The sequence below is a fragment of the Neorhizobium vignae genome, assembly GCF_000732195.1.
In the GTDB taxonomy this organism is placed as follows: domain Bacteria; phylum Pseudomonadota; class Alphaproteobacteria; order Rhizobiales; family Rhizobiaceae; genus Neorhizobium; species Neorhizobium vignae.
Map to the genome: position 1 here is coordinate 57209 of NZ_JNNU01000003.1, position 115343 is coordinate 172551.

The 115343-nt window shown below is 61.8% G+C and carries 107 protein-coding genes and 2 pseudogenes (2 of these 109 running past the window's edge); 50 read left to right on the forward strand and 59 right to left on the reverse strand.

Going from position 1 to position 115343, the window contains the following annotated elements; all coding sequences use genetic code 11:
* The 3 genes in view from GQ59_RS04915 to GQ59_RS04925 are tightly spaced (at most 19 nt apart) and all read left to right on the forward strand, a layout consistent with a single transcriptional unit that may run on beyond the window.
* A protein-coding gene (locus GQ59_RS04915) for a carbohydrate ABC transporter permease (protein WP_037078361.1) crosses the window boundary here: on the forward strand, positions 1-250 show its 3' end. It extends 602 nt beyond the left edge of the window; 250 of the gene's 852 nt are visible here — the last part of the coding sequence; its start codon lies beyond the left edge, outside the window; the stop codon is at positions 248-250.
* A 13-nt stretch (positions 251-263) separates the two neighbouring features.
* Positions 264-1322 carry an ABC transporter ATP-binding protein gene (locus GQ59_RS04920; RefSeq protein WP_037078363.1) on the forward strand — a complete coding sequence of 353 codons (1059 nt, stop codon included), beginning with the start codon at positions 264-266 and terminating at the stop codon, positions 1320-1322.
* A 19-nt stretch (positions 1323-1341) separates the two neighbouring features.
* Positions 1342-2598, forward strand: a complete 1257-nt coding sequence (locus tag GQ59_RS04925; protein WP_037078365.1) for an MGH1-like glycoside hydrolase domain-containing protein — start codon at positions 1342-1344, stop codon at positions 2596-2598.
* A gap of 819 nt (positions 2599-3417) precedes the next feature.
* Here GQ59_RS04925 and GQ59_RS04930 read toward each other — a convergent pair.
* Entirely contained in the window at positions 3418-4155 is a 738-nt protein-coding gene (locus GQ59_RS04930; RefSeq protein ID WP_084683090.1) for a FadR/GntR family transcriptional regulator, read from the reverse strand.
* Between the two features lie 285 nt (positions 4156-4440).
* On the opposite strand from GQ59_RS04930, the gene GQ59_RS04935 reads away from it, so the two are divergent.
* Positions 4441-6096, forward strand: a complete 1656-nt coding sequence (locus tag GQ59_RS04935; RefSeq protein WP_037078370.1) for an acyltransferase — start codon at positions 4441-4443, stop codon at positions 6094-6096.
* A gap of 22 nt (positions 6097-6118) precedes the next feature.
* On the opposite strand, the gene GQ59_RS30940 is transcribed toward GQ59_RS04935, so the two are convergent.
* From GQ59_RS30940 to GQ59_RS04985, 13 genes are all read right to left on the reverse strand, one after another.
* Positions 6119-6304 (reverse strand): hypothetical protein, encoded by a 186-nt coding sequence (locus GQ59_RS30940; RefSeq protein WP_084683030.1) that lies wholly within the window; start codon positions 6302-6304, stop codon positions 6119-6121.
* A 130-nt stretch (positions 6305-6434) separates the two neighbouring features.
* Positions 6435-6737 carry a GCG_CRPN prefix-to-repeats domain-containing protein gene (locus GQ59_RS33560; protein WP_084683033.1) on the reverse strand — a complete coding sequence of 101 codons (303 nt, stop codon included), beginning with the start codon at positions 6735-6737 and terminating at the stop codon, positions 6435-6437.
* A 205-nt stretch (positions 6738-6942) separates the two neighbouring features.
* Positions 6943-7344, reverse strand: coding sequence for a hypothetical protein (locus tag GQ59_RS04940; RefSeq protein ID WP_051903797.1), 402 nt, complete (start codon positions 7342-7344; stop codon positions 6943-6945).
* A 132-nt stretch (positions 7345-7476) separates the two neighbouring features.
* Positions 7477-8238: an ABC transporter ATP-binding protein gene (locus tag GQ59_RS04945; RefSeq protein ID WP_037078372.1), complete on the reverse strand. Its 762-nt coding sequence runs from the start codon at positions 8236-8238 to the stop codon at positions 7477-7479.
* A complete protein-coding gene (locus GQ59_RS04950; protein ID WP_037078375.1) occupies positions 8235-9275 on the reverse strand; it encodes a FecCD family ABC transporter permease in 1041 nt (346 codons plus the stop codon). The genes GQ59_RS04945 and GQ59_RS04950 overlap by 4 nt, the downstream gene beginning before the upstream one ends.
* Positions 9272-10294, reverse strand: coding sequence for an ABC transporter substrate-binding protein (locus GQ59_RS04955; protein WP_037078378.1), 1023 nt, complete (start codon positions 10292-10294; stop codon positions 9272-9274). Before GQ59_RS04955 ends, GQ59_RS04950 begins: the two co-directional genes overlap by 4 nt.
* A gap of 147 nt (positions 10295-10441) precedes the next feature.
* Entirely contained in the window at positions 10442-10633 is a 192-nt protein-coding gene (locus tag GQ59_RS04960) for a hypothetical protein (RefSeq protein ID WP_037078379.1), read from the reverse strand.
* A gap of 6 nt (positions 10634-10639) precedes the next feature.
* Positions 10640-10807, reverse strand: a complete 168-nt coding sequence (locus GQ59_RS32305) for a hypothetical protein (RefSeq protein WP_156376343.1) — start codon at positions 10805-10807, stop codon at positions 10640-10642.
* A 296-nt stretch (positions 10808-11103) separates the two neighbouring features.
* A complete protein-coding gene (locus tag GQ59_RS04965) occupies positions 11104-11307 on the reverse strand; it encodes a hypothetical protein (protein WP_037078382.1) in 204 nt (67 codons plus the stop codon).
* Positions 11308-11478: 171 nt separating this feature from the next.
* Positions 11479-11922, reverse strand: coding sequence for a hypothetical protein (locus GQ59_RS04970; protein WP_152564233.1), 444 nt, complete (start codon positions 11920-11922; stop codon positions 11479-11481).
* 11 nt (positions 11923-11933) lie between these two features.
* The gene (locus GQ59_RS04975) at positions 11934-12326 is read right to left on the reverse strand and encodes a hypothetical protein (protein WP_051903798.1); all 393 of its coding nucleotides are present in this window, start codon (positions 12324-12326) and stop codon (positions 11934-11936) included.
* Positions 12327-12386: 60 nt separating this feature from the next.
* The gene (locus GQ59_RS04980; RefSeq protein ID WP_037078387.1) at positions 12387-12959 is read right to left on the reverse strand and encodes a hypothetical protein; all 573 of its coding nucleotides are present in this window, start codon (positions 12957-12959) and stop codon (positions 12387-12389) included.
* A 536-nt stretch (positions 12960-13495) separates the two neighbouring features.
* Entirely contained in the window at positions 13496-14773 is a 1278-nt protein-coding gene (locus GQ59_RS04985; RefSeq protein WP_037078390.1) for an ABC transporter substrate-binding protein, read from the reverse strand.
* Between the two features lie 195 nt (positions 14774-14968).
* On the opposite strand from GQ59_RS04985, the gene GQ59_RS04990 reads away from it, so the two are divergent.
* From GQ59_RS04990 to GQ59_RS05015, 6 genes are read left to right on the forward strand one after another with little or no spacing between them, the layout of a single operon-like run.
* Entirely contained in the window at positions 14969-17488 is a 2520-nt protein-coding gene (locus GQ59_RS04990) for a hypothetical protein (protein WP_037078392.1), read from the forward strand.
* Between the two features lie 15 nt (positions 17489-17503).
* Positions 17504-18598: a beta-galactosidase BglB gene (gene bglB / locus GQ59_RS04995; protein ID WP_037078395.1), complete on the forward strand. Its 1095-nt coding sequence runs from the start codon at positions 17504-17506 to the stop codon at positions 18596-18598.
* Positions 18595-19959, forward strand: a complete 1365-nt coding sequence (gene pglB, locus GQ59_RS05000; protein ID WP_037078398.1) for a polygalacturonase PglB — start codon at positions 18595-18597, stop codon at positions 19957-19959. The genes bglB and pglB overlap by 4 nt, the downstream gene beginning before the upstream one ends.
* Positions 19947-21065 (forward strand): ABC transporter ATP-binding protein, encoded by a 1119-nt coding sequence (locus tag GQ59_RS05005; RefSeq protein WP_037078400.1) that lies wholly within the window; start codon positions 19947-19949, stop codon positions 21063-21065. Before pglB ends, GQ59_RS05005 begins: the two co-directional genes overlap by 13 nt.
* A complete protein-coding gene (locus tag GQ59_RS05010; protein ID WP_037078402.1) occupies positions 21052-22047 on the forward strand; it encodes a carbohydrate ABC transporter permease in 996 nt (331 codons plus the stop codon). Before GQ59_RS05005 ends, GQ59_RS05010 begins: the two co-directional genes overlap by 14 nt.
* A 2-nt stretch (positions 22048-22049) precedes the next feature.
* On the forward strand, positions 22050-23108 hold the full coding sequence (locus tag GQ59_RS05015) for a carbohydrate ABC transporter permease (RefSeq protein WP_037078405.1): 1059 nt from the start codon (positions 22050-22052) through the stop codon (positions 23106-23108).
* Between the two features lie 3 nt (positions 23109-23111).
* Here GQ59_RS05015 and GQ59_RS05020 read toward each other — a convergent pair whose 3' ends face one another.
* Positions 23112-24152 (reverse strand): LacI family DNA-binding transcriptional regulator, encoded by a 1041-nt coding sequence (locus GQ59_RS05020; protein ID WP_037078408.1) that lies wholly within the window; start codon positions 24150-24152, stop codon positions 23112-23114.
* A 285-nt stretch (positions 24153-24437) separates the two neighbouring features.
* Positions 24438-25433 (reverse strand): inositol 2-dehydrogenase, encoded by a 996-nt coding sequence (gene iolG, locus GQ59_RS05025; RefSeq protein ID WP_037078410.1) that lies wholly within the window; start codon positions 25431-25433, stop codon positions 24438-24440.
* Positions 25434-25599: 166 nt separating this feature from the next.
* Between iolG and GQ59_RS05030 the strand changes: the two genes are divergently transcribed.
* The 5 genes from GQ59_RS05030 to iolB all read left to right on the forward strand — a co-directional run bounded on the left by GQ59_RS05030 (position 25600) and on the right by iolB (position 32005).
* Positions 25600-26412 (forward strand): MurR/RpiR family transcriptional regulator, encoded by an 813-nt coding sequence (locus GQ59_RS05030; RefSeq protein ID WP_037078411.1) that lies wholly within the window; start codon positions 25600-25602, stop codon positions 26410-26412.
* 125 nt (positions 26413-26537) lie between these two features.
* Complete coding sequence (locus tag GQ59_RS05035; protein WP_037078413.1) at positions 26538-28466, forward strand: bifunctional 5-dehydro-2-deoxygluconokinase/5-dehydro-2-deoxyphosphogluconate aldolase; 1929 nt, start codon at positions 26538-26540, stop codon at positions 28464-28466.
* Complete coding sequence (gene iolD, locus GQ59_RS05040; RefSeq protein WP_037078415.1) at positions 28463-30286, forward strand: 3D-(3,5/4)-trihydroxycyclohexane-1,2-dione acylhydrolase (decyclizing); 1824 nt, start codon at positions 28463-28465, stop codon at positions 30284-30286. The genes GQ59_RS05035 and iolD overlap by 4 nt, the downstream gene beginning before the upstream one ends.
* A gap of 1 nt (position 30287) precedes the next feature.
* Complete coding sequence (iolE, locus tag GQ59_RS05045) at positions 30288-31199, forward strand: myo-inosose-2 dehydratase (RefSeq protein ID WP_037078417.1); 912 nt, start codon at positions 30288-30290, stop codon at positions 31197-31199.
* Positions 31196-32005, forward strand: a complete 810-nt coding sequence (gene iolB, locus GQ59_RS05050; protein WP_037078418.1) for a 5-deoxy-glucuronate isomerase — start codon at positions 31196-31198, stop codon at positions 32003-32005. Before iolE ends, iolB begins: the two co-directional genes overlap by 4 nt.
* Here the strand turns inward: iolB and GQ59_RS05055 are convergent.
* Complete coding sequence (locus tag GQ59_RS05055; protein WP_084683036.1) at positions 32002-33525, reverse strand: sulfatase family protein; 1524 nt, start codon at positions 33523-33525, stop codon at positions 32002-32004. The two genes, iolB and GQ59_RS05055, sit on opposite strands and share 4 nt — an antisense overlap.
* Before the next feature lie 349 nt (positions 33526-33874).
* Entirely contained in the window at positions 33875-34387 is a 513-nt protein-coding gene (locus GQ59_RS05060; RefSeq protein ID WP_051903799.1) for a YidB family protein, read from the reverse strand.
* 279 nt (positions 34388-34666) lie between these two features.
* Between GQ59_RS05060 and GQ59_RS05065 the strand changes: the two genes are divergently transcribed.
* The 4 genes from GQ59_RS05065 (at position 34667) to GQ59_RS05080 (ending at position 39133) form a co-directional block, all read left to right on the forward strand.
* Entirely contained in the window at positions 34667-35017 is a 351-nt protein-coding gene (locus GQ59_RS05065; RefSeq protein ID WP_037078420.1) for an ethanolamine utilization protein, read from the forward strand.
* A gap of 213 nt (positions 35018-35230) precedes the next feature.
* On the forward strand, positions 35231-36610 hold the full coding sequence (locus GQ59_RS05070; RefSeq protein ID WP_037078422.1) for an enoyl ACP reductase FabMG family protein: 1380 nt from the start codon (positions 35231-35233) through the stop codon (positions 36608-36610).
* Between the two features lie 274 nt (positions 36611-36884).
* Entirely contained in the window at positions 36885-37865 is a 981-nt protein-coding gene (locus GQ59_RS05075) for an AraC family transcriptional regulator (protein ID WP_037078424.1), read from the forward strand.
* Positions 37866-37924: 59 nt separating this feature from the next.
* Entirely contained in the window at positions 37925-39133 is a 1209-nt protein-coding gene (locus tag GQ59_RS05080; protein ID WP_037078425.1) for an MFS transporter, read from the forward strand.
* Positions 39134-39468: 335 nt separating this feature from the next.
* Here GQ59_RS05080 and GQ59_RS05085 read toward each other — a convergent pair whose 3' ends face one another.
* A complete protein-coding gene (locus tag GQ59_RS05085) occupies positions 39469-40416 on the reverse strand; it encodes a helix-turn-helix domain-containing protein (RefSeq protein WP_037078427.1) in 948 nt (315 codons plus the stop codon).
* 165 nt (positions 40417-40581) lie between these two features.
* On the opposite strand from GQ59_RS05085, the gene GQ59_RS05090 reads away from it, so the two are divergent.
* From GQ59_RS05090 to GQ59_RS05100, 3 genes are all read left to right on the forward strand, one after another.
* Positions 40582-42132: a carboxylesterase/lipase family protein gene (locus GQ59_RS05090; protein ID WP_244447906.1), complete on the forward strand. Its 1551-nt coding sequence runs from the start codon at positions 40582-40584 to the stop codon at positions 42130-42132.
* A 68-nt stretch (positions 42133-42200) separates the two neighbouring features.
* Complete coding sequence (locus tag GQ59_RS05095; RefSeq protein WP_037078430.1) at positions 42201-42593, forward strand: DUF2541 family protein; 393 nt, start codon at positions 42201-42203, stop codon at positions 42591-42593.
* A 365-nt stretch (positions 42594-42958) separates the two neighbouring features.
* Entirely contained in the window at positions 42959-43591 is a 633-nt protein-coding gene (locus GQ59_RS05100) for a tyrosine-type recombinase/integrase (RefSeq protein ID WP_037078431.1), read from the forward strand.
* Positions 43592-43776: 185 nt separating this feature from the next.
* Here GQ59_RS05100 and GQ59_RS05105 read toward each other — a convergent pair whose 3' ends face one another.
* The 13 genes from GQ59_RS05105 to GQ59_RS05165 form a co-directional block, all read right to left on the reverse strand.
* Positions 43777-44592, reverse strand: a complete 816-nt coding sequence (locus GQ59_RS05105; RefSeq protein WP_167336292.1) for an inositol monophosphatase family protein — start codon at positions 44590-44592, stop codon at positions 43777-43779.
* Position 44593: 1 nt separating this feature from the next.
* Complete coding sequence (locus GQ59_RS05110) at positions 44594-45394, reverse strand: glycerophosphodiester phosphodiesterase (protein WP_037078437.1); 801 nt, start codon at positions 45392-45394, stop codon at positions 44594-44596.
* Positions 45395-45412: 18 nt separating this feature from the next.
* Positions 45413-46279 (reverse strand): ABC transporter permease, encoded by an 867-nt coding sequence (locus GQ59_RS05115; protein WP_037078439.1) that lies wholly within the window; start codon positions 46277-46279, stop codon positions 45413-45415.
* A gap of 1 nt (position 46280) precedes the next feature.
* Positions 46281-47198, reverse strand: a complete 918-nt coding sequence (locus tag GQ59_RS05120; RefSeq protein ID WP_037078442.1) for an ABC transporter permease — start codon at positions 47196-47198, stop codon at positions 46281-46283.
* Positions 47198-48214: an oligopeptide/dipeptide ABC transporter ATP-binding protein gene (locus tag GQ59_RS05125; RefSeq protein WP_051903800.1), complete on the reverse strand. Its 1017-nt coding sequence runs from the start codon at positions 48212-48214 to the stop codon at positions 47198-47200. Before GQ59_RS05125 ends, GQ59_RS05120 begins: the two co-directional genes overlap by 1 nt.
* The gene (locus GQ59_RS05130; RefSeq protein ID WP_037078444.1) at positions 48211-49158 is read right to left on the reverse strand and encodes an ABC transporter ATP-binding protein; all 948 of its coding nucleotides are present in this window, start codon (positions 49156-49158) and stop codon (positions 48211-48213) included. The genes GQ59_RS05125 and GQ59_RS05130 overlap by 4 nt, the downstream gene beginning before the upstream one ends.
* A 61-nt stretch (positions 49159-49219) precedes the next feature.
* Positions 49220-50785 (reverse strand): ABC transporter substrate-binding protein, encoded by a 1566-nt coding sequence (locus GQ59_RS05135; protein ID WP_037078447.1) that lies wholly within the window; start codon positions 50783-50785, stop codon positions 49220-49222.
* Positions 50786-50833: 48 nt separating this feature from the next.
* Positions 50834-51607, reverse strand: coding sequence for a DeoR/GlpR family DNA-binding transcription regulator (locus GQ59_RS05140; RefSeq protein WP_037078448.1), 774 nt, complete (start codon positions 51605-51607; stop codon positions 50834-50836).
* A 704-nt stretch (positions 51608-52311) separates the two neighbouring features.
* Positions 52312-52782, reverse strand: coding sequence for a nuclear transport factor 2 family protein (locus GQ59_RS05145; RefSeq protein WP_037079115.1), 471 nt, complete (start codon positions 52780-52782; stop codon positions 52312-52314).
* Between the two features lie 105 nt (positions 52783-52887).
* Positions 52888-53214 carry a nuclear transport factor 2 family protein gene (locus tag GQ59_RS05150; RefSeq protein ID WP_051903801.1) on the reverse strand — a complete coding sequence of 109 codons (327 nt, stop codon included), beginning with the start codon at positions 53212-53214 and terminating at the stop codon, positions 52888-52890.
* A 10-nt stretch (positions 53215-53224) separates the two neighbouring features.
* Complete coding sequence (locus tag GQ59_RS05155; protein ID WP_037078451.1) at positions 53225-54205, reverse strand: saccharopine dehydrogenase family protein; 981 nt, start codon at positions 54203-54205, stop codon at positions 53225-53227.
* Between the two features lies 1 nt (position 54206).
* Positions 54207-54602: a VOC family protein gene (locus tag GQ59_RS05160; RefSeq protein ID WP_037078452.1), complete on the reverse strand. Its 396-nt coding sequence runs from the start codon at positions 54600-54602 to the stop codon at positions 54207-54209.
* Positions 54603-54617: 15 nt separating this feature from the next.
* The gene (locus GQ59_RS05165) at positions 54618-55361 is read right to left on the reverse strand and encodes an SDR family NAD(P)-dependent oxidoreductase (RefSeq protein WP_037078455.1); all 744 of its coding nucleotides are present in this window, start codon (positions 55359-55361) and stop codon (positions 54618-54620) included.
* Positions 55362-55497: 136 nt separating this feature from the next.
* On the opposite strand from GQ59_RS05165, the gene GQ59_RS05170 reads away from it, so the two are divergent.
* On the forward strand, positions 55498-56379 hold the full coding sequence (locus GQ59_RS05170; RefSeq protein WP_037078458.1) for an AraC family transcriptional regulator: 882 nt from the start codon (positions 55498-55500) through the stop codon (positions 56377-56379).
* A 217-nt stretch (positions 56380-56596) separates the two neighbouring features.
* On the opposite strand, the gene GQ59_RS05175 is transcribed toward GQ59_RS05170, so the two are convergent.
* From GQ59_RS05175 to GQ59_RS05185, 3 genes and pseudogenes are all read right to left on the reverse strand, one after another.
* Entirely contained in the window at positions 56597-57235 is a 639-nt protein-coding gene (locus GQ59_RS05175; RefSeq protein ID WP_037078459.1) for a hypothetical protein, read from the reverse strand.
* A 305-nt stretch (positions 57236-57540) separates the two neighbouring features.
* Positions 57541-58166: pseudogene (locus tag GQ59_RS05180) on the reverse strand (hypothetical protein).
* Positions 58167-58446: 280 nt separating this feature from the next.
* A complete protein-coding gene (locus tag GQ59_RS05185; protein WP_037078462.1) occupies positions 58447-59367 on the reverse strand; it encodes a LysR family transcriptional regulator in 921 nt (306 codons plus the stop codon).
* Positions 59368-59538: 171 nt separating this feature from the next.
* Between GQ59_RS05185 and GQ59_RS05190 the strand changes: the two genes are divergently transcribed.
* The 6 genes from GQ59_RS05190 to GQ59_RS05215 are packed head-to-tail and all read left to right on the forward strand — an operon-like array spanning position 59539 to position 68008.
* Positions 59539-61047 (forward strand): ABC transporter substrate-binding protein, encoded by a 1509-nt coding sequence (locus tag GQ59_RS05190; RefSeq protein WP_037078464.1) that lies wholly within the window; start codon positions 59539-59541, stop codon positions 61045-61047.
* Positions 61048-61059: 12 nt separating this feature from the next.
* Entirely contained in the window at positions 61060-62001 is a 942-nt protein-coding gene (locus GQ59_RS05195; protein WP_037078467.1) for an ABC transporter permease, read from the forward strand.
* Complete coding sequence (locus GQ59_RS05200) at positions 61998-63761, forward strand: dipeptide/oligopeptide/nickel ABC transporter permease/ATP-binding protein (protein WP_037078469.1); 1764 nt, start codon at positions 61998-62000, stop codon at positions 63759-63761. Before GQ59_RS05195 ends, GQ59_RS05200 begins: the two co-directional genes overlap by 4 nt.
* Entirely contained in the window at positions 63758-64570 is an 813-nt protein-coding gene (locus GQ59_RS05205; RefSeq protein ID WP_037078470.1) for an ATP-binding cassette domain-containing protein, read from the forward strand. Before GQ59_RS05200 ends, GQ59_RS05205 begins: the two co-directional genes overlap by 4 nt.
* 3 nt (positions 64571-64573) lie before the next feature.
* A complete protein-coding gene (locus tag GQ59_RS05210) occupies positions 64574-66334 on the forward strand; it encodes a sulfatase family protein (RefSeq protein ID WP_037078472.1) in 1761 nt (586 codons plus the stop codon).
* 12 nt (positions 66335-66346) lie between these two features.
* Complete coding sequence (locus GQ59_RS05215) at positions 66347-68008, forward strand: glycoside hydrolase family 3 protein (protein WP_037078474.1); 1662 nt, start codon at positions 66347-66349, stop codon at positions 68006-68008.
* 74 nt (positions 68009-68082) lie between these two features.
* On the opposite strand, the gene GQ59_RS05220 is transcribed toward GQ59_RS05215, so the two are convergent.
* On the reverse strand, positions 68083-69036 hold the full coding sequence (locus GQ59_RS05220; protein ID WP_037078476.1) for a formylglycine-generating enzyme family protein: 954 nt from the start codon (positions 69034-69036) through the stop codon (positions 68083-68085).
* Between the two features lie 88 nt (positions 69037-69124).
* A complete protein-coding gene (locus GQ59_RS31760) occupies positions 69125-69337 on the reverse strand; it encodes a hypothetical protein (RefSeq protein WP_152564234.1) in 213 nt (70 codons plus the stop codon).
* Between the two features lie 220 nt (positions 69338-69557).
* Here GQ59_RS31760 and GQ59_RS05225 point away from each other — a divergent pair, with 220 nt between their 5' ends.
* From GQ59_RS05225 to GQ59_RS05235, 3 genes are read left to right on the forward strand one after another with little or no spacing between them, the layout of a single operon-like run.
* On the forward strand, positions 69558-71039 hold the full coding sequence (locus tag GQ59_RS05225; RefSeq protein WP_037078478.1) for a lipopolysaccharide biosynthesis protein: 1482 nt from the start codon (positions 69558-69560) through the stop codon (positions 71037-71039).
* A 41-nt stretch (positions 71040-71080) separates the two neighbouring features.
* Positions 71081-72079 (forward strand): polysaccharide pyruvyl transferase family protein, encoded by a 999-nt coding sequence (locus GQ59_RS05230; RefSeq protein ID WP_037078480.1) that lies wholly within the window; start codon positions 71081-71083, stop codon positions 72077-72079.
* Between the two features lie 31 nt (positions 72080-72110).
* Positions 72111-72932, forward strand: coding sequence for a hypothetical protein (locus GQ59_RS05235; protein WP_037078482.1), 822 nt, complete (start codon positions 72111-72113; stop codon positions 72930-72932).
* A gap of 26 nt (positions 72933-72958) precedes the next feature.
* Here the strand turns inward: GQ59_RS05235 and GQ59_RS05240 are convergent.
* Both GQ59_RS05240 and GQ59_RS05245 read right to left on the reverse strand, forming a co-directional pair.
* A pseudogene (locus GQ59_RS05240) lies at positions 72959-75549 on the reverse strand (autotransporter family protein).
* A gap of 468 nt (positions 75550-76017) precedes the next feature.
* Positions 76018-77058, reverse strand: a complete 1041-nt coding sequence (locus tag GQ59_RS05245; RefSeq protein WP_037078485.1) for an SMP-30/gluconolactonase/LRE family protein — start codon at positions 77056-77058, stop codon at positions 76018-76020.
* 347 nt (positions 77059-77405) lie between these two features.
* Between GQ59_RS05245 and GQ59_RS05250 the strand changes: the two genes are divergently transcribed.
* Positions 77406-79328 carry a methyl-accepting chemotaxis protein gene (locus GQ59_RS05250; protein WP_037078487.1) on the forward strand — a complete coding sequence of 641 codons (1923 nt, stop codon included), beginning with the start codon at positions 77406-77408 and terminating at the stop codon, positions 79326-79328.
* A gap of 32 nt (positions 79329-79360) precedes the next feature.
* Here the strand turns inward: GQ59_RS05250 and GQ59_RS05255 are convergent, their stop codons facing one another.
* Positions 79361-80293, reverse strand: coding sequence for a GlxA family transcriptional regulator (locus GQ59_RS05255; RefSeq protein WP_037078490.1), 933 nt, complete (start codon positions 80291-80293; stop codon positions 79361-79363).
* Between the two features lie 95 nt (positions 80294-80388).
* Between GQ59_RS05255 and GQ59_RS05260 the strand changes: the two genes are divergently transcribed.
* Complete coding sequence (locus GQ59_RS05260; protein WP_037078493.1) at positions 80389-81540, forward strand: DJ-1/PfpI family protein; 1152 nt, start codon at positions 80389-80391, stop codon at positions 81538-81540.
* Between the two features lie 105 nt (positions 81541-81645).
* Here GQ59_RS05260 and GQ59_RS05265 read toward each other — a convergent pair whose 3' ends face one another.
* The 7 genes from GQ59_RS05265 to GQ59_RS05295 form a co-directional block, all read right to left on the reverse strand.
* A complete protein-coding gene (locus GQ59_RS05265; RefSeq protein ID WP_037078495.1) occupies positions 81646-83088 on the reverse strand; it encodes an amidohydrolase family protein in 1443 nt (480 codons plus the stop codon).
* Positions 83089-83168: 80 nt separating this feature from the next.
* Positions 83169-83552, reverse strand: coding sequence for a hypothetical protein (locus GQ59_RS05270; RefSeq protein WP_037078496.1), 384 nt, complete (start codon positions 83550-83552; stop codon positions 83169-83171).
* Positions 83549-84409: a DODA-type extradiol aromatic ring-opening family dioxygenase gene (locus GQ59_RS05275; RefSeq protein ID WP_037078498.1), complete on the reverse strand. Its 861-nt coding sequence runs from the start codon at positions 84407-84409 to the stop codon at positions 83549-83551. Before GQ59_RS05275 ends, GQ59_RS05270 begins: the two co-directional genes overlap by 4 nt.
* A 39-nt stretch (positions 84410-84448) precedes the next feature.
* Entirely contained in the window at positions 84449-85633 is a 1185-nt protein-coding gene (locus GQ59_RS05280) for a CaiB/BaiF CoA transferase family protein (RefSeq protein WP_051903802.1), read from the reverse strand.
* Positions 85634-85642: 9 nt separating this feature from the next.
* Positions 85643-86455 (reverse strand): citryl-CoA lyase, encoded by an 813-nt coding sequence (locus GQ59_RS05285; protein WP_037078500.1) that lies wholly within the window; start codon positions 86453-86455, stop codon positions 85643-85645.
* Between the two features lie 21 nt (positions 86456-86476).
* Positions 86477-87052 (reverse strand): NADPH-dependent FMN reductase, encoded by a 576-nt coding sequence (locus tag GQ59_RS05290; protein WP_037078502.1) that lies wholly within the window; start codon positions 87050-87052, stop codon positions 86477-86479.
* Between the two features lie 136 nt (positions 87053-87188).
* Complete coding sequence (locus GQ59_RS05295; protein WP_037078504.1) at positions 87189-88004, reverse strand: IclR family transcriptional regulator domain-containing protein; 816 nt, start codon at positions 88002-88004, stop codon at positions 87189-87191.
* Positions 88005-88125: 121 nt separating this feature from the next.
* Between GQ59_RS05295 and GQ59_RS05300 the strand changes: the two genes are divergently transcribed.
* From GQ59_RS05300 to GQ59_RS05320, 5 genes are read left to right on the forward strand one after another with little or no spacing between them, the layout of a single operon-like run.
* The gene (locus GQ59_RS05300) at positions 88126-89394 is read left to right on the forward strand and encodes an amino acid ABC transporter substrate-binding protein (protein ID WP_037078505.1); all 1269 of its coding nucleotides are present in this window, start codon (positions 88126-88128) and stop codon (positions 89392-89394) included.
* Between the two features lie 52 nt (positions 89395-89446).
* A complete protein-coding gene (locus GQ59_RS05305) occupies positions 89447-90325 on the forward strand; it encodes a branched-chain amino acid ABC transporter permease (protein ID WP_037078507.1) in 879 nt (292 codons plus the stop codon).
* A complete protein-coding gene (locus tag GQ59_RS05310; RefSeq protein ID WP_037078508.1) occupies positions 90322-91272 on the forward strand; it encodes a branched-chain amino acid ABC transporter permease in 951 nt (316 codons plus the stop codon). The genes GQ59_RS05305 and GQ59_RS05310 overlap by 4 nt, the downstream gene beginning before the upstream one ends.
* The gene (locus GQ59_RS05315) at positions 91269-91982 is read left to right on the forward strand and encodes an ABC transporter ATP-binding protein (protein ID WP_037078510.1); all 714 of its coding nucleotides are present in this window, start codon (positions 91269-91271) and stop codon (positions 91980-91982) included. Before GQ59_RS05310 ends, GQ59_RS05315 begins: the two co-directional genes overlap by 4 nt.
* Complete coding sequence (locus GQ59_RS05320; protein WP_051903803.1) at positions 91975-92706, forward strand: ABC transporter ATP-binding protein; 732 nt, start codon at positions 91975-91977, stop codon at positions 92704-92706. Before GQ59_RS05315 ends, GQ59_RS05320 begins: the two co-directional genes overlap by 8 nt.
* 57 nt (positions 92707-92763) lie before the next feature.
* On the opposite strand, the gene GQ59_RS05325 is transcribed toward GQ59_RS05320, so the two are convergent.
* Complete coding sequence (locus GQ59_RS05325) at positions 92764-93387, reverse strand: TetR/AcrR family transcriptional regulator (RefSeq protein WP_037078511.1); 624 nt, start codon at positions 93385-93387, stop codon at positions 92764-92766.
* A 262-nt stretch (positions 93388-93649) separates the two neighbouring features.
* Here GQ59_RS05325 and GQ59_RS05330 point away from each other — a divergent pair, with 262 nt between their 5' ends.
* The 9 genes from GQ59_RS05330 to GQ59_RS05370 all read left to right on the forward strand — a co-directional run bounded on the left by GQ59_RS05330 (position 93650) and on the right by GQ59_RS05370 (position 102518).
* The gene (locus GQ59_RS05330; protein ID WP_037078513.1) at positions 93650-94510 is read left to right on the forward strand and encodes an FAD binding domain-containing protein; all 861 of its coding nucleotides are present in this window, start codon (positions 93650-93652) and stop codon (positions 94508-94510) included.
* Positions 94507-95004 carry a (2Fe-2S)-binding protein gene (locus GQ59_RS05335; RefSeq protein ID WP_037078515.1) on the forward strand — a complete coding sequence of 166 codons (498 nt, stop codon included), beginning with the start codon at positions 94507-94509 and terminating at the stop codon, positions 95002-95004. Before GQ59_RS05330 ends, GQ59_RS05335 begins: the two co-directional genes overlap by 4 nt.
* A complete protein-coding gene (locus GQ59_RS05340; RefSeq protein WP_037078518.1) occupies positions 95001-97370 on the forward strand; it encodes a xanthine dehydrogenase family protein molybdopterin-binding subunit in 2370 nt (789 codons plus the stop codon). The genes GQ59_RS05335 and GQ59_RS05340 overlap by 4 nt, the downstream gene beginning before the upstream one ends.
* Before the next feature lie 35 nt (positions 97371-97405).
* On the forward strand, positions 97406-98653 hold the full coding sequence (locus tag GQ59_RS05345; protein WP_037078521.1) for an ABC transporter substrate-binding protein: 1248 nt from the start codon (positions 97406-97408) through the stop codon (positions 98651-98653).
* A 20-nt stretch (positions 98654-98673) separates the two neighbouring features.
* Complete coding sequence (locus GQ59_RS05350; RefSeq protein ID WP_037078524.1) at positions 98674-99549, forward strand: branched-chain amino acid ABC transporter permease; 876 nt, start codon at positions 98674-98676, stop codon at positions 99547-99549.
* Between the two features lie 10 nt (positions 99550-99559).
* Positions 99560-100558 (forward strand): branched-chain amino acid ABC transporter permease, encoded by a 999-nt coding sequence (locus GQ59_RS05355; protein WP_037078527.1) that lies wholly within the window; start codon positions 99560-99562, stop codon positions 100556-100558.
* Complete coding sequence (locus GQ59_RS05360; protein WP_037078529.1) at positions 100555-101310, forward strand: ABC transporter ATP-binding protein; 756 nt, start codon at positions 100555-100557, stop codon at positions 101308-101310. Before GQ59_RS05355 ends, GQ59_RS05360 begins: the two co-directional genes overlap by 4 nt.
* Positions 101303-102007 (forward strand): ABC transporter ATP-binding protein, encoded by a 705-nt coding sequence (locus tag GQ59_RS05365; protein WP_037079126.1) that lies wholly within the window; start codon positions 101303-101305, stop codon positions 102005-102007. Before GQ59_RS05360 ends, GQ59_RS05365 begins: the two co-directional genes overlap by 8 nt.
* A gap of 73 nt (positions 102008-102080) precedes the next feature.
* Positions 102081-102518, forward strand: a complete 438-nt coding sequence (locus GQ59_RS05370; protein WP_037078532.1) for an SRPBCC family protein — start codon at positions 102081-102083, stop codon at positions 102516-102518.
* Positions 102519-102541: 23 nt separating this feature from the next.
* Here the strand turns inward: GQ59_RS05370 and GQ59_RS05375 are convergent, their stop codons facing one another.
* From GQ59_RS05375 to GQ59_RS05415, 9 genes are all read right to left on the reverse strand, one after another.
* Positions 102542-103222 carry a glutathione S-transferase family protein gene (locus GQ59_RS05375; protein ID WP_051903804.1) on the reverse strand — a complete coding sequence of 227 codons (681 nt, stop codon included), beginning with the start codon at positions 103220-103222 and terminating at the stop codon, positions 102542-102544.
* 93 nt (positions 103223-103315) lie between these two features.
* Positions 103316-105421, reverse strand: coding sequence for a molybdopterin cofactor-binding domain-containing protein (locus tag GQ59_RS05380; RefSeq protein ID WP_037078535.1), 2106 nt, complete (start codon positions 105419-105421; stop codon positions 103316-103318).
* Entirely contained in the window at positions 105418-105915 is a 498-nt protein-coding gene (locus GQ59_RS05385) for a (2Fe-2S)-binding protein (RefSeq protein WP_244447907.1), read from the reverse strand. Before GQ59_RS05385 ends, GQ59_RS05380 begins: the two co-directional genes overlap by 4 nt.
* A gap of 89 nt (positions 105916-106004) precedes the next feature.
* Complete coding sequence (locus GQ59_RS05390; protein WP_051903805.1) at positions 106005-106979, reverse strand: Bug family tripartite tricarboxylate transporter substrate binding protein; 975 nt, start codon at positions 106977-106979, stop codon at positions 106005-106007.
* Positions 106980-107113: 134 nt separating this feature from the next.
* A complete protein-coding gene (locus tag GQ59_RS05395; protein WP_037078536.1) occupies positions 107114-107737 on the reverse strand; it encodes a nuclear transport factor 2 family protein in 624 nt (207 codons plus the stop codon).
* Positions 107738-107783: 46 nt separating this feature from the next.
* Positions 107784-109289, reverse strand: coding sequence for a tripartite tricarboxylate transporter permease (locus GQ59_RS05400; protein WP_037078538.1), 1506 nt, complete (start codon positions 109287-109289; stop codon positions 107784-107786).
* Between the two features lie 18 nt (positions 109290-109307).
* Positions 109308-109769, reverse strand: a complete 462-nt coding sequence (locus GQ59_RS05405; protein ID WP_084683047.1) for a tripartite tricarboxylate transporter TctB family protein — start codon at positions 109767-109769, stop codon at positions 109308-109310.
* A 237-nt stretch (positions 109770-110006) separates the two neighbouring features.
* The gene (locus GQ59_RS05410) at positions 110007-110768 is read right to left on the reverse strand and encodes an SDR family NAD(P)-dependent oxidoreductase (protein WP_152564237.1); all 762 of its coding nucleotides are present in this window, start codon (positions 110766-110768) and stop codon (positions 110007-110009) included.
* A gap of 33 nt (positions 110769-110801) precedes the next feature.
* Positions 110802-111575 (reverse strand): HpcH/HpaI aldolase family protein, encoded by a 774-nt coding sequence (locus tag GQ59_RS05415; RefSeq protein WP_037078540.1) that lies wholly within the window; start codon positions 111573-111575, stop codon positions 110802-110804.
* Positions 111576-111796: 221 nt separating this feature from the next.
* On the opposite strand from GQ59_RS05415, the gene GQ59_RS05420 reads away from it, so the two are divergent.
* Together GQ59_RS05420 and GQ59_RS05425 are read left to right on the forward strand one after the other, a co-directional pair.
* Positions 111797-112690 carry a beta-keto acid cleavage family enzyme gene (locus GQ59_RS05420; RefSeq protein ID WP_037078541.1) on the forward strand — a complete coding sequence of 298 codons (894 nt, stop codon included), beginning with the start codon at positions 111797-111799 and terminating at the stop codon, positions 112688-112690.
* Between the two features lie 142 nt (positions 112691-112832).
* On the forward strand, positions 112833-113744 hold the full coding sequence (locus GQ59_RS05425) for a cupin domain-containing protein (protein ID WP_037078543.1): 912 nt from the start codon (positions 112833-112835) through the stop codon (positions 113742-113744).
* 48 nt (positions 113745-113792) lie between these two features.
* Here GQ59_RS05425 and GQ59_RS05430 read toward each other — a convergent pair whose 3' ends face one another.
* Both GQ59_RS05430 and GQ59_RS05435 read right to left on the reverse strand, forming a co-directional pair.
* On the reverse strand, positions 113793-114797 hold the full coding sequence (locus GQ59_RS05430; RefSeq protein ID WP_037078544.1) for an NAD(P)H-quinone oxidoreductase: 1005 nt from the start codon (positions 114795-114797) through the stop codon (positions 113793-113795).
* Positions 114798-114822: 25 nt separating this feature from the next.
* Positions 114823-115343, reverse strand: the 3' portion of a protein-coding gene (locus GQ59_RS05435; protein WP_051903807.1) for a DUF6282 family protein. 427 nt of this gene lie beyond the right edge of the window; only the last 521 of its 948 coding nucleotides appear in the window; its start codon lies off the right edge, out of view — the gene reads right to left on this strand; it ends in the stop codon at positions 114823-114825.

Consider the following 115343-nt stretch of genomic DNA (forward strand, 5'->3'; position numbering starts at 1 on the left):
GCCGCTGGCTTTGCCCGGCATCGTCGCCACGGCCGTGTTCGCCTTCGTCATCTCCTGGAACGAGGTGTTCGCCGCCTCGGTACTGACGGTGCGCAACCGCACGCTCACGGCCTATCTGCTGACGGTGCTGTCGGAAAGCCCGATGCATTACCGCTTTGCCGGCGGGCTTATGCTCATTCTTCCTTCCGTTGTCTTCATCTTCGCGGTCAGGCGTTACCTCTTCGCGATCTGGGGCATTTCCTCCAAATAACGGGACCATCGACATGGCCAATATTGTCATTGACCGCATCCGCAAGAGTTTTGGCGCGTTCCAGGCGCTGAAGGAGGTCTCGCTGACGATCAACGACGGCGAGTTCGTATCGCTGCTCGGTCCCTCGGGCTGCGGCAAGACGACGCTCCTGCGCATCATCGCCGGTCTCGAAACCTCGACCTCGGGCGATGTCCGCATCGGCGACAGGTCGATCATCGGCCTGGCGCCCAAGGATCGCGGGCTTGCGATGGTCTTCCAGAACTATGCGGTCTTCCCCCATATGACGGTCTACGAAAACGTCGCCTTCGGACTGCGCATGCAGAAGGCGGACGAGGCGCGGGTGAAGGCGCAGGTGGAGAAGGCGGCCGGTCTGTTGCATATCGAGCCGTATCTCGACCGTTACCCGAACAAGCTTTCGGGCGGCCAGCGCCAGCGCGTGGCGGTTGCCCGCGCGCTGGCCGTCAAGCCGAAGGTGCTGCTGATGGACGAGCCGCTCTCCAACCTCGACGCATTGCTGCGGCTCGAAATGCGCACCGAACTGAAGACCGTGCTGCAATCGGCGGGCACGACGACCATCTATGTCACCCACGACCAGACAGAGGCGATGGGCCTGTCGGATCGTATCGCCGTCATGCACAATGGCGTCGTCGAGCAGGTCGGTCATCCGGTCGAGATCTACAATCATCCGGCCACGCGCTTCGTCGGCGGTTTCATCGGCAACCCGCCGATGAACTTCATCAAGGTGCCCGTCTCGAACGGCCAGGTGGCGGCAGGCGAAGAACAGCTTGCGGCGCCGAAGGATGTCGGCAATGAAATCGTGCTCGGCCTGCGCGGCGAGGCGGTCGAACTGGCGCCGCTGCCCCAGGGGCTGGAGATGAAGGTGCGGGTCGCCGAGCCGATGGGCTCGCACCTGCTGCTGACCGGCTCCATCCACGACCAGCCGGTGCGGGTCATCCTTCCGGCATCCGAGACCGTGAAGAGCGGCGATACGATCGGCCTGAAGCTCGACAGCAAGCGCATCACCTGGCTTTCGCCCGAAAGCGGCAGGTCCATTCCGGCCGTTTCGGCCTGAGCATACCGGAGTACCCGACATGAACGTGCATATCACCGAGGCGAAGCGCATCCTCGTCGCCAATGACCGCGGCGGCTATACGGTGCCGACCGACCGGCTCTACCCCTTCCAGTGGAACTGGGATTCCGCCTTCGTCGCCATGGGTTTCGCGCTTTATGATACCGACCGTGCCTATCGCGAACTGGAGCGGCTGATCGAGGGCCAGTGGGCGGACGGCATGGTGCCGCATATCGTCTTCCACCAGCCGAGCGAGACCTATTTCCCCGGTCCGAGCGTCTGGCGCACCCGCCACACGATCCCCACCTCCGGTATCACCCAACCGCCGGTCTTTGCGATCGCGCTGCGCAAGGTTTTCGAGGCGGCCGGCAGCGGCGCCGAGGCACGCACCCTGCCGCTCTACGAGGCCGCGCTGAAATGGCATCGCTGGTGGTATTCCGCGCGTGATCCGGAAGGCACTGGCCTGGTCGCCCTGCTGCACCCCTGGGAGAGCGGCAGCGACAACTCGCCGGCCTGGGACATCGCGCTCGCCCGCGTGCCGACCACCACCGACACGCCGGTCGTGCGCAAGGATACCGGTCACGTGAACGCCTCGATGCGCCCGCGCGACGAGGACTATAACCGCTTCATCCATCTGGTCGACACCTATGCCGCCTGTGGTTGGGATCCAGCGAAACAATGGGAAAAGGCGCCATTCAAGGTGGCCGAGATCCAGACCACGGCTATCCTGCTGAAGGCCGGCGAGGACCTCGAACATCTCGCCCGCGAATTCGGCCGGATGAAGGATGCCGCCGAGATCGCCGCCTTCAACGAGCTCACTCGCAAGGCGATACTCGCGCAATGGCGTCCGGCCCTGTCCCGCTTCGTGTCCCGCGACCTGATCTCTGGCGAGGATATCGAAGCCGCGACACAGGCGGGCTTCATCCCCCTCCTGGCGCTCGACTTGGAAAAGAATATCGCCGATGCGCTGGTCGATGAGATGAAGGCCTGGTCGAGGGGCCTCAAAGTCGCCTTCCCGACCACCAAGCCGGGCATCGCAAGCTGGGAACCGAAACGCTACTGGCGGGGCCCTGCCTGGGCGATCATCAACTGGCTGCTGATCGACGGCTTCAAGCGCAACGGTCAGCTGGAAGCGGCCGAAGAGCTGCGCATATCGACGGTCGCGGCGATCGAGGCGGAAGGTTTTGCCGAATATTTCGACCCGGTGACGGGCGAAGGCTGCGGCGGCCTCGGCTTTTCTTGGACGGCCGCCGCTTATATGTGGCTTACGTGGGCATAAGGTTCACAATTCTGGACCTGCTGCGCCATCAGGGGGAGCTGGTCCGAGTTCCCGACACCCAATCTTGATAACCGGCGGCGGCGGTTGCGCTTCAAGAAGGGTGGGCTCTTGGGTTTCCAAGGCTGTACAAATCAGATTCATGACTGTCTTTTGGAGACAGTCATGGGTGTTTTGGATCGTGTAGTCCTTCAGGACGAGCAGTGGGAGCGGATATTATCTTGCACTGCGGCGGACACAGGGCACGATCCGAGCCGATAAGCAGGATTGGAATCCGTGGGTCGAGTTCTTCCAGCGAAGCCTGCAGCGGCAGAAACAGCGGCTGGAGCGCAAGATCGAGCGCGAGCGCATCCTTCGTGGTGATCTGCCGGAGCTGTCCATCGCAATTCTCGAATTGGCTCGCGAGCGTGGAAGAGTGACCGTGATGGACGCGGCCAAGGTCACAGGCGCAAGCAGAAATACCGTCAAGGATTCATCTGCGCGCATTAAACTCGCAGGGGCATCTAGCCCTTCATGGAGCAGGCCGCGGTACCTGGTACGGCCTGAGCTGACCAAGGAGAATGACCGGCAGACCGCCAGTGTGTGAATCAGCGTCGAAGGTTGACCCCTATGATCGGTCCCGTAAAGCCTTGATCTACTGAGATGAAATGCAGATCGGGTGTGGTCACGATCGTCGCCGATGATGTCCCCGCCATTTTTTTGCGAGTTTGCAAGTAAAGCCAGGCGCTTGCCGCCTTTTCAAACGGGGTCAACCTTCGGTGCTGTTCACAGCGGATTGGGGCTTAAGAGCCGGGCCGGCCATGCGGCTGACCCGCTGCGGCATCAGCTGGAAAACGCTTTGAAATCCCTCAACACATCCCGGTAGCGGATCTGGCTTCCTCTCAGGTGGTCGCGCATGGCATTGCGCGCCGCCTCCTCGTTGCGATCCGAGATCGCCACCACGATCGCTTCATGTTCCGTATGGATCATGCGGCGGTAGGCGGTCTGTTCTCCGGACCGTTCCCCCGGCGTCGCCCTCGATTGCGGAATGGCCGCGGTGCCGTGAAATTCCAGATGCTGCCGGAACAGCGGGTTGTTCGTGGCGTCGGCGATGGCGAAATGCAGCGCAAGATCCGCCTCGCGGATGGATTCGTTCCGCTCGATGCATTGCAGAATATGCCGATGACAATCGAAGATAGCTTCTTCCTGCGCCGGAGACCGGCGCATTGCCGCCAGACCGGCAGCCTCGATCTCCAGCGGAGCCCGCACCTCGAGCACCTCCAGGTCGGACGATACGCGCGCCCGGTCGATTTTGCGACCGGAGGGAGGTGAGCTCTCCTGGCTGAGCACATAAATTCCCGCGCCCTGCCGCACTTCGACAAGCCCGTCCGATCTGAGCGCCGCGACCGCTTCGCGAACCACCGTACGGCTCACGCCATGCGTCTCCGTCAGTTCGACTTCGCTTGGGAGTTTGTCGCCGGGCGAGTACTGACCGCTGGCAATTGCAGTCCGGAGGCTTTCCCCGACCCGTGAGACCAGCGATCCCGGTCCTTTGTTCCGATCCTTGGTCTGGGTTGTCACGCTCAATCCCCGTTGCAACGACGCGACGCGTCTGCGCCGTATTCATCACACGTGTATGACAAATTGGGGGCCATATCAATGCGGGAGTGAATTCCATTTATCCTGAGAGGCATCGATCCGCGCCGGAGAAGGCCGAAAACAAAAGCTGGACGCTTAAATTCGTCTGCTGTATTTCCTCAATTTGCTGAATGTCAAAAATTGGTATGATGACATTGACCCACCGAATTCCGATTCCCGGCGGCATTTTTCCGAGTCTGGAAGCCGGCCTGCAAAACGAGTGACGAAATGCGGACAGATCCAGAAGTTTCCGAATCCGAGATGGATCGGGAAGCCAGGCTGCAATTCCTCACCTGGGAGCGCAGGCCTGCAGATATCCAGGGCGATCTCCAAAAGAGGCTGAAGGAAAAACTGGCACAGTCCGCAGGAGCGCGGATCGCAGAGACCGCCTACATCGCGAGCGACGCCCGCATTTTCACATCATCTCTGATCCTCGGCGATCGTTCCTGGATTGCGGGGCACGCCCTCGTGCGTGGAGACGTTGAAATCGGCTCCAATTGTTCGGTCAACCCCTACGCATGCATCTCCGGAAAGGTCCGGTGCGGTAACGGCGTGCGTATTGCCTCGCTCGTGTCGATCGTCGGCTTCAATCACGGCTTTGACGATCCGGACATGCCGATCAACGATCAGCCTCACGAGACGCTCGGCATTACGATCGGCGACGATGTGTGGATAGGCGCCAATGCGGTCATTCTGGACGGTGTGACGATCGGGAGGGGGGCCGTTATCGCCGCCGGGGCGGTTGTCACCAAGGACATTCCGGATCTGGCGATCGCGGCGGGCGTGCCGGCCAAAGTCGTGCGCCGTCGCGGGGAAACGGCAGCGGCCGGAAAATCGCGCCGGGCCGAGGTCGAGCATGCGCTGGTGCGGATCAGCAAGATGGCGGAAGCCGAGTGGCGGGATGTGCGGGAACGGCATCTGACGCCCCGCGGTTATCTGTCGCCGGATGCTGACGGCGTTGCGCGCATGAGCGTCAGGCATGAATGCGATGCGATCGAGATCGCGGCCGGTTTTGGAGAACGGCCTTCGGGGAGCGAGGCGCAGACGATCATCGATCGCCTGCAGGCGCTTCAGGACCCGGTAACCGGCTTTTTTCCCGATCCGTTTCGGCTACCCGATCCTGCGAAGAACATCCGCGATGATTCTCCTTCTCTCTATAACGTGCTGGCGGTCGGTTATACGCTGGAGATACTTGGCGCCCATCCGTCTCACCCAATCGCCGGCGTCGAAATGGACGCCGTCGCGCTTTGCGACTGGCTGGAGGCCTTGCCCTGGAGCCATCGTGCATGGTGGTGCGGCGACCGGGTGGACGCTATCGCCACCGCGCTTTATTTCAACGCCCGGTATTTCAGAAGCGGCAGGGGAAAGGAAATCCTCTTTGGCTGGCTTTCGACCCATATCGATCGTTCCACCGGTTTGTGGGGGAAGCCGACCGCCGAACAAGGTCTGCTGCAGCCGGTAAACGGCTTTTATCGCCTCACCCGCGGAGCCCATGCCCAGTTCGGCATCCCTGTTCCTCTTCCTGAAGCCGCGATCAATTCCGTCATGGCGCACTATCGAAGCAATCGCGGTTTTTCCGGCCCAACCTATACGGCCTGCAATCTGCTCGATACGATCCATCCGCTTTGGTTGTGCCTCAAGCAGACGGATTTCATGCGCGGCCAGGCGGAAGCAGTGGCTGAGGACATCATTCTGCGTTCGCCGGACCGGTGGCAGGAAAAAACAGGCTTCGCCTTTGCCGACGGTCAGGCAGGAAGCCTGCAGGGCACGGAAATGTGGCTTTCGACCCTCCATCTTGCCGCGGACCTGTTGGGCCTGGCTGAAAACTTCGCCTTCGTTCCCAAAGGGGTGCATCGGACGCAACCGGCGGGCATGGGGCTGTAGCGCTTGCAGGCGTTTTTGTCGCCTAGCGGAATCGCGGTGGTCGTGGCGGCGAGTTTGAATGGATCTCGTGCACTGGTGCGTGCTTCCCCAGCAGCCTCAACATCTTTTTTTCGTCCTCCAGCCGCATTCCGTTTTTGCGGCAGTGTTCGGCGACGTCGTGGTCGCGTGGCCCGGGAATTCTGACCTGCCGATGGGTATCCTTTTTCATGACGCTTCCTCCTAACTATAAACGCCGCCATCTGACAAATGTTCGTTAGAAGTAACTAAAATTCAACCCCTGCCGTCACAGGCCCGCATCGAAAAAAGCCCCTCTGCAGAGCAGAAGGGCTTTTTTCGTATCAACGCCAATCCCGGTAATGGCGCCAGTCGCGATGGCCTCGCCATTCCCAGCGAGGCGGTCCTCGGTGGTCCCATCGATCCCGCCGATCCCATCGATGGCTGTAGCGGGGCGGCGGCGGCCGCCAGCGGTTGGGGCGGCAATCGCCCCACCGGTTCAGGTGGTAACCGCGGCCGCAAGCCCAATCGACCTTTTCGGCGATGGGTTTTGCCGGGACGGCAATGTTTCCGATCGGCATGGCATGTGCCGCGCCTCCGAAAAGACCAGCTGCGATCAAACTGGCCGCTAAGACTATCCTGCGCATCGGTTTCCTCCAGAAATGCACACGCTGACAGATTGCGGCGCGATCCTTGAACCGTTGCTGAAGCCCGCATTCATCTGAGCTTCAGCTTATGTGCATTTGCTTGAGGGCTCCCTTTGCACGCGTCTGCTCAAGTCCCGACAGGCTCTCTTTCACGAGAGTACGCCGGGGTGCCTTGAAGAAGGATCGACTCTGGTCTCAGCCGGCTTCACCGATAACGCGGGCGGTCCCGCCCGTCGTCGCGCGAGTCGGAATCGTCCGAAGACACTCTTCTCTCAAGCCGGTCCAGCACCTGCAGCAGAAGATCCGCGCAATCCTTTGTCGGTTCGCCGTCGGCGCAGCGCAGGTCGATCGTGGTTCGCCCGTTCTCGATGCGGAAGCGCGCGCCGCGCTCCCGTGGCGGTCGATGGCCCGCCATCGGAGGCGTGCGCCACTCGTCTCCGTCCCGGTCAGCGGCCGGTTCACGAGGATCGGGCGACGGCCCGTTCGAGGCGCGATCCCGCTCAGCCTGCGGCGGGGTGCCGGGAGACGCGTTGGGCGTATCCTGCGCGAGTGTCAGGTTGGCCGACAGCGAAAGAACGGCCGCTGCCGTGATGAGAAGACGTTTCATGTCGAGCCCTCCGGTTCCGGATGACCAACAACAATGACAAGGGTTTGTTTGTTCCGCTGGACGTTCGTGCAACGGCCTTCGGCTTTCATGGCGCGGACGGTGCGGTCGAAACTCTGTCGTGGGTGGGAGGTCTCAGACGAGGTAGTGGATATGGGGTCGTGAATGGTGCGGCGAGGCTTCTACCCGTGCTTCGACGGAAAATACGTCCCTCAGCAGAGTCTCGGTCAGCACCTCTTCCGGTGCCCCGCAGGCAACGATCCTGCCGCTCTGCAGGACGATCAGCTGATCGCAGAACATTGCTGCATGATTGAGATCGTGAAGCGCGATGATACTCGTCATCGGCAGGCCGGAAACCAGCCGCATCAGGCCGATCTGATGCTGGATATCCAGATGGTTGGTCGGCTCGTCGAGGATGAGTTCCTTCGGCGATTGCGCCAGCGCCCTTGCGATATGGGTCCGCTGCTTTTCGCCGCCGGAAAGGGATTGCCAGCGGTCGTTGCGCTTATGGGCCATGCCGGCACGCGCAAGAGCGGTCTCGACGGCTTCGTCGTCGGTGAGCGACCAGCCGGAAAATATCGACCGGTGCGGAAACCGCCCGAGCTTCACCACGTCCACGACCCTCAGATTGGCATTGGTCGTGGCGTGCTGTTCCACGAAGGCGACACGCTTTGCGATCGAACGCCGCCCGATCGTCCTGAGATCCTTGCCTTCAAGCGTGATGGAGCCTGAATGCGGCAGTTTCAAACCCGCCAGCAGACGCAGCAGCGACGTCTTTCCGGAACCGTTCGGTCCCAGCAGGCCGAGCGTCTTGCCCGGCTGCGCCTCGAACGAGACGCCGTCGAGCACGGTCTTCCTGCCAATTTTCCAGGTGAGGTTCTCGGTCTTGATACTCATGACGCGCGTTGGAACCGGTAGAGGATGATCGAAAAGAAGGGCACGCCGACCAGCGCGGTGACGACGCCGATCGGCAGGACCTGCTGCGGGATGAGGGTGCGTGACGCAATATCCGCCACCACCATGAAAACGGCACCGATAACGGCGCAGGCCGGCAGCAGACGGACATGCAGTGGTCCGACCGCAAACCGCGCCACATGCGGTACGACAAGGCCGACAAAGCCGATCGAGCCGACCATGCTGACGATCGTCGCCGTCATCATCGCCGTCAGGGCGAAAAGCACGATGCGGGCGCGCGCCACATTGACACCGAGCGACGCCGCCGCTTCGTCGCCGAAGGCAAAGGCATCGAGCACGCGGGCATAAAGCAGGCAGGCCACCAGCGCGATGCCGACGATGATCGAGACCAGTGTCAGTTCCGGCCAGCGCACCCCGCCAAAACTGCCAAGCAGCCAGAACATCACGTCGCGCGCCTGCTGGGCATTGCCCGACGTGGTGACGATGTAGGAGGTCGAGGCATTGAAGAGCTGCGAAGCGGCGACACCGGCAAGAATGGTGCGGTCCGCACCGCCGCGCGTGCCGTTGGATAGCAGCGCCACGAAGAAAAAGGCCGCGAAGGCGCCGGCAAAAGCGCCTGCCGACAATGAGACCGCGCCTGCGCCAACACCGAGGATGACGATCGCGACGGCTCCGGTGGACGCCCCGGCGGAGATACCAAGAACGTAGGGCTCGGCAAGCGGGTTGCGCAGCAGCGACTGCATGATCGCTCCCGACAGGGCGAGGCCCGCACCGCAAAAGGCCGCGACCAGCGCCCGGCTGAGACGGTAGTCCCAGATGACCGTCTCATGGATGCGGTTGAGGCCGACCGCCGTCCAGCCCAACCGGTTGGTGACCGCAGAAAAGGTCGTCGCGAGCGGGATCGGCAGATCGCCGATCCCGACGCTGATGCCGACGACGAGACCGATGGCTGCAAGCGAAGCCCCCAGCACGGCAACGAAGGCGAAAAGCTGCTGAAGGGAGCGGCGCTTTTCCGTCACTTCAGAAGACCGATGGCCTTTAACTGTTCGGCCACTTGTTCGGCGCCATAGATCGTGCGCACGGTCGGGTTCATGGCCTGACCGTCCATCACCACCATTGCCTTGTTTTTCACGGCGGTGATCTGGCTGACGGCCGGATCGGTGGTCAAGAACTTGATCTTTGCTTCCGGTTTGTCGAGCTCCCAGCGATTGCGATCCAGATTGGCGACGACGATCACGTCCGGATTGGCAGCGATGATGCTTTCCCAGCCGAGCGTCGGCCATTCGGCTTCGGCGGTGACGGCATTGCGGCCGCCCAGGACATCGGCGATGAAGCCGGACGCTGCGTTCTTGCCGCCAAGATAGGCATCGGCCGACGGGCTGGGGCTGGAGAACCAGAAGACGTAGGAGAGGCTTTTGCCGTCCTTCGATACGCTGGAGCGGAGTTTGGCTTCGCGCGCCTTGAAGTCGGCGATCAATGCCTGGCCGCGATCAGCGACATCGAAGATCTGCGATAGTTCGTCGATTTCCTTGTAGAGCAGGTCCATGTTCCAAAGCTGGGCGCGGCTGCCGTACTGGTCCTTGACCTCCTTGGTGCTGAGGCAGGTGCTGGGCGAGAGATAGCTCGGAACGCCGACCTTGTCGAAATCCTCGCGCTTGGCGACCTTGCTGCTCGGGCCGACCAGGCTTGGCAAAGCGGCCGCCACGAAATCCGGGTTCTCCGCCAGGATCGATTCGAAGGTCGGGAATTCGACGCTCAGAAGCTTGACCTTGGCATTGGCTTCGGCAAGCTGCGGCAAAACCTTGCTGGGCCAGAAGGCGGTGCCGGCCATCTTGTCCTGGAGGCCGAGCAGCAGCAGGATCTCCGCGCTGTTCTGGCCAAGCCCGATTGCCCGCTCGGGCGCCTTCTGGAAGCTGACCTGCGCGCCGCAGTTTTCGATGGTGAGGGGATATTTCGTCGATGCGAATGCCGAGGAAACAGTGAAGCTGGATGCAGTCGCGATCAACAGCGCGGTCAAGGTGGATTTTAGCGTGAGCATGGCAGGTCCTGGTTCAAGTCTGCCACGGCGAATAGCCGTTCCTGCTCATTTTAACAAGAGAACGCCAGTCACCTTTGATGTCGCAAATTGAGCGGCCTGCGCCTTATCTCCCCCAGCTAGGCCGGAAGGCGCAGCGGGGTGATGGCGTCAGGTGTGGGCATAGATGCCATACAGCGCGATGAACATGTAAAGGCAGAAGGCTGCGACCGCGACACCGGCGATAAACATGACCAAGCCGCGACCGGCGATGACTTTGCGCTTTTTTTGGGGTTCGGAATCTGCCGATGGTGACAATCCGGTCGGCGTTTCGCTGTTCCTTGGCGTTTCGCTTGGCTTCATCGTCTATCACTTCGTCTGGTCGATGGCGTGCGGGGATGGCGGTGTTTGGGAACCCGCGGGCTCGCCCGGGTGCAGGAAAAAGAAATAGCCTGCACCGATGACAAGTGCGGCCGCCAGAATGGCGGTGACAAATTTCATCATGTTGTTGCCGGCCTTTCTGGACGTGTCGTTCATGAAGGCTCCAACAGGCGGATCGGGGAATAGTTCCTCGACCAATGCCGGGAGCTCATGACGGCGCCCCAGATCGAGCTGGTCTTCAGGCGGCTGCCGCAAGCAGGACGCTTGCGACGATCAGGCAGCCAAGTGCTACGTTCAGTCCGATGTAAAACGCCATTTCATGTTGGTGGCCGGGTTTGTGGTGCATCTCGTTCTCCTCCTGAAAGCCAAACCTGCCGTCGCGTTGGAAAGTTCCGGCCGGCATTGTCATGGCGCTGAAAAGGATTGCACGAAGGAGACCGGGAAGACGCCGCCTAGTCTCCCGCTGCCCCAAGCCCAAGCGGCCCATTGATCCTGTTCAAGGCTTCCCCGAGGGATTTGACCGCTTCCATCGTTACGGCCTGGGCCGACATCAGCATTGCGAGGTCAGCATCCTTGCCCTGGTGGGACAGGGCGAGGGAGCGCTTGTGCAGCTGCTGGCTCATGGTGCTCAGTTGCGTAAAAGTATTTTCGTCCATCGTCATCCTCCGAAGTCTGCGCGGTTTTAAAGCCCCCAGCCGGCATTCAGTTCCAATCAGCGAGCTGAACGGCAGAATTCGTAGGCGGCGAACCTAGACATGCGGGGATCGTCCGCGTGCCGAAGGCTCCGGCTCCCGCTCGTTGGTAGGAGCCGGTTCGTCGTTTCCAGGTCACTGCTGCGGCAGAACCACATTGCTGTCGGTAGTGCTTTTGACCGGCTTCTGCCCTGGGACATGAGACATGCTGCGCGTCTTGCTTTGCAGCTCATCACCCTTGACCCTCGTTTTTGTCTGCGATTTGCTGAAGGTGCCCTGGTCCATGGCCTGCGCCTTTGACTGCGCCTTCAGCTGCTCGGGGTTCTCGTTGATCTTGGTCTGGCTCCGGGCCTTGCCCTCGGCCGTCGCCGCACTCCCCCCAGAGCCGATCGAGGCTGTCGTGCCATCGTCGGTCCGACAGGCTCCGGCGGTGCCGAGTGTGCTTGCCGATGTGCCGCCTGCGGCGGCACTGCCACCGGAGCCGACCGTGCCGGCCGCGTTGCAGTCCTGTGCAAACACAGGTGTCGTGGCGACCGAGGCCACAAGCACGAGGCCTGCCAGAGTTATCTTCTTAGACATGCCTATCTCCTTCATTTCCGAGGCTTGGTGACGTCGCAGGTGCCGTCCGACCGGCGGGTGATGACCGTTCCATCGGGCCTGGTGACGCTTGCCGTCGAAAATGCCTGATTGCCGGCCGTGCCGGTGGTGACGGACGAGCCGGCGCTGGACGAAGCCGAGCCGCCGCCCGAGTGCATGGTGGTTGTCTTGCCGTCGATTGTCGTCGAGGACGAAACGCTGCCGCCACCTGCTGTTACCGATGTGGACGTGCCGTTGGCGATCGAACCCGTGCTTTCGATGACGGTGCAGGTGGTGCCGTCGTCAAGCTTGATGGTTTCGGTGGCAAAGGCGGAGATCGCGGTAATGGTTGCCAGGATCAGCGGCAGTGCGAACGTGCCTTTGTATGCGAATGATGCCGAGGTCATTTCGGCTCTCCTATGGATAGGACGAAGGCGGAACAATCCGCCCTCGTCCGATGGATGGGACTAGCAGGAAGCGCCGTCTTTCTTGGCCTGGCCCGGAGGACATGCCTTCTTGCCCTGTCCGTGTTCCTGACCGGCTGCGCCAGCAGAGCTGCCGCCGGTTCCGACCGAACTGGTCGACATTCCGTCCTTGGCGGACGTGCCGCCGGTGCCGAGCGTCGATGCGGAGCCCGAGCCGCTGCCCGAGCCCGCCGCCGAACCGCCGGTGCCGACAGAGCTGCTGGACTGGCCATCGCCCGCAGACGTGCCACCGGTGCCGAGCGTCGATGCCGAGCCGGAGCCGCTGCCAGAGCCCGCCGCCGAACCGCCGGTGCCAACCGAGCTGCTCGACTGGCCGCCGCCGGCGGAAGAACCGCCGGTGCCCAGGGTCGAAGCCGAACCGGAGCCGCAATTGGTGGTGCCTGGCGCGCAATTGGTTCCGGCGGAACTGCCGCCCGTCCCGACCGTGCTGCTGGAGGTGCCGCCGCCAGCGCTGGTTCCTCCGGTGCCGACCGTGCTGCTGGTCTGGGCGAAGGCAGACAGGGTAGTGCCCGCGAGAAGCGCCGCGGCAAATGCCGCGCGTGTAACGATGTTCATATCTTATCTCCTTGGGTTTCCTCATGCTTCCGACCGCGACAGCGTTTCCGAAGCTGCGGGACAAACAGGCTGTCGGCGGCGCATGTTCCCGCCCCGGGGCTTCAGTCCGATCAGGGCTTAGACCTTAGTCCTTGGAGGCGTCGACCAAGGTCTGGTGCGAGGGGGAAAGGTCCCGACCGCGGAACTTCGGCGGCACTCGCGGTGTTCTTGGCGTCTCGGAAAGGGAGGTTCAGATGGAAGAGAGTGTATATCAGGCCCGTTGGCTGCTGATCATCATGGCTTTGCTCGCTGTCGGCTTGACTGCAGTCGGAGCCGCGGCCGGGTAAGCCGTCGCATTGTCATTCCGCCAGAAAGGGTCCAGCAAGGCCGGCGCTTTTGACCGCAGCCTCTGCGATATCGAGGCGGGTCTCTCGGTGTCGGGCATAAGAGACAGGCAACCGAAGCACCTGACGCCGGATCAGGATCTCCCTTTTTCCAGCAAGTCTTTCAATAGAGGCATGCCGGGTTGCATTGGCTACCCGGCATGCCCGATCGTGTTACTTTACAGCCAGCGCCTCGTTGATTTTGCCGGCGTCAGCCTCGAGGTTCTTGTAGGTTTCCTCCAGGCTCAATTCGCCCACGATGAGCTGGCTCATGCGCTGGACGATCTGCTGATAGATTGCCGTCGCGCCTTTTACGCGTTCGAACTCCCGCGCTGCTTGCGGAACGTTCTTCTTGTTATCCAGGAAGACGGCCATGGATGCCTTGGCGTCGTCGCTTGAGATCTTGTATTGCGGGTTCTTGATGTCCGCTCCCGTCAGGATGACGTAGGTCTCGGCGATTTCGCGCTGTACCTTCTCGGAGCCGAGAAATTCGATGAACTGAGCGACCGCTTCGGGATGTTCGGTGCGCTTGAAGCCGACGATCGCGGTCGCGCCCGGCATCGCATAGCAACCCGCCTCGCCGCAGGGTGCGTTGATTGCCGTCCACTGGAACGCGTTGCCGATCTTCTTCTGGAAGGGGTTCACCATCCAGTTGCCGGCAAGGTAGGTGACGACATTGCCGTTGACGAATTCATCGCCCATGTTCTTGTACTGCGAACCGCCGGCGGCCCCCCACATTTCCTTGGGGAAACTGCCGTTCTGGGTCCAGGAATAGAGGTCGGCGATATATTTGCGGGCGGCCGCGTCGGGGAAGCTGAACTTGCCGTCCTTCAGATAGACCGAGCCGTAGGAATAGGCGCCGCCGGAGAAGCGGTGGCCCGATCGGTCCATGGTGAAGGGGATCTGCGCGCCCGTCGCCTTTGCGACGCGGGCCGAGGCTTCGACGATCTCCTTGAACGTCGCCTTCGGACCGGGCAGCGGTTCGCCGGCCTGCTCGAACAGGGTCTTGTTGACGAACGGAAGGTTCAGCGTCTGGGACGCGACATAGCCGTTGATCGATTTCGGGTCGTTGATGTTGGGCAGGCGGAGCTGGTTGAGGCTCTCCCCGTGCAGCTTGGCGAAAGTGTCCGGGTCCGTCATGTAGGAACGCATGTCGAGATAATAGGGCGCGAGCTGCCAGTCGGTGATCTTGGCGAGGTCCGGCCCCTTGCCTGCCGCCAGCTGCACCGGCAGCTGCTTCACCACCGCGTCATAGCCGGACGACACGAAATTGACCTTGACGTCGGGATGTGACGCCTCGAATTCCTTGCTCAAGGCGGCCATGCGCTCGACATAACCCTGGTCGTCGTCGGTGAACAGGAAAGTAATGGTCTTGGTGTCCGCCATGGCCGCGCCCGAAAGGGCGAAGGCCGAGAATACGAACGCACTTATCCCTGATAGAAGTCTCTGCATTTTCCATCCTCCCAATGAAAATATTTTCACAATTCGGAAGGTTTCCTTTCGGACTTTCCTTCGAATTTCTCCTTTTTGAAGCTTGACAATCCAAACGTCAAGCTGTCTTGTCGCCCTAAATTCGAAACAGCTCACGAAGCTGATGCAGCGACTTTTATTCTATGAAAATATTTTCATGATCTGAGGGAGGCAGTCATGGAGCATTCACCTGCAGCCGCAGGCCGTCCGGGCGGTGCCAGCTATCACGTCGCCCCCGGCGAAACCTTCACGGCGTGGGTCGTCTCGGATTTGCGCCAGGTCTATTTTCCAGGTGAACCGGCGCCGGCGGAGGATCGCGTCAACTACCGCTTCATCAACGGTTTCGTCGATGTCGGCGACCTGCCTTGCAGGAAGGCCTTCCAGGCACAGATGATCGGACGGGAAATCCGTGCCGAGCATGACTGGAAACCGGCGTCCCTCAACCTGCCCGGGCCGAACCGCCGCGTCGAGTTCACCGGCTTCTGGCACGTGCCGACCCATGTCAGCCGCTGGCTGCGCGGCAGTTTCCGCGCCGAGGCTGCCCGCGACGTCCCGATGCGGCTGAGAACCTGCGGCGGCGTGCGGATCTGGGTGAATGGCGAGGAACAGGTGCGGTTCGAGCCCTTCCGGCGTAACGTCGAAAGCGAGACCGATATCGTCCTGGCGCTGAAGGCCGGCGACAACGACATCCTTCTCTTGACCGACGACCTTGCGGAGCGGGACACGATCTGGTTCTTCGAGCTGGAACTAGTCGATACCCAACCGCTGGACATCGCCCTGCCCACCGCGCTGGACCGGCAGGAAGTCCGGCGGCTCGAGCTCCTTGCCCGCGCCATCCGTCCAGCCGCCGACGTTTTTGTCGACCGCCCGCTGGAAATCCTCTTCGACACCCCGCCTGGGGCCGATCTGCCCGTCGGCATCGAGGTCTACAACCATGGCCATGACCGAGCCGTGCTGGCGAGGGCGGACCTGATCCTGGGTGCCGGCGAGACACTGCTTGTCGCTCCCGCGATCAAAGGCCTGCCGGACGGATATCACGGCATCCGGCTGAAGATCGGTTCCGGCGCCGCAACCGTGGCCCGCCATATAGACGCCGCCTTCATGAGTGGCCTCGACCTGCCTCAGGCCGCCGCGACGCTTGCCGAACGCAAACGCGAGGCGCTGGCCTTCAGCGCCCGTTTCGGTGCCGAGCGGATCGGCCGCGTCCTTGCCATGGCTGCATCAGGCGAGGTCGACCGCGAGGCGATGGACAGGATCATAGCCGCCACGCTCGAGATCATCGACCGGCGGGAGGATTGCTCGGATTTCGTGATGGTGCCGCTGCTTTGGCTCCTCGGGGAATATGAGCATGTCCTGTCACCGGAGACGGCGGCAAACATCCGGGCCTCGGTCGCCGGCTACCGCTATTGGGTGGACGAGCCAGGCAACGACGTCATGTGGTTCTGGAGCGAGAACCATGTCCTGTGCTTCCACACGAGCCAGCTGATCGCCGGCGGATTGATGCCGGATACCGTGTTCTCCGCCTCGGGCAGGACCGGTCGCGAGCAGGCGCAGCTGGCGGAAGGCCGGCTTCGCCGCTGGTTCGACAGTGTCGAGGCCCACGGCCTCGCCGAATGGAATTCCGCGGCCTATTATCCGGTGGATTTCATCGGCCTGCTCGCCCTCGAACGCTGGGGCGGGGACGATATCGCCCCGCGCGCCCGGCATCAGCTGGATCTGATCTTCCGGATGATCGCGCTGCACACGCTGGCGGGTGTCCCGGCCGGCTCGCAGGGGCGCGCCTACGACAAGGAACTGCGGGCCGGGCCTCTCACGGAACTTGCTCCATTCGCCCGCGTGGCATTCGGCAGCGGCTGGCTGAACGGCGGCGTCGCCTCCCTGCCGATGTTCTGCGCCGGCTCCTACACCCCGCCGGCCGACCTGCCGGACTATGCCCAGCTGGTGCAGGGACGCTCGATCGAAGCGCGTTATGCCCAGGGGCTCGAAAGCGGCAAGCTCGTGCTTTTCAAGACGCAAGCTTCGCAGCTCTCTACGGTCATTGATCACAAGACTGGCCGGCGGGGCCACCAGCAGCACGTGCTCGATATCCGGCTTGCCGGCCACCCGATGGCGAGGCTCTGGGTCAATCATCCCGGCGAGGACGACCCCTGGGGCACGCAACGCCCCTCCTATTGGGCCGGCAACGGCGTTCTCCCCCGCGTCATGCAATATCGCGACGTCGCCATGCTGATCGCCGACACCGAAGGCACGCGCCATGCCTGGACCCATGCCTATCTCGGACGCGACGGTCTCGACGAGGTCGTCATGCACGGGAACTGGCTGCTCACCCGCTCGGGTCGGGGTTTTGCGGCGCTCCATGCGACGAACGGACTTGACCTCGTCGCCGAGGGCGCGACCGCCGGGCGCGAGGCACGCTCCGAAGGTGCGCTCACCGGCTGGGCGGCCGTGGTGGGTGCGGGCGACGAAGCGGCTTTCCGTCGTTTCGCCGAACGTATCCTTGCCACCTCCATCTCGTTCGACACCGATCGCAAGGTGCTGAGCCTTTCTCCGCCGGGCCGCGAAACATTGGCTCTCTCCTATGCCGGCGAATTCACCGTCAGCGGACAACCGCGACCCTTCATCCACGATCAGCCCGTGCCGATCCTGACCTATGACAGCACGGCCGCCGGCGACAGCGATCATCCATTCTATGCATAAAGGACATTCCGACCGATGGATTCGATGACCCTCAACAAACCGGCCCTGCAGGAGACGATCGATCAGGTCGCGGTTGCGTTCAGCCGCCTCAAGGGCATCAAGGAAGGCCTTGCCGGTGCCGATGCGGACGGCGGCATCCAGTTCGACGAATGGGACTGGGAAGTCGGCGTCGGCCTTTACGGCTTCCTGCGCCGAGCGCTTGCCGCCGGCGACCGGAAGGCCGTCGACGATCTCGTCGCCTGGTACGGCCGGCAAATCGGCCGGGGCCTGCCGCCGCGGCAGATCAACAGCACGGCGCCCATGCTGCCGCTCGCCATCCTCATTGACCATGTCGACCGGCCGGATTTCCGCGCGCTTGTCGAGGATTGGGCGGACTGGCTCGTCCACCGGCTTCCGAAGACCGAGGACGGCGGTTTTCAGCACGTCGTCAAGGAGCGGCTGAACGATGGCGAGCTCTGGGACGATACGCTGTTCATGGCCGGCCTGTTTCTGGCACGCGCGGGTGTCGCCTGCGGGCGTCGCGACTGGATCGACGAGGCCGTCTACCAGTTCATGGTGCATGCCCGTTATCTGTCCGACCCGGTCACGGGCCTGTGGTATCACGGCTGGACATTCAACGGCCGGCACAATTTCGCCAAGGCCTTCTGGGCGCGGGGCAACGCCTGGATCACGGTTGCCATTCCCGAACTGTTCGAGCTCGTTCCCGACCTTAAGGAAAAGGACAAGCGTTTCCTGTCGAATGTGCTTGCGAGTCAGGTGCGCTCGTTGAAGCGACTGCAACGGCCGGACGGCATGTTCCATACGCTGCTCGACGACCCGACGTCTCCCCTTGAAACATCGGCGACGGCCGGGATCGCCTACGGCATCCTGCGCGGCATCGACGCGGGCATCCTCGATGCGTCCGACCGGGTGCATGCGGAGCGGGCGCTGGCGGCGGTGCTCTCCCAGGTCGATGACGAGGGCGTCGTCCAGGGCGTTTCGGATGGCACGCCGATGGGGCACGATCTGGATTTCTATCGTCGCATCCCCAACCTGCCGACCCCCTATGGGCAGGCATTGACGATGCTGCTTCTGACGGAAGTCCTGCTCGAGGGCGAGGAGGGCGCATGAACAGGTTCCCGTCTCTTCTCGTCGAGCCCGTGCAGGAGGACGAGACGGTGCGCATTCAGGCGGCGATCGACCAGATGGCCGCGCGTGGCGGCGGCTGTGTGGAACTCACCGAAGGCATCCACAATACCCGCGGCCTAAGGCTGCGATCCGGCGTCGAGCTTCATCTGGCGGTGGGCGCGATCCTGCGTCCGGCGGCCGACTACGGAGCTTACGAAGAGACATCGGTTTCGGTTGTCGCCGAGAAGTCGAACCGTGCCATGATCGTCGCAGGAAACGCGACGGACATAGCCTTGACCGGCCCAGGACGGATCGAGGCGGGCGGCGGACATTTCATCGCCGGCAACGACGAGGCGATGGGCACCTTTGTCCCGGCGGAGTTCCGCCCGCGGGTGGTGGTCTTCGAATCCTGCCGCGGCGTCCGCATCGAGAGGCTGGAAGTCGTCGATTCACCCATGTGGACGCTGCATCTCGTCAATTGCGACGACGTCTATGTCGGCGGCGTGAAGGTATCGAACAACCGGCGCCTGCCGAATACCGACGGCCTCGTGCTCGACGCCTGCCGACACGCGGTTGTGGAGGACTGCGTCATATCGACGGCCGATGACGGCATCTGCCTGAAGACCAGCGCCGGACCGGACGGCCAAGCGATCGGGCAATGCGAAAACGTGCTCGTGCGCCGCTGCCTGGTGGAAAGCAACAGCTGCGCGCTGAAGATCGGCACGGAATCCTACGGCGATTTCACCGACGTCGTCTTCGAGGACTGCAGCGTCCACGATTCAAACCGGGGGCTGGGGCTGTTTTCGCGCGACGGCGGGCATATGACCGATATCCGCTTCTCCCGGATAGAGGTCGATTGCCACGAGACGCTCGATGGTTTCTGGGGATCGGGCGAGGCGCTGACGGTGACGGTGGTGGATCGCATCCCCACCCGCCGGGCCGGTGCCGTTCGAAACCTCGTCGTCGAGGACCTGAGTGGCCAAATGGACGGGGCGATCGCACTCGTTTCGACGTCCGCTGCGAAAATTCACGGCACCAGGCTTTCGCGGCTGCGACTGCGGCAGCGAAAAGGCCTGCTCGGCACCGGACTTCGTTATGATCTGAGGCCGACCCATGCGGATATCGCACCGAGCGCGGACGCTGCCGGCCGGGCGAATGCATGGACGAAGGGCGCGGACGGACGGGTGGTCGGTCTTGTCGACTACCCGGGGGGCATGCCGGCGCTTTTTACCGCCGGCATAGAGGGGATTGCGATCGAGGAGACGCATTTCGAGAGGCCGCAACCGATACCGGAAGGCTGGAACGTCGAAAGCGTCGTCCATAAAGTGACTGAACCTGACGGGAGCAGGGAATGGGAAATCTGAAACTTATAAATGTCACCAAGGCGTTCGGCGCGCTGACCGTCCTGCACGGCATCGACCTGACGATCGACGACGGCAAGTTCGTCGTGTTCGTCGGTCCGTCCGGCTGCGGCAAGTCGACCCTTCTGAGGATCATCGCGGGGCTGGAGGACATCAGCGCCGGCGGCATCGAGATCGGCGGGCGCGACGTCGTCCAGCTTTCTCCGGCGGAACGGAAGATCGCCATGGTCTTCCAGTCCTATGCGCTCTATCCCCATATGAGCGTGCGCAAGAACCTCGCGTTCGGGCTCGAGAACCTGAAATTCAAACGCGGCGAGATCGAGACCCGGATCGGGGAGGCGGCCCGCATGCTTGCCATCGAGCCCTATCTGGATCGCAAGCCGCGGCAACTTTCCGGCGGCCAGCGGCAGCGGGTCGCGATCGGACGCGCCATCGTGCGCAACCCCGATATCTTCCTCTTCGACGAGCCGCTCTCGAACCTCGACGCGGCGCTGCGGGTGCAGACAAGGGCGGAAATCACAAGGCTGCATCGCCAGCTGAGAACGACGATGATCTACGTCACCCACGACCAGGTGGAGGCGATGACCATGGCCGACGAGATCGTCGTGCTGAACGGCGGCCGGATCGAGCAGGTCGGAACGCCGCTCGAACTCTTCGACAACCCGCGGAACCTCTTCGTGGCGGGCTTCCTGGGCTCGCCGCGGATGAACATGCTGAAGGGCAAGGTGACTGCGGTCGGCGAGGCCGGCGTGACGGTCGATGTCGGCTACGGCGCGCCGCTCACTGCGTCAATCGATCCCGCCGCGGCGAAACCAGGCCAGGCCGTGCTTGTCGGCATAAGGCCCGCGCATTTCGCGGTCGGCGATGAAGGGCTGCCGTTCGTCGTCCAGTATCACGAGAGCCTCGGGACCGAGACCTATGTCTACGGGACGCTCGAGGGGCGGGACGAGCAGATCATCGTTCACCAGACCGGCCATTTCGCGCCGCGTCACGGCGACGTTCTGCGGATTGCGCCGCTATCCGGCCGGGTGCACGTCTTCGATCCCGACAGCGGCCTGGCTTTGCCGCAGACCGTTAGCCAACGGAGTGACGCCCATGAGCACGCCTAAGGCGACCGATCTCGGCGGCCGCGCCCTCGACTTCGTCATGGGCGTCGTCGAGGCGCCCATCAACGGGTTCGAGCGGCTGATGGGCAGGAAGCGGATGCCCTATCTGTTCCTCGCGCCGAATCTCATCCTTTTCGGCATCTTCACTTTCCTGCCGATCGCCATCGCGGTTGGTTACGCCTTTACCGGCGGCACCGGCCTTTTCGTGTCGGAGCGGCCTTTCGTCGGCTTCGACAATTTCCGCCAGCTCCTGCAGTGCGAAGACTACCTTCGTCCGGGGAGCTGCCGCGAATCCCTGTTCTGGACGGCGGTCTGGAATACGCTCTGGTTCGTCGGTTTCAACGTTGCCGCGACCCTGCTGGCGGCATTGGTGACGGCTCTCATCCTCAACCGCGCGATCGCCGCGCGCGGTTTCTTCCGAGCCATGTTCTTTTATCCCGTCCTGCTGTCGCCGGTCGTCATCGGCCTGATCTGGAAATGGTTCCTGGATCGCAACGGCCTGCTCAACGCCTTCCTGCAGATGCTCGGCGTACCGCCGGAAATCTTCCTGCTGGACGTCGGCTGGTCGCGATTCTTCGTGGTCGTCGTTTCGGTCTGGTTCCACATGGGCTTTTATACGCTGATCCTTCTGGCCGGCCTGCAGGCCATTCCGAAGGATCTCTACGAAGCCGCCTCGATCGACGCGGCATCGCCCCGGCGCACGCTTTTCCGGATCACCCTTCCGCTTCTCGGGCCGAACCTGCTCGTCGTGCTGATCCTCCTGATGATCCGTTCGGTTCAGATCTTCGACGAAGCCTGGGTGCTGACCAATGGCGGCGGGCCCGGCACCGCAAACAGCTTTATCGTCCAGTACATCTACCAGATGGCTTTCGGCAGCGACCTGCGTCTTTTCGGCCTCGCCTCGGCGGCATCGGTGCTGATGGGTCTCGTGCTGCTCGCCCTGACGCTCATACAGCTGCGGCTTGGCCGCAAGATGGAGTCCTGACCATGTCGCAAGGCCTCTCACCCATCGCATTCCTGAGACGCACCCGCCGGCCGGGCCGGATCGGCGTCACCGACGTTCTCTCCTGGGCCTGGCTGATCCTGGGCACGATTGCCGTGCTCATTCCGGTGGTCTGGGCGGGGTTGTCCTCGTTCAAGCCGGCTGCCGAGATCACCCGCTTTCCGCCGACGCTGCTGCCGCGTGCAGCGGTCCAGCAGACCGTCCCCGGCTTCGACGCACCACTCAGCCTCTGGACCGTCGATGTCGATGGCCAGTCGCGCGAGATGGCGATGGTCCGGCGCATCGGGCTGAAGGCCCAGATGGTCGATCCGAGCAATCCCGGACCGCCGGTCAGCGTCGACGTCAAGACGATGTCGCCGGTCCAGCGGCTCACCATCGCGACCGAGAACTATACCGATCCGCTCACCCGGTTCGACTTCCTCACCTTCCTGAAGAATTCTGTCTTCGTCACCTTCGTCGCGACGCTGCTGACGCTCGTCGTCAACGCGCTTGCCGCTTTCGCGTTGTCGAAATACCGGTTTCGGGGCGAGAAGGCCATTTTCGTGCTGATCATCTCGACGCTCATGATCCCCCTGACGGTGGTCATGGTGCCGGCCTATCTGGTCGTCGTCGGGGTGGGCCTGGTGGACAGTCTCTGGGGCATCATCATCCCGACAATCGCCTCGCCGACCGGCGTCTTCCTGCTGCGCCAGTACATGCTCACCATTCCCGACGAACTCATCGAGGCGGCGCGTGTCGACGCGGCAAGCGAGTTCCGGATATTCTGGCGCATCGTCCTGCCGCTGACGGCGCCGGCCCTCGCGGTGCTGGCGATCTTTTCCGTCCTGTGGCGGTGGAACGACTTCCTCTGGCCGCTGATCGTGCTCAGCAGCCGCGAAAACTTCACCCTGCAGGTCGGGCTCAACGCCTTCCAGGGGGAATTCTCCGTGCAGTGGAACTACATCCTCGCCATGACCTTCCTGAGCCTGGCGCCAGTCACGGTCGTCTTCCTGTTCCTGCAGAAATACATCACCACCGGCATTGCCGGCACGGGAATGAAGTGAGGTTCACCTGCGGGGCGGCGCGACGCTGCCCCGCAGAACCAGCTTGCAGCCGAGCTCCAGCCGGTAGGCCGGCCGCAGCGGGTCGTTGGCGACGAGCCGCTGTTCCAGAAGGCTGATTGCAGCCGCCCCCAGCCGGTCGGTCGGCAACTGGACCGTCGACAGCGGAGGCGTGCTGAATTCCCCGGGCACGATATCGTCGAAGCCGAGCACGGACATGTCTTCCGGCACACGGATGCCGAATGCCGCAAGCGCCCTCAGGCAGCCGAGCGCCAGGTTATCGGCGGCGCAGAAGATCGCGGTCGCGCCGCGCAGGCGGCTATCTTCGGAAAGCAGCTGGCGGACCGCCTGCTCGCCCTGGTGGGGCTCGTATCCCTCCGCCTCGACGATCATCTCCGGCAATACGGCAAGGCCGGCTGCGAGATGCGCATCGGCGTAGCCGTCATACCGGCGGCGGATAGTGGTCCTGCCCTTCCAGGTCAGATGCAGGATGCGGCGATGGCCGAGCGAAAGCAGGTGTTCGGTTCCCTGGCGGGCGCCGAAGCGGTTTTCCCCGGTGACCGTATCGACCAACATCGAAGGGTCCTCGCCGTTGAGGATGACGAGCGGCGCCCGCCCTGCCGCAAGGGCGCGGATCAGCTCCGGCTGATCGTCGTTGAGGATGACGATGCCGTCGACGTTTTCGGCCTGCGCCATGCGGCGCACCTCGCCCGCGTCGATCCGGGTGCCGGCGCTGACGAAAGGCACGATCCGAATGCTGAGCCGCTCGCATTCCTGGCGCAGGCTGTTGAGCATCGTCCAGCTGACGAGATTGACGTCGCTGTGAGGCGCCGCATCGCTGGTGATCGCCAGGAGGATCGTGCGAAGCGTGGCGATCGTCGCCCGGCTTCGACGCTTTTCCAGATATCCCAGCCTTTGCGCGGAATTGAGCACCCGCTCCCGAACCTCTATGGATATCGGCGCGGTTCCGTTGAGAACATGGGACGCGGTACTGAGCGAGACACCGGCATCCAGAGCCACATCTTTCAAGCCCAACTTGGCTTTCAACAGAATTTCTTTCGATTTGAGCTGGGTTTTTGAAGCGCCGATACGAGCAGACGATGTCTCGCATAGTTCGTGCAGGCGATTTGGATATCTGCGCGCACGATCCGTGGCCGAAGAGGTGCCTCATCTCCCTGATGCGATGAACTTCGTCCATCATGCATGCTCACGGGGCTCCGACGCAAGACAATCTTGACGCGGCCTTTCGTCGAAAAGCCGCGTCGCCGTTATGGTGGGAGCGGTCCCGTCTTCCAGCCAAGCATCTGGGTCCGACACCGGATGCCTTGGACTTTATTCGCCGATGACGATCGACTTGCCTTCCTTGGCGGCCCGCACGGCTGCGTCGGCCAGCATCAGCGCGATCACACCGTCTTCGGCGGAAGGCGAGGGGGCCGAGCCGCTTTCGAGGCTGTCGATGAAGGCGGAAATTTCCGCTGCGTAAGCCTCGGTATAACGCGTCATGAAGAAGTCGTGCAGCGGAGGGCGGGTATAGCCGTCCTTGTTGGCGATCTCGATCGAGACCGGCCGCTGGTTTTCGGCGGCGACGGAGCCGAGCGATCCGTGCACCTCGATGCGCTGGTCGTAACCGTAGCTTGCCCGGCGGGAGTTGGAGATGATCGCCTGCCTGCCGCTTTTCGTGGTCAGGATGAGGCTTGCGCTGTCATAGTCGCCAAGCTCGCCGATTTTCGGATCGACCAGCACGGCGCCGGACGCCATAACGCTGTGGATTTCCTCGCCGAGCAGGAAACGCGCCATGTCGAAGTCGTGGATCGTCATGTCGCGGAAAATGCCTCCGGACACCTTGATGTATTCCGCCGGCGGCGGGCCGGGGTCACGGCTGGTGATGGTCACCATCTCCACCTTGCCGATCCTGCCGTCGTCGATCGCCTGTCGCACGGCGCGGAAATGCGGATCGAAGCGGCGGTTGAAGCCGAGCATTACCTTGGCGCCGGTCCTGCGAACCGTCTCGACGCAGGCTTTGGCGCGGTCTACGTCGAGGTCGATCGGCTTTTCACAGAAGATTGCCTTGCCGGCCTTGGCGAAGCGTTCGATCAGGTCCGCATGGGTATTGGTCGGCGTGCAGATGATGACGGCGTCGATATCGCGATCGGCCTCGACCGCGTCGATCGTGCTGACCTTGCAGCCGGTGCTGTCGGCAATTGCTTGCGCCGCGTCGGTCATGGCATCCACCACCGCGACGAGTTTTGCTCGCTTGTCCTGCGCGATGGCGCGCGCATGTACCTTGCCGATCCGGCCTGCGCCGAGAAGCGCCAATTTCGTGACCATGATGTCCTCCCGTGACATTGTCCGCTGTTTCAGCCAGACCCGCCTGCGCGGGCGACGCAGCCGTTTTCCCTGCTGCGTTTCAGACTGTCCAAATTGAAATTTGGAATATATGTTCTATTTTGCTAGTTTGTGATTTCATCCATGTCAAGGAGAACGGAAGGACCGAATGGAGGACAGGGCGCCGGCCAGCATCAAGCAATTCGAAGAACGGCTGATCGACGTTTCGGAAAGCCTGCCGAAGCGGCTGCGGCAATGCGCCGACTATGTTGCGGCGAACAAGGACCGGATTGCGGTATCTACGGTGGCCGAGATGGCGGAAGGGGCCGGCGTGCAGCCTTCGGCCTTCATGCGCTTCTGCCGGATCCTCGGTTTTTCCGGGTTCTCCGAAATGCAGCGGCTGTTTCGCGAGTCCTACGCCGGCGGCTGGCCGGACTATTCGACGCGGCTGAAACATCTGCGGGAAAAGGCCGAGGGCAGCGCGTCAGCGCTGCTGGGCGAGTTCGTCGATGCTGGCCGCGCTTCGCTCGAAAACCTCCTGAAGACGATCGATCCGAAGACCCTGGACGATGCCGTCGAGGCGCTGGCGAAGGCGCAAATGATCCACATCATAGGCCTCAGGCGCTCCTTTCCGGTCGCGAGCTACATCTCGTATGCATTCGAGAAGATGAACGTACCGGCCATGCTGCATTCCGGCGTCGGGGGGCTCGACAACCACAATGCCATCCGGACCGGCGACGTGCTGCTGGCGGTCACCTTTTCTCCCTATTCGGCAGAGACGGTCGATATGGTCGAGGCGGTGAGCGCTCGGGGCATCCCGGTTGTTGCCCTGACCGATACGATCGTCAGCCCCTTGCGGAAGTTCGAAACGATCACACTTTCCGTCTCGGAGGTTGATTTCGGGGCGTTCCGCTCGCTGTCGGCGACGCTCTGTTTGGCCATCGTGCTGTCGGTGGCGGTGGGCACAAAACGGTCTGAGTGAATGTTTATGTTGAAAAGCTAGAAAATAGAATTTATAGTTCATTTCTGATTGGAGGCGGCCGGGGAGGATCGGCCGGATCCGGGCGGTATCGACGGGCATAAAGCCCAGCCGCGAGGGAGGAAGTCTTGACGTCACTGGATCTCATCACGATCGGCCGTTCGTCCGTCGATCTTTACGGCGTGCAGGTCGGCGGGCGTCTGGAGGACATGGCGTCCTTCAACAAATATATCGGCGGCTCGCCGACGAACATCGCCGCCGGTGCGGCAAGGCTCGGGCTGAAATCGGCGCTGATCACCCGCGTCGGCGCCGAGCATATGGGCCGGTTCATTCGCGAGCAGCTGATCCGCGAGAAGGTCGACGTGCGGGGCGTCAAGACCGATCCGGAGCGCCTGACGGCGCTCGTTTTGCTCGGCATCCGCGACCAGCACCAGTTTCCGCTGATCTTCTATCGCGAGAACTGCGCCGACATGGCGCTTTGCGAAGACGATATCGATCCCGGCTTTATTGCGGAGGCCGGCTGCGTCTGCGCCACGGGCACCCATCTTTCCCATCCGAACACCGAGGCTGCCGTCTTGAAGGCGTTGCGGCTCGCCCGCGAGAATGGCGCCCGCACGGCCCTCGACATCGACTATCGCCCGAACCTCTGGGGCCTTGCGGGCCATGAGGCAGGCGAAAGCCGCTTCATCGAGTCCGGCAAAGTGACTGCCAAGCTGCAATCGAGCCTGCACCTGTTCGATCTGTTGGTCGGGACCGAAGAGGAATTTCATATCGCCGGCGGTTCGACCGACACGCTCGAGGCGCTGAGAGCGGTTCGCTCCGTTTCCAAGGCGACGCTGGTCTGCAAGCGCGGCCCGATGGGCGCCGTCGTTTTCGAAGGCGCTATTCCCGATAGCCTCGACAAGGGCCAGACGGGGCAGGGTTTTCCGATCGAGGTCTTCAACGTGCTCGGCGCCGGCGACGGCTTCATGGCGGGCCTGCTGAAGGGCTGGCTTACCGGGGAGGACTGGCCGACAGCGCTGAAATACGCCAACGCCTGCGGCGCATTCGCCGTCTCGCGTCACGGTTGTACGCCGGCCTATCCGAGCTGGGAAGAGCTGCAATATTTCTTTCGCACCGGTATCCGGGACAGGGCGTTGCGCAAGGACGGGGCGCTGGAGCAGGTTCATTGGTCCACCAACCGGACCGGCGAGTGGCCACAATTGCGGGTCTTTGCCTTCGATCACCGCATGCAGCTCGAAGCCATTGCCGATGAGGCCGGCCAGAGTTCGGAGCGGATCGACGAGTTCAAGGCGCTCTGCCTGAAGGCCGCGCTCGACGTTTCGGATGGCAGACACGGTTACGGCATTCTTTGCGACGGGCGGCTTGGCCGCGAGACGCTTCACAAGGCGACGGGCACGGGGTTGTGGATCGGCCGGCCGGTGGAATGGCCGGGCTCGCGCCCGCTTACCCTGGAACCAGAACTTGGTCCCGACTTCGGTGGCATCACCGAATGGCCGGTCGAGAATGTCGCCAAGGTTCTCTGCTTCTACCATCCCGATGATCCGGCCGAGATGCGGGAGAAACAGGAAGAGGTGATCCAGCGCCTGTTTGCCGCCACCCGCCGCAACCGGCTGGAAATGCTGCTGGAGGTGATCCCCTCCAAGGTCGGACCGGTCAACGATCGAACTGTTGCCGATATCATCGAGCGTTTTTACGAGATCGGCGTCTATCCCGATTGGTGGAAGCTCGAACCGATGAAGAGCGAGGCCGCCTGGGCGAATGCCTGCGCCGCGATCAAGAAGCACGATCCCTATGTGCGCGGTATCGTCGTGCTCGGGCTCGATGCGCCGATGGCGGAGCTGGAGGAAAGCTTTGCCACCGCGGCGCGCTTCGACCTTGTGAAGGGTTTTGCCGTCGGCCGGACAATTTTTGGCGATGCGGCGCGGCGCTGGTTTGCCGGCGCGATCGGCGACGACGAGGCGGTGGCCGACATGGTGCGTAAATACCGCGAACTCTGCACGGCCTGGGACACGGCACGCGCAAGAGCCGGCAGCGGAGGAGGAAACGGCCAATGACAAGAGTGAGACTGACCGCCGCGCAGGCGATGGTGCGCTATCTCGCAAACCAGATGACGGAGGAAGGTGTGCCCTTCATCGCCGGCGTCTGGGCGATCTTCGGGCACGGCAATGTCGCCGGCATGGGCGAGGCGTTGGCTGGTATCCGGCCGGACCTGCCGACCTATCGCGGCCAGAACGAGCAGTCGATGGCGCATGCGGCGATCGCCTATTCCAAACAGCTGCGCCGCAGCCGGGCGATGGCGGTGACCTCCTCGATCGGACCGGGCGCGCTCAACATGGTGACGGCGGCGGCCTTGGCGCATGTGAACCGCCTGCCGGTGCTTTTCATTCCGGGCGACGTCTTTGCCAATCGTGGTCCGGATCCGGTCCTGCAGCAGATCGAGGATTTCGGCGACGGTCTTGCAAGCGTCAACGACTGCTTCCGGCCGGTCAGCCGCTATTTCGACCGCATCAGCCGGCCGGAACACCTTCTGACCGCGCTGCCGCGCGCCATGCGGACGTTGACGGACCCGGCCGATTGCGGACCGGTGACATTGGCCTTCTGCCAGGACACCCAGGCCGAGGCCTATGATTATCCGGAGAGCTTCTTCGAGCCGAGGACGTGGCATTGGCGTCGGCCACGGCCGGATGAGAACGAGCTTGAGCGTGCGGTCGAGGCGATCAGGGCCGCAAAGAACCCGGTCATCGTCGCTGGCGGCGGCGTGCATTTTTCGGGCGCGACCGGGACGCTCGCGGCATTTGCGAGCCGGCACAATATCCCGGTCGTCGAGACGCAGGCCGGCAAGTCGGTGCTGCCCTGGGACCATGCATCCAATTTCGGCCCGGTCGGCGTGACGGGCGCTTCGAGCGCCAATACGGTTTGCGAAAACGCCGATCTGGTGATTGGCGTCGGCACCCGGTTCCAGGATTTCACCACCGGCTCCTGGGCGCTCTTTAAGAATCCCACGCGCCGTATCCTGTCGCTCAATGTGCAGCCCTATGACAGTGCCAAGCACGAAGCGATCCCGCTCGTCTCGGACGCGAAGGTGGGGCTGGAGCTGATCGGCGCGGCGCTCGGCGATCATCGTTTCCAGGGAGTGGATGCCGGCCTCAAGGATGACTGGTTCGCCAAGGCGGATGCGGTCACCGCTGCCCCCAAGGACGGCAATCTGCTGCCGACCGACATGCAGGTGATCGGCGCGGTCCAACGGGCCTCGCACGACAATACCGTCGTCATGTGCGCGGCCGGCACCATGCCGGGTGAACTGCACCAACTCTGGAAGGCGGGCAGGCCGCTCTCCTACCACATGGAATACGGCTTCTCCTGCATGGGCTACGAGATCGCCGGCGGGCTCGGCATCAAGATGGCGGAGCCCGATCGCGACGTGATCGTCATGGTCGGCGACGGCTCCTACATGATGATGAATTCGGAGCTTGCGACTGCCGTCGCGATGGGCGTCAAGATCACCGTCGTGATCACCGACAACCGCGGTTACGGCTGCATCAACCGGCTGCAGATGGAGACCGGCGGCGAGCAGTTCAACAATCTCTATGCGCATACCAACCAGGCGAACCCGATGCAGATCGATTTCGCCGCCCATGCCGCCGCAATGGGTGCCGATGCCCGCAAGGTCTCCTCGATTGCGGACCTCGAAGCGGCATTGAACGGCGCGCGGGAAGCCAAAGTCGCAACCGTGATCGTCATCGACACCGATCCCTACCCGACGCCGGAAGGCGGGGGCTACTGGTGGGACGTCGCGGTGCCGGAGGTTTCGGACCGCGCCGAAGTCACACAAGCTCGCGCCGCCTACGAAGCGGCACTCAAGGAAAGACGCTGACATGATCCTCTACGGCACCAATCCCATCGCCTGGTCGAACGATGACGACCGCTCGCTCGGCGCTCATATCAGCCTCGACCAGTGCCTCGACGAGACCGCGAAGATCGGTTTCGACGGCATCGAGAAGGGCCACAAGTTTCCGCAGGAGCCGGCAGCGCTCAAGGCGGTACTGGAGCCTCGCGGGTTGCGTTACGTTTCCGGCTGGCATTCGCTGAACCTGCTCGTCAACTCGATTGAGGACGAGAAAAAGGCGATGCAGCCGGCGCTCGATCTCCTCAAGGCGATGGGTTCGAAAGTCATCATCGTCTGCGAGACGTCGAATGCCATCCACGGCGACGACGGCAAGGCCGTCAACGACCGTCCGAAGCTCCCTGACAGCGACTGGAAATCCTTCGGCGCCGGTGTCGAGGCGCTGGCGGAATTTGCGGCCGGGCAGGGCATCAGCCTCGTCTATCACCACCACATGGGCACGATCGTCGAGAGCGAAGCCGAGATCGACAGGCTGATGGCCCATACCGGCCCGCATGCGAAACTCCTGCTCGATACCGGCCATTGCCTGTTCGGCGGTGGAGATCCCGAGCGCGCCGCGGAAAACCACATGGCCCGCGTCGGGCATATCCACGCCAAGAACGTGCGGCCCGATATCGCCGCGCAGGTGCGCAACGAAGGCCTTTCCTTTCTCGAAGGCGTCCGCCGCGGCGTCTTTACCGTCCCGGGCGACAAGGAAGGCGGCGTGAGTTTTCCGCCGGTGCTGAAGATCGCTGCCGACCATGGTTATGAAGGCTGGCTGGTGATCGAGGCCGAACAGGACCCGGACGTGCGCAATCCCTTCGAATACCAGAGCATGGGTCTTTCCTCGCTGAAGGCGATGGCGCAAGCCGCCGGCCTCGACAAGGGGAGGGGCAACGCATGACGAACCTGCTGCGCAAGCCGAAAGGCGCATCCGGCAAGGTGCATGACGTGACGCCGAAGGATGCCGGCTGGGGTTATGTCGGATTTGGCCTCTACCGCCTGAAGCCCGGCGAAAGCGCTACGGAACAGACGGGAGATACGGAAGTCATCCTCGTGCTGGTCGAAGGCAGGGCGGATATCTCTGGAGGAGGCAAGGCTTTCGGCGAGCTTGGCGACCGGATGAACGTCTTCGAGCGCAAGCCGCCGCACTGCGTCTATGTACCCGCCGGTTCCGACTGGAGCGCCAGAGCGACCACCGAATGCACGCTCGCTGTCTGCACCGCGCCAGCCAAGCCCGGACGCGAAGCGGCGGTGATCGGGCCGGAAGGGCTTTCCCTCAATACCCGCGGCAAGGACGCCAATACCCGCTACATCTTCCCGATCGCCATGGAAGAGCGGGACGTCGCCGACAGCCTGCTGGTCACCGAGGTGTTCACGCCGGCCGGCAACTGGTCCTCCTATCCGCCGCACCGGCATGACGAGGACAATTTCCCCGACATGACCTATCTGGAAGAGACCTATTACCACCGGCTGAACCCGGCGCAGGGGTTCGGCTTCCAGCGGGTGTTCACCGAAGACGGCGCGCTTGACGAGACCATGGCCGTCTCGGACCACGATCTCGTGCTGGTGCCGAAGGGCCATCACCCTTGCGGCGCCCCGTATGGCTACGAGATGTATTATCTGAACGTCATGGCCGGCCCGATCCGCAAATGGCGGTTCAAGAACCACCCGGACCATCACTGGATCTTCAAAAGAGACAATCCTTAGGCCGGTTGCCTGGGATGCTCGGCAATGTCGCCGATCTCGGCCATATAGTGGTCGAGCTTGTCGAGCATCTCGCGGAAAACGCCCGCATAGGCCGGATCGTCGGCAACGTTCCGCAGCTCGTGCGGATCTTCCACGCAGTCGAATAACTCCCATTCCGGCAGGGCGCCGTTCGGTCGAGCGCCCGGCTGTCCCAGATCGTCGTTGTACCAGTAGATAAGCTTATAGCGGGCGTCGCGCACCCCGTAATGCGCCCAGGCGCCGTGGATGGCATCGTTGTGCATCCAATAGCGATGGTACACCAACTGCTGCCAGTCGCCCGGCGTCCGCCCCTCCAGCACGGGTCGCATCGACCGCCCCTGCATGAAGGAAGGCGTCCGTACCCCCGCATAGTCCAGGAAGGTAGGCGCGAAATCGACGTTGCAGGCGAGATCGCGACTGGTCCTCCCGGCCGGGATCGCCGCCGGGTAACGCGCCAGGAACGGCATCTGCAGACTTTCCTCGTACATGAAACGCTTGTCGAACCAGCCGTGCTCACCAAGGAAGAAGCCCTGGTCGGAGGTGTAGATCACCAGCGTGTTCTCGGTCAGGCCTTTTTCGTCGAGGTAGTCGAGCAGGCGGCCGACATTGTCGTCGATCGACTGAACCGTCCGAAGGTAGCGCTTCATATAACGCTGGTATTTGAATTCCGCGAAAGCCTGTGGATCGGTGAAGGTGTAATTCCGGCCGGTTGCAGCACACACTACCGTGATGCTTTCGCCGCTTTTAAGTTCGGGCACGCGGCGAACCGGGATCTGGTCCAGCATCAGCTCGCCCGCAAAAGCCGCCGGCCCCTCCGGCTGCACCAACCCGAGATCCTCCCAGTTGAGGTCGGAACGGACACGCATGCGTGCGGCCGCCGCAGCCTTCGCGCGGCCGTAATAATCGTCGTTGAACGTCGATGGCAGCGGAAGATCTTCCTCGGCCCAGAGATGATTGTGTTTGTTGTCGGGCACGAAATTGCGATGGGGCGCCTTGTGGTGGCACATCAGAAAAAAAGGACGGCCATCGCCCTGTTCGATGAAATCGATCGATTTGTCGGTAATGATATCGGTGACATAACCCGGAATTCGCTGCCGGCCATCGCGATTGATGAAGGCCGGGTCCCAATAATCGCCCTGCCCCGGAACGACGGCCCAGTCATCGAACCCCTTCGGCTCGTGGAGATGACCTTCGCCGAGATGCCATTTGCCGAAGATACCGGTGCGGTAGCCTGCCGCCTTCAAAAGCTTGGCCACGTTGGGGAGACGATTGTTCATATGCGTCACGAGCGTGGTGACGCCATTGACGTGGTTATGCGTGCCGGTCAGGATCGCGGCCCTCGACGGCGTGCAGATCGAGTTCGTCACATAGGTCGCGTCATGTCTCACACCCTCCCTTGCCAACCGATCGATATTGGGGGTGTGGTTGAGACCTGCGCCATAGGCCGAGATCGCCCGCGCGGCATGGTCATCCGACATGATGAATATGATATTCGGTCGCAAGTATTCCTCCCTCGCATGCGGCAGGAATACGGATGATCGCAACCATCGAACCCGTCGCCGCCTTGGTCAAGGATATAGCGTCGGGCCATGCGCAAATAATGCAATTTCAGATGCAAGCGATGCCGAAAACTGATCGCTGCCGATCGCTTGGGCCGATCTCCGATGGCTTGTTGAAACCGCGCCTCCCAGGAGGAGCACTTCATCCGTCAGAACCGGCCCTCGAACCTCGATGGCCGTGCAAGACGTCGCATGCTTCTGCAGATCAGGGGCATGTTGCACGTGATCGCGCGGTGGCCGCTGTATCAACGAGAATGGCGAAAAGGGCTTACCGGCGTCAGTGAGAGAGAGGCTAAGCGGCGGATGCAGGCGGAACCGTTCCGTCCGGTGTGAGGCCGTCGACCGCGTTGGGGAGGTTCTCTGAGAGACGTTTCAGGATTTCCTCTTCGGACATGCCGGTTCGCGTAGCGATGTCTCGCAGGACGTCTGGTCCCAGCGCTGCAGCCAGTTCACTGTTATTGATCGGATCGTTCGCCCCGGGCTTGACCCAAGACTCGGCTTTCTTCTCCTGTCCGGCCTGTCGAAATTGGTCGAGGAGGTCGCTCAATCCACCGTTAAGTATCGACCCGATGCTGCCACCGCTGACCAGGCTTCCAAGTCCGCCTCTCCGCAACCTGTCAAGAATGTCGTCGATTCCGCCATCCGATCGAGGGGCTGCATTCGCCGCGCTGCCCGGTGTCGCTCCACCCGACGACGTCCGTTGGCGCTCGGCAACGCCTTTCAGGATTTCGGCGATCCGGTCGCGGTTCTGATATCCTGCGACTGCGAGGACGGCGAGAAGTGCTTTGAGTGATCCGCTCGGCATGTCTGGTCTCCCTGATCTCGGCGATAAACGAGCCATCCTGCCTGTGGTTCCGCATGCGGCATCCTGATGAACCAGAAAACACCTCGCTGCAGCGTGAATATCGTTGCCGATCGCCTTTTAGTTGGTGTCGAGCATGGTTGTCGCGTCCCTGGATCTCCATGGAGCGTCTCTGTCGGGTGTCGGAGCAGGGCGCCTGGTCTACATGCCTGTCTGCGTGTTGGTGTCGGCCTTGGCAGCCTTGGCAGCTGCGCTACCTCTGTCGAAAAACGGGAGAAAGCGATGAAAGTCCAGAAATTCAATATCGCCGACGCGAACCTGGTGAGGTCTCCGGGACAGGATGCCGATATCTTCGTGGGAAACCTGGTCGACGAGAAGAACGGCGGGCCGATCACCATCGGCTACGGCCGGTACGCACCGGGCCAGTCGCTCACAGAAACCATGGCGGTCGATGACGTCATGATCGTTCTGGAAGGCCGGCTTGCAGTTTCGACGGGAGCTGGCACCGTAACGGCGGGTCCGGGCGAGATCGTCTATATGCCCAAGGGTGAGTCGGTGACGATTACGACGGAGGGGGAGGGAGCGCTCACAGCTTACGTGACTTATCCCCACTGGGCGGAGGTTCACGGCTAGCATCCGCGGGACGAGCCTTCCAGCGAACTCGTTTCGGTGTCGGCGCGCCGATCTCCAAAAGCCTCGGCATTTCGCCGCATTGCAGGAAGCGCCTTCACGTTTTGAAATAAACGGTCACCGAAAATGAGTTTCCATTCTGTGCCAGTGCGGTCATGTCTTGTGAAAGCTCGTATGAGCATTGCTCGACGACACACGAATCAAAGAGCCGACAGCATGGAAAATCCGGTTGCACTGAATCGTCTTTCCGAGAACACGGTCTTCCGTAAAGGCGATGTTTTCGTCCTCTTCGGCGAACTGTTCGGCCGCGGATACGCCACCGGCTTGCTGGAGGAAGCCAGGCGGGCCGGAATGGAGATTGTGGGGATCACCGTCGGGCGCCGCGACGAGAACAACGCGCTGCGGCCGCTCGACGCCGAGGAACTGTCTTCTGCGGAGGCCCGGCTGGGCGGCAGGATCATCAACATACCTCTTATGGCGGGTTTCGATCTCGATGCGCCCGCAGGCGGCCCAACTCCCACCGATCTCCTGGCAAAGATGACGCTTGAGAGCTGGGAACACGAAAAGCTCGACTGGGACTATGTCGGGCAATGCCGCGACATCGCCACTGCGCGTTTTACGGAGTCGCTTTCAAAAGTCATGACCGTTCTCGACGGAATGATCGCCGCTGGCCGCAATGTTTTTTTCGCCCACACAATGGCCGGGGGCATCCCGAAGGCGAAGGTATTCTTGGTCGTCGCCAATCGAATCTACAAGGGGACCGGAACCCGTCACATGTCGTCGCAGACCTTGCTCGACAGTGACATGGGAAAACTCATCCTGCAGAATTTTGACGAAGTCTCCGCAAACACCTTTCGCCATCTCATTGATTTCAGCGCGGCGATCCGCGAGCGCGTGGAGGCTTCGGGCGGTCAAATACGATATACGGCCTATGGTTACCACGGATCGGCGGTCCTCATTGACGGAAGCTATCGTTGGCAGACCTACACCAACTACACCCAGGGTTACGCGAAGATGCGGCTCGAGGGCATTGCAGAGGAAGCCTGGGCGACAGGGATCAAGGCAACTGTCTATAACTGTCCCGAAATCCGGACCAATTCGTCCGATGTGTTCACGGGTATCGAGCTGCCCCTGATACCGCTGCTGCTTGCGTTGAAGAAAGAAAACGGTGGTCAATGGGCAGACGAACAGTGGCAGGCCTGCCAGCAGCTTCTGGCTGACGGCTTAACCATGAAGGATGTGTTCCGGAAGATCACCGACATGCAGGCCAGCGAGGTCATGCGTCCATTCTATGACTTTTCCGCATGGCCCATGGCAAACAGCCAGGCACAGGCCGATTTGACCATCGGCACGTCCAACGCGATCACCCAGATGCATCGGGATAGCAAGTTGATGATCAGCGACCTCCTGAGCGGTCTCGTTGTGAAGGCAACCGGGCAGCTCATTTTTGGCGAGTCGTCCGAACCCTCCGGTCCCGTCCTGTGGCTCAACCACGATATCGTGGCTCGGCGACTTAACGCTTCCCACCCGCATTCGAAGTCTCCCGCCCCGCTTATTGCGCAAGGAGTGGAATCCTCGCACATCGAGATAGCGTGACGGCTTACCGGCTTAGCTTGGAAGCCGGGTGTTTTGGCCATCAAACGACGAATCTTGCGACAGGTACGCGCCTTCACCTCGGTCATGGAGGCAGTCGTTGCAGCTGCCCGAAAGCGGCCATAGCTGGTGACGATACCCGTGCGGCAATACGCGTCATCGACTTCAATTCGGGCAAAGCCGACGCGGAGCTGCGCCCGCCATTGATGACCTCAAAGCCGGCTCTGACACCGATGCCTTACTTGAAGTCCGGACGGTCGGCATATAAATTATCCCAATGCTTGATCGTTCATCCCAGTCCCCGACGCAAGTTCCTACGGATGCACTAAGCGAAGTTCTACAGGACTTTCGCCTGAGTGGAGTCAACTACGGCCGCTGCGAGCTACGTCATCCATGGAGCATCGCCTTTGCGCAGCAACAGCTGCTTCGCTTTCATTTCGTCAGTGAGGGGCCATGCTGGATCCATACCGAAGCCCAAGGATGGCAGGAGTTGCAAGACGGAGATTTGGTGTTGTTGCCACAAGGTGTCGAACACCGACTGGCCAGTAAGCCCGATGTTGTAGGGGACTCGCTTAAGAGCTGCCAGGTCACCAAGTTGGGGGGCAATGTCTGCGAAGTGGTGCAGGAAGGAACAGGAGCGACGAGCACCTTGTTCTGCGGTTCCATGGCTTTGGGTGCGAATGCCCTCAACCCGTTGATCGCTCTGATGCCACCGATCATCAAGGGTTGTGATGTTGCTGGCAATGATCCGATCGTCGGCCCCCTCCTCGCCGCCATGACGGCAGAGGCGTCGCAGCCCCAGATAGGCAGCGCCACGGTCTTGTCACGCATGGCGGACGTACTCGTCGCGCGGCTTATTCGCTGCTGGGTCAATTGCAGCGGAGCCTCGACCAGCGGCTGGCTCGCCGCGATCCGTGATCCTCATATCGGTCGTGCGCTGGCAGCCATGCACCGAGATCCCGGCCATGACTGGACGCTTGAGACCCTTGCCGGCGTGGCAGGTCAATCGCGCTCGATCTTCGCGGAACGCTTCAGCGCCATCTTAGGGGAGGGCGCGGCACGGTATCTCGCCCGTCTGCGCATGCAGCTTGCACGAGAGTTGCTCGGTCAAAACATGTCGGTTGCCGAGGTCGCTTCTCAATTGGGCTATGAATCCGAAGCTTCTTTCGCGCGCGCCTTCAAGCGCATCACCAGCGTTTCACCTGGCGTTGTGCGTCGCACCATTTCCGGACGAACGGACATGGAATTCGGACTTTAGGACACATATCATCCTGGAAGACTCCGCTATTAAGACCTCCAAACCTTGGAGGTAATTCAATGACGGACACAACATCACAGCTTGACGGCCCCGCGATTGGTCTCGATTCTACCGTCCCGAGTACATGGAGCCCTACGACCTGGTTTGCCGTTATTTCAATGGCAGCCACAAGCTTTGCGCTGGTATCCGCTGAATTCCTGCCGGCAGGTCTGTTGACGCCAATGGCGCGTGACCTAGGCGTCAGCGAGGGAACCGCCGGTCAGGTTGTCACCGCCACCGCGTCTGTTGGCGCGGTGACGGCCTTGTTGAGCAATGTTCTCATCGGCAAACTGAACCGGAAGACTGTCCTGGTTGGCCTAAGTGCCTTGGCTATTGGTTCCAATCTCGTGGCCGCGCTCGCGACGGATTTTTGGTTATTGTTGTTGGGCCGAGCCGGGCTGGGGATCGCGCTCAGTGGTTTCTGGGCGCTTTCAGTTGCCGTCGTGGCCAGATTGGTTGGCACCAATGCGACAGGTCGAGGCATGGCTATAGTCACCCTCGGCGTCTCTCTTGCCACCATAGCTGCACCATCTATGGGTGCTTTGATCAGCGATTGGCTCGGCTGGCGTGCCGCCACGGCCATGACTGCAGGGCTCGCAGCGATTGCGATGCTGCTCCAGATACTCAGCTTGCCGACACTACCCGCAAGCACGAGCAATAGTCTTTCCGACGTCTTCCGGCTGACGAAACGGCGCACTGTTCAACTGGGAATGCTTGCCATCCTCTTGCTGATGACGGGACATTTTGCCGGCTCGGTCTACGTGCGACCCTTCCTTGAACAAGTGACGCTCCTTGGCACCGGGCCGATTGCCTTGGCGCTCCTCGGGTTTGGCATCGCCGCTGTGATCGGCAATGTCGCCGGCGGCCGACTGGCAGACGCAAATATCCGCATGGCGCTTGCTGTTACCGGCGTATTGATGGCGTTTTCGGCGCTTGCTCTCGTCCTCTGGGGTGCACATAGCGGCATCGCGTTTGCCCTGGTTACAGTTTGGGGTTTCGCCTTTGGGATGGCTCCGGTGGTCCTGCCTACCAACTTGTCCCGGGGCGCAGCGGACGCCTTGGAGGCTGCTGGCAGCCTGATGGTCGTTTCGTTCCAAGTCGCCATCAGCATAGGTGCGCTGTTCGGCGGCTATGTGGTCGATCACTATGGTGCCTCAGCGCCATTGACATTTACAGCCGTCTTAGCGGCATCGACTATCGTTCTGGCGTTGCTTCAGCCCCGCAGCTGACTCTTGGAGCTCCGGCCGAGGTGAGAAGAAGAGGCGAGGTCTCAAGTGGCCGGAGTGCCGGGTGACGCTAAATCCGTGACATGGCGGTGCTTTTCTCGCTCCGGCGAGGAAGCACCGCCCGGTCGCCGATGACCGCGACAACAACAATCTCGATTGAGCGGCGCGTAAGATCGGTGCTCACGACTAGCACGGCAGGTCTGCGCCTCCATTTCGGTCATTCAGTCTTTCTGCACCTTGCGTCGCAAGCTGCCGTTGATGCGGATGAGCGAGTCTCCTTTCGGACGAAGGTCATCCGCTACCTGACGTGGGAACGTTCTGAAGCAAATGCCCGCCCGTCACACTCTCCGCCGGAGTGTCTCGGATGGCCGCTCGCCATAGGTCTGGCGGTAGATGCCGGCGAAGCGTCCGAGCTCCCAGAAGCCATGGTCCAGAGCGACGTCGGACACTTTCGTCGCAGCCGGATCGCATTGCAGGAGGGTTCGCCGGACGGCATGCAGCCTATAACGCATCAGATAATGCGCGGGGCCGATACCAAGCGTCTCATGAAAGGCTCTTTGAACGCTTCTGAGAGGAAGCCCCAGCGCTCGGCACAAATCGACGACATGCACCGTCTCGGGAGGCTCGTTGTCGAGCCAAGCCTCTGCTCGACGGACAATTGTGGCCCTCGTTTCGCGAGCAAAGTCTCCATGCTCGGGGAGACCATAGGCCGCAACAAGAAGATAGGGATAGGCAAGCGCCCGTTTGAGTAGCTCAGCGCGCGCCTTGCCGTCAAAATTTTCCGGGCGAAATGCAGCTCGCGACAAGCTGGCCAATGCGGCGCATGCCAGTTCCGCCACCGGCGCGGGCGCGCGCAGAAGCGCGCTGCTTTCAAGCAACAGATCGCCACCCGCCACGCCTTCGGCAATGCGGGCGAGTTCAGCCGGCTCCATCGAGAGCGCCGAATATTCGAAAGTGCCTCTCATGCTACCGAAATTTTCGCGCACTGGCTGGTGCAGCGTTAGGTCGCCGGCCATCCCCTCGACACACTCATAGTACGCGGAGCTATCCCGTCCGTAGTGCATGCCGAGGAGTACATGATCGGTGTGCGTCGTGCCACGAAACCGATGATCCGACACGAACTTGCCGGAGGTGAAGCTGAAGTCTCCGGCTACCAGTGTTTTGGTCTCCCCCCAGATCGGGCCGGCACGCAGCGGTATGAGCTCAAGGTCGACGCCGCGCAACTGGCCGCATAGCTCGTCGAAACTTCCAAAGGTATTTCCAAATGTAAGGACTTGATCTTGCATGAGGACCTCCCCGATCCATGCTGATTGATCCAAGCGGCATTGCACTTTACCAGAGTTTCTCCCTTGGCGCGAATTGCATAGTTGCACCCAATTAGGTGGCGTATCCTTGCAAAGACAGCACGGCGCGGTCCATCGCCCCGCGCAACAACGAGGGAGGAGGAGATGATGTCGGTTTGGAAGGGTCTGTTGCTTGCGCATGTCTTCATGCTCTGTGCCGGCATGGTACAATCTGTGGTCGCTGATCCGCTACCAATCGAGATCGAAGGAGGTACCGTACAAGGCTTCACCCAAGGAAAGGTCGACGTGTGGCAGGGAATCCCTTATGCCGCGCCCCCGGTTGGCGATTTGCGCTGGCGGGCGCCGCAGCCTGTGGAGGCTTGGCGCAGGACCCTTGTTGCAGACAGCTATGGCCCGTCCTGCGTCCAACCCGACATCGAGTTCGTGTCGGAGGACTGTCTTACCGTAAACGTGTTCCGGCCGGCCGATGCAGCCGGACCGCTGCCGGTCATGGTCTGGATTCACGGCGGTGCCATGGTGCGTGGCGGCGCAAACATCTACCCGATGCAGGCTGTCACCGCGCAGGGCGTGGTCGCCGTCAGCATCAATTACCGCCTCGGCAGGCTTGGATTCTTCGCCCACCCGGCGCTCGCAGTCGAAGGCGAACCGCGCGGCAACTATGGCTACCTCGACCAGCTTGCCGCCCTCAAATGGGTCCAACGCAACATCGCGGCATTTGGAGGCGACCCGAATAGCGTGACGATCTTCGGCGAATCCGCCGGCGGCGGGTCGGTGTTTGCACAGCTCGTCTCGCCGATGTCGCGCAGCCTGTTCGCGCGCGCCATTCTTCAATCGCCCGGCACGCCCGGCGCCCGGCCGTCGGAGATTCCGAGTTCGACCCTGGAGGAAGCCGAACAGGTCGCGGTCGACTACGCGAAACTGCTCGGTATCGAAGGTGCCGACGAGGGTGCGGCGCGCAAGCTGCGCAGGCTCTCGGCTCAAACGCTCGTCGCCGGCGCCAGCGGTGAGGAGGTGCTTGCTGCGCTCAGCGACAGGACAGTGGTTCCGGGCATGGCGATGTCGATCATCGACGGCGAATTCCTGACGGAGACTGTCGAGTCCGCTGTGGAGAACGGCAATTGGGCCAAGGTGCCGATCATGATCGGCGCCAACAGCCGCGACCTCGGCCTCGGTGCCGATCCGACGAAGGAAGCCGTCTTCGCTCAGCTCGGATCATTTGCCGAACAGGCGAAGGCTGTCTACGATCCAGACGGAACGGTCGACCTCGATGAGCTGAAGGTCCAGGTCTACATGGACATGACCATGGTCGAGCCGGCGCAGCATGCGGCGGACCTGGCCGCCGCCGCGGGTCAGCCGACATGGCTCTACCGCTTCTCCTACGTCTCCACCGTGCAGAGGTCGAAGTTGCCGGGAACGCCGCACGGCATGGAGATTCCATTCACGCTGAATGTTCCCGCGGCGGTGATCGGGGCGGCCAATGTCACCGACGAGGACCTCGCGATGGGAGCAGCGGCCAGCGGCTACTGGGTCAACTTTGCCAAGACGGGCGATCCCAACGGCAAGGGCCTGCCCGAGTGGCCGGCGCATCGGGTCGGATCGACGCAGATCCTCAACTTCACCAACGAGGGTGTTGTGCTGATGGACGACCCGAGGGCGGCGAGCCTCGCTGTCTGGAAGCAGTTCCAGGATGCGCGCTGATCGAATGCCTCGGCGCCGCTCGGCGTAGTTGGGCGGCTATGGCTTTAGCTGCAAGGAAGGAGTGGGAAATGCGCAGACGCAAATTGCTGATCGGCCTTGCCGCGATCGCAAGCGGATGGACCACTTTTGCAACGGCCGATGCCTGGACGTTTCTTGGTAGGCGCAAGGTGCGCTGGGCCGCCGATCACGACGTCATCCACGTCGGAGCACAAGAGGCGCGCTTCGACCACATCCTGATCAAGGTCGAAGGCAACGGCATTTACATCTTCGACCTCGACGTCCGCTATAGCAACGGGGCTCCCGACCACATCCCGATGGGCCTGCACATTCCCCAGGGCGGCCAGAGCCGGGTGATCAACCTGCGAGGCGGCGACCGCAACATCCGCAATGTCAGTTTCACCTATCGCCGTCCTGGCGACTTCGACGGCCCTGCCACGGTCGAGTTGTGGGGCCAGCAATAATCGAGGGGCCACACTCTGAGATGAAGCCTTTTCAAACTGAGGCTGCGGGGCAACGGGATCTCCAACACTGCAGGCGCTTCATCGAAACGCGACTTAGCCGAAGGTCAATTTCGTGCGGCGGATCAGCAGGCTGGCTAAGGCCGCCGCAGGTGCCCGCAGTCGCCTCGACGTAAAAAATATCGCAGCGATCATTGGGCGTATCAGCGAAGCCATAGTCCGCACCGACAACTGAAACGAGGGCGCCGGGCTGAACGGACGCTTGCCGCTACTTCGCCCCGATAGCGGACCGACGGCTGTCGGCCCCCTGCAAACCCAGATTTTGCGCGTTTTTCCTATGGCCAATGGTTGGCCTGAGGAGAACTTAAATGGGTATTGCACAATATGATCCTGCCGCGTTGGGCAGACCGGCATGGAACGCCGGCCGACAAGTGGGCGTGAAGAAGCCGCTAAAGCAGCGCCAAATCTGGGCGGTCCGCTTCTTCCTAGACCGAGAGGGGCGAATGAGAGACCGCGCGCTGTTCGATCTCGCCATCGACAGCAAGCTCCGAGGCTGCGATCTCGTTAAGATCAAAATTGGGACCCTCGTCACATGCCAGGAAATTCGTACTCGTGCCATGGTCGTTCAGCAGAAAACTGGACGTCCAGTTCAGTTCGAGATTACGTCCGAGGTCAGGGCAAGCCTGCTTGCCTGGCTTCAGCGTAGGGGAGGAACTGTCGATGACTACGCGTTTCCCAGTCGAGTCGATCACGCCGATCACCTCAGCACTCGACAATATGCCCGGTTGGTTGACGAGTGGGTGACGGCCATTGGGCTGAGGCGTGAGGACTACGGAACACATTCGCTTCGACGCACGAAGGCTGCAATGATTTACAAGGCGACAGGCAATCTTCGTGCGATCCAGATTCTGCTCGGACACACCAAGATCGAGAACACGGTCCGGTACCTCGGGGTCGACATAGAGGATGCGCTGGAACTGGCGGAGCATACAGAGATCTGAGAATGTGCGGCCTCGCGCCAAGCGGGGCCGCGCGTCGGCAGAAAGCAGCTAAGCGCCTCCATGTCCGTCGTACAGCCCGCGCTGGCGCCTTCCTGGAAGCAGACATCGACTCGCAGCGAGCCGGCCGAGCCTGGAAGCTGAGTTCAACACGATGGACGACCACCTCGACTGAGGTTTGGCAGGTATCAGGACTTGGCGAACAAGGTCTCGCCAAGCGGGCGCACCTTGTCCAGGAACGCTTCGCTTCCACAAGCGAAGCGAAGCTTGGAGGTCAGCTCTGTGTGATCCCAGTCGATCGTGTGGGCGACGCCGAGATTGGCGAGGATCGGGAGTGCGGCCATGACATCCCATGTCGAGTCCCCCAACGACAGATATCCGTCTGTCTCGCCCATCGCCACTTCGATCAGCGACATGGTGGCAGACCCGCAAAGCCGGAAATTGATGCCGAGATCATCCGAGATGAAGCGGATGGCTTCGAGCCGGTCGGCAGTTGAAACTGTAGGGTGGAAACTGAACCCCGTTGATGCCCGCGACAAGTCGAAGGGCGGCAGCGGCTTCATCACCTGTCCATTGAGGCGTGTTGGCACCGTATCACCCCCGACAAGGGTTAGGCCGCAAACTGGTGCATGGATCACCCCGAACACCGGTCGCCGGTTCTGGTAAAGCCCGATCGAGACCGCCCAGTTCTGGCCACCGCGCACGAAATTGAAGGTCCCGTCGATCGGGTCGATGACCCAGATACGGCCCGACGTTCCGGGGACATCGCCACCTTCCTCGCCGAAAACACCGTCGTCCGGGAAGGCATCCAACAGACGGGCGATCAGAAGTTCCTCCACCTGCCGGTCTGCCTCGGTGACGAGGTCGAGGTGTCCCTTGCTCTCAACAGGAAGATCGGCCAGCGATCGGAAGTGGCTCAGCGCCAATTCTCCGGCCTCCCTCGCGATGCTTTCGACGACGACCTCGACCGAGCGCGACGGCAGAGCGGTCTTGTGGATGTGAATGTCAGCCACGGGCGCGGTTCCTCAACCGGGCCATCTGGGCGACGTCGTCGCCCATCAACTGATCCAGCTCACCCTCGCGAACCCACCGGACGACCTGGTCTTCGACATCAACCCCGTATTTCATCATCTTCTCGTGGTGGCCGCCGGGGAGATAGGTGAAGACGGCAATGCCTTCGTCGTGAAGCTGGCGGGATTCGCCGCTGGCGAAATGGTAGATCTCGATATTCATCGCATCGAGCTTGGCCTGACGGGCAAGCGCCGCTGGGTCGATCAGTCGCGAATGCATGAGGCCGACAGTCGGCACCTCGGGAATTGCTTCCTTTGCGGCTTTCAACTGGACAAAGTCGAAGGAGGAGAACTGCAGAAGGTCAGCGCAATCCATCTCGTCGATCAGGGCACGCAGCTTGGGAATTATCACCTCGTTTCGGTCATAGATCTTGAGTTCGAGCTGATAGAGGATTCCAAGTTCGCGGCCGAGTTCCAGTGCCTCGCGCAGCGACGGCACGCGCTCGCAGGCGAATTCAGGACTAAACCAACTGCCGGCATCGAGTTTGGAAAGGTCCGCATAAGTCATCGTCTGCACGATGCCATGGCCGTCGGTGGTGCGATCGACGGTCTTGTCGTGCATGAGAACCAGCTCTCCGTCCGCCGTCATGCTGAGATCGGTCTCGCAGGTGGCGAGCGGTCCGCCATGGTCGAAGGCCTTGCGAAAGGCAGCGAGCGTGTTTTCCGGAGCGCCGGCGCTGTGGCCACGGTGGCCACCGACGCGCAGGGTCTCGAGGTTCATTCTAAGCGGGTTCATATCTTTTCTTTCTTTAATTCAACGGAGGCGGGCGTCGAAACGATCGCGCAGATAGTCTCCGAGCAGACTGATGGAGAGTGTGGTGAGCACGATAACGACCCCCGGAAAGGCGGCGATCCACCAGGCGATCGCCAGATAAGTGCGACCATCCGCGACCATCAGGCCGAGACTGGTTGCAGGCGGCTGAATGCCGAGGCCGAGAAAGCTCAACCCGCTTTCGAGCAGGATGATCTCCGGGAAGTTAACGGTAAACTGCACGATCAGCGGCCCGGCGATGTTGGGCAGCATGTGACGGAAGTAGATCCGCTTGGCGGGGACGCCGACGATACGGGCGGCTTCCGCATAGCCTTCTTCCCGTGCGCTGATGACCAGGCCGCGCGTCAGCCGCGCGTAGCGTTCCCAGTTCTGGAAGCCCACCAGGAAGACGAACAGGAGTGGGCTGGAGCCGAACATCGCAAGCACGCCGAGCGCGATGATGATGAACGGCACCGAAGCCATCGCATCGGCAAACCCCATCAGGACGTTGTCGACCCATCCGCCAAAGTGGGCGGCCAGCAGACCAAGCGTGGTGCCGATCAAAGCGCAGACGACCGAACCGACAAGTGCAATCATCAGGGTCGTCTGGGTGGCCACCAGCACATTACTCAACACATCGCGGCCAAGATAGTCCGAACCCAGCAGATGGCTTGCCGACGCAAAGGGCCAGGCGAAACGCGACAGCGGATTTTGCGCGAGATAGTCGAACGGCGACATCCAGCGCGCCGTAACACCGATGACGCCAACGATGCAGATCCACAGGCAACACAGACCGACGCTGGCCGGCAGGCCGCGAAACGGAGCTCGCAAGGATCCGCGGATCGTGCGGGATGAAGTCACGACCGTCATGTCATTGCTTCCTGATCTTCGGATTGAGGACGACGTAGAGAACATCCACAGTAAGGTTGATGACGACCATGAAGGCTGTGAACAGCAGGACCATCGCCTGTGCCACCGGCAGGTCACCGGTACTTGTCGCGTTGACGAAGCCGGTCCCGAGCCCCGGCCAGGCAAACACGGGTTCCACCAGCACGGCACCGCCGAGAAGGCCGCCGGCAACGAAACCGAGCGTCGTCACCATCGGGATCGCGGCATTAGGCAAGGCATGGCGCAGAATGATCTCGATGTTCGGGACCCCGTCCGCACGCGCCGCCGCGATGTAAGGCTGCCCCAGCACATCGATCAGGGTTGACCGCATGAAGCGGGCGACAGCGGCGGCGTTGTAGAGGGCGAAGGTCGCTACCGGCAGGATCGCATGCCTCCATGTCGAGCTGCCGGAACTTGGCAGCACGCGCAGCCAGACCGCGAACGCAAAGATGAAGACGAGGCCGAGCAGGAAGTTGGGAATGCTGTAGCCAAGCACGGCGCCGGCCATCACGCCCTTGTCGACGGCAGACTCCCGGTGCATTGCCGCGATGATGCCTGCCGGAATACCGATCAGCAGGCTGAGGATAAATGCAGGCACCGTCAGCGCGAACGTCTTGGGGATCCGCTCGCTCACGACCGTGAAGACTTCACGGCCATCCGCAAAGGAGATGCCGAAGTCGCCACGCAGCGCGTTCGCGACATAGAACAGGTATTGTTCGAAGATCGATCGATCCAGGCCCCACTTGGCGTTGAAAGCGGCAAGAGCTTCGGGGCTGGTGCTGTCGGACAGCATCTGCTGGGCAGGATCACCGCTCAGGCGCAGCACGATAAAGACCAGCGTAACCGTGAAGATCAGCACGAGTATCGCCCTGAAGGTCCGGGCAAGGATGAACCCGACCATCACGCCAACTCCTTCCGTGGTGGCGCAGCGGCCTGCGGTTTCATCGGCCCGGCGAATTCCTCCGACCGGTGGCACGCTGCCCGTTGCGCGCCGAACGCCCGGAGCAGTGGCGTCTCTATGGTGCATCTGTCGATGGCGAAAGGACAGCGGGAGCGGAAAGCGCAGCCCTGCGAGACCTTGTCCGGGTCCAGTTCGCCCTTGATCGGCGGCTCGATATTTCGGATCGAGGGGTCAATCGTCGGGACAGAGGCGAGCAGAGCGCGGGTATAGGGATGACGCGGCTGCTCGTAGACAGCCCTGATGTCGCCGGTCTCGATGACCCGGCCAAGATACATGACTGCGATGCGATCGACGAGATGGCGCACGATCCGCAGATCATGGGTGATGAAGACATAGGCGAGATCCCGCTCCTGCCAGAGCGATCGCAGCAGGGCCACGACTTGGGCCTGAACGGAAACATCAAGCGCTGAGACCGCCTCGTCGAACACGACCAGCTTCGGGTCGAGGATCAGCGCGCGGGCAATGACGACACGCTGGCGCTGTCCACCAGACATCTGGTGCGGGAAGCGGGTCATCATGGCGCTGGACAGGCCGACGCGCTCCAGCATCGCGGCCGTGCGCTCCTGGGCGGCCGCTTTGCTGGCGGCCCGGTGGACCAGCAGTCCCTCGGCGACCTGTTCGCCGATCGTCATCTGCGGATTGAGGGCCGCAAGCGGGTTCTGTTGCACGAGCGATGTGCGCTTGCGGAAGGCTATCCAGTCCTGAGAACTCCGGTCGTCGTGATCGACACCCTCGAAGCAGACGGTGCCCCGAGTCGGCGAGGTAAGGCCGAGAAGGAGCCGGCCGAGGGTGGATTTTCCGCTCCCCGATTCACCGACGATACCGATGCGTTCGCGGGCCATGAGGTCGAAGCTGATGGAATCGGCCGCGAGCTGGCTGGTCGGTCTGGCGAAGACACCGGTCTTATGATGGTAGGCCTTGGTCAGATCGCGGGCGCGGAGCAGAGGCGCGGTCATGCCGCCACCGGATGGTAGCACGAGGCCTCGTGAACGCGACCGATCGCAGACGGTGAAGGAAAGAGGGCGGTGCATTCGCCCGTTGCGCGCGAGCAGCGGGGATGGAAATGACATCCCTTCGGCAGGCTGTCGAGGAGCGGAACGGAGCCAGGGATGGGAACGGGCGGCTCGAGATCGGCGGGGTCGATGCTCGGCATGCAATCGATCAGCGCCCGCGCGTAAGGATGTGCCGGGCGCTGCAGCAGGTCGGCTACCGGCGCGGTCTCGACGACCTTGCCGCAATACATGACTGCCGCATGGTCCGCGAGGCGGGCGATGACGCCAAGATCATGGGAGACGATGATCAGCGCCATGCCGGTCTCGGCCTTCAGTTCTTCCAGCAGATGGAGGATCTGGGCCTGCATGGTCACGTCGAGCGCCGTGGTGGGCTCGTCGGCGATCAACAACTGCGGCTTGGCGGCAAGGGCATGAGCAATCATCACGCGCTGGTTCATGCCGCCGGAAAACTGATGCGGATAGGCCCGCAGCCGGGATTTGGCGCGGTCAATACCGACCCGTTCCAGCAGGCGCATGGCCTCGAGCCGGGCGTCGTTCCCCTTCAGGCCCTGATTGCGGTAGAGCGCGGATTCGAGGTAATAGCCGATCGTATGGACCGGGTTGAGACTGCTGGTCGGATCCTGGAAGATCATCGCAATCGTCGGATCGGCGGCCCTGCCGGATTTGCTCGGATCGCGTTCAAACTCGATACTGCCGCCGGTGCGTTCGATACCGCGCGGCAGCATGTTGGCGACCGCATAACAGGTCATGCTCTTGCCGCAGCCGGACTCGCCGACCAGTCCGAGCGTCTGTCCGGCCTCTAGGGAAAAACTGATCCCATCGATAATCTTCATGCGGCGTGACGGGACCTCGACGACGAGATCGCGGACGGTCAACAGCTTTGACATAAGGTATTCTCCGCAGAGGCGGTGCGCAGGAATGCGCACCGCCAACGCATCGGGTTGTGTTTCAAGAGAAGCTCAGGTTGTTGCGGAATTCCATCATCTCGAAGCTGATTGGCTTCCATTGCACGTCCTTGCGGGCGGCGTAGACGTCGAACGGCTGGTAGAGAATAACGGCCGGCGCCTCCTCCTCGAAAATGTCGCGCAGGCGGTTGAAGGCGTCGAAGCGTTCCTTGCCGTCAGGCAGTTGCGCAACCTTCACGCACAGGTCGTTAAATTCCGCCGGTGCTTCCCAGCCCCAGCGCTTCTGAACGCCACGGCCCGGACCGAATTCGGAGACGATAGTCGTATAGGCATCGGTTAGCGACATGCCGTTCGACCAGTTGCGCATCATGACGTCGTCGTCCTTCGGATTTGCACCCGGAGCGTAGATCTTCGGCTCGACGGTGACGCCGATTGCCTTCCACATCTCGATCATCATCATCAGGGCGGGGATGGCATTGGCGTAGTAGTTGCCCATCGTGTGATAGGTGATCGGCGTACCGTCATAGCCGCTTTCCTTGACCAGTCGCCTGGCCTCCTCGACGTTGTATTCCAGGGCACGGCGATTGGGATCGAAGGTCTTGCCCATGTGTGGGAAGTTCATACCGGCGGGAATGGAGGCCTTGTTCTTCCAGAGCGCTTCGACCATCAGCGGGCGATTGACGGCGAGTGCAAGGGCGCGGCGCAGGGTCTTTGACTTGAACATCGGCTTGTTCATGTTGAACGTGAACATCTGGAAGTTCTCGATCAGCGTGCCGCGCGTCTCGATGTCTGAATAGCCGTCGATCAGCGCAATGTCGTCGGGCGTCAGCGTCGTGATGATGTCGTATTCACCGCTGATTAGGCCGGCGACGCGGGTCGCAGGCTCGGCAACCACCTGATAGGTGATCTTCGAGGCGGTGGGTTTCATGCCCCAGTAGGCGTCGTTGGCCTGGAGGACGACGCGGTCGTTGGCCACAAACTCGACGAACTTGTAGGGACCGGTTCCGATCGGCTTGTTGCCGAAGGCGACCGCGCCAAGGCTCTTGTAGTAATCCTTTGGCACGATGCGGCCAAGCCACGAGGCAAGGAAGCGCTCGATGAGGAAAGACGGCGTCTTGGTGCGCAGCACGACGGTATACTTGTCCTCGACGACCGGCTCATCCCAATCCGGCGAGAAAGCACGGCCGTTCGGGATGGTCTTGATCGCGGTGTCGCCCCAGAGTCGCTCTGACGAGAACGTGTAGGCAACGTCCTCGGCGGTCAGTTCCATGTCGTTGTGGAACTTGACGTTCTGGCGCAGCTTGAACCGGACGGACTTGTCGTCGATCCGCTGCCAGCTCTCGGCGAGCTGCGGAACAAGCTCGATGCCGCTGCCTGGCGCGCCATTGCCGAACCAGTCGCGAGTGATCAGCGTGTCGAAGATCTGGTTGACGATGCGGGGGCCGACATTGCTGATCGCGTTGATCGGCTCGAGCGAGGCCGGGACGCCGTTAACGCCGATCCTCAGCTCGCGCGTTTTTTGCGCAAAGGCAAACCTCAGGCTCGTGGTGGATGCCAGCGCCATGATGCTTGCGCCGATGAAGAGGTTTCTGCGATTGGTCTTGAGCATCTGTTGTCTCCTGCGTGGGACGATGCGGTTTAGGGAAAGTGGATGCGTCTAGTTCGCGATGACGAACTTCTTGCGCAGCTTTTCAGGGGCTGCGTCGATGATGGATTTCGCGCCTGCATCGGTGGCGATGACCCCGATGTCTTCGATCTTCGCGGTGACCGACAAGCTCGACTTGGTGAACTTCGAATGATCCGCCACAACGATCACACGCCTCGACACCTCGATCATGGCGCGCGCCACGCTCGCGTTGACCGGCGAGACCGTGCAGACCAGGCCTCGATCGATATCGATCGACGCGGCGTTGAGGATGAGCTTATCGACATTGAACTGACGGATGGCCTGCTCGGCCAAGGGGCCCCAGAAGGAACGGTTCGTTTCGGTGTATTCGCCGCCGATCGCGTAGATGTTGCGCCCCTCGACGCGCGCCAGCTCGGCGATGATATCGATCCCGTTCGAAATGCAGGTGAGGCCACGTCTATCCGCCAGCTTCTTGGCAACTTCCAGCGCCGTCGTGCCGGCGTCGAAGAGGACTGTATCGCCATCAGCGATCATGCCGGAGACAACGGAGGCGATGGCAACCTTCTCCGCCTGCTTCCAGACCAGACGCGCAGCATTGGTCGAATCCTGCGCGACCTGATTGAGCATGACCGCCCCGCCATGCGTCCGGCGCAACAACCCAGCCTCCTCCAGCTCCGCCAGGTCGCGTCGAGCCGTGGCGACCGAGATCGAAAACCGCTCCGTGAGGGTGCGGTTGTCGATGAAGTTATGCTCGCGCAGCAGATCGATGATCTGCGCCTGACGATCTTCGGCCTGAGTCAGCACGGGTGTTCTTCCCTGTCACCAATTGATAGATATCGCTCATCGTTTGAGCGATATCTATCGTTATTAGGTGACGTCCGTATGACTGTTTACGGTGTTTTGTCGGATTTAAATTTTGACCGAAGACGGTGCCATCATGATTTGCCTGAGTGATACCGCTCGCCGCTCGTCGTTGCGGCCATGTAGCATCAGCCACTCTCGACGTTCTGGGCGCAACCGAGCGGAAGGCTACATCTCCAGATGACACCACGTCCCTTTTGACGCTCAGGATGAAGCTATCAAGGCATCATCCTTGACCGCCTCGACGAGGAATCGAAGACTGTCCTGACGCAGAGCGGGATGTTCCTTCGAGGTGGATTAGACCACGTGGATGGGCAGTCGCGTCGGTGAAGCGCATAAAAGCATTCCTGACCGACATAGGGGCGCAAAGCGGAAATGATGTCCGTTTCGGGGACGACTGCAGACTGGCGTGTTTCAGCCCGACGTTTGCCGTAAGCCGACATTCTGCTCCCGGCCCCACAGCGGAAATGATTTCCGCTATGCGCCTTCATGTCAGTCATAGGAGACGTCATAATGCTTGCCTAAAGCAGACATCGCCCCGCGGCCGTGTCACGTCGCCTGCGCGTCCAGAGCGGTCATCCGCGTGCGAATGACGGCGGAAGCAAAAGCCCCACCGCCATTCCATTCGCGTCGTCTTCTTTGGAGACTTAGATCTCGGAGAGAACCGTCAGATCGCCGGTCCGCCATACATTGTCGACCGTATTGCGGGTGATGACCCAGACATCACCTGCCCGGATCAGCTCGACGTCGTAGCGGTTCTTCATCAGATAATGGCGCGAAGGATCACTGCGGGGAACGTGCTGGGCCTCCACGAGCACATCCATGCGCGCCGTGTCGCCGTCGATCGTCACACGCGGATTGCTGACGGAATGGGTTGTATCCAGCGTGCTGAGCGACGTCGAAAGGGCCGCGACGATGACATCCCGGCCTTCGATGACCGGATATTCGAACCCGGCCTTGGCGGCCGCCGGCCGGAAGTCTGAGACCGCGTTTTCTGCGAGTGACGACGATAGAAGCTCCTTGTCTCGGAGGTCGATACCAGCCGCGAAGCGATACAACGCTTCGACGACAGCCAGCTTGTCGGCGGCCTCCTGAGTGAGAGATGGCGAGACTGTCATGAACATACTCCTTCCTGTGCGGGGGCTTGCGGATGCAAGCCTTCCCCGGCATCCACGCCTCAGGCGCAGATGTTCGTTGTCTGATGAGATTGTGAGGTGGGCCTGCTACTCGAGATCGGCGTCGATGCGCTCGATCCGGCCCTCAGAATTGATCGCGATCTTGAGGATGCCGACCTCGTGGCCGAAATCTCCCGTGAAATCGAGACGGACATTTGAGTTGAAGTCGTCCGGAGTCTCGATGGACAGCAGCCTGCTTGTGGTGTTGTACCCAACAAAGAACCGCTCGAGATAGATCCGGACGCCGGCCCTGCCGACGAAGGCGTCGCCGACCGAAACATCGTTGATGACGGCATCGGCAGCAAACAGGGACAGTGCGCCCTCAACGTCGAAGGCGTTGGCGGTCGCGATGAAGGATTCAACAAGCTTCTGCATCGTGCGTTCCTCAGATGTCGACGATCGTGGTATCAGCGATGGTCTGAGCGAAGCCGCTCCCGAACACAACTGCGGGCGTGTGGAAGCCGGGGCGGACTTCGCCTGCGAGCACACGGCGGCCAGCTTCGGCCGCAGCCATCGCCGTAAAAGTGTAACCGTTGACCGTGTCGAGAAGCGAGCGGATCACCTGGCCTTCCGCGTCTGTGATTTCGACGGCTGCCTGGTATCGGTTCGCGAGACGATCCTCTTCGCTCGGTCCATCCGGAAGCTGCGAGAGATCGCCCTGAGGGAACCCGTCTCCAGTCACATGCACAAAGGTCTCGACATTGGGGACGTCCGTCGACCGCCAGATCGTGATGAGATCGGGAAGCGTCACCGGGAAACAGTCGACCTCACCCTTGCCAAAGTCGAATTTCCGAATGCCCTCGGCAGGAGTGCTGACGAGCTTGCCGTCGATACGAGCCAGGGTCTGGGTGGTGACATTTTCCATAGCGCTGATTGCCGACCCGCGCGAGAGACCACCTGCGACATGCAGCGCGATCCTGATTTTGCGGGGGTCGCGGACTGTCTCGACAGCGTGCCCGGCTAGGCTGCCGAGCATTGCTACGCTGCCACCACCGCCTGGCATCAGCATGATCCCTGCTGCCTTCGCCTCGTCGTCCAGGATTTCGGCCAGACGGTAGCTGTCGAGTTCGGCAGCAGTATCAAGATAGTGGACGCCATTGCGGATCGCCGCACGCATCAGGACTCCGGCGGTCCGCAGGAAAGGCCCGGCGCAGTTCACCAGGACCGAAATATCGGCAAGGCCTTTGTCGATCGCCCCGGCGTCGTCGAGGCCGAACACCCGGTACTCAACGCCGAGCTCGGCGGCAAGCCTGGAGAGGGTCGCTTCGCTGCGGCCTGCGAGAACGAGAGGCGTGCCTGCTTTCGCATGTTTTGCTGCCATGCGGCCGGTATAGCCGGTCGCGCCATAGATCATCAGCTTTGTCATGTCAGTGCTGCCATTCCTTGTGGACGAATTCGAGGCCGTAGCCGTCCGGGTCGCGAACCTGGGCGGCGTAGTAACGCGGGTCGTAATGAAGCTGCAGGACGGGTGGATGGATCTCCGTTGCACCGGCGGCCATGGCGGCGTCGAAGGCTGCATCGACCTGGGCGGTGCCTTTGGCAACGAAACCCACGTGAGCCGCGCGACCTTCGACGACGCCTTCGCGAAGCCAGAAGAACACCCTGCCGTGCGCGCCAAAACCCTTGAGGTCGGGGTGGCCGGGAGGACCATCCTTGCCGTCGTAATCATGTGCGTGGACGATCCCGAGCGACGCCAGCGCCGCCTCGTAGAAGGCGATCGATCGGGCGATGTTGCTCACGGATATAAAGACATGATCGAGCACGCTGCTCTCCTTTGGTCAGATGATGTAGCCGCCGGCGACTTCGATATTTTGGGCGTTGATCCAGCGGTTCTCGCTCGATAGAAGGCTGGCCACGACCCCGCCGATCTCTTCGGGTTCGCCAACACGGCCGAGCGCGGTCTGGCCCGCGAGCATCGCCTCGAACTCGTCGTTCAGGCCGCCGCCGAGTTCGGTGCGGATCGCGCCCGGAGCTATCGAGTTCGCCCGGATGCCCCGCTCGCCGAACTCCTTCGCCATGTAGCGGGTCAGGACTTCGAGGCCACCCTTAAACGAGGCATAGGGCGCGACGCCTGCGGTCGCCACGCGCGATGTGGCGCTGGTGATGTTTATGATCTGGCCGTCATCCGCCATAAGCGGAAGCAGGATCTGGGTCAGGAAGAATGGGCCCCTGAGGTGGACGTTGAACAGTCCGTCGAACTGCTTTTCCGTGACTGTGGCGATCGGATTGAAGAGGCCATATCCGGCGTTGTTGACTAGATAGTCGAAGTCGCCACGGCCCCAGACGGATTGCAGTTGGGCGGCGACGGCATCACGAAATGTAGGGAAGGTACTAACGTCTCCGACATCGAGCTTCAGGGCCACGGCCCTGCCGCCGCTCTGCACGATCGTCTTCACGACCTCCTCTGCTTTTTCGGGATTGCTGTTGTAGGTGACTATCACACCCATGCCCTTTCGGGCGCATTCCACGGCGGTACTCGCTCCGAGGCCTCGGCTGCTTCCGGTGACGATGACGATCTTCATGGGGCTTCCCTTCCCTGTTCGGTATGACCTGAAGCTAGGCCGATGCCATCTCTGCCGCTCACCCATTTCTCTTTGTTTCTTGCCTATTTGTGCTTCACGCTTGCGGTCGCGTCCCCGGTCTGACACGCTCGCCTCTATGGAAAAGCAACTTCAGGAACTGCGCAGCTTGGCCTCGTCGGCCGAAAACCGCCGGACGGAAACGGGAATTCCCCGCTTCGCCATGGTGCAGGGCGAGATACCGGAACATCGGCTTTCGGCCGTCTACGAGCCGATGATCAACCTGATTCTGACGGGCTCGAAGACGATGACGGTCGGCGAACGGACCTTCGCCTACGACCCCGCCACCTATTTCGTCATGTCTGTCGATCTACCCGCCGTGGGGTCGGTGCATCCGTCGGTCACGGGGGAGCCGTATCTGGCGGTCAGCCTAACGCTCCACCCTCCGACGGTCGCGGCGCTGATCAGTGACCTGCCCGTGCAGGTATGCAGCAAGCTGTTCGGGTCGGGTTTCTCCGTTGCGCCCGTTAGCGAGGAATTTCTCGATGCCTGGGTGCGGATGCTTCGGCTTATGGGCCGGCCAGACGAGGTCGCGGTGCTCGCGCCTGCCTACGAACGGGAGATCCTGTTCCGGGTGCTGCAGGGACCCTTGGGCTGGATGCTTCGGGACATCGCGACGCCCGACGCGGCGCTCTCACGGATCAGCGTCGCGGTCCAATGGATACGAGAGAATTTCGCAAAGCCCTTGAGGGTCCAGGCGCTTGCCGAGATGGCGGCCCTGAGCGTCTCGGCATTCCACCGCCACTTCAAGGCTGTCACGGCGCTGAGCCCGATCCAATACCAAAAGCAGGTTCGCCTACTCCATGCCCGCACGCTTCTGATGGCAGGAGAGGGAAGCGCAACATCTGTGGCCTTCTGTGTCGGCTACGAAAGTCCGAACCAGTTCAGCCGGGAATACGCTCGGCGGTTCGGGCTACCCCCGTCCAAGGACGTAATACGTCTTCGTGGCGAGGCCGCGTAACTGTGCCTATGCCGGAGATGTCTATTTTCGACCGCTTAGCGCCGGCATCACGGACGTTCGTGTGGGCCGCAAGACTTCCCCAAAGCAGACTCTTGGCTTATTTGGGCTGAATGTTCGATCTGGGTGGTTTTCGGACAGTCTGGTTTGAAGGATCGTCAACCGATAAGCTGCCGTCCGTCTCACCCTCGAAGCTCGTCGCAGGCATATCGGTACGTCTTCAGACGCCACCTTGCCGATATCTCGGCGGGAGTTCTGCGATGGGCAGATCGTCGGCCTTGAACGGCTTACCGCTGGACCAGGGAAGCATGTTCAGCACTACACCTAAACTCGTGCTGATTGCCCCAAACACGAGCTTGCCAAGCGGCTTTTTCCAACCAGCAAGAAGCGCACCGAGCGGTTTGAAGATCAAAAGTGGGATTAAGCCGAACGGTAGGATCAAGAAGGTCAGCACCATCGGGGCCGCCGCCTCCATCATAGGGTCGCCGCCGTATCGAAGGCGGAGATGCGGGTTACGGGCGACTGCAAACGGAATCAGTTCTTCCATGAACCGAACGTAGTCGGCGGACCGATCGAGGCCTGTCTCTCCCTGCCAATCCAGCGAGGATAGCGCCCTTGACGCGAAGAGCGTCCGCAAACGCGCGCTGTGGACTGGAAACCCAGTGGTGCCGACCCCACTCGTAACGTGAAGGTGCAGGAAACGAAACGAAGTCCATGGGACGAGTCTGACGGACCGTCCTTGCGTCACCGAAAGGCCTTGGGCGTCGATGACGTAGGCCATCGTGATCCCTGGCGAGCTTTTATGATGAATATGGACTTTCGCGGTAAAGCGGTAGGTCGGAGGGTCGTCCGTCTGCAATTGAGCTCTCCAATACTGTCCACCAATGGAAGTGCCGCGTGTCCCGCGGTTGACTGCTTACGGGAGACTATAGATCAGCCGCTACCGTCTCCTACAAGGGTCGGTTGCTGAATGGCGGCTTACCGCAAAGGGGGGCTGAAACCCGCCAGGCTGCAGTCGGCCCCAAACCCGCCTTCCATGCTTTGGAAATATGCCGAGCTTGTGGGCCGTTCGCGGGAAATTTCTGAGTATAAGGAGCGCCCGCACATACAGCGACGGACTTCACCCCGTCACGGGCGCGATTGGCGCGTCGCGGGTCACCAACGCTAACGAAGGAACCCATCCCGTCCAAACTCATCCCATCCAGAGAGGTTTGAAGCCTCGTCGGAAACCGCCTGCGTAGGCGGCGAGGTTTTTGCGCGCTGCTTCAGCGAACGCGTGAGTTTCGCCTTGTATGCGGCCCGTCGCCTGTTTTCCGCTGCCGCTGTCGCGTCATGCTCCCGCCATTCCTCAACAACACCCGGTCGAGAATGTCTTCGACTAGCTTGGGATCAAAGACGTGGAACGTGATCTTTTTAGCCCGGCCACGCAACTTGACAGTTCGCGTTCCCGCACTGGGCAGTCGACCGTCTGCGAGCCAGCGGTGTCTCTCGCTCGTCTTAATCGCCAGGATGTCCTGTATTTCGCGCGGGATGACAGGCAACGTTTCGATGTCCTCCAGCGCTCTGGAGACAATGGTCGACGCGGCTTGAAACTCGGTCTTCGCGTTCGCGGGCATCGACAGGATCAGCTCATGTCCTTCGAGGATGAGCGATTTCTTCGATGTCACCGGGAGCCGTGCTCGCATCTCGAGAAGTATCCCTTTCGCACGGACTGACGACCCCAGCGTCGCTCCGGGCGTCAGTGTCCATGTCCTGAGGAATTCGATCTCGTTCTTTTCGTGCTTCGGCATGAAGCTTAGATGGGTTTCACATTCGGCCACATCAACGTTCGTTACGTCAGCGAGCCATTCGGGGGACCATGACGCTGCAGGGGCCATCGTAAGCGCGGCGATGTCAATGCGACGTTCGGCACCTCGACTTGGTGACCTGACACGCGCCATCACCTTCGACTTATGATTATTTTCGGGCAAACGAACGAGCGAACGACCCGCGCCGACTGGACGGCGACTTGAAAAATCAAGCGAAATCAATGCATGGTAGGGTGCCCGGCGACGATTCAACAGAGCGTAATCAGTTATCGAGATGAAACCGCTCCTTGCAGAGTGCGATCATCTGGCGCACCGGAGCCCAGTCGCCGAGTTCCTCGCGATAGATCACCCCCGTCCGCGTGTGCCTGTAATTGAGGTTGACCGGCACCGGGACGATGCGTGGGCAGGAGGTTGCCAGAACTGCCGCATCGGGCAGCAGGCAGAGGCAATCGCTCCGCTGAAGTATGGACAATGTCGAATGCAAGCTCTCGCAGCTCAGCCGGATGTCGGGCTCCCGCCCCAGCCGCTCGAAAAGACCGTGCTGCGTGGTGGCCTGATAGATCGGAAGCTCGGAATGGACGAGCCAGGGATAGTCGAGCAGGCGCTCCGGCGGAACCGCTCCTGCCGCATCGCGCGCGGCGAAGATCGGATGATCCTCACGTGCCATGACATTGTTGATCACTTTCGTCAGCGGAAGTGCGACGAGGCGGAAGTCTTGCGGATCATCGATCGTCATTCCCGTGAACAGCATGTCGAGGCGCCCCTCGAGGAGATCGGTGAGCGAGTTCGCATAACGGCTGTTCCTGAGCTCGAACACGATCTTGGGGAATCGTTGCTGCATGTCGACGAGCAGTTCCGGCAGGATTGCGGGACGCCACATCGGTCCGGCGCCGATCCGCAAATAGGCCTTGCCTATTGCCCTGTCGGACATCAGTTCCTGCTCGGCCACTTCCCAGTGACGCATCATCCGCAGCGATTCTGACAGGACTCTCTCCCCGAACAGCGTCGGACGGACGCCGCGTGCGTGCCGCTCCAGAAGCGGCCGCCCGAAATGGGCCTCCAACTGGGCGAGAGATCGAGACAAAGCGGGTTGCGTGAGGTTCAGCCGTTCGGCGGCGCGACGCAGACTGCCTTCCTCGACGATCGCCTGAAGACGGAAGAGGTGGGTGATCTGATCCAGCATGGCAAGTGATAAGCTTCATTTATCGGTAGCGCCGTTAATTGCATTTTTCGTGCATTGCCTCAACTGGTATGGCTTCGGGATGCCAAGAATGTGTATCTGGCAGAATCTTATTCGCTACATGCAGCCTGTCTGGCCGGGGAGCGGGCAAGTCAGGCTCTCGGGGAGGAGAGCATGCGAAACCGATTGATTTTGTCCGCCTTGACGGCGGCTTTTTTATCCGTGCCGCCGGTCGCACAGGCAGAGGTCGGGAACACTCCCGAAACGCTTGCGATCGCCGGCATTCTGGATAACGACACCTTCGACCGTGCCGGCCTTTCCATCGGCCATCGCGCCCAATATTGGATGCCGGTCTTCGATACCTTGCTCTACACGGCCCCCGACGGCAAGACGATGCCGAACCTGGCTACCGAATGGCGCTTCAACAGCGATGGCACGGAGCTGACGCTCAAGCTGCGTGAGGGCGTCAAATTTTCCGACGGAACACCGTTCAACGCGCAGGCGGTGAAGGCAAACCTCGAGTACCTGCGCGATGGCGTCGGGCAGAACACCTGGATGGCTGGCGCCATCAAGGATGTCGAGATCGTAGGCCCTGCCGAACTGAAGCTGCATCTCAAGGAGCCAGATCCGGGCATGCTCTTCAATCTGGCGACGGTCGGCGGCGCGATGGCGAGCCCCGCGACCCTCGGCAAGGCTGATTCCAAAATGCTCCCGATCGGCTCCGGGCCTTACATCTACGACACGGCACGCTCGGTGACAGGGCGGCAATACGTCTACAAGCGTAATCCGGATTATTGGAATGCCGGCGCCTTTCCGTTCGAAACCATGACGATCACCCCGATCAACGATCTCAGCGCGCGGATGAATGCGCTGAAATCCGGTCAGGTGGATGCCGCCGCGGGCGAAGGGCAGGTCGTCACCGAGGCCGAGGCGAGCAAGCTGACGGTTTCCAGATTGCCCGTGGACTGGCTGGGTCTGTTTCTCTCTGACCGCGACGGCAAGATGGTGAAGGCGCTGTCCGACGTCCGGGTCCGGCGCGCCATCAATATGGCATTCGATGAAAAAGCGATCCTGAAGTTCGTCGCCAGGGGTTACGGCGAAGTCACCGATCAGCCTTTCGTTCCGCCGAGCGAAGCCTTCGATCCATCGCTGGACGGGACCTATCCATATGACCCGAAGGCGGCCCGTGCCCTGCTTGCCGAAGCGGGTTATCCAAACGGCTTCAGCGTCACGATGCCGGATATCGGCACGCTTGCTCCCTATACGCCGATCATCACCCAGCAACTCAAGGATATCGGCGTCACCGTCAGCTGGGTGAAAGTTCCGCCGAACGTCACGATCGCCGAGTTGCTGTCGGGCAAATACCCGATGTTCCTCTTCCGTCTGGGCAGCCAGTCGCCCTGGGCCGACTTCAACAAATTCGCCTTCGCAAACTCCCCCTGGAATACGTCCAAGGCAAAGGACGAAAAGCTGGAGGCTCTCCTGAAGAAAGCCCAGTACACGCCTCCAGGCAAGGAGCAGAATGCCGCGATGCAGGCCGCCAATCGATACATGGTCGAGAATGCCTTCTTTGCGCCGTGGTTCCGGATCGACAGCATTTACATTTCCAGCGCGGAGGTGAAGGTCCAGATGCAGGCGCAGAACATCGTGCCTTGGCCGCGCAATTATGCGCCTGCAAAGTGAGTTCGGACGCCGATGATACGGTATCTTCTGAAACGGGTCGCCTCCGGCATCGCGCTGCTTTGCCTGGTCTCGACCATAACCTTCATGATGGTTTTCGGCGCCACGGGCAACGTCGCCCGCAACATTCTCGGTGAGAACGCGACGGCCGACCAGGTGACGGCGCTGAACAGCCGGCTGGGGCTCGACCGACCGCTGATGGTCCAATTCGGGGATTGGGTGAGCCATGCCGTTCGCGGCGACCTTGGCCCGTCATGGACGATGAGCGAGAGCGTGGCGTCGGCACTTGCAAGCCGGCTGCCCGTCACCCTGTCGATGGTGACGATCGCCGTGGCGATGATGGCGCTCCTTTCGGCAATGCTCGGCATCGCCGCGGCTGTCCGCGGCGGCTGGGCGGACCGCGCCATCCAGATCGTCAGCGTCGCAGGTTTTGCCATGCCCAACTTCTGGCTTGGCCTGCTGCTGGTCCTTACCTTCTCGGTCAAGCTCGGTTTGTTGCCCGCGACCGGTTATGTTTCGTTCAGTGCTTCACCGTCCGCCTGGGCGGCTTCCCTGGTGCTTCCCGTGACGGCGCTGGTGCTTTCGGGAATAGCTTCGGCCTCCCAGCAGATCCGGGGCGCGGTCATCGACGCGCTCAAGCAGGATTACGTGCGCACACTCCGCGCCCGCGGCGTCAGCCCGCGTTCGGTGCTCTATCGCCACGCGCTGCGCAACGCGATGCCGGCGGCGCTGACCGTGCTTTCGGTACAGTTCATTGCTCTTCTGGGCGGCGCCGCCGTCATCGAGCGCGTGTTCGCCATTCCCGGCATGGGCTCGTTGACGGTCTCGGCTGCCCTGATCGGCGACGTTCCCGTGCTCATGGGAGTGGTCGTGACCCTCATCATCGTGGTCGTTCTGGTGAACATACTGATAGACTTCCTCAACGCATGGGCAAATCCGAAGGTGAGGATGTCATGAGCGACATCAACACCGCCCAGCCGCCAATGCCCGCCGCTTCGCAGCGCCGTCACTTCGTCCGCTCGGTGCTCACCAATCCGACAGGCCTTGTCGCCTCGCTGGCGCTGCTGATCGTCATCGCATCGGCGATCTTCGCGCCTCTGCTTGCACCCAACGATCCGTCCGCCGTCCAGATATTCAAGGTCAATGCCGTCGCCGGCGACGGTTATCTCCTCGGCGGCGACGGTTCGGGGCGCGACATATGGAGCCGTCTCGTGCATGGCGGCCGCAACACATTCCTCGGCGCGCTGATCACGGTCGTCATCGCCGCATCCATCGGGGTGACGGCGGGGCTCTTCGCCGGCTTTTACGGCAGGAAGCTCGACCTCGTGGCCCGCTGGATCTCCGACGGCATCATGGCGCTGCCGGCGCTGATCGTATTGCTCGCCTTCTATCAGGCGCTCGGGGCCTCGATCTACCTGTCGATGGCGGTCTTCGGGGTGATGCTGTCGCCGGGCTTCTTCCGGCTTACGCGCAATCTCGTCAACGGCGTCAAACACGAGCTCTATATCGACGCGGCGCGGGTCTCGGGTCTCAGCGACCTCAGGATCATCACCAGGCATATCCTGCTTTCGGTGCGGGCGCCGGTGGTCATCCAGACCTCCATCGTCGCCGGGATCGCGATCGTCGTCCAGTCCGGCCTCGAGTTCCTCGGGCTGGGTGACCCCAGCACGCCGACCTGGGGCGGCATGCTGCAGGACGCCTTTTCCAACATCTATGTCTCGCCGCAGGCGATCCTCTGGCCGGGGCTGGCAATCACGGCAACGGTGGCTTCGCTGGTGCTGCTTGCGAACGCCATCCGGGACCGCATGCAACAGGGCGGCGTTCAGGTCAGAGCGCCGAAGGTCCTTCCCCTGGCGGCGAGCGAACCGCTGCCGCCAACCACATCCGATATGCTTCTCGACGTGCGGGATCTGGTCGTAGCCTATCCTGCGAACGACGGCTGGCGCGAAGTCGTCAAGGGTGTGAGCCTCAGCCTCAAGCGAGGCGAAGTCCTGGGGCTCGTCGGCGAAAGCGGATCGGGCAAGAGCCAGACGGCCTTCGCCATCCTCGGACTTCTGTCGCCCGGCGGCCGGGTTCTCTCCGGCTCCATCCGGTTCGACGGCATCGATCTCGGCAAACCTTCCGGGGATGAGGTCCGGGCTCTTCGCGGCAAGCGCATCGCCTATGTTCCCCAGGAGCCGATGGCCAATCTGGATCCGGCGTTCCGGATCGGATTCCAGCTCGTCGAGCCGATGATGACGGTGCTCGGAATTTCGCGGGCGGAAGCGACGCGACGGGCGCTGAAACTGCTTGCCCGCGTGAAGCTGCCGGATCCGGAACGGGTATTTCGCGCCTATCCGCACGAGATCTCGGGGGGCATGGCCCAGCGCGTCCTCATTGCCGGTGCGGTCGCCTGCAGCCCCGACCTTCTGATCGCCGACGAACCGACGACTGCGCTCGACGTAACCGTGCAGGCCGAAGTGCTCGATCTTCTGCGCGACCTGCAAAAGGAGTTCAACATGGCGGTCATGCTGGTGACCCACAATTTCGGAGTCGTGGCGGATAGCTGCGACCGGGTGGCCGTCATGAAGGACGGCAGGATCGTCGAAATCAACACCGTGGCCGACCTCTTCGCCGCGCCGTCGCACGACTACACCCGCATGCTTCTCGATTCCGTCCTCGAAGCTGGCAGGACGCGCACATATCGGCCACCGATGACGGAGGGGATGCGGGCATGAACGATCGCATCCTTGTCGATTGCCGCGACGTCAACGTCCATTTCGGCGCACACCATGTCCTGAAGCACGTCAATCTGACCATCCGTCCCGGCGAAACCGTGGGGCTGGTGGGTGAGAGCGGATCGGGCAAGACGACGCTCGGGCGCGCCATTCTCGGCATCGGCCCCGTCAGCTCCGGCGAGATATGGTTCGACGGCGAGAATATCGCTGGAGTGCCGCCTCGCTCACGCAAGGGCCAGGCGGCCATCCAGGCGGTATTCCAGGATCCCTACAGCTCGCTCAACCCGTCGATGACGATCGAGGACATCCTGACGGAACCGATTGTCGCGCGCGGGCTTGCCTCGCGTGCCGATGCCTCCCGGCAGGTCCGAAAGCTGCTCGATCAGGTCGCCCTGCCAAGCGATGCGGCGGAACGGTTTGCCCGCGAGTTTTCCGGCGGCCAGCGCCAGCGGATCGCCATCGCCCGGGCGCTGGCGCTGTCTCCACGGCTCATCGTCTGCGATGAACCGGTCTCCGCACTCGATCTTTCCACTCAATCCCGGGTGATGGATCTGTTCATCGAGATCCAGGAGCGGACGGGTGTCGCCTATCTGTTCGTTTCCCACGATCTGGCTGCGGTGCGCCACATTTCACATCGCGTCGCGGTGATGCGCTTCGGCGAGATCGTCGAATTCGGAGAATGCGATCAGGTGACGGCGCGCCCCGCTCACGACTACACGAAGCGTCTGCTTCTCGCCGCGCCCGTCGCCGATCCCGCAAGGCAGGCGGAACGGCGCGCCGCGTTTCGCGCCCTTGCAATGACGGCCTAAACCATGCGCGCCATCGTCCTGATGTTCGACAGCCTCAACCGCCGTCTTCTGCCGTCCTATGGCGACAGGACCGCGCATGCGCCGAATTTCGGGCGGCTTGCGGAAAAGACGGCCACGTTCGACCGCTGTTATGCCGGTTCCATGCCCTGCATGCCGGCGCGGCGCGAAATGCATACCGGCCGATACAACTTTCTCCACCGGTCCTGGTCACCGATCGAGCCGTTCGATGACAGCGTGCCGGAATTGCTGAGAAACGCCGGGATCTACACCCATCTCGTCACCGACCATCAGCATTATTGGGAGGATGGGGGGGCGACCTACCATACGCGCTTTTCGTCGCACGAGTTCTTTCGCGGCCAGGAAGGCGACCTCTGGAAAGGCATTGTCGAAGGTGTGGATCGCACGCGTCTCGTCGACTTCCTCTACCAGATGAAGCGGCACGACCCAATCAACCGGACCTATCTCAGGGACGAGCGAGACCACCCGCAAACGCGGACATTCGATGCCGGCCTGCAGTTCATCGAGACCAATGCCGGCCAGGACGACTGGATGCTGCAGATCGAGACTTTCGATCCGCACGAGCCGTTCTTCAGCTATGCCGAATATCACGCGCTCTACCCCGATACCGGCGAGGATTTCGACTGGCCGCCTTATGATCGCGTCACCGAGGCTGAAGAACGGGTTCTCCAGGCGCGGCATCGCTATCTGGCGCTGCTTTCGATGTGCGACCGCAATCTCGGCCGGCTGCTTGACATGATGGACGAGAAGAACATGTGGGACGATACGATGCTGATCGTTTGCACGGACCATGGCTATATGCTCGGCGAAAGGGGCTGGTGGGGTAAATCCGTCATGCCGTGGTACGACGAGACGATCCACACGCCCTTCTTCGTCTGGGATCCGCGGGCCAGGGTTGCCGGCGAGCGGCGCTCCGCGCTCGTCCAAACCATAGACATAGCGCCGACGCTCCTCGACCTCTTCGGCCTCCGGCCGACGCCTGATATGCAGGGAAGGCCGCTCCTCGAGGCGGTCAGAAACGATGCTCCGGTCCGCAACGCGGGACTGTTCGGGAATTTCGGGGGGCACGTGTGTGTCACCGATGGCCGTTACGTCTACATGCGATGCTGCGCCGCCGAGGACAATTCGCCGCTCCATGAATATACGCTGATGCCGACCCACATGCGCGCCCGCTTCTCTCCGGACGAACTGTCGAAGGCGGAGCTCGCGCAGCCTTTTTCCTTTACCAAAGGGGCTCCTGTCCTGCGCATACCGGGATGGACGATCCGGGGCCCCTGGGTCTTCGGGACCCTGCTCTACGATCTTGAGACGGATCCCGAGCAGAAAAATCCGCTCCGGGACGAGAGAATCGAATTGCGGTTGGTCGAGTTGCTTGTCGATCTGATGCGTGCCTCCGATGCGCCCTCCGATCAGTTCGAACGGCTGGGCCTTCCGCAAACGGGACCGGTGGGGACCGAACACCTGCTCATCGACAGACAATGGGCGCAGGTCGTTTCCGGCCAGCGGACCGTGGCGAAGGTGAGCGATTTCCCTCAAGGCGCTCGGGTGGCGAATATCCCGATCGCGAAGCTCATGGCCGACGAAACGACGCGCCGCATCCTGATTGCGGAGGTTTCTCGTCTTGCGAACGGGCAACTGCCTGCCCCGCTCGCCGCAAAGACGCTCGTACAGGCCGCGACGGCCTGGCCGGAACTGGACTTGGAAAAGCTCGAGGCGATCGAGCGCGCGCTTACCGAGCAGGTTTGAACGGAGGGATCGATGGCATCGACACTGGATCATCTGACGAAATCGCCCTTCAATCTCGATCGCGAAGCCCTCGACTGGGTGACCCGGACGTTTCAGGCTCTGGACGATACCGCCCGTACAGCCCAGCTTTTCAATCTCAGTTCGCGCGGTGATGACCGCGAGGCCGAGATCGCCCGCCTCGGCGATCTGCAGCCGGGCGGCATCACCCGCTATTTCGGTGCCGCCGGTAACAGGGAACGCGAACATATGGCCGCGATCCAGGCCAGGGCCAGAGTGCCTTTGCTGGTTTCCGCCGATCTCGAAGGCTCCCGCATGAGCCTCCCCTTCGGCACGGCCGTCCCCAATCCGCTGGCCCTGGCCGCCGTCGATGAAGTTGAGCTGACCGAGGCGATTTCCGACCTGATGGCGCGCGAAGCCCGTTCCGTCGGGATCAACTGGTCCTTCACGCCGGTGCTGGATATCAACGCCGCCTTTCGCAGCCCGATCGTCGCAACCCGGGGATATGGCTCGGATCCGGCGCTGATCGAACGTCACGCGCTGGCGCAGATGCGCGTCTTCCAGCGGCTCGGCCTTGCCGCAACCGTGAAACACTGGCCGGGCGAAGGTTATGACGAGCGCGACCAGCATCTGGTCACAACCATTAATCCGCTGTCGATGGAAGAATGGCGCGCCACCTTCGGCCTGCTCTATAAGGCCGCCATCGATCAGGGCGTCAAGTCCGTCATGTCGGCGCATATCGCACTGCCGGCCTATGTCTTGGAACGCGATCCGGATGCCGGCGAAGAAGCCTATCTGCCGGCTTCAGTCTCTGCCCCGCTCAATATCGCACTCCTGCGCGGCGAGCTCGGGTTCAACGGCCTGATCGTCTCAGACGCAAGCGAGATGGCAGGTCTCTCCGGCGTGATGCCGGCGCACGACGCGAAGATCGAGATCATTGCGGGTGGCTGCGACATGGTCCTTTTCTCCTCCAAGCCGGAGGCTGAAATTGCTGCGGTGCGTGACGCCGTCCAGTCCGGGCGCATTCCGGCAGAACGTTTCCACGATGCGGTCACACGCGTCCTCGCCCTCAAGGCGTCGCTCGGCCTGCATCGCGCAGTCGAGATGCCGGTTTATGCCGGTGCGGCTCCCGCCCAAAAACTCGCCCACGAAGCTTTCGCTCGCGCCCCGACTCTGGTGAAGGACAGGAACGGCACGGTGCCTCTCGATCCCGAAAAGCATCGCCGCATCCTTGTCGTTTCCGGCGGGATCGTCGAGCCGATGCAGAATGCGAGGCTGGATTTCAAGCTGCCGGACATGCTGGCTGCCGAGGGTTTCGAGGTGACCCTCCATTCCTATGGCACGCCGCTCGATGCGGACGGGCACGATCTCGTCCTCTATCTGTTCGGCGAAGAGACCCTTCTGACGCGCGGGCGAATCTTTCTCGATTGGCGGGCACTTCACGGAGATTTCAGGGCCGCCATGAAACGGCCGTGGACAAGCCTGCCGACCGTGATGATCTCCTTCGGTTTTCCCTATTATCTCTACGACGCTCCGCGGGTGCCGACCTATATAAACGCCTATTCCACCCATGAGGCGATGCAGGCCGCAGTGGTCGAGGCGTTGATGGGGCGCAGGCCGTGGAATCGCAACAATCCCGTCGATCCCTTCGCCGGAGCGCCGGACGCGCGATACTGACGGCCTCCGGCATGCACGCCGGGTGAGGGACATGTGCAGCTCGCCGATCAACCAGACCGCGGAGCCACCTGCGATCAAAGACCATTGTCCTTTCCAGCTGCAACGTCATAGGCAACCCTGAAGCCGGTATTGCTCGATGCGCTATCCGGGGAGAGACCCATCCGCGCTGCGATCCGGTACCGATAGCAGTAACTCTTGTGGCAGAGGAACGAACCGCCCTTCAGCACCTTGTCGGAAAAGCGTTTCGCATGCTCGTTCCGCGCCTTTGCCTGTTTCGAGAGCGAGCGCACCTTGAAAGGGTCGGCGGTCCACTCCCAGACATTGCCGGCGAGATTGTAGAAGCCGGCCTCATTCGGGGTGAAGCTGCGTACCGGCGCAGTGCCGAAATATCCGTCCTGGAGCGTGTTGGTGTCGGGAAAACGGCCTTGCCAGATATTGCAGAAGATCGCCTCGTCGGTCGGCTCCTCCTCGCCCCAGGGATACCGCCGGCGGCGGTTTCCGCCGCGCGCGGCATGCTCCCATTCCGCTTCCGTTGGCAGGCGCCCGCCGACCCATTGCGCGAACGCGAGCGCATCGTTCCAGGAAACGTGGGTGACAGGATGGTCAAGCCGATCGTCGATGGAACTGTCCCGACCTTCCGGCTGCCGCCATGTGGCATCATCGATGCGCGTCCACCAAGGGGTGCCGACGACACCGCCCGTCGCAAGGCTGATGTCACCGAGCAGCGGCGCGAACACGGCAGAGGAGCCGAAGCGTTCCGATTCCGTCACATACCCGGTCGCGTCGACGAATGCGGCAAACCTGCCGATCGTGACCGTCTCGGCCTCGAGGTGATAATCCTGCAGCGAGACCTTGCGCTCCGGCCCCTCGCCATCGGTGGAAATCACCGGATCATGCGTTCCGACGAACGTGTCGCCACCCTTGACGGCAATCGTTTGCCCACGGATGCCGCGAGAGATCGTGTTTGCGGATGTGTCGAATATTCCCTGCCCCGTTTCCCGTCTCGATCCTGAACAGCATCCACTCATCGCATTTTCCCGATAGGCCTTTATTCTTTCTACGGACTCGGACGGCAGCCTCATCGTCCCCATCGACGGCTTCGCCTTGATAAATCTATTAACGCCCGATCGCGGGAATGCCAAAAGCAATCGGACGACGCGGGCTGAAAACGCGGTCATCTTCTCGACGTTGTGCACCTGCTCTTCGCAGTTGCGAACGGCACCACAAAACCAACATCATTTCCAGCCAACTAGATTGCCGGCGGTTTGCAGCCTTGGCGAAAGGCGGCCGGATCGCGCCGTCGGACGAGAGATCGACTCGTTCGGTCATTGGGGAATCCGCACGAGGCTGCCAGGGGAAAATTGCATGGAGAGATCGATGACCGAAGTGTCCAGCAGATAGGCCTTCCCATTTTAATGCAGCAAGGAAATCTCACGCACCATGGGCGCGGAACCTGCGGCTTGAAAAGGAGCCGGAACTCCGAGAAAGAGGGTAGCTACGGAATGATGTCGCTCACGTACGATCGGTATTTGTCGCGAAGAGGTCGGTCATGAGCATCGCTGACCGCCTGGTAACCGGAAGTCTCTGGGTCTCCTTCTCGAGGATCATCGTCAATGGATTGTCGACCCTCAGTACCATCATCCTGGCCTGGTATCTCCTGCCGTCGGATTTCGGCCTCGTAGCGCTTGCGACCACGATGCTCGCCATCGTGACGACGATAACCGAGCTTTCGTTGAACGAAGCGCTTATCCGTCACGAGGATCCGGGAGAATCCCATTTCAGCGCCGCATGGACACTGGGTGCGGCCCGCGGCCTGATATTATGCGCCTTGTTCGCCGCTTTCGCCTATCCGGCGTCCCTCATCTACGACGAGCCGCGCCTTTTCGACGTCCTCCTTGTCCTGAGCCTTAGCCTCCTCATCAACGGGTTCGCAAATCCGCGAAGGATCATGCTCCAGCGGGACCTGATTTTCTGGCAGGAGTTCGTCCTGAACGTTGCCCAGAAGGTTGCCGGATTCGTGGCAACCGTCGCCATCGCCGTGATCTATCAAACCTATTGGGCGCTTGTGATCGGCACATTGGTGATGCAGATCACCAATGTCGTGGCGTCCTATTTCATCCTGCCGTTCCGGCCCCGGATCACCTTCTCCCATATGCGCGAGTTCTTTTCGTTTTCGATCTGGATTACCGCCGGGCAGATCGTCAACACGCTCAATTGGCGTTTCGACTACCTGCTCATCGGCAAGCTGCTGACCGGCTCCGCCCTGGGATATTATTCGCTGGGAGGCCAGCTCGCGATGACGCCCACGCGCGAAGCGACCGCGCCGCTGACCGCCACCATCTATCCCGCTTTTGCCAATGTCCGCCACGATCCCGCGCGTCTCGCCGCAGCCTATCAGCGAGCGCAGGCATTGCTGACGGCGGTCGCTTTGCCGGCCGGCATCGGGATGGCGGTCATCGCAGATCCCCTGGTCAGGCTCGTGCTTGGTGAAAAGTGGCTTCCGGTGATTTTCATCATCCAGGCGCTGGCCTCCGTTTATGCGCTGCAGACATTGGGATCTCTCAATCAGCCCCTCGGCATGGCGCTGGGGCAAACCCGGACCCTGTTCATCCGCGATGCGCAGATGCTTCTCGTCCGGATCCCGGTGATTACGATCGGCCTGGTGTTCTGGGGGCTTCCGGGGCTGATAATCAGCCGTGTGCTCACCGGCCTTTTCAGCGCTTTCGTGAACATGATCATTGTGAAGCGCTTCATAAGCGTTTCGGTCTCCGCACAGCTATGGGCAAATTTCAGAGCGCTTGCCAGCTCGGCCGTCATGGCTGCCGGTGTAACGCTTGCCGATCGCTCCATGGGAGTCGAAACAACACATACCGGGCTGGTCCTACAACTTGCCGCCCTTATCTGCCTTGGAGGCGTTCTCTATTGCGGCACCAGTGTCTTTCTCTGGCTGGTTATGGATCGACCAAACGGTCCGGAGACGGAAGTCAGAAAGATCGCCGCCAAGGTATTGTCCAAAGTCAGTCACGCCTGATCGCGGGGCTTGTTCTTCTAAACTTTTGAAAGAGAGGCATAATGTCAGGTGCTCAGCAATCCGAACTTATCACCAAGCTTCAGGACAGGACCCACGATTGCCTTAAGGAGTTCATCCGGCCTGATGAAGCGATAGCGATACTGGACTTTCCCGATATCAGGAACTGCGGAGATTCCGCGATCTGGCTGGGAGAGATGGCCTATTTGCAGCAGCGGTACGCAAAGCGGCCTTCCTACGTGTGCACGACCGATGATTTCTCACCGGATGAACTCAAGAGCTCTGCCCCGAACGGCCCGATCTTCATCCATGGGGGCGGCAATTTCGGCGACATATGGGTGTTTCATCAGGATTTCCGGGAGCGCGTCATGGAGCTGTTCCCCGACCGGCAGATCGTCCAGTTTCCGCAGTCGATTCACTACAAGTCCGCAGAACGGCTGGAGCAAAGCAAGCGCGCGATCGGCAAGCACAGGAACTTCGTGCTCCTGGTGCGCGACGAGGAGTCGTTTCAGTTCGCCAAGGAAAATTTCGATTGCCAGGTCTATCTCTGCCCGGACATGGCCTTCTGTATCGGCAAGATAGAGCCCGCCGCGCCGGAGTTTCCGGTCCTCGCAATGCTCCGCCAGGACAAGGAGCAGGTCGGTACAGTCGACTTTTCCGCCTATCCGGACATCCCGAAAGAGGATTGGATCACCGAAAGCCAATCGAAGGTGCGTGTTGCAAAAGCGCTCGGGGCGGCCTCCGCGCTGCTGCATCTCACCCCTTCCGAAATGCGGCTGCGCAAACTGGATGCAGCGGCCAACAACCGCTTCCAGCGCGGCATACGGCAGATTTCCCGCGGCAAGGCCATCGTGACCGACCGGCTGCATGTGCATATCTGCTCGCTTCTCATCGGACGCAGCCATGCCGTGCTCGACAATAACTACGGAAAGATCCGCCGATTCATGAACGCCTTTTCGGGAGGTACCGATCTCTCCTACAAGGCGACCTCGCTCGACGACGGCATCAGATGGGCAAGAGAACAGGCGGGTGTCGCGGCATGACGCTGCCTGAGATCAACGACCGGAGGCTGTTATGAGTGTTGTGACCTTCATCATCCCTGTACGGCATCAGGCCAACGCGCGCGACTGGGGCATCCTGAAGCGAAACCTGACGCAGACCGTGGCATCCATCGCGAACCAGACCAATCCTGACTGGCGGGGAGTGATCGTCGCCAACAGGGGTGCGGATCTTCCCGTCCTGCCGGAGAAGTTCTCGGTGGCATGGGTGGACTTTCCGCCGAACGACATCCACGAACGGGGCGATGCGACGGAAGAGGATTTTCTCGATTCCTTCCGCGCCGACAAAGGCCGCCGCGTGCTTGCGGGCATGCTGACGGCCCGCGATTGCCGCTTCTTCATGATCGTCGACGATGACGATTTTGTCAGCGCCCGAATTACCGAATATGCCGCCCGGCACCCGGACGAGAACGGCTGGACCATCGACAAGGGCTATATCTGGGACGACGGCGGCAGCATTCTGTTGTGCCGCGACCAGTTCAACCACTATTGCGGAACGTCGCTGATCATTCGTTCGGACCTCTACGGACTGCCGTCAAAGGCGGAAGACGTTTCCCTTCCATGGATCAAGGACATGCTTGGCAGCCATGTCCGCATAGAAGCGATTCTGGCCGAACGCGGTACGCCCTTGAATGCCCTGCCGTTCCGGGGTGCGGTCTACCGTGTCGCCCATAAGGGATCGCACAGCAAGGCGCCCAGCCTGATCCATATGTATTTCCTGAACAGGAACGTTCTCAAGCGGCCCGTCCGGATTCTCAAGAACCTGACGAAGCTCCGACCGCTGTCGGCGGGGTACAGAAAAGAGTTTTTCGGGCTCGCCGCCGGAAAGACGGAGTAGATATCGCGGCGTCGGCACCGATCACATTACCACTTCGCGCTGAACCCGACCTTGGCGCCGATGCTGTTGCTGGCGCCGAAGTCCCTGAGGCTGGTGCGGGCGAAGGCTTCCCCGTGGATTGCATACCGGTCGTCGGACCAACTGAGCGAGCCGCCCAGGCTGAGGCCGCCCCAGAGCGGCTGGTTCTCGCTGACGACGTCGATACCGGAGACCTCGACATTCGAGCCGTCGAGGAAGTCGTAATAGAGATTGGCGATGCCGTAGAATTTCGAGCGGCTGATCCTTCCCGTCGCGTCCTTCCAGCCGCTGTCGTAATCGGCCGAGACGCCGAGGCGGCCGGTCAGGCTGTCGGCATCGTCCAGCGATACGGCGGCGCCATAGGCGTCGGTGAAGTCGTCGAACCGAACGGAGGAATAGGCCAGCTGCGCCTGCGGCGTCAGCGACCACTGGCGCGTCAGCGCGATCTTCTGTCCGCCTTCGACGCTCAGGCCATAACCGAAGCCATCATTGCCATCGGCAAGTGTGGATTGGAGCGTCCTGGAGTTGAGATTGCTGTCATACGAGGTGATGGCGGCCTGGGTATCGACGTAGAAGCCGCTATTGCCGAGCCAGGTCAGGGTGCCGTTAAGCCATAGCCTGTTGTATCGATGCTGCCTTTGCCAAAGCGCGAGGAGATATCCGCGGAGGCCGTCTCGAAGTGAAAGTTGAGACCGCCGATCAGCGCGCCGCTCCTGCCTTCATGCAGCATGCCGTCGACGCCCGCCTGCATCGTCCAGGTGTCCACATCGTATTCGGTGCCGGTTGTCGACGTTCTCGGATTGAGATGCGCGTGCGCGCCGTCGATGCGGGTCCAGATCGCCTCGATCGGCTCGTTCTCCGCTTGTCCGATGTCGATCGCCCGTCCGCTGCTGCGCTGGCGCAAAGTGCCGAATTCGTTGAGCGTCTGCAGAACTCCGGCATAGGTCTCGTAGAGAGGAACGCTCGGCGCATAGACCATACCGATCCCTACGCCTGCCGGATTGAGCAGGGTCGAACGCAGATACCAGTCACCGTCGGCAGGCGTGCTGACGCCGCCCTGGTAAAGCCGATAGGCGTAGGCTCCGCCGACCACGGCCTGATCGCCCTCGAACACATAGTCGCCGAGCAGCGAAAAGGTGCCGGCGGACGTGCCCCCGACATCGACGATCTTGATGCCTTCGACGGTTTGCGCGCCACCGCCGCCGAGATTGATGACCGTGACGTTCGTCGTGCCTGCGATATTGCCCGTCACCACGAGGAGGTCGCTCGGCGAGGCGTCGCCCCCGAGCACGGCCTCGACTTCGAGCGTGCCGCCCGTGCCGGTGTAGTTGCCCGCGATCGTCAGCGTGCCGATCGAATTGCCGGGCGCGATCGTACCACTATTGGTGACATCGCCGAAGATCGTGCCGGTGCCGCCGAGAATGCCGGCTCCCGATGTCGTGACCGGGCTGGTGATCGAGCCGTTGACGGCAAGCCGGCCACCGCTCACCGTCGTCGCGCCGGTATAGGTGTTGACGCCCGAAAGCGTTTGGCTGCCGCCGGTGACCGTCAGTCCGCCCGTGCCGCCGATGACGCCCGCGAATGTGTCGTTGGCATTGGTGATCGTCAGGGTTTGAGCCCCGAGCACCACTGTGCCGCTGCCGGCCAGGCTGCGGATCGCCGGAGCCGCGGATGCCGAAACGTCAAAGGTGCCGTCTGCCACGACCCGGCTGGAATTGGCAACGGCGCCGGCGCCGGTAAGGGCGAGGCTGCTGCCGAATTCGATCTGCGTCTCGCCTGAATAAATGCTGTTTGCCTGCAGGTTGAAAATCCCGCCGACACCGGTGACGGTCAGGCCGCCGATGCCCGACGTTGCGTCGGTTCCCACGGCAAAGCCGGCGGTATCGATCGTCAGCCCGCCGGCGAGAAGGTTGAGTTCGGTGCCGGAAAATCCGTTGATGAAGGTCGCGTTAGCGACCGTCGCGCGCAGGATGCCATCGTTGAAATTGGCCTGGCCTGTACCGCTGCCGATCCGCAAGGTTTGAGCCTGCAGCGTGCCGCCGCTGCTGATGTTAAGCGTGCCGGACGACTGGACGCCGCTGCCCAGCACCGTGTTGCTGACCGTGACGACTTTCCCGCCGTTCGCGATGTTGAGCGTGCCAGCACCATTGACGCCGATATTGAAACTCCCAACATTTACGTTCCATTGTGACCCTGCTCCGGTGACAGTCGCGATTCCGGTACTTCCGACCGAAAACCCAAGTCGGCTGGTGTTAGTGCTGGTCAGAGTGCTGCCGTTCTGGATCGTCAGAACGCCGGGCAGTGTACCGGTTTGGCCTACGGATGTGGTCCCCACCGACACGCTGACCGGCCCACCGACGCCGATGACGGCTGAATTTGGCGGCGTTACGCCCGTAGTACCAATGTTGACGGATTCAGCTGGAATGGGAGGGATTCCGTTCGACCAGTTGCTCCCGTCCATCCAGTCAGTGCTTGTTCCTCCGGTCCAAAGATCGACCGCGGAGGCCGAGCCCGTGGACAGGGCCATAAGCGCCGCCAAGCAGATCCCCGAAAGTAGCGCCGGTTTCCTGGTTCCGTGAAACCCATAGCCAGTCCGCATGATACAGCCCCCGTAAAATGCATTTTGAGATTGATTTCGGACAATGTGATCAGGATTCGCAATTCGCGTGATAAAAAATGACGAATGTTAAGAAAACATGACCGACCCTGAAAATCGGGGGGTCTGCGGAAAATGGCGGCGACGACACTGCGCCCGGTACCGCAAGGCACTCAGCCTGATCCATATGGATTTCCTGAACAGGAACGTTTCAAAGCAGCCTGTCCGGAGTCTCGAGAATTCGATGAAGCCCCGGCCGCTGTCGGCGGGGTACAGAAAAGAGTCTTTCGGCTTTCAGCCGGAAAGACGGGGTAGATATCGCGGCGTCCAGTCTAACCTCGGGATCCGCTGACGAGCATGGCAAGACGACGGCGCGGCGATGCGGATTGCTGGGAAAAGCGTGGCGCAGCGGCGGTCACGGCGGAAGCGACCGGACCTGACGGCCGGCCGCTTCGGATTTCGTCGCGGTGATTAAACTGCGCCGCGGGTTTCCACGTAGATCGCGTAGACCGAGTGGCTGCTCGCCATATAGAGGCGGTTCCTTTTCGGGCCGCCGAAGACAAGGTTCGGGCATCGTTCCGGAAGCTTGATGAAGCCGATCGCCTTACCGGTCGGGTTGAATATCTTGACGCCGTTCAGATCCTCGGGCCTGGCGCCTGCAGCGCCGTTCGCTCCCCAGCCGCACCAGAGATTGCCATCGACGTCGACCTTGAAGCCATCGAGACCGCCGTTGTCGTCGGCCGTCACCAGCGCCGTCTTGTTCGAAAGCTTCACGCCGTCTGCGCCGACATCGTAGCTCCAGACTATGCGGAATGGCGATGCGCGCCCTTCGACGATGTAGAGCTTCTTTTCATCCGGTGAAAATGCGAGGCCGTTCGGGCCCTTCAGTTCGTCGGTGACGAGGCCAAGCTTGCCGTCCGGCGTTATGCGATAGACGGAATGCGGCAGCTCCGCCGTGCCCTTCTCGCCCTCCCACTCGCCGGCGATGCCGAAGGGCGGGTCGGTGAACCAGATGGAGCCGTCGGATTTGCAGACGATATCGTTCGGGGAGTTGAGCCTCTTGCCGTTGTAGTTGTCCGCGAGCACGGTGATCGATCCGTCATATTCCGTGCGGGTGACCCGGCGTGTCAGATGTTCGCAGGAAAGCAAGCGGCCCTGGCGGTCGCGGGCGTGGCCATTGGCATAGTTGGAGTTGGCGTTGTAGACGCTCCAGCTTTCATTGGCTTCGTCATAGCGCATGACCCGATTGTTCGGAATGTCGCTGACAAGCAGATAGCGCCCGTCGCCGAACCAGACCGGACCTTCCAGCCAGCGAGCGCCGGTTGCGACCTGTTCGAGCGAGCTGCTGGCGACACGATATTTCGCAAAGCTCGGATCGAGGATTTGGATAGCCGGATCGGGATAGATGGGGCTCGGCGTAAAGCCGATCGCCTGGGCGGATGCCGTTTTCGGGAAGGCGGTTGCAAGAGCGGCCGCTGAAAGCGTCATGATGTTGCGGCGTGAAAAATTCACGTTGAAATCCTTCGATTATGGATAGTTGATTTCATATCAATTTGACCGGTTTGACGGGGAACCGAGACCATGGTCCGCCTCCCAGTTAAAGGCAGTCCATTGTGCGCCGCAACAAACGAGATTGCTTTCTGCCGCCTTTGGTTAAGCAGTGGTGAAATCCACCCGCAAGGTCCGAATGTGCATTTGACGCGCTGCGGCAAGAGTAAGATTTTATTATGAAAAAGCGCTTATGAAAAACGAAGGATCAAGTTCGATCACCCTGCGCATGATGTGCACCGCCCGGCACGGCTCCGGCTTTTTCAATTTTCGATGCTCTGTCGCTCTTTCAGCGTTTTTCGAGGTATCTGATGCTCAAGAATTTGAAGATTAAAACAAAATTTCTCATGGCGATTGCCATCCTCGCGGTCATTTCCCTCGCAGGCCTGATGTATGTCACCAGCAGGTTCAGCGCCGCCAACGAGGCCTATTCCGGCTTCCTGCAGAAGGAAAGCAACGCGGCGACCTTCGGACCCCGCGGCGCGGCCGGCATGTGGACCGCGACGACATGGCTGAGCCGTGCGCTCGCCCAGGACCCGGCAAGCGCGGCATTCCAGGATCTTTCCGGCCGGTTTTCCAAGGAATTTGCCGGCGCCCGTGACCGGTTGAGCCAGATCCCGGCGCTGGTGCCGAGCCGCAAGGCTGCGATCGACGAACTGCTTGCCGGTGCGGACGCACTGAAGGCGATCGGCGACGATCTTCTCAAGGCTCATACCGCAGGCGAGGAGGAAAAAGTCCGTACGCTCTCGGCCAAGCTCGATCAGGCGATCGTCGATCTCTCGCCGAAATTCGGCGCCAACAATGGCGCCATGGCGGAAATCCTCAACAACGGCGCCAAGACGCTGAGCCAATCGGTGTCCAGCACCATCACCTATGCGATCGGCGGCATGCTTTTCGGCATCGCGATCGCCGCCGTCCTGTCCATGACCATCGCCCATAAGGGCATCACCGCGCCGATGGCCCGACTGCGTGAGCGTATGGCTTCGCTGGCTGCCAGCCAGACGGAAGCTGCCATCGACGGCCTCGACCGCAAGGACGAAATCGGCGAGATGGCCAAGGCCGTCGCCATCTTCCGCGACAACGCGCTGGAGCGTGCCCGCCTGGAACGGGAAGCCGAAGACAATCGCGGCCTGTCCGAGCGCGAGCGCATGGAGCGCGAAACCCAGAAGACGCGCGAAGCCGCCGAGATCAAGTTCGCCGTCGACAATCTGGCGGAGGGCCTGAGCCATCTGTCCGACGGCAACGTGTCCTATCGCATCGAAAAGCAGTTCACCGCGTCGCTGGACGGTGTCCGCAACGATTTCAACGCCTCGGCTACCAAGCTGCAGACGGCCCTGGAGCAGGTGGCGGAGAATGCCCGTAGCATCCAGGCCGGTTCTGCGGAGATCAAGGCAGCCGCCGACGATCTGGCGAAGCGCACCGAGCAGCAGGCGGCCTCCGTCGAGGAAACCGCCGCGGCTCTCGAAGAAATCACCACAACCGTCAAGGACGCCACCAAGCGCGCTCAGGAGGCCGGCGCGCTGGTTGCCCGCACCCGCAGCGGAGCGGAAAACTCCGGCGAGGTCGTCCAGCACGCCGTCAAGGCGATGGAACAGATCGAGAAGTCCTCCGGCGAGATTTCCAACATCATCGGCGTCATCGACGATATCGCCTTCCAGACCAATCTTCTGGCATTGAACGCCGGCGTCGAAGCGGCCCGTGCGGGCGATGCGGGCAAGGGGTTTGCCGTCGTTGCCCAGGAAGTGCGCGAACTCGCCCAGCGCTCCGCCAAGGCCGCCAAGGAGATCAAGGCACTGATCACGACGTCGAACGAGCAGGTCAACGCCGGGGTGCAGCTGGTGGGCCAGACCGGACAGGCGCTGGTCACGATCGTTGCCGAAGTGCAGGAAATCAACCGGCACGTCAACGCGATCGTGGAGTCGGCCCAGGAACAGTCTTCGGGCCTTCAGCAGATCAACACGGCCGTCAATCAGATGGACCAGGATACCCAGAAAAATGCCGCCATGGTCGAGGAATCGACCGCCGCAAGCCATGGTCTCGCCAGAGATGCGGCATCGCTCAACGAATTGCTGGCCCAGTTCAAGCTGCCCGGTCAGCGCCACGTTCCGCGTCCGGCCGATCGCCGCGACACGCCGGCTTCCTCGCCGGCCCGCAATCTGGCCCGCAGGGTTGCCACCGCCTTCTCCGGCGGCTCCGCGGCCGCTGCGGTCAGCAACGACTGGCAGGAGTTCTAGGCGCGCCTTTGAGGGGCTATCTGCGTCCTAAGTTATTTGTATCCACGCCTGAGCGCCTGCGGGGGCTGTCCCAAGCTTCTCAGGAACGCTCGCCGCATTCGCCCGGCGTCGCCGAAACCGGCGGCCTCGGCAATATGTTCGAGCGGCGCATGGCTGGTCTCGACCGCCGTCCGCGCCGTTTCCAGCCGCAGGCGCTCCACGGCCTTGGCGGGTGTCGTGCCGGTTTCGGCTGCAAACGCCCTGGCAAAGTTGCGCGGGCTCATCGCCGCCTGGTCGGCGAGGCGCTCGACGGTCAGCCGCTCGGCCAGATGCTCGCGCATCCAGTCGATCAGCGCCAAGAACCTGCCCGTGTGTCCCCCGAGTTCGACGAGCGCTGAAAACTGCGACTGGCCACCCGGCCGGCGCTGATGAACGACGAGCTGCTGTGCCGCCCTTCGCGCAATGTCCGGTCCCAGGTCATCCTCTATCAAGGCAAGCGCCAGGTCGATACCGGCGGAAATGCCGGCCGAGGTCCAGACAGGACCGTCCTGGACATAGATGCGTTCGGCGTGCATTTCTATCTTGGGGTAGCGCCGGGAAAAGTCGTGCGAACTGTTCCAATGGGTGGTGGCCCGGCGCCCGTCGAGCAACCCGGCTTCGGCGAGCAGATAGGCCCCGGAACAAACGCTCGTCAGGCGGCGTGCGCTTGTGCGTCTCAGCCATTCAAGAATGTCGTGCACGGCCTCCATGGAGCGGATGATCTCGCCGCCCGAGATCATCACCGTGTCGAACGGCCCATCCGCAAGCGGCGCAGCCGAAAGTTTGAGGCCCGACGAGCTCTCGATCTCTCCACCGCCCGGCGCCATCAGCACCAGGTCGTAACTGCCCGGCCGGAATCGCTCCGCCATCTCGAACGCCGACGTCGGCCCGGCCGCATCGAGAAGCTGGAAACCCGGATGCACCACGAGAGCAATTGTGCGAGCCATGGCAGTTTTTGCCCGATTAATGTCATTTCAGTCAGACGATAGCAGCGGTAACTTTGCCTGCAAACAGAGGCAACCGATCGATCGGCGAAACTGTCATGAAATGGCGCTTTGTTCTTGCGGGCGGGTTGGGACTTGCTGCGGTTCTCCTGGTGGTCGCCGGGGGCTGGATAGTCTCTCTGCCGTCCGGCTCATCGGGGGGCGACGCCAAACCTGTCCCCGGCGAGGAGACGCGTGCCACGGTCGAGGCCTTGAAGCTGCGGAAACGCGCCCGTCCCGTGATCGCCATCGTCGGCATCAACGACGGGACGGAGATCACCGACTATCTGATGCCCTACGGAATCCTGCGCCGCGCCGATGTGGCCGACGTGGTGGCGTTGGCGACGCATCCTGGGCCGATGGCGCTCTATCCGGCTTTGAAGGTCGAACCGCAGGCGACGATCTTTGAATTCGACAGGCAGCATCCGGAAGGCGCCGACTACGTCATCGTCCCGGCCATGGTGCGCGAGGATGATCCGGCAGCGTTGCGCTGGATCAGGAGCCAAGCCGACAAAGGTGCGATGATCATCGGCGTCTGTGTCGGTGCCAGGGTGGTTGCGGCCACCGGCCTTCTCGACGGCCGAAAAGCCACGACCCACTGGTATTCGCTGGAGGCCATGCTGGAGGAACATCCGAGCATCCGCCATGTCGCCGACCGCCGCTATCTCGTCGACGGTCGCGTTGCGACGACGACGGGCATCAGCGCCTCCATGCCGATGTCGCTGACGCTGATCGAGGCGATCGCGGGCCGGGAGAAAGCCCAGTCTGTCGCGGCCGAGCTGGGCGTCGCGGATTGGGATGCGCGACATGACAGCGGCGCCTTCGCGTTCACGCGGCCCTTCGCATTGACGGCAATCGGCAACTCGCTCGCCTTCTGGCGCCGGGAAACGCTCGGCATCGAACTGTCTCAAGGCGTGGACGAAGTTTCGCTCGCTCTCGTCGCGGATGCCTGGTCGCGCACCTATCGCTCGCGCGTGATGACCTTCGCAACCGGCGCGGATGCCGTGGAGAGCCGCGGCGGTATCCGCATCGTTCCCGACCAGGTGAACACAAGCGCGTCGGCGGTGCCCGTGCCCGGAGCGCCGCTTGCCCGCAAACCGGCGGAAGCGCTGGATGCGACGCTGAAGGCGATCGGTGAGCGCTATCGGGAAAACACGGCCGATTTCGTGGCGATGCAGCTCGAATACAAAAGACGAGTGACGCCGCGGTAGATGGTGGCGGTCTGCGTTTTGCGTCTCGACACGGGAGGGAGGAACTGGTCATGAAGGCGCTCATCGCAGGCGCGGGCATCGGCGGATTGACGATCGCGCTTCAACCTAGAACAGATCGGGTCTGATTCCGGCGGCATCGAGCAGGAAGTCGCGGCTTGCTTCCAGTTCCGACCTCAGCCTGGCGATGTCATGACCAAGCAGCGTGCCCTGCCATTTGCGGATTTGGCCGGCGCAAAGCACCGTCGAGACGTTGGACCGCTCCATCAGCGTGACGATGGCACCGGGGACGTGATTGAGCGGGGCGACGTTGATGGCATTCGCATCGAGCAGGATGATGTCGGCTTCCTTGCCGGGCGTCAGCGTGCCGGTCTTGTGATCGAGCTTGAGGCCTCGCGCGCCTTCGATCGTTGCAAAGCGGATAACGTCGATCGCCGACAGCAGCTTCGGGTATTCCTCGCCGCGCAGCGCCTTGTCGTTCGCCAGCATTCGCTGCAGCGTGATCGCCGAGCGCATCTGGGTGAACATGTCGGCGGTCATGGTGCATTCCACATCCGTCGACAGGGACGGCTGAAGGCCGAGGTCGAGCGCCTGTTGCAGCGGCGGGTTGCCGTGCCGCATCTGCATCTCGATCGGTACGGAGAGCGATATATGCGAGCCTGCGTCGGCAGCGCGCTTCCAGGCCATGTCGCTCATGCCCGTCATGTGGATGAAAATGTTGTCCGGCCCGAATTTTCCGGCCTCCGCCAACTGGTCGAAGATCGGCTGCATGCCGAACGTGCCGACCACATGCAGGGCGATCGGAATACCGAGTTCTCGGCCGAGCGCCCAGGCCTCCTCATGGAACGGCAGATAGATTTCGCCGCCCATGACCATGGTCAGCAACTGGTCCTCGCTCGCAAAATGTTCGGCCTTGATGCGTCGGGCGTCGCCCGGATATTTTGAAGCATCGCCCCAGCCTTCGAAGTAGCCGAAGACGCCGCGCCGCCCGGCATCGCGAAGCGCCGTGATCGCCGCATCGGAATGTTCCGGCGAATGGTGGATCTGGCTGACGTCCATGACGGTCGTCACGCCGGCATCGATCTGGGACAGGCCGCCGAACAATTCCGAAATGTAGACATCCTGCGGCCGGTAGAGGACCGAGAACTTTTGGAGCATCCATTCGTAGTAGTTGGCAGCACTTTCCGGCCGCCCGTCATTGATCAGGATCGCGTCGGCAAGCAGGCTTCGAAGCGCCGTCTCGAACTGGTGGTGATGGGTGTCGACGAAACCCGGCATGACGACCATGCCGAAAGCCTCGATAATTGCGGCTTCCGGCGCGGTGATCGATGCTGCAACTTCGACGATCCGCGATCCGCGGATCAGCACGTCGCCTTTGGAAAAATTGCCGACGACGTTATCCATGGAGAGCACCGCGCCTCCGCGGATGAGGGTAAGGCGATCGGGATCGCCAACGCCGACCGGCATGCTGGCCGGCGCGGCGGTGATCCTTCCCGAACCGCTGCCGAGTCCCGCCGGCGCATGCGTCCGGTTATTGCAGAATCTGCACATGGTCTTCCCCTCCCAAGGTAAAAACAATCATGCCCACCACAACCGAACCGGCGGCGGGAGGCTTGCCCGGTGTGCGTCTCTCAGCGCGCGGCTGCCTGCCAGAGCGCGATGGTCGGGTAATCCTTGCCGGTCCAGTGTTTCAGCTTTTCCGCGAACTCGCGCTGGAAGGAAAGCGGGCCGCTCTTGGCCATATAGTCCTCGTCGTAGATCGCGATGAAGATCGTCAGCGACAGGAAGAAATGTGCGCCCATTTCGAACAACGCCACATAGTCGTGGTTGACGAGCGCCTCGCGTTCCGCATCCGTCAGGGAGTTGATGGTCGAGATTTCCGCGTCGTTCAGCTTCGGGCCGATCGACTGCTCCCAGCTGGCGACGAGCGACCGCGGGTCTTCCTTGTAGCGGCGAAGCAGTTCCGGGTCGCGGTCGACGGTGAAGAGGAACTTGTTCACATAATACTTGCTCATGCGGCTGTTCCTTCCGGATACCAGGTGAAGTATGCCTCCATCGTGTGGAAGAGGTCGAGATTGTCATGATAGGCGGTCGGGATCGGCCCGGCGATGCCCATCATCAGGATCAGATCCATGAAGCCGTGGGTGGCGTTACCACTGGCGCTCATGCTTTCATGGGTCACATTGGCGAGGATTTCCTCGATATTGCCGGTCGACAGCCATTCGATCGCCTTGCGGTCGAATTCCGGGTCCGGTCCGGTTTCCTTGAACTGCCGCGGTCCGCCCAGTTCGAGCGACAGGTGCCCGCTGCCGACGGCGGCGATGCGTTTGTCGGACGGGAACTCGTCGATGATCTCGCGGATGGCGCGGCCGAGATCCCAGAAGCGTTTCGGCGAAGGCAGCGGCGGTGCAAAGATATTGGTGTAGATCGGCACGACCGGGAGGTCGGCGTCGGGACGGGTGGTGATGATCGGGCAGATGATCGAATGGTCGAGCTTCAGCTCATGGCTGAAGGCGAAGTCGAAACCGCGGTCCATCAGGCCCTGATGCATGAAGTTCGACAGTTCCTCATGGCCTTCCAGCACATATTTCGGAATGCCGAACTCGCGCTCTTCATTATAGAAGGTGGCGTCGTAGCGCGGCGCCTTGCCGATCAGGAAGGTCGGATAGTTGTCAAGGAAGAACTGGTGGAAATGGTCGGCGCCGACCATGACCAGGATATCCGGCTTGGCGCGGGTCAGGGTCTCGCGATAGGCCTCGACCTTGCGTTTCCATTCCGCCGCCTGCGGCATCTGCTGTTCCGGCGGCATGGTTGTCGCCTTCAGGTAAAAAGGGTGGTGGGTGGTCGCAAGGACCGCTGCCAGGGTTGCCATCTTCTCCTCCGAATTTGTCCTGTCTGTTAGACCGAATTCCTAACCCGTCACAGCCGCCGTCTCTGTGTCCAGCGCCGGCCAGGCTGTCGGATTGCTTTGCAGCGCCGAGCGGATCTCGTCCCCGTGCTGGTTGACGACCGGCGCGGCCCGCACCGTGTTTGCGTGTTCCCCATCGAACGAATAGGCGGGCCGGACCGTCTGCTCGGCACCTTCGATCCGGCCTGCGACCGGCACGAACATTTCGAGATGCTGCGCCTGCGGATCGTTCACCACATCCGGGATGGTGTTGATCGGCGCGAAGGGCACGTCGAACTTCGAGAAGCGTTCCACCCATTCCGGCCGCGTCCTGGTGGCGAAGATCGCGTTGAGCTCGGCATTCAGCGCGTCGTAATTGTCGATGCGCTTCAGCCGCTGCGAGAACCGTTCGTCCCTGGCGAGCGCCTCGCCCTCGATCGCCTCGACCAGCGCATCCCAGAATTTGTCGAGCGAGGACAGGTGGAAGGCGAACAGCTTGTCATCCTTGCAGCGGACGATGAAGGCCTGTGCGAGGCGCGGGCGGTCGACGCCGCTCGGCTCTTCGCCAAGGGCGAAATAACCCATGAAGGGTTCGACTGCGAAATGCATCATGGCCTCGATCATGGAAATGTCGATGCGCTTGCCCTTGCCGGTGCGGCCGCGTTCGATCAGCGCCGCCGAGATGCCGAGCGAGGCGTATATGCCGGTGATCGCATCGGCGAGCGCGGGGCCGATGAAGCGCGGTTGTTCGGGGTCGATCGAGACGCTGAGAAACCCGCTGACGGCCTGCGCGACGGAATCGTAGACCGGCCGCTGCGCATAGGGGCCGTCCGGACCAAACCCGCTGATCGAGCAGTAGATCAGCCTGGGATTGATCTTCGACAGGGTCTCATAGTCGGCGCCGATGCGGCCTGCGGCGCCGGGGCGGAAATTCTGGATGTAGACATCGGCCTGGGCGATGAGCTGGTAGAAGATCTCGCGGTCCTGCTCGCTTTTGAGATCGAGCCCGATCGCCCGTTTGTTGCGGTTATAGGCCTGAAAATGGGCGCTGTAGAAACCTGTCTTGAAGCTTCGATAGGGATCGCCATTGCCGGCCGACTCGATCTTGATGACGTCGGCGCCGAGATCGGCGAGCATCATCCCGGCGCAGGGGCCGGTAATGAACGTGCCCTGTTCGACGATGCGGATTTGGTCCAGAGCTTTGAGCATGTCCAGGTCCTAGTTCTCGTTTGCCACGAAGCCGTCAGGCGCGGGGCCGTCATATTCGATGGCGCTGGCGGCGGCGGCGGACATGACGAAGCCGATCGGCCTCGTCTGTTCCTCGAGCAGGTGACCGATCAGCCCGGCGGTGCGGGCCAGAAGCGGCACGCCCTTCAATGCTAAGAGCGGGTATCCCGCATCGAGCAGCACGCAGGGGATGGCGCTCGACACATTCATGACCAGCGGCCTGCCGATGATCTCGGGGATGAGCCTTTCGACCGTCTTGGCGATTTCGCAATGGATGCCGGCGACGCCGAGTTCGCGCGCGATTGCCAGCAGGCGCTCGGCGCGCGGGTCATGGCCTTTGTGCAGGGGGTGACCGTAGCCGGGCACCGGTTTCTTCTGTTGCTTGTAGCCGCGAAGCAGCTTTTCGGCGGTCGCCTCGACCGAATTGCCGCTCGCTTCCGCCTCTTCGCGGATATCGCGGAAGAAGGCCCCTGAGGTCTCGGACGCCCCGAGAATGACCGAACCGCAGCCGAGAAGGCCGGCGGCGACGGCGCCCTGAACCGCTTCGGGAGAGGCGGCGAGCGTCATCCGCGCCACCTGCACGCTCGGCACCAGGCCATGTTCGGCGATCGCCACCAGCGTCGCGTCGAGCATGCGGCGCTGCTTTTCGTCCGGCAGAGTGCCGGCGACCAGCAGCCAGGTATATTCCGTAAACGAGATCGAGCCGATCAGGTTGTCGACGAGGTCGTGGCCTCGCACGATGATCGTCTCGGGATTCGAGGTGCAGATCGCCTGATAGGGCGCGGATTGCTTGCCGATTTTCATGCTGGTGTCCTTGGAGAATGGTTAGTCTGCAGCACTCGCCTTGCCGGCAAAGCGGCTGGCCCAGCGGTCGAACTGATCCATGAACTGCTGCAGGAAGAGGCGGGTTTCCTCATTGGTCACGTCGCCTTCGGGCGTAATGAGGCCGGGCGGCAGATGGATGAACGCTTCGGGTAGCCCCATCACGGCAACGTCGAGGCAGCCGAGAATGGCACGCAGGTGCTGCTGCGCCGCTGCGGTGCCGATCCGGCCGTAGGAAGCGCCGGTGATCGCCGCCGGCTTGCCGGCCCAGGCGCTGCTATCCCTGGGCCGCGAAGCCCAATCGATGGCATTTTTCAGCATCGCCGAGATCGAGCGGTTGTGCTCGGGGGTGACGAAAAGCAGCGCATCGGCTCGCCTGATCTCGGCCTTCAGCCTTTTGACCTGCGGGGGTGCGCCGGCATCCAGCACGTCCTGGTCGAAGATCGGCAGGTCACGGATCGTCACCCATTCGAATTCGACGTCGGGCTTCGCGAGCCGCGTCAGGGCAAGGGCGAGCAGTCTGTTGAGCGACGCTTGCCGTGCGCTTCCGACGATGACTGCGATTTGCAATCGCGCCATGAAATCCTCCCACGCCATTTCTAAATTTATTCGCTTGGCGAATTTATATTCGTATAATGAATTTCGATGACGCGGAGTGTCAAGCCCTGTCGCGAGAGCTTTGAAAAATTTCAGAGGACGAGTTGGCTGCGAGGGATCAGCGGGCGGTGGGGTTGGCTGGCGCCAGTGAATGCACGAGCGCGGGAAAACGGCTGAACAGTTGCGAGAGCCGATTGGCCGCCAGTCGCAGTTCCGGCAGGCGCTGTTGGACCAGTTCCTCCGGCGTCAGCCGGGGCGTGTAGCCGGAACTGTTGATCGCGCAGACGACCCGTCCGGTATTGTCCTTGACCGGTACGGCAAGCGCGGTGATGCCGTAATCGAGCTGATCGACAGTGATCGAATAGCCCTTTGCGCGGGTCTCGACCAGGATTTCCCGGAGTTCCGCCTCGTCGGTCACCGTGTAGTCCGTCAGCTTCAACGGCGTATAGGCCTGGAAAAACCGGTCCATCTCCTCTTCCGCAAGAGCCGCCATCAAGACCCGGCCCATCGAGGTCGCGTAGGCCGGATAGGTGACGCCGAGGCTGGCATTGCGCCGCACGCCGCGGCTTTCGGAAAGATGGGCGATGTAGAGCACGTTCGTCCCGTCGAGCACGGCCATGTTGGCGGCATCGCCGAAAAGCGAGGTGATCCGGTGCAGTTCGGGAGTAACCGCTTCTTCGACATTGAAGGCGTTCAGGTAGGCGGACCCGAGGGTGAGAATGCGCGGAGCCAGGAGAAAGTGCTTGTTGTGCCGGCGAATGAAACCGAGCGCTTCGAGCGTCAGGACATTCCGCCTGACCGTGGCGATCGACATGCCGACCTTGCGGGAGAGCTCGGCCAGCGTCATCTCCGGATCCTTGGCGTCGAAAGCCTCCAGAACCGACAAACCCCGTGCCAACGCCTCGACGAACTCGGGCGAATTGCTGTCAATCATCGGAATTTCTCCTGCTACACGGCATTTCGTTCGCACACGGGATTGACAAGCGCAAGACCTGCCGCCTATCGTTATGCGAATATTTATTCGTCTAGCGAATTTTTCTTGGGAGGGAAAAGCTATGAAGACAAGGCGCCAGTTTCACAAGCTCGTGGCGGTAACGGCTGCGGGTCTTGCCGCCCCTGCAATCTTCGGGAGCAAGGTCTTTGCGCAGGACAAGCCCATCCGGGTCGGCGCGAGCGTGTCGCTGACCGGTCCGCTGGCGAGCACCAAGAACGGCCAGATCGGGTACGAGCTCTGGCGCGACGACGTCAACGCGGCAGGCGGGCTTCTCGACCGCAAGGTCGAACTGGTGATCTACGACGACCAGAGCAGTGCCGCCAACGTGCCGGCGATCTATTCGAAGCTCGTCGATGTGGACGCCTGCGACGTGCTGTTTTCGCCTTATGGCGCCAACCTTTCCGCGCCGGTCATGCCCTTCATCAAGCAGCGCGACCTGTTCATGATCGGCATGTTCGGCCTTGCCGGCAACGATGTCGCCAAGCACGACAAGTTCTTCCACAGCGGCCCGTGGGGACCGAACTCCGGACGGGATTGGGCCCGTGGCTTCTTCGACCTGGCCAAGGCGCAAGGGGTCAAGAAGATCGCCATCATCAATGCCGACCTGGAATTTTCGAAAAACGCCGCGAAGGGCGGCGCGGAAGTCGCCAAGGAATACGGCATGGAGGTCGTGTTCAATCAGAGCTACCCGCCGAACACGTCCGACTTCTCTTCGATGATCCGCAACATCAATGCCGGGGACCCCGAGGCGATCTTCATCGCCTCCTATCCGGCCGACAGCACGGCGATCATCCGCGGCGTCAAGGAAATCGGCATTTCCGACAAGGTGAAACTCTTCGGCGGCGCCATGATCGGCCCGCAATACGGCGCGCTGCTCGGTTCGCTCGGTCCCGAACTCAACGGGCTCGTGAACTCGCATACCTTCGTTCCGGAGCCCACCATGCAGACGCCGGCGATCAAGAGCTTTTTCGACCGCTACACGCCGATTGCCGTCAAGCAGGGTGTCGATCCGCTCGGTTTTTACATTCCGCCCTTCTATTATGTCGCCGGCCAGCTGGCGGCGGCCGCGATCACCGGTTCGAAATCGGTCGATCCGGCCAAGATGGCGGCCTTCCTGCATGCCAATGCCGTCGATACCATCGCCGGCAAGATCGCCTTCAACGAGATCGGCGACTGGAAGGAGCGCCGCGTCCTGATGGTGCAGCTGCGCGGCATCAAGGGCAACGATCTCGAACAGTTCCGCAATCCGGGCCACCAGGTCATCCTCGACCCGCCATCCCTGAAGACAGGCGATCTCGCGGCGCCTTACAACAAGGCGCGCGCCAGCTAATCCTTCAACCGATCCAGAGAGCCGGTGCAAGGCCGGCTCAAGGGCCCTATCAATGTTATCGATCGACATTCTGCTGAACGCCATCGTGACGGGCATTCTGCTGGGGAGCGTTTATGCATCGCTCGCCCTGGGGCTCGGGATCACCTTCGGCATTCTCCACATTCCCAATATCGCCCATCCGACGCTTGTCGTCGCCGGCGCGTTTTTCGTCTATACGCTGACCCAATGGGGGCTCGATCCGATCGTCGCGGCGGTGATCGGCCTTGTGCCCTTCTATCTTCTCGGGGTTGTGCTCTACGCCTTTTATTCGGCTGTTTTCGAACGCAAGGGCGGCGCGAACGTGCTGCAGAGCCTGACGCTGTTCTTCGGCCTTTCGCTGGTGATCGAGATCCTGTTGTCGCTCGGCTTCGGTTCCGAGCTCAAGTCGGTCAGCGTTTCCTATATCGGCTCAAGCCTCAAGATCGGCATCCTTACCGTCCCCTATCGGCTGCTGATCCCCGCGCTTCTCGCTCCCGTGACGATCGCCGCCGTGTGGCTTTATCTCAGCCGCACCAGTTCCGGCACGGCAATCCGCGCTGTGGCCCATGAGGAGCGGGCGCTTTCGATCGCCGGCCTCAATCCCGCCTCCGTCAAGCGGCACGCTTTCGGCATCGCCACAGCGACCGCCGTCATCGCCGGAGCCGCCCTGATCATGGTCGGCCCGATCGAGCCCTTTGCCGGGCGTTTCCAGATCGGCCGCGTCTTCGCGATCGTGGTGCTCGCCGGCATGGGGTCCATTCCCGGCAGCCTGGTGATCGCCATCATCATCGGTATCGCCGAAGCGCTCGTCTCCAGCTACCTCAATCCCTCCTGGTCCCCCGGCGTCGCCTTTGCGATCCTGCTGCTGGGCCTCGCCCTCCGCCCGCAGGGCCTGTTCGGAGCTGCGCGATGAAAAAGAATTCCCTCCTCTTCCTCGCGGGCGTCATCATCGTGCTTGCGTTAGGTTTCCTGATGCCGTGGCTGCTCAGGAACCCGTTCTATTTCTTTGCGGGCTACGTGGTCCTCCAATATGTGACGATCGCCACCGGTTGGAACATTCTTGGCGGTTACGCCGGCTATATCAATTTCGGCGCGGCCGGTTTCTTCGGCGCCGGCGTCTATCTCTCGGCCTTCCTGTTCACCACATTCGGCCTGCCGCTGCCGCTCTGCATCCTGGCCGCGGCGATTGTCGGCGCCATTCTCGGCGTGCTGATGGGTTACCTGACATTGCGGATCCAGGGCGTCTATTTCGCCATCGCCACGCTCGGCCTCGTCGTCGTCCTCGAAACCATCGTGCACAATATCTCCGGGCTCGGCGGGGCGAGCGGCATGGCCGTCTACGGTCCGCGGCCGCCTGCCTGGAGCCCCGGGCCGTCGCAATACAATTTCACCGTCATGGTGGTGATCGCGGTCGCCAGCGTTGCGCTCGCCCGCTGGGTGGAAATCTCCTGGATCGGCCGTGGCCTAAGGGCGGTGCGGGCAAGCGAGGACGCCGCCGAATGTTCCGGCGTGCCGACGCTTCGGCTCAAGCTGGTCGCCTGCGCCCTGAGCGGCGCGGTGCTTGCCGCGGCCGGCGCGCCCTATCCGTTCTACACGTCCTTCGTCGAACCGGTCACGGCCTTCAGCCTGATCATCGGTTTGAACGCCATCGCCATGCCGCTGATCGGCGGCACCCGAACCTGGGTCGGCCCGGTGATCGGCGCTCTTCTGCTCGCCTCGGTACAGCAGATCGCCACTGTCACCATATCCTCCGAACTCAACATTCTCTTCGTCGGCGCGGTCCTGATCGCCTTCGTGGCCTTTGCTCCGGGGGGCATTTCGGATCTCTTCGGCCGCAATAAAGGCAGGGCAAGACCATGACGGAGCCGGTTCTTTCCCTCAAGGGCGTCGAAAAACGGTTCGGATCGTTCCGCGCGCTCGGTCCCGTCGATCTCGATGTCGGCGCCGGCGAGCGGCTCGGCATCATCGGCCCGAACGGTTCCGGCAAAACGACGCTCATCAACTGCATCACCGGCGTCTACCGCCCCGACGGTGGATCGGTGTTTTTCGAAGGCCGGGACATCTCGCATCTCCAGGCGCACAAGCGCGCGCGGATGGGCATTGCGCGCAGTTTCCAGATCCCGCGGCCCTTCACCGGCATGACGGTGTTTGAAAACCTCCTCGTCCCCCTCGATTACTGCCATATTGAGGGCAGCAAGCATGACCGGGCAAGTTCGGTGCTTGCAAGCGTCGGGCTGTCGGCCCGCGTCTCGGATCCGTCCGAAAAGCTGACCCAGCTGGAATTGCGCAAGCTGGAGCTGGCGCGCGCGCTTGTCGGAAATCCAAAGGTCCTGATCGCCGACGAGGCGATGGCGGGCTTGTCCGAAGAGGAGATCGACGAGGTCCTGGCGATCCTTTTCGCGCTCAACCGGTCAGGCGTCGCGGTAATCATGATCGAACACATCATGCATGCGGTAATGCGTTTCTCGGAACGGGTTGTCTGCTTCGAGACCGGCCGGCTGATCGCATCCGGCACGTCGTCCGAGATCGCCGAACATCCGCTCGTTCAGAAGGTATATTTCGGTGAATAGGCTGATTATTGAAAACCTGTCGGCCGGTTACGGCGCCGTCTCCGTCCTGCGAAAGGTCTCGCTGGAACTGAACGAAAGCGAGATGGTCGCGCTGCTGGGCATGAACGGCAACGGCAAGAGCACGCTGCTCAACTGCATCCTTGGTTTCGTGCGGGCAAGCGCGGGTCGGATCGTGCTCGAATGGAACGGCAAGAACACCGACCTCACGAAACTTCAACCGCACGAGATCGTCCGCCTCGGCCTGTCGATCGTCCCGGAAGGACGCCGCCTCGTGCCCAACATCTCGGTCGAAGACAATCTCAAGCTCGCGGGCAGCAATCCCCTGGTCCGCGACCGGATGAAGCAGAACCTCGCCTACTGTTTCGAGACCTTTCCGCTGCTTCTGGAGCGCCGCAGGCAGATCGCTTCGACCATGAGCGGCGGGCAGCAGCAACTGCTGGCGATCGCCCGTTCGCTGATGACGGCGCCGAAGATCATCATCATCGACGAACCCTCGGTCGGCCTGGCGCCGATCGTCGTGCGTGACGTGCTGAATGCCATCACCCAGCTGCGCGAGAAGAGCAACATGACGATCCTGATGGCGGAGCAGAGCTTCTTCCAGGCGATCGACGTGTCGTCGCGCGCCTATGTGCTGGCCCATGGCAGCATTCAACGGGAGTTCAAGCGTTCGGACGGCGAGATCGCTCATGACGAGATCCGCCGCGCCATGCTCGGCGCACATTAAGGGGACGCGACGGAACCGCTGAGATCATGGGGTCGGGGCGGTTCAGGCGAATGCGCGCTAGGGTTTCGGTCGGACGATCGCCCTTGCGATTGCGGGGCCACCGAGCATGAAGCTTCTGACGCCGTCGCGGACGATGTCGTCCAGAGATTCCGGGGTGGGCGTCGCATATACGAACCGACGGATCGCCAGATAGAAGATGCGGCCGTGGAGACCCCAGAACAATTCGGTCTCCCGCTCGGAAAGCGGCGCCTCGTCCGGGCCCGGCAGGCCCAGCTCGTGGCGGAATTCGAGGCAGGCAGGCTCGACGATCTGCCGGCGCACGATGTCGAGATAACGCGTCGTGATGTCGAAGGTTTTGAGGCCGGAAAAGACGAAGATCCGGACCCAGTCGTAGTGGAAGACTCGCTCCACATATCGCAGATAGAATTCCGTCAGCCGGCTTTCCAGCGATCGGCCGCGGTCGATGATGAGGCCGGCCCAGCTATCGTCCCAGCGGCTGAGATAAACATGTTCGTAGACCCGCTCGATCAAGGCTTCCTTGCTGGGAAAATGCCGGTAGATCGCCGAATGGGTGATGCCGATGCGCTTGGCGAGTTCGCGGGTCTGGCCCTCGAAGCCATGCTCGGCGAAGAAGCGGACGGCCTCTTCCAGGATGAACTGTTCGCGCTCGTTCGCCCGCATGTATTGTTTGGGACGCCGCGGTTTTTCTCCGCCACCTTCGCGTTCAAGGCTCTTCTGCTGATCCGTCATGCCTGCCCTGATCTGCCATGCCGTCGCCGAGTCACCGGCAACCCATTTCGCATAGCGATACCGCGACAGGCGTTTGAGACCAAGTGGTAATTTTATTTGAGACCAGTTGGTTATTTTTCTTGACCGGCGGATCGACCTGCGAAATATTGTAACCAAGTGGTCACAAATCCGCAGCGCCACGGGGGAGGAGCCGGTGAAGGCGAGGGCTTTCGATTACATGCGCCCGAAATGCGTGCAGGAGGCATTGGAAGCTTTCGTCCGCGCCGATGGTGACGCGAGCTATATTGCGGGAGGGCAGAGTCTCGTCCCGGCGCTTGCGCTTCGGCTGCAAGCCCCCGGCCTTCTCATCGATATCGCTCGCCTGGACGAACTGCGCGGCCTTTCTGTCGCCGGCGGTCATCTGCGCATCGGCGCAACCACCCGCCACTGCGAAATTCTCGGCTCGGATCTCGTACGGGAACATGCGCCGTTGCTTGCAAGGGCGGCTCCCTTCGTGGCGCACCCGGCGATCCGCAACAAGGGCACATTCGGCGGCAGTCTGGCGCTCGCCGATCCCGCATCGGAATTTCCCGCCATGGCGCTTGCGCTCGATGCGATCATTGAAATTGCCTCCGTTGAAGGCAGCCGCCGCGTCGGCGCCGGGGATTTCTTCATCGATCTCTATGAAACGGCGCTTCAGCCCGGCGAGATCATCACCGCGGTATACGTACCCCTGGCTAGCGCAAAGACCCGGACAGCCTTCGACGAACTGGCCCGCCGGCGCGGCGATTACGCGATCGTCGGCGCGGGCATCGATGCGGAAATGCAGGGCGGTTTTGTCGAGCGCATGCGGATCGCCTTCCTTTCGGTGGGTTCGACGCCGGTCAGGGTGGGTGCGGTCGAAGCCGCGCTGACCGGGCGGCAGTTGACGCCGCAGGCGATCCGGCAGGCACAGGACGTGCTCGGCACTGAGCTTGATCCGGTCGGCGACGAGCACACGCCTCCAGAGATGCGCCGGCATCTTGCAAGGGTGCTGCTCGGAAGGCTGCTCGGTCGACTGGAGGCGAACGTATGAGCGGCAAGGTGACGATTTCGTTGGCCGTGAACGGCGAGACAATCGAGGCGCTGGTTGCACCGCGCACCACGCTTGCCGATTTCCTGCGGCAGGACATCCAGCTCACCGGCACCCACACGGGTTGCGAAATGGGTGTCTGCGGCGCCTGCCTGGTCTTGCTGGACGACCGGCCGGTGCATGCCTGCCTGATGTTTGCGGTGCAGGCCGATGGCTGCGCCGTCGAGACGGTCGAAGGCCTGACCCATCGCAGAGCGATCGACGACCTTCAGAAGGCGTTTCATGAGCGCAATGCATTGCAATGCGGCTTCTGCACTGCGGGCATGCTGGTGAGCGCCTACGGGGTTCTGGCTTCCGGGGATGAGCTCGATCGCGACAGTATCCGTGACGCGCTCTCTGGAAACTACTGCCGCTGTACCGGTTACGAATCGATCGTCGATGCGATCGAAACGACGGCGAGACTGCGTCGGCAGCATATGGAAAAGGAGGAGGCATGAACGCGTTCGCCGGCTCCATCGACAGGCCTAACTCCTATATCGGCCGCTCGGTATCGCGACCGAATGCAAAGCGCCTGCTCGAAGGACGGGGGCGGTACGTGACCGATCTCGTGCTGCCGCGCATGCTGCATGCGGCTTTCGTTCGCAGCCCCTATGCGCATGGAAAAATTGTTTCGATCGATATCGAGGAGGCAAAGGCCCTCTCCGGCGTTCGCGCGGTTTTCACGGGCGAGGACCTGGCATCGATCTGCGCGCCCTGGACCGGAACGCTCGAGCATTTCACCAATATGAAGTCTCCGCCGCAAGTGCCGCTACCTCTTGAAAAGGTGATGTGGTCAGGGCAGCCGGTCGTTCTCATCATCGCCGACAGCCGGGCGGTCGCCGAAGATGCGGCCGAGCTGGTAATCGTCGATATCGAGGAGCTCCCGGCGCTGGCGGACCCGGTCGATGCCATGTCTGCGGCGGCGATGTCGAAAGAGCTCGCCGACAATATCTGCTTTGCCACGAAACTCGACAGCGGAGGTGTCGAGGAGGCATTCGATGCAGCGGACACGGCGGTCGAGCAGAGCTTCATTTTCGGCCGGCACACGGCGGTGACACTCGAACCGCGCGCGATCGTTGCCGACTACGATCCGAGCGAGAACCGGCTGACCGCCCACCATGCGACCCAGACGCCCTATCAGTTCCAGGATGTCTATTCCCGCCACTACGGCATTCCGGAAGCCAATGTGCGCGTCATCGCGCCGGATATCGGCGGTTCGTTCGGAATGAAACTGCATGTCTATCACGAGGAGATGGCGGTCGTCGGGGCGTCGATCCTGCTCGGTCGCCCCATCAAATACGTCGCCGACCGGATGGAATCCTTCGTCTCGGATATTCATGCCCGCGACCACCGGGTAACCGGACGTCTTGCCCTCGACCGGGACGGCCGCATCACCGCGATGGACGTGGACGACGTAACCGCGATCGGCGCCTTTTCGAGCTATCCGCGCACCAGCGCGGTCGAGGGAAACCAGGTCATCCGGCTGATGGGCGCCCCTTATGACTTCTCTTCCTATCGCGCCAATCTTTCGGTCGTGTTCCAGAACAAGGTGCAGACCAGCCAGTATCGCGCGGTCGGGCATCCGATTGCCTGCGCGGTGACGGAATGCCTGGTCGATGCTGCGGCGCGCGAACTCAGCCTCGATCCGTTTGAAATCCGTGAACGCAATCTCATTCCGGACAGCAGCTATCCCCGTACATCGCCGACCGGGTACCAGTTCGAAAAGCTCTCCCACCAGGTCTGTCTCGCGCGGCTGAAGTCGATGATGAATTATGACGCTCTTCGCGTGGAGCAGGCAGGTCTGCGGGAAAAAGGTATCCTGCGCGGCATCGGTATCGCCCTTTTCGTAGAGATCACCAATCCGAGCCCGGCTTTTTATGGTGTCGGCGGCGCGCGGATTTCCGCGCAAGACGGAGCCATCCTCAAGCTCACGCCGTCCGGTGAGGTGCATTGCTCGATTTCCGTGACCGAACAGGGGCAGGGGACGGAGACCATCATCGGTCAGATCGTCGCGGACCAGCTCGGCATCGATCGTGAAAAAGTGCGGGTGATGACCGGCGACACGGATACGACGCCCCATGGGGGCGCCACCTGGGCCTGCCGTGGGGCGGGCATCGGCGGTGAAACGGCGCTGCAGGCGGCGCGCAAGCTGAAAGCAAATCTGCTCGCCGTTGCAGGCCTCATCCTGCAGGCGCAACCCGGCGAGCTTGATATCCGCGCGGACTGGATCGTCGAGACGGTTACGGGCCAGCAGCGCATCAGCCTGGCGGAAGTCGCACGCGTCGCCTTCTTCCGGTCCGACACGCTGCCGCCCGAAACGCAGGCGCAGCTTTCCGTCGTGCATCACTATGCGCCGCAGGGTTATCCGTTCGCATTCACGAACGGGGCCCAGAGCTGCCTGGTGGAAGTGGACGCGGAGACCGGTTTCGTGAAGATCCTCAAGCATTGGGTGGTCGAGGATTGCGGCCGCATCATCAATCCGCTGCTGGTGGACGAACAGGTGCGAGGCGGCGTGGTGCAGGGACTGGGCGCGGCCTTTTTCGAGGAATGCCTCTACAACGAGGAAGGTCAGCTCACCAATGGTTCGCTTGCCGACTACCTGGTGCCGATGGCCTGCGAGATGCCCGATATCGAGATTTCCCACGTCGAAACGCCGACCCGGGACACCGAACTCGGTGCAAAGGGCTGTGGCGAAGCAGGGACGGCGGCGGCTTCCGCTGCCGCGATGAATGCCGTCAACGATGCGCTTGTGGGTCACGGCGCGGTGTTGACGCAGATACCGATGACGCCGACGCGCATATTGAAGGCGCTCGGCACGATCTGAACGCAGGAACGATCCGATGTCAGGAGGAGGACAGGATGACAAACGGAATTGAGACGCTGGCTTCAAGGCCGATCGGCCGCCGTGCAGCCCTTATCGGGTTGGCCGGTGTGGCCGGAACACTTTCGATGCCATGGATTGCGCGAGCGCAGGCAGAAACCATCCGCATCGGGTTTCCGACGCCCTTGACCGGCCCGTTCGCAGCCGAGGCCAACGACCAGGTGCGCAGCGCCCAGCTTGCCGTAAAGCTCGCCAACGACAAGGGCGGGATTGCCGGCCGCAAGGTCGAGCTCCTGGTGCGTGACGACAAGCTGAATGCCGGCGAAGCCGCCACCCGCACGCTCGAACTGATCGAAAAGGACAAGGTCCATGCCGTGGTCGGCGCACTTTCGAGCGCCGTGCAGCTTGCGGTCAACGAGGTGACCCGTGCCCGCAGCATGCTGTACATTTCCATCAGCCAGTCGGATACCATCAACGAGAAGGATTTCAGCCCCTATACGTTCCATGAGGCGCTGAATCCGACGATGACGACCGCGGTTGTCGCCAGGCACAGTTTCAAGAAGGGTTCGAAGGTCGCCTATCTTGTTGCCGACTATGCCTACGGTCACGAGATGCTGCGCGGTTTCAAGCGGGCGGCCAAGGAAATCGGTGCGCAAACAGTCAGCGAAATCCTGCACCCGTTCGGCGCGGCGGACTATTCGACCTTCATCCCGACCATCCTGTCATCAGGCGCCGACATTCTCTGCATCTGCAATTTCGGCCGCGACCAGGCCAATTCCATCAAGCAGGCGGTGGATTTCGGCGTGAAGGACCAGATGAAGATCGTCGTGCCGGTGCTGCTGCACAACCAGCGGCTTGCGGTCGATCCCGAAGTCTTCGAGGGCGTCACCGGCGGCGCGAACTATTACTGGGGCCTGGAAGAAACCATGCCTTCCGCAAAGTCGTTCAACGACGCCTTCAGAGCCATGTACAAGGGCACGATCCCGACCGACTATGGAGCCTACGGCTATACCGGCGTCGCTTCCCTGTTGATGGCCATCGAAAAGGCGGGCGGGACGGAGCCACAGAAGGTCATCGCGGCTCTGGAAGCGCTGAAATATGATATCGCCAAGGGAGAGCAGTCCTACCGCAAGTGCGACCACCAGTCGATGCAATCGGTACTCGTCCTGGAATCCAAAGCGAAAAAGGCGATGAAATCGGATGCCGATCTCTTCAAGATCGTCGCCGCGGAACCTGCGTCGGAGAGCGTGTTGCGAACCTGCTCCGAACTTGGCTTCAAGAGCTGATACCTGGGACGGATGAGGTCATGACTGTCCAATTGATTGCAATGCAGCTGTTTTCGGGTCTTGCGCTCGGCGCGGTCCTGATCATGGTTGCGCTCGGCCTGTCGATCATCTTCGGCATGCTCGGCATCGTGAACTTCGCGCATGGCGCGTTGTTCATGGTGGGAGCCTATGCGGGGCTCTACGTGGCCGGCCTGACGGGGAGCTTCTGGTGGGCTCTCCTGATCGCGCCGGTCATGATCGGCCTGTTCGGCATGCTGATCGAGCGTTTCCTCATCCGTCCACTCTATGGCCGCTCGCCGGACGATCCGCTGCTCCTAACCTTCGGCCTCGGCTACGTGCTGGTCGAGGCGGTACGGATCCTCTTCGGCACCGACGGCATTCCATTCTCCACGCCGGCAGCCCTTCGCGGCATGGTGAACCTCGGTATCGGCTTTTTTCCGCTCTACCGGCTTTTCGTCATCGGCGTGGTTGTCGCCGTCCTGCTGCTGCTGTGGATCGGCCTCGAAAAGACGAAATTCGGCCTGATCGTCAGGGCAGGTTCCGCCGATCCGCTGATCATGCGCGTGCTGGGCGTCGATATCAGCAGATTGTGGCTGGTCGTGTTCGGTATCGGGGTCGGCATCACCGCACTCGGCGGTGTGCTTGCTGCACCGATGCGCAATGTCAGTCCGGAAATGGGCACGCTTGTGTTGGCCGAGGCCTTCGTGGTGACGGTCATCGGCGGCATGGGCTCGCTTCCCGGCGCCGTCATTGCCGGGCTCATCGTCGGCGTCTCGGTCAGCATGACATCGCTCTTTGCCCCGGAAATGGCGACGATCGTCATGTTCGCGCTGATGGCCTTCATTCTGCTGGTGCGTCCGAACGGCCTTTATGGCCGCGCCGCGTCTGGACTCTAGGGAGACCGCCATGTCCTTCATCAGAAATGCGGAACTTGTCCCGGCGCCCGCCCGCCGTAGCTTGGCCACACTGTTTTCCAATGTCAGCCGCTGGCGGGTGCCGCTTTCAATCCTGGCGCTCTGCATCATGCCCTGGGTGCTGCCCTCGCAGGCGCTGGCGGTCAACGTCTTGATCTACGGCCTCGTCGCGGTCGGCTACAACCTGCTCTTCGGTTACACCGGCCTGCTTTCCTTCGGTCATGCGGCCTTCTTCGGGGCCGGAGCCTATGCGACGGGTATCGCGATCGGTGCTTTCGGCGTCCACTGGTTCATCGCGATGCTGATCGGCGTGCTGGTTTCGGGCCTGCTTGCGACGGTCATGGGGATGCTCGCCATTCGCACACGTGGGATCTATTTCTCAATGGTGACGCTTGCGCTGGCACAGCTCGTCTACTATGCGGCGCTGCAGGCCTCATCCTGGACCGGCGGCGAAAATGGCCTGCGTGGCTTTACGGTCAGCACGCTGCACCTTCCCGGTTTCTCGGTAAATTTCCTCGATCCCCTCGTGAAATATTACGCGATCATGATCGTGGTCGCGGCGGCGCTCTGGTTCGTGTCGAGGGTACTGAATTCACCTTTCGGCGCAGTGATCGAGGCGATCCGCGAAAACGAGACGCGGGCGCGCGCCTGCGGCTATGATGTCGAACGAACCAAGCTGTTGTCGTTCATCCTTTCAGGCATCCTCTGCGGGCTCGCTGGCACGCTGTCGGCGATGCATCTTTCGATCGTGCCCCTGGATTCGCTCCACTACCATACGTCTGGTCTGATCGTGATGATGACGCTGCTCGGCGGCGCCGGCAGCTTCTTCGGTCCCTTTATCGGCGCCTTGGCGTTTCTTTCGATGGAGGACATCTTCTCGCTCTGGACATCCAACTGGCAGCTCATTGTCGGCGTGATCTTCATCCTCTTTGTCCTCTATCTGCCGAAGGGCATCTGGGGCACCTTGATATCCTGGGGCAAAAGCCGATGAGCGCACCCATCATGAGCGTCACCAATATCGGCAAGCAGTTCGGCGGACTGGTCGCACTGAAGGACGTCACGGCCGATTTCCAGGAAGGCCAGATCACCGCCATCATCGGACCGAACGGTGCCGGCAAGAGCACATTCTTCAACATCCTGTCCGGCGCCCTGGCACCTTCCAGCGGAACGCTTCGGTTTCGTGGCACGGATATGGCGGGCGTGCCACAGCACGACTATGTGCACCGCGGCATCTCTCGCTCGTACCAGATCACCAACATCTTCCCCAACCTTTCCGTCCTTGAGAACGTCCGTGTCGCCGCACAGGCTTTCCGCTCCCGCATGAACATCTGGGCGGACCGCAGTGCCGACAGCGATAGCCAGGACAGGGCCTCGGCAATGCTCGCATCGGTCGGGTTGTCGGCGCGGGCGGCGGCGCCGGCCAAATTCCTGGCGCACGGACAGCAGCGTGCGCTGGAAATCGCTATCGCCCTTGTGGCCGATCCGGCGCTTCTTCTGCTCGATGAGCCGACTGCCGGGATGGGGCCGGAAGAGACGCGCGAGATGGTCGCGCTGATAGAGAAGCTGGCGGCCCAACGCACGATCCTGCTGGTCGAGCACAAGATGAAGATGATCCTCGGCCTCAGCGACCGCGTGCTCGTACTTCACCATGGCCAGTTGCTGGCCGACGGGACACCGAAGGAAATCCAGGCGAACTCCGAGGTTCGTCGCGTCTACCTGGGACAAAATGATGGCTATGCTTGAAATCGAAGGCCTGAACGGCTGGTATGGCGCGAGCCATGTGCTCCACGGTGTATCGTTCGCGGTGGAACCGGGCGAGATCGTCGCGCTTGTCGGCCGCAACGGCGCGGGCAAGACGAGCATCATCCGCTCGATCATGGGGCTCATGCCGCGCACCACCGGCGCCATCCGGTTCAACGGCGAAGACATATCCCGGCTGAAGGCCCACGACCGCTATGTCCGCGGCCTCGCCTATGTTCCGGAAGAACGTCGTATCGTGCGTGGGCTGACAGTACTGGAAAACCTGCAGCTGGGGCTCGTCGCCGACCGCAAGCGGATCGACGAAGCGGCCGCGATCGACGAGATCGCCCGCAGCTTCCCACGCCTGAAGGAGCGGTTGCATCAGGAAGGTGTAACGATGTCGGGGGGCGAGCAGCAGATGTTGGCGATAGCCCGCGCCATGATTGCCCGGCCGAGGATGATCCTGCTCGACGAGCCATCGGAAGGCATCATGCCCGTGCTGGTCGAGGAGATGGGCGCACTGTTCAGGCGGCTGCGGGAGGAGGGGACGACGCTGCTCCTCGTCGAGCAGAATGTCGAATGGGCGCTGAAGCTTGCGGACCGGGCAGTTATCGTCGACCAGGGCGAGATCGTCTATCGCAGCGACGCGGCAACACTTCTGGCGGACAAGGACATTCAGGAGCGATACTGCGCGGTCTGAGCCCGCAGTCCACCGCCCCAATCATCATCGAACACAGGGGTTCGTCGCTTGCGCGGCGAAGAGCGATATCGTTATGGAAATCACTGGAAAATACCGGCTGGAAGGGCCGCGTGACGACGTGTGGGCGAGGCTCTTCGATCCCGATGTCCTGCGCCGTTGCATTCCAGGGTGCAAGGAACTGACGCAGACGGCCGAGAACAGTTTCGACGCCAAAGTCGTGCTCAAGATAGGCCCGGTTTCCGCAACCTTTGCGGCCACCGTCGAGATCATCGATATCGAGGCGCCGGAGAGCTGCCGAATAATAGGAAAGGGAAACGGCGGCATCGCCGGTTTCGCCAAGGGAGACTGCGTTGTCAGGCTCGCGCAGGATGGTGATACCACCATCCTGTCCTATAGCGCCGACGCGGACATCGGCGGAAAGGTTGCGGCGCTGGGCAGCAGATTGGTGCAGGCAACATCGAAAAAGCTCGCCGACCAGTTCTTTGTCTCATTTGCCGCGGGCGAGGATTAACGCGGGTTCACGTCGCTTAAAAGCTACTTGAAATGGGGGTTATCCTCCCGCTCCAGCACCGCCCTAACGGCTGCCCGCTCCCGCATCTGGTTGTGATGCCGCGTGAAATTCTCCAGGGTTTCCATAGGCAGCCCATTGCTCCTTCCCCAGCCGTAGAAGACGAGGGCATAGGGATCAACGACCGTATACCGGTCGCCCATGATCCACTGTTTGTCGGCAATCAGCCCATCTATCTCCTGCATGCTCTCCCAATAGGAAGACACCGCCTTGCTGCGGATGTCGTCATGAATTTCTTTTCGATCGACGAATCTGTAAGGCCTGAATTTCGCTCTCTGGAAGATATGAGGCGTATTTGAAAACCAGGCCATCTGGGAAATGCACAGCGTCTGGTCGAGGATGTCCGCCGGAAACAGGCCAGCGTCCGGACTGGTCAAGGCAATGAACGTCAATATCGCGGTGTTCTCGGTGATCACCCTGCCATCCGGCGCAATGAGGGCCGGCACCTTGGCGCGGGGATTGATTGCCAGGTATTCCGGGGTCAGATGCTGGTTTTCGGAGAGTAGCGTCTTGACCGGCCTGAACGGTTTGCCGGTTTCCTCAAGGGCGATGTGCGACGCCAGCGAACAGGACCCGGGACTGTAAAACAGTATCAATTCGCCCGTCCGGTTCGCTATCCTGCCCGAAACTGCAGATAGATCCGTCATTTTCAATCACTCTCCTTGTTTGATGCGATCAGAAGCGTTCCGAGCCTGACAGACCTGCCGCGGGGCATCCAACCAGCGTCGCCGGCCGTCTGGTCAAGCCATCAGGCCTGTCATGATCCGATCGCGGGTCATCGGCATGTGATGGATACGGGTGCCCAGGGCATGGGCGACCGCATTGCCGATGGCGGCTGCCGTTGGCCCACCTGCGCATTCACCGACGCCGAGCGGCGGGTATTCGCTGGCCTCGACAAGCTCGACGCGAATCTCGGGTATTTGCGAAAAGCGGATCACCGGATAACTTTCCCAGTCGAGCGTCGCGATACCCTGCGGGCCGAAGCGGACCTCCTCGATCAGCGTCCAGCTGATGGCCTGGACGATATTGCCTTCGATCTGGTTGAGAATTCCGTCGGGATTGATGGCGAGCCCGGCATCGACGGCGCACCAGACATCCGTGACCCTCACTGCCTCGTCCACCTCGACGGCAGCGACGACCGCCGCATAGGCCGAAGAATTCTTGTAGCGGGCGAGGCCGATACCCAGTCCGCTTCCGTCACCTCCGGCCTCACGGGATGACCAGTTCGCCATCGCCGCCGCTTTTTCGAGGACGCGACGGGCGCGAGGGTCGGAAAGGATGGCCAGCCGGTATGCAACGGGATCCTCGCCGATGCGCCCGGCCAGATCATCGAGAAGGCCTTCGATGGCGAAGACGTTCAATGTCGCGCCGAGGCCACGCAGTGACGAGGTCCGTACCGGCACGTCGTGGATCAGATGCAGTTCGATCCACTTCGGGCCGATGTCGTAAAGGGGAATGCCGTTGCGGGCAGCTCCGCCGCCGCGTTCAAGCGGAATGTCGAAGGGCTTGCGGTCAGGTGGCGGCGTCTTCATGGCGTGGGCGGCAAGCAGACTGGCGCCGCCGACACCGGGCCGCTGGCCATGGGTGGCACTCCAGATTTCCGTGGTCCAGTCGACGGGCCGGCCGGCCCCGTCCAGTCCTGCATGGACGGTGACGGACATGGCCGAGGAGAGGGGCTCGTAGCCGAATTCCTCTTCCCGCCGCCACATGAGGCGGATCGGCTGATCGGGCAGTGCGAGCGCCACGAGAGCGGCGTCCAAGGCGGCGTCGTCGGCACCGTTGTGGCCATAACAGCCGGCACCCTGGACATGATGGCAGGCAACCGCGTCGAGAGAAAATCCGGCCGTCCTTGCGATATTCTCCCGTAGCGGATGCATGCCCTGTGCATGGGACCAGACGGTAAGGACGCCGTCACGGTAGAGCGCGATCGCGCAGGAGGGCGCAATGGAGCCGTGCGAAAGGAACGGGCGAGTGAAGCGCGCGCAGATACGATCCGTCGAAAGCTGCGGCGGAGCATCACCCATGAGACGATCGTCCGAGGGCTGGGAGGCGACCCAGTCTGGCGTCGCCTGTTCGGGTGAGAGACTGAGGGCGTTATCCCAGAGGGCGCATTCTGTTGCAGCGACGGCGGCAGCGCGGACCGCGATCTCGTCGGTGCCGACGAATGCCACGAAATTGTTGAGGCGAACGATGCGAACGTCGCCTCCCGCTCTGCGCCGGATGATCTTCTCATCCAGTTGGAGAAGCGCCGCGTGCGGCCCGGGCTGACGCAATGTCCGCGCGTGCAGCAATCCTGGAAGCATCATGTCCTGAATGAAGCCGGATCCGGTGAGTTTTGCAGGCAGATCCAGCCGTGGGACAGATCTGCCGACGAGGCGGTGGGCGCTTTGGGGTTTCGGCGCAACCGTGCCGGTCGCTTCGGCAGAAAGGTCGAGTTCTCCGGCAATGTTCCAGTAGTCGATGCCGCTCGGCGCACCGTTCTTCAAGAAGGCGCCGTCCGCGACGGTCAGCTCGTCGGGCGCCGCGTTCAAGCGCAACGCCGCCCGCGCCAGGGCAAGTGCACGGACTTCCGCTGCGACAAGCCTTATCGCAGCACCGGAATGCTCGATGGACCAGCTTGAGGCGGTATACCCTTCGCCCGGACCCTCGACGCTGTTGCCGGACATCATCCGCACTTGGTCTATGCGAAGATCCAGTTCCTCCGCGGCGATCTGCGCAAGCGCCGTCAGCACGCCCTGGCCGAGTTCCACCTTGCCGGTACTGATACGCACCGTCTGGTCGTCCTGAAAGCGAAGCCAGCGGTCGAGCCGGGGATTGTCCTTCAGGCTGAAGGTAAGAGCGGTCATCGGGCTTCCTTGTCACGCATGTCGGCTGCCGCCTTCAGCACGGCACGCACAATGCGGGGGTGGGAGCCGCAGCGGCAGAGATTTGCGTCGAGCGCGGCGGCGATTTCGGTCCGCGTCGGGTCGGCATTGCGATCGAGGAAAGCCTTTGCGGCGATGAGAATGCCCGATAGGCAATAACCGCATTGTCCCGCCTGCTCGTCGAGGAATGCCTGCTGCAGCGGATGCAACGCATCCGCCGAGCCCAAGCCTTCGACCGTGGTGATCGTGCGGCCGGAAAGCGTGCCGATTTCCCGGCTGCAGGAATAGGCGGCAACGCCGTCGATCAGAACCATGCAGGCGCCGCATTGCTCCAACCCGCAGCCATACCGGCTGCCTTTTAGTCCCAGGTGATTGCGCAGCACGTCCAGGAGCGGCGCAGTCGAGGGCACGTCCAGCTCATGCACCTGCCCATTGATATTAAGAGTGAGGCACTCGTTCATCCAGCTCAATTCCATCCCTATGCCCGCATCTCCAAGTCCCGCCGAGGTGTCGCGGACCAAGTGATAGCGGCCGCGACACCATAAGCCCCTAATGCGTCAGTAGTTCAGGTCGGTTCGACCAGCCCGGCCTTGACCAGCGGCTCGATCGACCGGATCTCGCGTTCGATCGAGCCGGCCATTTCGTCAGGCGAATTGACCACGGGGGTCAATCCGAGCGACGCAAATTTCTTTTGTGCTGCCGGCGTATCGCTCCACTCCTTGATGGCTGTGTGGATCTTACTGACGATCTCCTTCGGCATCCCCTTCGGGCCGACAGCACCGAACCAGAGGGTTTGATCGTAGCCGTTGAGGCCCTGTTCCGCGACGGTCTGCACCTCGGGCAGTTCCGGAATTCGCTTGGCCGAGGTAACCGCAAGCCCGCGAATTTTCCCCTCGCGGATATGGGGGAGATAGTTGGACGGGGCGTCGAGCGCGAAGTGGATATGTCCGCCCAGCAGATCGGCCAGCAGCGGCGGCGAACCCTTATAGGGAATATGGTTGATCTGCACGCCGGCCATCTGCCCGATGATGGCCGCGGCTATGTGCCCCTTGGTCCCCGCGCCCGGATTTCCGATATTCAACTTTCCAGGGTTTGCCCTTGCATAGGCGATGAGTTCCTGGACGGATTTCGCCGGAGCCGAAGCACTTGAGCTGAGCAGCGCCGGGCTTTCAGCGACAATCGAGATCGGTGTGAAGTCCACCTGCGGATCGTATGCAAGGTTTTTTTGCACCACCTTGTTGGCCGCGATCGGTGCGCTGCCGCTGATCATGATCGTGTAGCCATCGGGCGCAGCGCGCGCAAGCCTGCCGCCGGCCAGCGCCCCGGCTGCGCCCGCGTGGTTCTCGATGACGAATTGCTGGCCGTATTTGGCCGTCAAGGCGTCGGCGACCAGCCGGGCTATAATGTCACTGGTGCCTCCCGGAGGATAGGCCGAGATCACCACCACCGATTTGCTCGGCCAACTGTCGGCCAGCGCAATTCCTCTGGACGCCAGCATGGCAGCTGTCCCGCCCAATACGATAAATTCCCGCCTGTTCATTACACGTCTCCTCCCACCCGTTGAATCGAGTTCTATAGGCGCAACACTATCGTGCCGGATTGCGATCGCGAACCTCTGACTGAGACCATTCCGCTGCTTGGAATGATCCGCGCGATCGCAAGCCCTGATGGCCGTCATTCTGCGCCGGCAAGCCAGCGTTCCTCGCCCTCGTGAAAAGCGCCGAGTTTGTCCGGTCGATCGTCGCCCAGCAGATCGGATTTTACCGTCACCCCGCGCGTGTGCTGGATATATGCCAGGAACTTGTAGGAGGGACGCATCGTCGACAGGACGGACCAGTCGATGGGAAGTGTCTCCGCCGGGTTGACGGGCTTGGCGACATCCCTTTCGAACAGGACCTCGAAGGTGAGGAGCTTCCAGATGCCGGCCTCCCGCACGGCGCGGGAGAAGAACCGGCAGAAGACATGAAGGTCGATCTCGACGCCGTCAGGCCTCGCGCGGTTGAAGATCATTGCCGGGCTTTCCACCGTTGCCCGGTCCCCAGTCACTTGCGCAAAGGCGGGAAACACCCAGTGCTTGCTGTTGCCCGTCGCCTTCATCCACTCGCGCGTGGCGTCCACATAGGCCTGGCCGCCGCGTCCCTCGTACCAGCTCGTGCGGATAAAGGCGTCGCGATGGAAGCATGCGCTCATCACGTCAAAACGGCGCTGGTCCCGGGCAAAGCGTTCGCGGCGCACGAGATCGAATAGTTCCTCGCGGTCTAGAAGGGCCTTTAGGCGCGTGCCGTCGTCCTGTTGCATAAGTGTCTCCTGGAAGTTGGTGCGTAATGGATCCGTGCCGTGCCGATCAGTCGACCTCCTGCAGCCCTTCCTCGCGCACTTTGCGAAAGCGCGGCGACACGATCGACAGGAGTAGCAGGGCGGCGACGACCAGAGTTCCGAGACTGAGGGGGCTCGTGAAGAAGACGCTTGCATCTCCGTGGGAGATCAGCAGCGTCCGGCGCAGATATTCTTCCGCCATGGGACCGAGGATCATGGCCAGGATGAGCGGCGCGGGTTCTGCTCCCATCCTCTTGAAGAAATAACCGAGCACGCCGAACAGCGCCATCATGTATACGTCGAAAACGCTGTTGTTGATGCTGTAGACGCCGATCGCCATGAAGACGCAGATCGTCGGGAACAGGAAGTGGTACGGCACCGAGATCAGCTTTGCCCACATCCCGACGAGCGGAAGGTTCAGGAAAAGCAACATCAGGTTGCCAAGCCACATCGACACGACCAGGCCCCAGAACAGGGCAGGCTGCTGAGACAGGATTTCCGGCCCGGGCTGGACGCCCTGAACGACCAGAGCTCCAATCATCAGTGCCATGGTCGCGGTTCCCGGAAGGCCGAGCGTCAGCATCGGTATGAAACAGGTTTGCGCTGCGGCGTTGTTCGCGGCCTCCGGCGCGGCTACCCCCTCGATCGCACCCTTGCCGAATTGCTCGGGATGCTTCGAGATCTTCTTCTCCAGCGCATATGCCGAGAAGGACGCGAGCAGGACGCCCGCGCCCGGCAATACGCCCAACAGGACCCCGATACCGGTGCCGCGCAGGATCGGCGCGGACATCCGGCGCCAGTCCTCGGCCGTCGGAAACAGGCTGCTGACGGGCGCGACCCCGGTCACCCGCAAACGCTCGTTTTCCAGATTCATGAGGACGTCGCCCAGACCGAATATGCCCGTGGCGACGACGACAAAATCCAGCCCGTCGAGCAGGTAAGGCGACCCGAACGTATACCGCGCGGCGCCTGTATTGATGTCGGTTCCGATCATTCCGAGGATGATGCCGAACAGCGCCATGCCGAAGGCTGTCAGCAGCGATCCGCTGGTCAGCACCATCGAGGTGATGAGGCCGAGCATGATCAGCGAGAAATATTCCGCAGGCCCGAAGGTCAGGGCAAGGCTCGCCAGCAATGGCGCCGCTATCACGATGAAAAGCGTCCCCACCGTGCCGGCGAAGAAGCTGCCGATCGCGGCCGCCGCCAGTGCGCGCCCGGCCTTGCCCTGCTTTGCCATCTGGTGCCCGTCGAGCGTGGTGACGACGGATGAAGCCTCTCCTGGAAGATTCATCAGGATCGCAGTCGTCGAACCTCCATATTGCGATCCGTAAAAGATGCCCGCCAGCATGATGAGTGCCGTATCGACCGGCAGACCGAACGTGAACGGCAGGAGCATGGAGATCGTCGCGATCGGCCCGAGGCCGGGCAGGACACCCACCGCGGTGCCAAGAAGCACTCCCGCAAAACAATAGGCGAAATTGGACAACGTCGTTGCCGTCGAAAACCCCAGGAGAAGTCCATTGAAAATGTCCATGTCATTCCTGCAAAGCGGTTAGAAACCGGGAACCCGCAGCCAGCTTCCCACGATGGGGATGGGCAGGCCGAGCAGTTCGATGAAGACGACGGAGCAGAGCGCGGCAAAGGCGAGAGACCCTGCGATGGCCCGCCATCCGAGGTGAAATTTGATGCTCGTCGCCGCGGTCATGGTCGTCAGAAGGAGAATGGCCAGCGGCAAGCCGAGGGTCTCGACCGCCAGCCCGAAAACCACCACCGCACCGGGGATCAGCAAGAGCGGCTTCCATCGAATGGCCGGCAGTGTTTCCGGCTGGACGAATTGCGAACGAAAGAGGACGAGGAGACCCGTCAACACCAGCAAGCTCGAAATGATGACAGGAAAATAACCCGGTCCCATCCGACCTGATGTGCCGAATGGATAACTTATCGCAACTGAAACGGACACGACGCCAAAAACAACGAAAAAGAGTCCCAGTAAAACGTCTTGGCTCAGCTTCATCCGAGGCTCCAATCCAAAAGTTGTTCATGCGAATTGCAATAATGCGCGCTTATTGGTCTGTTCAACAAGCGGAGCAATACCCTCGCCAGATCGCAGACATTCACAATACAAAGCCGGCTGACGCTGGCAATGTCGCAGGCAACCTGTTTCGCCAGACGATGGACCAATCACGCAGAAGCAGCGGGAAGGCAGCGCCAGAAGGCGCTGCCGCCCCTCAAGTTTCTGTGGCTTCAGCGGCTACAGATGGCGGCCTTCGTCGACCGGTATGACGATTCCGGTCGAACTGGTGAGGTTGACGATGCAGGCAGTCACTGCCCGCGCGACATCGTCGGGAGCGGTGATCCTGGCGAGAGGAAGTCGTTCCGCGACTTTTTGCAGCTGGTCCCGGGTGCGGTGAGGAACAAAATCGGTATCGACGCCCGCCGGCGAAACGGAGAAAACGCGAACTTTGGGTGCCAGCACCTTGGCCAGCCCAATTGTGAGCGCATCCAATCCGCCCTTCGCCGCAATGTAGGCCAGGCTGCTTCCCACACCGGTCCGGGCCGCAATGGAGGAGATATTGACGACGGCGGCGTTGTTGCCTTGCTCCAGCATCGGACGGAATGCACGAACCATTGCGAAGGGACCTCTGAGGTTTATCGCTACCGCGCGATCGAATATGTCGTCGGTGAGCGCCTCGAGGTCGTTGGCCGCGACCGGGGTTGTCGCACCCCCGCAATTGATCAGGGCATCGAGGCTACCGAATTTCTCCCCGACGGCGCCGGCCGCCCCGGCGACGGATGCCGGATCATCGATTGCGATGCGCAGGGCGATGTGACCGCTGCCATGAAGGCTTTGGACGACGTCAGCGGCCATCTCCGGGCGGCTCTTGTAGCCGACGACGATAGTGGTGCCCATACGGGCGAGCCGCGCGGCGATCGCGCGCCCGATCCCGCTGTTTCCGCCGGTCACGAGCGCTACTCTTGGAACTGCCAGTTCCGGAACTTCGATCAGTGGCATTTTTCCTCCCTAAAAGACCTGCTGACGATGAATTTAAGCCGAAAATTCCCTGAGAGCGGCGGCGGCGGCCGATCGGATGAAGCCATGGTCGCTCGACACCAACATCGCACTCGCACCGAGTTCGGCCGCGAAATCGAAGTCAGCCTTGCTGGTCGGCAGCATCATGAGCGGAATATCGGCCTCTCGTGCCGCCGCCCCGATCTGCCTGCTTATTTCCGCCACCTTTGTGCTGGCCCGCGGATCGCCTCGGTATGCTGCCGTCAGATCTCCCCGGCCGATGAACAATGCGTCTATGCCATCTACCCTGGCGATATCCGCCGTCAGGTCAACGGCCTCGAAATCTTCGATCATGGCGATGCAGGCGACCTGGCTGTCCTGCAGCGACATATGATGCCCCGCGTCAATACGTCCCCAATTGCTCGCGCGTGTCAGTCCGGCAAAACCTCGGCTGCCTCCCGCATACCGGCAGCTGCGTGCGATTGCCCGAGCCTTTTCGAGCGTGCTTACATGCGGGACCATGATCCCCATCGCGCCCGAATCGAGTGCCGACAGAACGTTTGCTTCGCTGAATTCGGCGATGCGCACCACGGGCGCGATATTCGATGCACGAGCGGCAAGGATCATCAGATCGGTTATGTCGCGTCCGAGCGCGGCATGTTCCTGGTCGATGACCACGAAATCGTAGCCGATCGCGCCCAATATCTCGACCACCTGCGTCGTGGGAAGCTTGAGGAATGTGCCGAACATCCGTTGGCGCGTCAGCAGTCGTTCACGGAATGCGGTAAAATCGGGACGCTGTTGTGTCATCTGGCAACCTTTCGATACCGATCCCTAGGCCACTCATTGCCAGGGGCGAAGCCAATTGCGGTCTCGTTTCTCCCTGCGAAACACTCCCCACCCCGGCAGGCGTTTCTTCTCGCGAAACGCGCGGCGATTACGATTGTGATCCGCAGCTTCGGGTGCGAGCCAATGTCGTCAGGACAGTGCGATTTCCGCGCGCATGACGCTCAACGAGGAACACAAAAGCCTTGGCCAATCCCACCATCATAAGCTGTGCCGTCACGGGCAATATCACGACGATCGATCAGACCCCCTATCTGCCTGTCACTCCGGAGCAGATTGCCGATGCGTGCCTCGATGCGGCACGGGCGGGCGCTGCGATCGTTCATATCCATGTGAGGCACCCGGACGGCAGGCCCAGCATGGAATTGCAGCACTACCGCGAGGTTGTCGAGCGCCTGCGGGCTGCGGACGAGGACGTGATCATCAACCTTACGACCGGCCCTGGCGGGCGGTTCGTCCCCGGCGAAGACGAACCGCGCATCGCAGCGCCCGGGACCACGCTGATGCGACCGGAGCGCCGGGTCGAACATATCGCTTTCCTGAGGCCCGAGATCTGCAGTCTCGATTTCAATACGATGTATTCCGGTTCTTCCGTCGTCATCAATACGCCCCGCAATCTCGCGGTCATGGCGGAGATCATTCGGGATGCCGGCGTACTGCCGGAGATCGAGGTATTCGATACGGGGGACATCCAGCTCGCCAATCAGTTCCTCCAGGAGGGCAGGCTGGCGGAACCCGCGCTGTTCCAGATCGTGCTCGGAGTGCGTTACGGGGCAATCGCCACGCCGGAAACGCTGATGTACATGAAATCGCTTCTGCCGACAGACGCTCATTGGGCGGCCTTTGGCGTGGGGCGCTGGGAGTTTTCGATGCTGGCGCAGGCCTGGCTTCTGGGGGGCCACGTTCGGGTCGGCCTGGAGGATAACATCTATCTGGAAAAAGGCGTCCTCGCCGCCAGCAACACCGTGCTCGTGGAGAAGGCGGTGCGCATTTTAAGAGAGCTCGGAGGCACCATCGCCACCGCCAGTGAGGCGCGAGAAATTCTCGGGCTGAAGAAGCAGCTTCCCAAGCCACGCTAGATCCTGCGGCGGTGCATGTCGCTCGCCCAGCTTCCCGGGAACGCGAGCCGCAGCCCTGCCTCAACGCCATCCGGTTCCCTGGCGGGGGGCCAGACGATTTCGACTACCGCCAGCAATTCTGGCAAAAAAAGCGGAGATGCCAATGTACGTCCAGAGCGACCCACGATCCAATCTGTCCAACGCTGCGAAACCGGGCGGCACCAAGGTGCACAGCAGCTATTTCGGCTCGCAGCTTGCCCTGTTCTACGAAACCGCGCCCCAGATCGCCGACGCCAATGGCGACACATGGATCAGCCGCGGACAGAACTTTGTCGTCGCATACAGCAACGCGAAAGAGGGCGGCATCTTCTCCCGCCGGTCGCAGCCCGATGAATATGCCTTGATCATTCCCGACAGGGAGACTTCGGTCGAAATCACGACTGCAGAGGGAACCACCGTCGTTCCGGGTTATTCCATCGCCTTCGTGCCGCCGGGCGACAGCTCCATCCGGGTATCGACGCGCGGCAGTATCGTTCGCCTTTTCACACCGAAGTCGGAGGATCTGGCTGGCGTCGCTTCGAACGCGGATGCCTTCCGCGGCGAGCATCCCAATGTCCCCTCCTTCGAAGCCTGGCCGCAGCCGCCCGGCGGTCTGACGTTGAAGTGGTATACGCTGGAGGTTCCGGACGATCCGTCCCGGTTCGGGCGCATCTACCGCTCTACGACGTTCATGATCAACTATCTGTCGCCGCGGGTCGGTCCTCGCGAGCGGGACAAGGTGTCCCCGCACCATCACGACGATTTCGAGCAATGCTCGCTTGCGTTAAGCGGTTCCTTTACCCACCATCTGCGCTGGCCCTGGACGACGAACATGAACATCTGGCGGGAGGACGAACACCTCTACTGCGAATCGCCGTCGATCTGCGTGATCCCGCCGCCCGCGATCCACACGACAACCGCTGAGTCCGCCGGCGTAAATCAACTGGTGGACATTTTCGCACCGCCGCGGATGGATTTTTCGCAAAAGCCGGGCTGGGTCCTCAACGCAGACGATTATCCGATGCCCGAGGTGTGACGACCTGTCGGCTCGCAGTTGCCTGCGGATCTCAGGTGCCATCGGCGGCTACGGAACGGTGTGGGCAAGCGCCGGATCGACGACAAGGACAACTTTGCCGATCTGGAGGTTTTCGTCCAGGATGCGATGAGCCTCCCGCACATGCCCAAAGGGGACGACCTGATGGATGCGGGTAACAATGCGGCCGTCCTCAAGCAGTGGCCAAGCATGGTCGACCAGGTCTTTCGCAAGCCGTCCCTTGTAGGAGGGCGGCCTTGGTCTAAGCGTTGATCCGGTGATGGTCAGCCGTCGGCGTACCAGCGTACGAATATTCACCTGCGCCATGCTGCCTTGATGGCTGGCGATGAAGACAAGCCGGCCGTCGTCCTTCAGGAGGTCCAGCTGGCGCTGCGTCTCATCTCCGGCTTGCCCGTCCAGGATGACGTCGACCCCTTCGCCGCCGGTCAGGTCGCGGATCTGTTCATCCCAGGCATCGCGATAGTCGACCGCGTCTTGCGCGCCAACGATCCTGCAGACCGCTCGTTTCTCGGCGGTGCCGGCGGTCGCAAAGACGGTTGCGGCTCGAAGCCGTGTGGCGATCTGGATGCCGGCCATTCCGACCCCGCTGGTGCCGCCCTGGATCAGCAGGGTCTCCCCATATTCCAGACGCGCCAGCCAGATCAGGTTGTTCCAGGCCGTGAAGAAGACTTCCGGAAGCGAAGCAGCCTCGATAAAGCTCAGACCCTTCGGGATCGGCATGCATTGCACGGCCGGCGCAAGGCAGAACTCCGCATAACCGCCGCCGTTGACAAGCGCGCAGACCAGGTCTCCTGCCCGAAGCTCCTCAACGCCTTCCCCGACGTCGTCGATGACCCCGGCAACGTCGAGACCTGGAATTTCGGATGCGCCTGGCGGCGGCGGATAGAGACCGCGCCGCTGCTGGACATCCGGCCGATTGACCCCGGCTGCGACGACGCGGATCAGTACTTCCCCGGGCGCCGGCCGCGGGCGCGGGCGTTCAACGATCCGAAGAACTTCAGGCCCGCCCGGACGTTCGATCTCGATGACTCGCATTGGCTGGGTCAGCGGAACGGATGGGTCACGTTGGCAATCCGACCAGCCTGGCCGGATTGTCTGCAACCATGGTCCGCACGTCCGCCTCGCTGAAACCCAATGCCAGGCAGAGCTTGATCGCCTGCCGCATGCCTTCCACCGGCGTAGGGTTGTCGATCTGCCCGAGATCCGAGCCGATTGAGGAATGTTCGACCCCTGCAGCCAGGATGTGTTCCTTGAATTCCTCCGGCGTATAGGTGTTGAAGCGGGAATCGACGTACAGTCCGGCGGACTGTTCGATGAGGGCGCCCAGTTGAGCCAGTTCGCGAACGTCGTCCGGCGTGAAGTGGAGCCCGTACATCGGATGATTGACGAGCAGACGTTTGACCCCGCGGGCACGCGCTTCATCGAAGAGCTTCCAGATTTCCCAGACATGCAGATGCCCGGAGGACAGAATGGCATCGAATTCCGCGATCATGTCGAGGATCTGCTTCACCTCGTCCAAAATGTTCCCATAAGCATCGAGAGGCGTCAGCGCCGGCGAATGTCTCAGCTGGACATTTGAAG

Bases quoted from the DNA above. Each gene is read 5' to 3' on its own strand.
- GQ59_RS30940 (WP_084683030.1), bottom strand. From the start codon at position 6,304: ATGAAAAAGGATACCCATCGGCAGGTCAGAATTCCCGGGCCACGCGAC.
- GQ59_RS05225 (WP_037078478.1), top strand. From the start codon at position 69,558: ATGAGCATCGCTGACCGCCTGGTAACCGGAAGTCTCTGGGTCTCCTTC.
- GQ59_RS05340 (WP_037078518.1), top strand. From the start codon at position 95,001: ATGAACGCGTTCGCCGGCTCCATCGACAGGCCTAACTCCTATATCGGC.
- GQ59_RS04970 (WP_152564233.1), bottom strand. From the start codon at position 11,922: ATGTCTAAGAAGATAACTCTGGCAGGCCTCGTGCTTGTGGCCTCGGTC.
- GQ59_RS05250 (WP_037078487.1), top strand. From the start codon at position 77,406: ATGCTCAAGAATTTGAAGATTAAAACAAAATTTCTCATGGCGATTGCC.
- GQ59_RS05355 (WP_037078527.1), top strand. From the start codon at position 99,560: ATGTCCTTCATCAGAAATGCGGAACTTGTCCCGGCGCCCGCCCGCCGT.
- GQ59_RS05135 (WP_037078447.1), bottom strand. From the start codon at position 50,785: ATGCTCAAGACCAATCGCAGAAACCTCTTCATCGGCGCAAGCATCATG.
- GQ59_RS05095 (WP_037078430.1), top strand. From the start codon at position 42,201: ATGCGCAGACGCAAATTGCTGATCGGCCTTGCCGCGATCGCAAGCGGA.
- GQ59_RS05115 (WP_037078439.1), bottom strand. From the start codon at position 46,279: ATGACGGTCGTGACTTCATCCCGCACGATCCGCGGATCCTTGCGAGCT.
- GQ59_RS32305 (WP_156376343.1), bottom strand. From the start codon at position 10,807: ATGAACGACACGTCCAGAAAGGCCGGCAACAACATGATGAAATTTGTC.
- GQ59_RS05060 (WP_051903799.1), bottom strand. From the start codon at position 34,387: ATGCCGAGCGGATCACTCAAAGCACTTCTCGCCGTCCTCGCAGTCGCA.
- GQ59_RS05195 (WP_037078467.1), top strand. From the start codon at position 61,060: ATGATACGGTATCTTCTGAAACGGGTCGCCTCCGGCATCGCGCTGCTT.
- GQ59_RS31760 (WP_152564234.1), bottom strand. From the start codon at position 69,337: ATGACCGAACGAGTCGATCTCTCGTCCGACGGCGCGATCCGGCCGCCT.
- GQ59_RS04925 (WP_037078365.1), top strand. From the start codon at position 1,342: ATGAACGTGCATATCACCGAGGCGAAGCGCATCCTCGTCGCCAATGAC.
- GQ59_RS05210 (WP_037078472.1), top strand. From the start codon at position 64,574: ATGCGCGCCATCGTCCTGATGTTCGACAGCCTCAACCGCCGTCTTCTG.
- GQ59_RS05270 (WP_037078496.1), bottom strand. From the start codon at position 83,552: ATGAGCAAGTATTATGTGAACAAGTTCCTCTTCACCGTCGACCGCGAC.
- GQ59_RS05200 (WP_037078469.1), top strand. From the start codon at position 61,998: ATGAGCGACATCAACACCGCCCAGCCGCCAATGCCCGCCGCTTCGCAG.
- GQ59_RS05030 (WP_037078411.1), top strand. From the start codon at position 25,600: ATGGAGGACAGGGCGCCGGCCAGCATCAAGCAATTCGAAGAACGGCTG.
- GQ59_RS05010 (WP_037078402.1), top strand. From the start codon at position 21,052: ATGAGCACGCCTAAGGCGACCGATCTCGGCGGCCGCGCCCTCGACTTC.
- GQ59_RS05275 (WP_037078498.1), bottom strand. From the start codon at position 84,409: ATGGCAACCCTGGCAGCGGTCCTTGCGACCACCCACCACCCTTTTTAC.
- GQ59_RS05065 (WP_037078420.1), top strand. From the start codon at position 34,667: ATGAAAGTCCAGAAATTCAATATCGCCGACGCGAACCTGGTGAGGTCT.
- GQ59_RS04940 (WP_051903797.1), bottom strand. From the start codon at position 7,344: ATGAAACGTCTTCTCATCACGGCAGCGGCCGTTCTTTCGCTGTCGGCC.
- GQ59_RS04960 (WP_037078379.1), bottom strand. From the start codon at position 10,633: ATGAAGCCAAGCGAAACGCCAAGGAACAGCGAAACGCCGACCGGATTG.
- GQ59_RS05085 (WP_037078427.1), bottom strand. From the start codon at position 40,416: ATGCAAGATCAAGTCCTTACATTTGGAAATACCTTTGGAAGTTTCGAC.
- GQ59_RS05205 (WP_037078470.1), top strand. From the start codon at position 63,758: ATGAACGATCGCATCCTTGTCGATTGCCGCGACGTCAACGTCCATTTC.
- GQ59_RS05405 (WP_084683047.1), bottom strand. From the start codon at position 109,769: ATGAAGCTGAGCCAAGACGTTTTACTGGGACTCTTTTTCGTTGTTTTT.
- GQ59_RS33560 (WP_084683033.1), bottom strand. From the start codon at position 6,737: ATGCGCAGGATAGTCTTAGCGGCCAGTTTGATCGCAGCTGGTCTTTTC.
- GQ59_RS05230 (WP_037078480.1), top strand. From the start codon at position 71,081: ATGTCAGGTGCTCAGCAATCCGAACTTATCACCAAGCTTCAGGACAGG.
- bglB (WP_037078395.1), top strand. From the start codon at position 17,504: ATGGATTCGATGACCCTCAACAAACCGGCCCTGCAGGAGACGATCGAT.
- GQ59_RS05360 (WP_037078529.1), top strand. From the start codon at position 100,555: ATGAGCGCACCCATCATGAGCGTCACCAATATCGGCAAGCAGTTCGGC.
- iolG (WP_037078410.1), bottom strand. From the start codon at position 25,433: ATGGTCACGAAATTGGCGCTTCTCGGCGCAGGCCGGATCGGCAAGGTA.
- GQ59_RS05390 (WP_051903805.1), bottom strand. From the start codon at position 106,979: ATGAACAGGCGGGAATTTATCGTATTGGGCGGGACAGCTGCCATGCTG.
- GQ59_RS05130 (WP_037078444.1), bottom strand. From the start codon at position 49,158: ATGTCAAAGCTGTTGACCGTCCGCGATCTCGTCGTCGAGGTCCCGTCA.
- GQ59_RS04955 (WP_037078378.1), bottom strand. From the start codon at position 10,294: ATGCTCACGCTAAAATCCACCTTGACCGCGCTGTTGATCGCGACTGCA.
- GQ59_RS04920 (WP_037078363.1), top strand. From the start codon at position 264: ATGGCCAATATTGTCATTGACCGCATCCGCAAGAGTTTTGGCGCGTTC.
- GQ59_RS05215 (WP_037078474.1), top strand. From the start codon at position 66,347: ATGGCATCGACACTGGATCATCTGACGAAATCGCCCTTCAATCTCGAT.
- GQ59_RS04935 (WP_037078370.1), top strand. From the start codon at position 4,441: ATGCGGACAGATCCAGAAGTTTCCGAATCCGAGATGGATCGGGAAGCC.
- GQ59_RS05100 (WP_037078431.1), top strand. From the start codon at position 42,959: ATGGGTATTGCACAATATGATCCTGCCGCGTTGGGCAGACCGGCATGG.
- GQ59_RS05220 (WP_037078476.1), bottom strand. From the start codon at position 69,036: ATGAGTGGATGCTGTTCAGGATCGAGACGGGAAACGGGGCAGGGAATA.
- GQ59_RS05300 (WP_037078505.1), top strand. From the start codon at position 88,126: ATGAAGACAAGGCGCCAGTTTCACAAGCTCGTGGCGGTAACGGCTGCG.
- GQ59_RS05425 (WP_037078543.1), top strand. From the start codon at position 112,833: ATGTACGTCCAGAGCGACCCACGATCCAATCTGTCCAACGCTGCGAAA.
- GQ59_RS05075 (WP_037078424.1), top strand. From the start codon at position 36,885: ATGCTTGATCGTTCATCCCAGTCCCCGACGCAAGTTCCTACGGATGCA.
- GQ59_RS05190 (WP_037078464.1), top strand. From the start codon at position 59,539: ATGCGAAACCGATTGATTTTGTCCGCCTTGACGGCGGCTTTTTTATCC.
- GQ59_RS05015 (WP_037078405.1), top strand. From the start codon at position 22,050: ATGTCGCAAGGCCTCTCACCCATCGCATTCCTGAGACGCACCCGCCGG.
- iolD (WP_037078415.1), top strand. From the start codon at position 28,463: ATGACAAGAGTGAGACTGACCGCCGCGCAGGCGATGGTGCGCTATCTC.
- GQ59_RS05260 (WP_037078493.1), top strand. From the start codon at position 80,389: ATGAAATGGCGCTTTGTTCTTGCGGGCGGGTTGGGACTTGCTGCGGTT.
- GQ59_RS05310 (WP_037078508.1), top strand. From the start codon at position 90,322: ATGAAAAAGAATTCCCTCCTCTTCCTCGCGGGCGTCATCATCGTGCTT.
- GQ59_RS04975 (WP_051903798.1), bottom strand. From the start codon at position 12,326: ATGACCTCGGCATCATTCGCATACAAAGGCACGTTCGCACTGCCGCTG.
- GQ59_RS05155 (WP_037078451.1), bottom strand. From the start codon at position 54,205: ATGACAAAGCTGATGATCTATGGCGCGACCGGCTATACCGGCCGCATG.
- GQ59_RS05110 (WP_037078437.1), bottom strand. From the start codon at position 45,394: ATGAACCCGCTTAGAATGAACCTCGAGACCCTGCGCGTCGGTGGCCAC.
- GQ59_RS05315 (WP_037078510.1), top strand. From the start codon at position 91,269: ATGACGGAGCCGGTTCTTTCCCTCAAGGGCGTCGAAAAACGGTTCGGA.
- GQ59_RS05325 (WP_037078511.1), bottom strand. From the start codon at position 93,387: ATGCGGGCGAACGAGCGCGAACAGTTCATCCTGGAAGAGGCCGTCCGC.
- GQ59_RS05165 (WP_037078455.1), bottom strand. From the start codon at position 55,361: ATGAAGATCGTCATCGTCACCGGAAGCAGCCGAGGCCTCGGAGCGAGT.
- iolB (WP_037078418.1), top strand. From the start codon at position 31,196: ATGACGAACCTGCTGCGCAAGCCGAAAGGCGCATCCGGCAAGGTGCAT.
- GQ59_RS05410 (WP_152564237.1), bottom strand. From the start codon at position 110,768: ATGCCACTGATCGAAGTTCCGGAACTGGCAGTTCCAAGAGTAGCGCTC.
- GQ59_RS04965 (WP_037078382.1), bottom strand. From the start codon at position 11,307: ATGGACGAAAATACTTTTACGCAACTGAGCACCATGAGCCAGCAGCTG.
- GQ59_RS05290 (WP_037078502.1), bottom strand. From the start codon at position 87,052: ATGGCGCGATTGCAAATCGCAGTCATCGTCGGAAGCGCACGGCAAGCG.
- GQ59_RS04985 (WP_037078390.1), bottom strand. From the start codon at position 14,773: ATGCAGAGACTTCTATCAGGGATAAGTGCGTTCGTATTCTCGGCCTTC.
- GQ59_RS05345 (WP_037078521.1), top strand. From the start codon at position 97,406: ATGACAAACGGAATTGAGACGCTGGCTTCAAGGCCGATCGGCCGCCGT.
- GQ59_RS05400 (WP_037078538.1), bottom strand. From the start codon at position 109,289: ATGGACATTTTCAATGGACTTCTCCTGGGGTTTTCGACGGCAACGACG.
- GQ59_RS05005 (WP_037078400.1), top strand. From the start codon at position 19,947: ATGGGAAATCTGAAACTTATAAATGTCACCAAGGCGTTCGGCGCGCTG.
- GQ59_RS05120 (WP_037078442.1), bottom strand. From the start codon at position 47,198: ATGGTCGGGTTCATCCTTGCCCGGACCTTCAGGGCGATACTCGTGCTG.
- GQ59_RS05185 (WP_037078462.1), bottom strand. From the start codon at position 59,367: ATGCTGGATCAGATCACCCACCTCTTCCGTCTTCAGGCGATCGTCGAG.
- GQ59_RS05375 (WP_051903804.1), bottom strand. From the start codon at position 103,222: ATGACGGATCTATCTGCAGTTTCGGGCAGGATAGCGAACCGGACGGGC.
- GQ59_RS04945 (WP_037078372.1), bottom strand. From the start codon at position 8,238: ATGAGTATCAAGACCGAGAACCTCACCTGGAAAATTGGCAGGAAGACC.
- GQ59_RS05150 (WP_051903801.1), bottom strand. From the start codon at position 53,214: ATGCAGAAGCTTGTTGAATCCTTCATCGCGACCGCCAACGCCTTCGAC.
- GQ59_RS05335 (WP_037078515.1), top strand. From the start codon at position 94,507: ATGAGCGGCAAGGTGACGATTTCGTTGGCCGTGAACGGCGAGACAATC.
- GQ59_RS05430 (WP_037078544.1), bottom strand. From the start codon at position 114,797: ATGCGAGTCATCGAGATCGAACGTCCGGGCGGGCCTGAAGTTCTTCGG.
- GQ59_RS04990 (WP_037078392.1), top strand. From the start codon at position 14,969: ATGGAGCATTCACCTGCAGCCGCAGGCCGTCCGGGCGGTGCCAGCTAT.
- GQ59_RS05365 (WP_037079126.1), top strand. From the start codon at position 101,303: ATGCTTGAAATCGAAGGCCTGAACGGCTGGTATGGCGCGAGCCATGTG.
- GQ59_RS05280 (WP_051903802.1), bottom strand. From the start codon at position 85,633: ATGCTCAAAGCTCTGGACCAAATCCGCATCGTCGAACAGGGCACGTTC.
- GQ59_RS05255 (WP_037078490.1), bottom strand. From the start codon at position 80,293: ATGGCTCGCACAATTGCTCTCGTGGTGCATCCGGGTTTCCAGCTTCTC.
- GQ59_RS05145 (WP_037079115.1), bottom strand. From the start codon at position 52,782: ATGACAGTCTCGCCATCTCTCACTCAGGAGGCCGCCGACAAGCTGGCT.
- pglB (WP_037078398.1), top strand. From the start codon at position 18,595: ATGAACAGGTTCCCGTCTCTTCTCGTCGAGCCCGTGCAGGAGGACGAG.
- GQ59_RS05305 (WP_037078507.1), top strand. From the start codon at position 89,447: ATGTTATCGATCGACATTCTGCTGAACGCCATCGTGACGGGCATTCTG.
- iolE (WP_037078417.1), top strand. From the start codon at position 30,288: ATGATCCTCTACGGCACCAATCCCATCGCCTGGTCGAACGATGACGAC.
- GQ59_RS05235 (WP_037078482.1), top strand. From the start codon at position 72,111: ATGAGTGTTGTGACCTTCATCATCCCTGTACGGCATCAGGCCAACGCG.
- GQ59_RS05090 (WP_244447906.1), top strand. From the start codon at position 40,582: ATGTCGGTTTGGAAGGGTCTGTTGCTTGCGCATGTCTTCATGCTCTGT.
- GQ59_RS05370 (WP_037078532.1), top strand. From the start codon at position 102,081: ATGGAAATCACTGGAAAATACCGGCTGGAAGGGCCGCGTGACGACGTG.
- GQ59_RS05125 (WP_051903800.1), bottom strand. From the start codon at position 48,214: ATGACCGCGCCTCTGCTCCGCGCCCGCGATCTGACCAAGGCCTACCAT.
- GQ59_RS05385 (WP_244447907.1), bottom strand. From the start codon at position 105,915: ATGGAATTGAGCTGGATGAACGAGTGCCTCACTCTTAATATCAATGGG.
- GQ59_RS05070 (WP_037078422.1), top strand. From the start codon at position 35,231: ATGGAAAATCCGGTTGCACTGAATCGTCTTTCCGAGAACACGGTCTTC.
- GQ59_RS05265 (WP_037078495.1), bottom strand. From the start codon at position 83,088: ATGTGCAGATTCTGCAATAACCGGACGCATGCGCCGGCGGGACTCGGC.
- GQ59_RS05295 (WP_037078504.1), bottom strand. From the start codon at position 88,004: ATGATTGACAGCAATTCGCCCGAGTTCGTCGAGGCGTTGGCACGGGGT.
- GQ59_RS04980 (WP_037078387.1), bottom strand. From the start codon at position 12,959: ATGAACATCGTTACACGCGCGGCATTTGCCGCGGCGCTTCTCGCGGGC.
- GQ59_RS05080 (WP_037078425.1), top strand. From the start codon at position 37,925: ATGACGGACACAACATCACAGCTTGACGGCCCCGCGATTGGTCTCGAT.
- GQ59_RS05350 (WP_037078524.1), top strand. From the start codon at position 98,674: ATGACTGTCCAATTGATTGCAATGCAGCTGTTTTCGGGTCTTGCGCTC.
- GQ59_RS05170 (WP_037078458.1), top strand. From the start codon at position 55,498: ATGGAAAAGCAACTTCAGGAACTGCGCAGCTTGGCCTCGTCGGCCGAA.
- GQ59_RS05395 (WP_037078536.1), bottom strand. From the start codon at position 107,737: ATGCAACAGGACGACGGCACGCGCCTAAAGGCCCTTCTAGACCGCGAG.
- GQ59_RS05380 (WP_037078535.1), bottom strand. From the start codon at position 105,421: ATGACCGCTCTTACCTTCAGCCTGAAGGACAATCCCCGGCTCGACCGC.
- GQ59_RS05285 (WP_037078500.1), bottom strand. From the start codon at position 86,455: ATGAAAATCGGCAAGCAATCCGCGCCCTATCAGGCGATCTGCACCTCG.
- GQ59_RS05415 (WP_037078540.1), bottom strand. From the start codon at position 111,575: ATGACACAACAGCGTCCCGATTTTACCGCATTCCGTGAACGACTGCTG.